Origin of the sequence: Xanthocytophaga agilis, from assembly GCF_030068605.1 — a bacterium.
Taxonomy (GTDB): Bacteria; Bacteroidota; Bacteroidia; order Cytophagales; family 172606-1; genus Xanthocytophaga; species Xanthocytophaga agilis.
Genome location: NZ_JASJOU010000006.1, coordinates 230,686 through 346,028 on the forward strand (window position 1 = coordinate 230,686; position 115,343 = coordinate 346,028).

The 115,343-nt window shown below is 39.3% G+C and carries 88 protein-coding genes (1 of these 88 running past the window's edge); 36 read left to right on the forward strand and 52 right to left on the reverse strand.

Annotated elements, in window-relative coordinates; translation table 11 throughout:
* Positions 1 to 19: 19 nt before the first annotated feature.
* Positions 20 to 493: a hypothetical protein gene (locus QNI22_RS19120; protein ID WP_314513107.1), complete on the reverse strand. Its 474-nt coding sequence runs from the start codon at positions 491 to 493 to the stop codon at positions 20 to 22.
* A gap of 150 nt (positions 494 to 643) precedes the next feature.
* On the opposite strand from QNI22_RS19120, the gene QNI22_RS19125 reads away from it, so the two are divergent.
* Together QNI22_RS19125 and QNI22_RS19130 are read left to right on the forward strand one after the other, a co-directional pair.
* On the forward strand, positions 644 to 2,398 hold the full coding sequence (locus QNI22_RS19125; protein WP_314513108.1) for an ABC transporter ATP-binding protein: 1,755 nt from the start codon (positions 644 to 646) through the stop codon (positions 2,396 to 2,398).
* 190 nt (positions 2,399 to 2,588) lie between these two features.
* Positions 2,589 to 2,954: a hypothetical protein gene (locus tag QNI22_RS19130; protein ID WP_314513112.1), complete on the forward strand. Its 366-nt coding sequence runs from the start codon at positions 2,589 to 2,591 to the stop codon at positions 2,952 to 2,954.
* A gap of 403 nt (positions 2,955 to 3,357) precedes the next feature.
* Here QNI22_RS19130 and QNI22_RS19135 read toward each other — a convergent pair whose 3' ends face one another.
* Positions 3,358 to 3,807 carry a DMP19 family protein gene (locus tag QNI22_RS19135; RefSeq protein WP_314513113.1) on the reverse strand — a complete coding sequence of 150 codons (450 nt, stop codon included), beginning with the start codon at positions 3,805 to 3,807 and terminating at the stop codon, positions 3,358 to 3,360.
* Between the two features lie 295 nt (positions 3,808 to 4,102).
* Between QNI22_RS19135 and QNI22_RS19140 the strand changes: the two genes are divergently transcribed.
* From QNI22_RS19140 to QNI22_RS19150, 3 genes are all read left to right on the forward strand, one after another.
* The gene (locus QNI22_RS19140) at positions 4,103 to 5,122 is read left to right on the forward strand and encodes an SDR family NAD(P)-dependent oxidoreductase (protein WP_314513115.1); all 1,020 of its coding nucleotides are present in this window, start codon (positions 4,103 to 4,105) and stop codon (positions 5,120 to 5,122) included.
* 26 nt (positions 5,123 to 5,148) lie between these two features.
* A complete protein-coding gene (locus QNI22_RS19145) occupies positions 5,149 to 5,877 on the forward strand; it encodes an SDR family NAD(P)-dependent oxidoreductase (protein ID WP_314513117.1) in 729 nt (242 codons plus the stop codon).
* Between the two features lie 86 nt (positions 5,878 to 5,963).
* Positions 5,964 to 6,773 (forward strand): helix-turn-helix domain-containing protein, encoded by an 810-nt coding sequence (locus tag QNI22_RS19150; RefSeq protein WP_313991861.1) that lies wholly within the window; start codon positions 5,964 to 5,966, stop codon positions 6,771 to 6,773.
* 549 nt (positions 6,774 to 7,322) lie between these two features.
* On the opposite strand, the gene QNI22_RS19155 is transcribed toward QNI22_RS19150, so the two are convergent.
* The 8 genes from QNI22_RS19155 to QNI22_RS19190 form a co-directional block, all read right to left on the reverse strand.
* A complete protein-coding gene (locus QNI22_RS19155; protein WP_314513119.1) occupies positions 7,323 to 9,788 on the reverse strand; it encodes an ABC transporter permease in 2,466 nt (821 codons plus the stop codon).
* A gap of 138 nt (positions 9,789 to 9,926) precedes the next feature.
* A complete protein-coding gene (locus tag QNI22_RS19160) occupies positions 9,927 to 10,592 on the reverse strand; it encodes an ABC transporter ATP-binding protein (protein ID WP_314513121.1) in 666 nt (221 codons plus the stop codon).
* 380 nt (positions 10,593 to 10,972) lie between these two features.
* Positions 10,973 to 13,399, reverse strand: coding sequence for an ABC transporter permease (locus tag QNI22_RS19165; RefSeq protein WP_314513123.1), 2,427 nt, complete (start codon positions 13,397 to 13,399; stop codon positions 10,973 to 10,975).
* Positions 13,400 to 13,600: 201 nt separating this feature from the next.
* The gene (locus tag QNI22_RS19170) at positions 13,601 to 14,344 is read right to left on the reverse strand and encodes a GIN domain-containing protein (protein ID WP_314513124.1); all 744 of its coding nucleotides are present in this window, start codon (positions 14,342 to 14,344) and stop codon (positions 13,601 to 13,603) included.
* A gap of 92 nt (positions 14,345 to 14,436) precedes the next feature.
* The gene (locus tag QNI22_RS19175) at positions 14,437 to 16,878 is read right to left on the reverse strand and encodes an ABC transporter permease (RefSeq protein ID WP_314513126.1); all 2,442 of its coding nucleotides are present in this window, start codon (positions 16,876 to 16,878) and stop codon (positions 14,437 to 14,439) included.
* Positions 16,879 to 17,094: 216 nt separating this feature from the next.
* Positions 17,095 to 17,616, reverse strand: coding sequence for a hypothetical protein (locus QNI22_RS19180; RefSeq protein ID WP_314513129.1), 522 nt, complete (start codon positions 17,614 to 17,616; stop codon positions 17,095 to 17,097).
* Positions 17,617 to 17,700: 84 nt separating this feature from the next.
* Positions 17,701 to 18,330, reverse strand: a complete 630-nt coding sequence (locus QNI22_RS19185; RefSeq protein ID WP_314513131.1) for a DUF4190 domain-containing protein — start codon at positions 18,328 to 18,330, stop codon at positions 17,701 to 17,703.
* Positions 18,331 to 18,957: 627 nt separating this feature from the next.
* Positions 18,958 to 19,878, reverse strand: coding sequence for a c-type cytochrome (locus tag QNI22_RS19190; protein ID WP_314513133.1), 921 nt, complete (start codon positions 19,876 to 19,878; stop codon positions 18,958 to 18,960).
* Positions 19,879 to 20,150: 272 nt separating this feature from the next.
* Here QNI22_RS19190 and leuD point away from each other — a divergent pair, with 272 nt between their 5' ends.
* From leuD to QNI22_RS19205, 3 genes are all read left to right on the forward strand, one after another.
* Positions 20,151 to 20,744 carry a 3-isopropylmalate dehydratase small subunit gene (gene leuD / locus QNI22_RS19195; RefSeq protein WP_314513135.1) on the forward strand — a complete coding sequence of 198 codons (594 nt, stop codon included), beginning with the start codon at positions 20,151 to 20,153 and terminating at the stop codon, positions 20,742 to 20,744.
* Positions 20,745 to 20,853: 109 nt separating this feature from the next.
* Positions 20,854 to 21,930: a 3-isopropylmalate dehydrogenase gene (leuB, locus tag QNI22_RS19200; RefSeq protein WP_314513137.1), complete on the forward strand. Its 1,077-nt coding sequence runs from the start codon at positions 20,854 to 20,856 to the stop codon at positions 21,928 to 21,930.
* Positions 21,931 to 22,214: 284 nt separating this feature from the next.
* Complete coding sequence (locus tag QNI22_RS19205) at positions 22,215 to 23,396, forward strand: 2-isopropylmalate synthase (protein WP_314513139.1); 1,182 nt, start codon at positions 22,215 to 22,217, stop codon at positions 23,394 to 23,396.
* A 71-nt stretch (positions 23,397 to 23,467) separates the two neighbouring features.
* On the opposite strand, the gene QNI22_RS19210 is transcribed toward QNI22_RS19205, so the two are convergent.
* The 3 genes from QNI22_RS19210 to asnB form a co-directional block, all read right to left on the reverse strand.
* Positions 23,468 to 25,846 carry an ABC transporter permease gene (locus QNI22_RS19210; RefSeq protein ID WP_314513140.1) on the reverse strand — a complete coding sequence of 793 codons (2,379 nt, stop codon included), beginning with the start codon at positions 25,844 to 25,846 and terminating at the stop codon, positions 23,468 to 23,470.
* A gap of 93 nt (positions 25,847 to 25,939) precedes the next feature.
* On the reverse strand, positions 25,940 to 28,333 hold the full coding sequence (locus tag QNI22_RS19215) for an ABC transporter permease (RefSeq protein ID WP_314513142.1): 2,394 nt from the start codon (positions 28,331 to 28,333) through the stop codon (positions 25,940 to 25,942).
* Positions 28,334 to 28,547: 214 nt separating this feature from the next.
* Entirely contained in the window at positions 28,548 to 30,464 is a 1,917-nt protein-coding gene (gene asnB, locus QNI22_RS19220) for an asparagine synthase (glutamine-hydrolyzing) (RefSeq protein WP_314513143.1), read from the reverse strand.
* A gap of 192 nt (positions 30,465 to 30,656) precedes the next feature.
* Between asnB and QNI22_RS19225 the strand changes: the two genes are divergently transcribed.
* Positions 30,657 to 31,736 (forward strand): hypothetical protein, encoded by a 1,080-nt coding sequence (locus QNI22_RS19225; RefSeq protein WP_314513145.1) that lies wholly within the window; start codon positions 30,657 to 30,659, stop codon positions 31,734 to 31,736.
* 714 nt (positions 31,737 to 32,450) lie between these two features.
* Here the strand turns inward: QNI22_RS19225 and QNI22_RS19230 are convergent.
* Positions 32,451 to 33,497, reverse strand: a complete 1,047-nt coding sequence (locus QNI22_RS19230; protein WP_314513147.1) for an oxidoreductase — start codon at positions 33,495 to 33,497, stop codon at positions 32,451 to 32,453.
* A gap of 378 nt (positions 33,498 to 33,875) precedes the next feature.
* On the opposite strand from QNI22_RS19230, the gene QNI22_RS19235 reads away from it, so the two are divergent.
* Complete coding sequence (locus tag QNI22_RS19235) at positions 33,876 to 35,129, forward strand: efflux RND transporter periplasmic adaptor subunit (protein ID WP_313981120.1); 1,254 nt, start codon at positions 33,876 to 33,878, stop codon at positions 35,127 to 35,129.
* Between the two features lie 78 nt (positions 35,130 to 35,207).
* Positions 35,208 to 35,885, forward strand: a complete 678-nt coding sequence (locus QNI22_RS19240) for an ABC transporter ATP-binding protein (RefSeq protein WP_313981118.1) — start codon at positions 35,208 to 35,210, stop codon at positions 35,883 to 35,885.
* A gap of 25 nt (positions 35,886 to 35,910) precedes the next feature.
* Here the strand turns inward: QNI22_RS19240 and QNI22_RS19245 are convergent, their stop codons facing one another.
* Positions 35,911 to 36,051: a hypothetical protein gene (locus QNI22_RS19245; RefSeq protein WP_314513150.1), complete on the reverse strand. Its 141-nt coding sequence runs from the start codon at positions 36,049 to 36,051 to the stop codon at positions 35,911 to 35,913.
* Here QNI22_RS19245 and QNI22_RS19250 point away from each other — a divergent pair.
* Complete coding sequence (locus QNI22_RS19250) at positions 36,041 to 36,310, forward strand: PX domain-containing protein (RefSeq protein ID WP_313981116.1); 270 nt, start codon at positions 36,041 to 36,043, stop codon at positions 36,308 to 36,310. The genes QNI22_RS19245 and QNI22_RS19250 overlap by 11 nt on opposite strands.
* Positions 36,311 to 36,407: 97 nt before the next feature.
* Complete coding sequence (locus QNI22_RS19255; RefSeq protein WP_314513152.1) at positions 36,408 to 38,798, forward strand: ABC transporter permease; 2,391 nt, start codon at positions 36,408 to 36,410, stop codon at positions 38,796 to 38,798.
* 58 nt (positions 38,799 to 38,856) lie between these two features.
* Here QNI22_RS19255 and dusB read toward each other — a convergent pair whose 3' ends face one another.
* On the reverse strand, positions 38,857 to 39,846 hold the full coding sequence (gene dusB / locus QNI22_RS19260) for a tRNA dihydrouridine synthase DusB (RefSeq protein ID WP_314513153.1): 990 nt from the start codon (positions 39,844 to 39,846) through the stop codon (positions 38,857 to 38,859).
* 203 nt (positions 39,847 to 40,049) lie between these two features.
* On the opposite strand from dusB, the gene QNI22_RS19265 reads away from it, so the two are divergent.
* Positions 40,050 to 41,024: a CPBP family intramembrane glutamic endopeptidase gene (locus tag QNI22_RS19265; protein WP_314513154.1), complete on the forward strand. Its 975-nt coding sequence runs from the start codon at positions 40,050 to 40,052 to the stop codon at positions 41,022 to 41,024.
* A gap of 27 nt (positions 41,025 to 41,051) precedes the next feature.
* On the opposite strand, the gene QNI22_RS19270 is transcribed toward QNI22_RS19265, so the two are convergent.
* Together QNI22_RS19270 and tsaE are read right to left on the reverse strand one after the other, a co-directional pair.
* Entirely contained in the window at positions 41,052 to 42,281 is a 1,230-nt protein-coding gene (locus QNI22_RS19270) for an alanine dehydrogenase (protein WP_314513155.1), read from the reverse strand.
* The gene (gene tsaE, locus QNI22_RS19275) at positions 42,274 to 42,699 is read right to left on the reverse strand and encodes a tRNA (adenosine(37)-N6)-threonylcarbamoyltransferase complex ATPase subunit type 1 TsaE (protein WP_314513156.1); all 426 of its coding nucleotides are present in this window, start codon (positions 42,697 to 42,699) and stop codon (positions 42,274 to 42,276) included. Before tsaE ends, QNI22_RS19270 begins: the two co-directional genes overlap by 8 nt.
* A 175-nt stretch (positions 42,700 to 42,874) precedes the next feature.
* Here tsaE and QNI22_RS19280 point away from each other — a divergent pair, with 175 nt between their 5' ends.
* Positions 42,875 to 43,753 (forward strand): SPFH domain-containing protein, encoded by an 879-nt coding sequence (locus QNI22_RS19280; RefSeq protein ID WP_313981232.1) that lies wholly within the window; start codon positions 42,875 to 42,877, stop codon positions 43,751 to 43,753.
* A 49-nt stretch (positions 43,754 to 43,802) separates the two neighbouring features.
* Positions 43,803 to 44,000 (forward strand): type II toxin-antitoxin system antitoxin, encoded by a 198-nt coding sequence (locus QNI22_RS19285; protein ID WP_314513157.1) that lies wholly within the window; start codon positions 43,803 to 43,805, stop codon positions 43,998 to 44,000.
* 96 nt (positions 44,001 to 44,096) lie between these two features.
* On the opposite strand, the gene QNI22_RS19290 is transcribed toward QNI22_RS19285, so the two are convergent.
* From QNI22_RS19290 to QNI22_RS19305, 4 genes are read right to left on the reverse strand one after another with little or no spacing between them, the layout of a single operon-like run.
* Complete coding sequence (locus QNI22_RS19290) at positions 44,097 to 47,159, reverse strand: efflux RND transporter permease subunit (protein ID WP_314513159.1); 3,063 nt, start codon at positions 47,157 to 47,159, stop codon at positions 44,097 to 44,099.
* Between the two features lie 58 nt (positions 47,160 to 47,217).
* On the reverse strand, positions 47,218 to 48,303 hold the full coding sequence (locus tag QNI22_RS19295; RefSeq protein ID WP_314513160.1) for an efflux RND transporter periplasmic adaptor subunit: 1,086 nt from the start codon (positions 48,301 to 48,303) through the stop codon (positions 47,218 to 47,220).
* A 60-nt stretch (positions 48,304 to 48,363) separates the two neighbouring features.
* Complete coding sequence (locus tag QNI22_RS19300) at positions 48,364 to 49,728, reverse strand: TolC family protein (RefSeq protein WP_314513162.1); 1,365 nt, start codon at positions 49,726 to 49,728, stop codon at positions 48,364 to 48,366.
* Between the two features lie 42 nt (positions 49,729 to 49,770).
* Entirely contained in the window at positions 49,771 to 50,376 is a 606-nt protein-coding gene (locus QNI22_RS19305) for a TetR/AcrR family transcriptional regulator (RefSeq protein WP_314513163.1), read from the reverse strand.
* 427 nt (positions 50,377 to 50,803) lie between these two features.
* Between QNI22_RS19305 and QNI22_RS19310 the strand changes: the two genes are divergently transcribed.
* From QNI22_RS19310 to QNI22_RS19320, 3 genes are all read left to right on the forward strand, one after another.
* Positions 50,804 to 52,648 carry an ABC transporter ATP-binding protein gene (locus tag QNI22_RS19310; protein WP_314513165.1) on the forward strand — a complete coding sequence of 615 codons (1,845 nt, stop codon included), beginning with the start codon at positions 50,804 to 50,806 and terminating at the stop codon, positions 52,646 to 52,648.
* 211 nt (positions 52,649 to 52,859) lie between these two features.
* A complete protein-coding gene (locus QNI22_RS19315) occupies positions 52,860 to 55,475 on the forward strand; it encodes a DUF5686 and carboxypeptidase regulatory-like domain-containing protein (protein WP_314513167.1) in 2,616 nt (871 codons plus the stop codon).
* 310 nt (positions 55,476 to 55,785) lie between these two features.
* Positions 55,786 to 56,925 carry a glycoside hydrolase family 172 protein gene (locus QNI22_RS19320; RefSeq protein ID WP_314513168.1) on the forward strand — a complete coding sequence of 380 codons (1,140 nt, stop codon included), beginning with the start codon at positions 55,786 to 55,788 and terminating at the stop codon, positions 56,923 to 56,925.
* A 106-nt stretch (positions 56,926 to 57,031) separates the two neighbouring features.
* On the opposite strand, the gene QNI22_RS19325 is transcribed toward QNI22_RS19320, so the two are convergent.
* From QNI22_RS19325 to QNI22_RS19360, 8 genes are all read right to left on the reverse strand, one after another.
* Positions 57,032 to 59,161, reverse strand: a complete 2,130-nt coding sequence (locus tag QNI22_RS19325; protein ID WP_314513169.1) for a HEPN domain-containing protein — start codon at positions 59,159 to 59,161, stop codon at positions 57,032 to 57,034.
* Positions 59,162 to 59,677: 516 nt separating this feature from the next.
* Positions 59,678 to 61,795: a M48 family metallopeptidase gene (locus tag QNI22_RS19330; RefSeq protein ID WP_314513171.1), complete on the reverse strand. Its 2,118-nt coding sequence runs from the start codon at positions 61,793 to 61,795 to the stop codon at positions 59,678 to 59,680.
* Between the two features lie 452 nt (positions 61,796 to 62,247).
* Positions 62,248 to 63,291 carry a transglutaminase domain-containing protein gene (locus QNI22_RS19335; RefSeq protein WP_314513173.1) on the reverse strand — a complete coding sequence of 348 codons (1,044 nt, stop codon included), beginning with the start codon at positions 63,289 to 63,291 and terminating at the stop codon, positions 62,248 to 62,250.
* Positions 63,291 to 64,013: a carboxypeptidase-like regulatory domain-containing protein gene (locus QNI22_RS19340; protein ID WP_314513175.1), complete on the reverse strand. Its 723-nt coding sequence runs from the start codon at positions 64,011 to 64,013 to the stop codon at positions 63,291 to 63,293. Before QNI22_RS19340 ends, QNI22_RS19335 begins: the two co-directional genes overlap by 1 nt.
* 260 nt (positions 64,014 to 64,273) lie before the next feature.
* The gene (locus tag QNI22_RS19345) at positions 64,274 to 66,682 is read right to left on the reverse strand and encodes a S9 family peptidase (RefSeq protein WP_314513177.1); all 2,409 of its coding nucleotides are present in this window, start codon (positions 66,680 to 66,682) and stop codon (positions 64,274 to 64,276) included.
* Between the two features lie 635 nt (positions 66,683 to 67,317).
* On the reverse strand, positions 67,318 to 68,595 hold the full coding sequence (locus tag QNI22_RS19350; RefSeq protein WP_314513179.1) for a hypothetical protein: 1,278 nt from the start codon (positions 68,593 to 68,595) through the stop codon (positions 67,318 to 67,320).
* A 73-nt stretch (positions 68,596 to 68,668) separates the two neighbouring features.
* The gene (aroC, locus tag QNI22_RS19355; RefSeq protein ID WP_314513181.1) at positions 68,669 to 69,745 is read right to left on the reverse strand and encodes a chorismate synthase; all 1,077 of its coding nucleotides are present in this window, start codon (positions 69,743 to 69,745) and stop codon (positions 68,669 to 68,671) included.
* Between the two features lie 174 nt (positions 69,746 to 69,919).
* The gene (locus QNI22_RS19360; RefSeq protein ID WP_313991810.1) at positions 69,920 to 70,549 is read right to left on the reverse strand and encodes a hypothetical protein; all 630 of its coding nucleotides are present in this window, start codon (positions 70,547 to 70,549) and stop codon (positions 69,920 to 69,922) included.
* Positions 70,550 to 70,715: 166 nt separating this feature from the next.
* Here QNI22_RS19360 and QNI22_RS19365 point away from each other — a divergent pair, with 166 nt between their 5' ends.
* From QNI22_RS19365 to QNI22_RS19375, 3 genes are all read left to right on the forward strand, one after another.
* On the forward strand, positions 70,716 to 71,177 hold the full coding sequence (locus QNI22_RS19365; protein WP_314513182.1) for an SRPBCC family protein: 462 nt from the start codon (positions 70,716 to 70,718) through the stop codon (positions 71,175 to 71,177).
* Between the two features lie 68 nt (positions 71,178 to 71,245).
* On the forward strand, positions 71,246 to 72,007 hold the full coding sequence (locus QNI22_RS19370) for a phytanoyl-CoA dioxygenase family protein (protein WP_314513184.1): 762 nt from the start codon (positions 71,246 to 71,248) through the stop codon (positions 72,005 to 72,007).
* Between the two features lie 54 nt (positions 72,008 to 72,061).
* The gene (locus QNI22_RS19375; RefSeq protein ID WP_314513185.1) at positions 72,062 to 73,312 is read left to right on the forward strand and encodes a dicarboxylate/amino acid:cation symporter; all 1,251 of its coding nucleotides are present in this window, start codon (positions 72,062 to 72,064) and stop codon (positions 73,310 to 73,312) included.
* Between the two features lie 95 nt (positions 73,313 to 73,407).
* On the opposite strand, the gene QNI22_RS19380 is transcribed toward QNI22_RS19375, so the two are convergent.
* Positions 73,408 to 73,809, reverse strand: coding sequence for a hypothetical protein (locus QNI22_RS19380; RefSeq protein ID WP_314513186.1), 402 nt, complete (start codon positions 73,807 to 73,809; stop codon positions 73,408 to 73,410).
* A gap of 38 nt (positions 73,810 to 73,847) precedes the next feature.
* On the opposite strand from QNI22_RS19380, the gene QNI22_RS19385 reads away from it, so the two are divergent.
* Both QNI22_RS19385 and QNI22_RS19390 read left to right on the forward strand, forming a co-directional pair.
* On the forward strand, positions 73,848 to 74,195 hold the full coding sequence (locus tag QNI22_RS19385) for a protein tyrosine phosphatase (protein ID WP_314513188.1): 348 nt from the start codon (positions 73,848 to 73,850) through the stop codon (positions 74,193 to 74,195).
* A 134-nt stretch (positions 74,196 to 74,329) separates the two neighbouring features.
* On the forward strand, positions 74,330 to 74,602 hold the full coding sequence (locus QNI22_RS19390) for a hypothetical protein (protein WP_314034788.1): 273 nt from the start codon (positions 74,330 to 74,332) through the stop codon (positions 74,600 to 74,602).
* A 55-nt stretch (positions 74,603 to 74,657) separates the two neighbouring features.
* On the opposite strand, the gene QNI22_RS19395 is transcribed toward QNI22_RS19390, so the two are convergent.
* From QNI22_RS19395 to QNI22_RS19405, 3 genes are all read right to left on the reverse strand, one after another.
* Positions 74,658 to 75,650, reverse strand: a complete 993-nt coding sequence (locus QNI22_RS19395) for a bifunctional heptose 7-phosphate kinase/heptose 1-phosphate adenyltransferase (RefSeq protein WP_314513189.1) — start codon at positions 75,648 to 75,650, stop codon at positions 74,658 to 74,660.
* Positions 75,651 to 75,828: 178 nt separating this feature from the next.
* Positions 75,829 to 76,053: a VF530 family protein gene (locus tag QNI22_RS19400; RefSeq protein ID WP_314513190.1), complete on the reverse strand. Its 225-nt coding sequence runs from the start codon at positions 76,051 to 76,053 to the stop codon at positions 75,829 to 75,831.
* 71 nt (positions 76,054 to 76,124) lie between these two features.
* Complete coding sequence (locus QNI22_RS19405) at positions 76,125 to 77,339, reverse strand: pyridoxal phosphate-dependent aminotransferase (RefSeq protein WP_314513191.1); 1,215 nt, start codon at positions 77,337 to 77,339, stop codon at positions 76,125 to 76,127.
* A 235-nt stretch (positions 77,340 to 77,574) separates the two neighbouring features.
* Here QNI22_RS19405 and QNI22_RS19410 point away from each other — a divergent pair, with 235 nt between their 5' ends.
* The 3 genes from QNI22_RS19410 to QNI22_RS19420 all read left to right on the forward strand — a co-directional run bounded on the left by QNI22_RS19410 (position 77,575) and on the right by QNI22_RS19420 (position 80,265).
* Positions 77,575 to 78,423, forward strand: coding sequence for a DUF2911 domain-containing protein (locus QNI22_RS19410; protein ID WP_314513192.1), 849 nt, complete (start codon positions 77,575 to 77,577; stop codon positions 78,421 to 78,423).
* A gap of 256 nt (positions 78,424 to 78,679) precedes the next feature.
* On the forward strand, positions 78,680 to 79,471 hold the full coding sequence (locus QNI22_RS19415) for a 3-keto-disaccharide hydrolase (protein WP_314513193.1): 792 nt from the start codon (positions 78,680 to 78,682) through the stop codon (positions 79,469 to 79,471).
* Between the two features lie 173 nt (positions 79,472 to 79,644).
* A complete protein-coding gene (locus tag QNI22_RS19420) occupies positions 79,645 to 80,265 on the forward strand; it encodes a hypothetical protein (protein WP_314513194.1) in 621 nt (206 codons plus the stop codon).
* Between the two features lie 96 nt (positions 80,266 to 80,361).
* Here QNI22_RS19420 and QNI22_RS19425 read toward each other — a convergent pair whose 3' ends face one another.
* On the reverse strand, positions 80,362 to 82,251 hold the full coding sequence (locus tag QNI22_RS19425) for an amidophosphoribosyltransferase (RefSeq protein ID WP_314513195.1): 1,890 nt from the start codon (positions 82,249 to 82,251) through the stop codon (positions 80,362 to 80,364).
* Positions 82,252 to 82,348: 97 nt separating this feature from the next.
* Positions 82,349 to 83,758, reverse strand: coding sequence for an NADH-quinone oxidoreductase subunit N (locus QNI22_RS19430; protein ID WP_314513196.1), 1,410 nt, complete (start codon positions 83,756 to 83,758; stop codon positions 82,349 to 82,351).
* 606 nt (positions 83,759 to 84,364) lie between these two features.
* On the opposite strand from QNI22_RS19430, the gene QNI22_RS19435 reads away from it, so the two are divergent.
* On the forward strand, positions 84,365 to 86,578 hold the full coding sequence (locus QNI22_RS19435) for a bifunctional alpha,alpha-trehalose-phosphate synthase (UDP-forming)/trehalose-phosphatase (protein WP_313991773.1): 2,214 nt from the start codon (positions 84,365 to 84,367) through the stop codon (positions 86,576 to 86,578).
* Between the two features lie 116 nt (positions 86,579 to 86,694).
* Here QNI22_RS19435 and QNI22_RS19440 read toward each other — a convergent pair whose 3' ends face one another.
* Positions 86,695 to 88,116 carry a WG repeat-containing protein gene (locus QNI22_RS19440; RefSeq protein ID WP_314513197.1) on the reverse strand — a complete coding sequence of 474 codons (1,422 nt, stop codon included), beginning with the start codon at positions 88,114 to 88,116 and terminating at the stop codon, positions 86,695 to 86,697.
* A 244-nt stretch (positions 88,117 to 88,360) separates the two neighbouring features.
* Entirely contained in the window at positions 88,361 to 89,389 is a 1,029-nt protein-coding gene (locus QNI22_RS19445) for an SPASM domain-containing protein (protein ID WP_313991771.1), read from the reverse strand.
* Between the two features lie 678 nt (positions 89,390 to 90,067).
* On the opposite strand from QNI22_RS19445, the gene QNI22_RS19450 reads away from it, so the two are divergent.
* Entirely contained in the window at positions 90,068 to 93,217 is a 3,150-nt protein-coding gene (locus QNI22_RS19450; RefSeq protein ID WP_314513200.1) for a SusC/RagA family TonB-linked outer membrane protein, read from the forward strand.
* A gap of 52 nt (positions 93,218 to 93,269) precedes the next feature.
* Positions 93,270 to 94,718: a SusD/RagB family nutrient-binding outer membrane lipoprotein gene (locus QNI22_RS19455; protein WP_314513202.1), complete on the forward strand. Its 1,449-nt coding sequence runs from the start codon at positions 93,270 to 93,272 to the stop codon at positions 94,716 to 94,718.
* Positions 94,719 to 95,385: 667 nt separating this feature from the next.
* On the opposite strand, the gene QNI22_RS19460 is transcribed toward QNI22_RS19455, so the two are convergent.
* The 4 genes from QNI22_RS19460 to QNI22_RS19475 are packed head-to-tail and all read right to left on the reverse strand — an operon-like array spanning position 95,386 to position 98,022.
* The gene (locus QNI22_RS19460) at positions 95,386 to 96,042 is read right to left on the reverse strand and encodes a response regulator transcription factor (RefSeq protein ID WP_314513204.1); all 657 of its coding nucleotides are present in this window, start codon (positions 96,040 to 96,042) and stop codon (positions 95,386 to 95,388) included.
* 14 nt (positions 96,043 to 96,056) lie between these two features.
* Positions 96,057 to 96,842, reverse strand: coding sequence for a sensor histidine kinase (locus QNI22_RS19465; RefSeq protein ID WP_314513206.1), 786 nt, complete (start codon positions 96,840 to 96,842; stop codon positions 96,057 to 96,059).
* A complete protein-coding gene (locus QNI22_RS19470) occupies positions 96,803 to 97,465 on the reverse strand; it encodes a hypothetical protein (RefSeq protein WP_314513208.1) in 663 nt (220 codons plus the stop codon). The genes QNI22_RS19465 and QNI22_RS19470 overlap by 40 nt, the downstream gene beginning before the upstream one ends.
* An 11-nt stretch (positions 97,466 to 97,476) precedes the next feature.
* Positions 97,477 to 98,022, reverse strand: coding sequence for a hypothetical protein (locus QNI22_RS19475; RefSeq protein WP_314513210.1), 546 nt, complete (start codon positions 98,020 to 98,022; stop codon positions 97,477 to 97,479).
* A gap of 225 nt (positions 98,023 to 98,247) precedes the next feature.
* Between QNI22_RS19475 and QNI22_RS19480 the strand changes: the two genes are divergently transcribed.
* The 5 genes from QNI22_RS19480 (at position 98,248) to QNI22_RS19500 (ending at position 102,060) form a co-directional block, all read left to right on the forward strand.
* Positions 98,248 to 98,685, forward strand: coding sequence for a hypothetical protein (locus tag QNI22_RS19480; RefSeq protein WP_314513212.1), 438 nt, complete (start codon positions 98,248 to 98,250; stop codon positions 98,683 to 98,685).
* Positions 98,686 to 98,964: 279 nt separating this feature from the next.
* Positions 98,965 to 99,168 carry a putative signal transducing protein gene (locus QNI22_RS19485; RefSeq protein WP_314513214.1) on the forward strand — a complete coding sequence of 68 codons (204 nt, stop codon included), beginning with the start codon at positions 98,965 to 98,967 and terminating at the stop codon, positions 99,166 to 99,168.
* 34 nt (positions 99,169 to 99,202) lie between these two features.
* A complete protein-coding gene (locus QNI22_RS19490; RefSeq protein WP_314513217.1) occupies positions 99,203 to 100,039 on the forward strand; it encodes a phosphatidate cytidylyltransferase in 837 nt (278 codons plus the stop codon).
* A gap of 242 nt (positions 100,040 to 100,281) precedes the next feature.
* On the forward strand, positions 100,282 to 100,935 hold the full coding sequence (locus QNI22_RS19495; protein WP_314513219.1) for a carboxypeptidase-like regulatory domain-containing protein: 654 nt from the start codon (positions 100,282 to 100,284) through the stop codon (positions 100,933 to 100,935).
* Positions 100,936 to 101,253: 318 nt separating this feature from the next.
* A complete protein-coding gene (locus QNI22_RS19500; RefSeq protein WP_314513222.1) occupies positions 101,254 to 102,060 on the forward strand; it encodes a CRISPR-associated endoribonuclease Cas6 in 807 nt (268 codons plus the stop codon).
* Positions 102,061 to 102,121: 61 nt separating this feature from the next.
* On the opposite strand, the gene QNI22_RS19505 is transcribed toward QNI22_RS19500, so the two are convergent.
* The 10 genes from QNI22_RS19505 to QNI22_RS19550 all read right to left on the reverse strand — a co-directional run bounded on the left by QNI22_RS19505 (position 102,122) and on the right by QNI22_RS19550 (position 114,794).
* The gene (locus QNI22_RS19505; protein ID WP_314513223.1) at positions 102,122 to 103,402 is read right to left on the reverse strand and encodes a type IX secretion system plug protein; all 1,281 of its coding nucleotides are present in this window, start codon (positions 103,400 to 103,402) and stop codon (positions 102,122 to 102,124) included.
* A 458-nt stretch (positions 103,403 to 103,860) separates the two neighbouring features.
* Positions 103,861 to 105,129 carry a porin family protein gene (locus QNI22_RS19510; RefSeq protein ID WP_314513224.1) on the reverse strand — a complete coding sequence of 423 codons (1,269 nt, stop codon included), beginning with the start codon at positions 105,127 to 105,129 and terminating at the stop codon, positions 103,861 to 103,863.
* Between the two features lie 1,243 nt (positions 105,130 to 106,372).
* A complete protein-coding gene (locus tag QNI22_RS19515) occupies positions 106,373 to 106,867 on the reverse strand; it encodes an NADH-quinone oxidoreductase subunit J family protein (protein ID WP_314513226.1) in 495 nt (164 codons plus the stop codon).
* A 58-nt stretch (positions 106,868 to 106,925) separates the two neighbouring features.
* Positions 106,926 to 107,828 carry a 4Fe-4S dicluster domain-containing protein gene (locus QNI22_RS19520; protein ID WP_314513227.1) on the reverse strand — a complete coding sequence of 301 codons (903 nt, stop codon included), beginning with the start codon at positions 107,826 to 107,828 and terminating at the stop codon, positions 106,926 to 106,928.
* 84 nt (positions 107,829 to 107,912) lie between these two features.
* The gene (locus QNI22_RS19525) at positions 107,913 to 109,010 is read right to left on the reverse strand and encodes a complex I subunit 1/NuoH family protein (protein ID WP_314513229.1); all 1,098 of its coding nucleotides are present in this window, start codon (positions 109,008 to 109,010) and stop codon (positions 107,913 to 107,915) included.
* A 146-nt stretch (positions 109,011 to 109,156) separates the two neighbouring features.
* Positions 109,157 to 110,443: a porin family protein gene (locus QNI22_RS19530; protein ID WP_314513232.1), complete on the reverse strand. Its 1,287-nt coding sequence runs from the start codon at positions 110,441 to 110,443 to the stop codon at positions 109,157 to 109,159.
* An 88-nt stretch (positions 110,444 to 110,531) separates the two neighbouring features.
* Positions 110,532 to 111,524: a hypothetical protein gene (locus QNI22_RS19535; RefSeq protein WP_314513235.1), complete on the reverse strand. Its 993-nt coding sequence runs from the start codon at positions 111,522 to 111,524 to the stop codon at positions 110,532 to 110,534.
* On the reverse strand, positions 111,521 to 112,879 hold the full coding sequence (bioA, locus tag QNI22_RS19540) for an adenosylmethionine--8-amino-7-oxononanoate transaminase (RefSeq protein ID WP_314513238.1): 1,359 nt from the start codon (positions 112,877 to 112,879) through the stop codon (positions 111,521 to 111,523). Before bioA ends, QNI22_RS19535 begins: the two co-directional genes overlap by 4 nt.
* Positions 112,880 to 112,988: 109 nt before the next feature.
* Positions 112,989 to 113,612, reverse strand: coding sequence for a dethiobiotin synthase (gene bioD, locus QNI22_RS19545; RefSeq protein ID WP_314513240.1), 624 nt, complete (start codon positions 113,610 to 113,612; stop codon positions 112,989 to 112,991).
* An 18-nt stretch (positions 113,613 to 113,630) separates the two neighbouring features.
* Positions 113,631 to 114,794 carry an aminotransferase class I/II-fold pyridoxal phosphate-dependent enzyme gene (locus tag QNI22_RS19550; RefSeq protein WP_314513242.1) on the reverse strand — a complete coding sequence of 388 codons (1,164 nt, stop codon included), beginning with the start codon at positions 114,792 to 114,794 and terminating at the stop codon, positions 113,631 to 113,633.
* Between the two features lie 180 nt (positions 114,795 to 114,974).
* Here QNI22_RS19550 and QNI22_RS19555 point away from each other — a divergent pair, with 180 nt between their 5' ends.
* Positions 114,975 to 115,343, forward strand: the 5' portion of a protein-coding gene (locus QNI22_RS19555; protein WP_314513244.1) for a porin family protein. Its footprint extends 282 nt past the window's final position; only the first 369 of its 651 coding nucleotides appear in the window; its start codon is at positions 114,975 to 114,977; the stop codon falls past the right edge of the window.

Consider the following 115,343-nt stretch of genomic DNA (forward strand, 5'->3'; position numbering starts at 1 on the left):
TGTACTGACCTACTGACTTTCAATAAGGAGAATTCACCCATTCTTTTATTATTTTTTTCTCAATACTAGTATCGTTTTGCCAAAGAAAGACTGTATAAGCATCATTACCTTCTAAGCCATCTTCGCTAATGGTATCTAGCCCCTGATATCCAATTAGTGCTTGATATATACCTGCTGGAATTCGAAACTCAAGTAGATTGTCAGGGTATTCCATGGCATTATATATGGATAAAATACCAGAGGAAATAGTTATGCTAGCTTCTACTACCTGATCATACTCTTTGATATCAATATCAGGCTTTATAGCCAAAACGGCTATTTTTAAAGGTACATTCATATTTCTAACTGTAAAAACATTGAGTACTCCTTTCCCAACACTAAGCAATGACGTCATTTCCTCTTTATCAAATTTGGGCATGTGAGATGCTATACTGTTAGAATCTTCTATTTCAATCTGAAAATAATCCGCAAAAATAGTCAGGTTATACTCCATTGTTACTAAGTAGGCGATTGTCCACCTTCATTAAAGGTGAAAAAAACTTGCTAAAAATATGAAACTTGGTTTTAAATAGTAAACAGACATTCTATTCTTTATTGGTTACAGCACAACATAGCAGGTATGCTTTTTGAATTCTGCTGGAACATGGCAACATTATGGAAATACCTCCGTCCTCATCAATCACTTATTTTTCTGTCCTTATTATTTGCAACTGGAGCCCAACTGCTAACATTAGTAGATCCCATCATCTTTGGAAAAATTGTAGATGAGTATGCAAACACTGCTGTGGTAGCTACTGCTTATCCTCCAGACATCGTTAGTCAGGTGCTTGTCTGGCTGGGAATAGCCTTTGCGGTAGCGTTGGGAGCCCGTTTGTTTAAAGCCTTGCAAGAGTATACAACACGTCTTACTGTTGCCCGTTTTGGCCGTCAGATCTTTGACGAAGGCCTCCGGCAAACCTTGCGCCTTTCGTTTCCGGAATTTGAAGAAAGTAGCAGTGGAGAAACACTTTCCATTCTGCAAAAGGTAAAGACAGATACAGAGCGTTTTGTGCAATCATTTATCAATGTGCTGTTTTCTACACTGGTTGGAGTAGCGTTTCTGATCTGGTATAGCATTACCAAAAATGGTGTACTGATCGCATTTTTCCTGTTAGGAATAGTGTTGTTGGGGTCATTGAGTGGACTACTTTCCAAACAAATTAAATCCATCCAGCGGTCTATTAATAAACAAACCAACCGCCTGTCAGGTGTGATTACAGAGAGCCTGCGCAATGTGGAACTGATTCGTAGTCTGGGGCTCACATTTTCCGAAATCCGCCATCTGAAAGACTTAACCCTGAAGATTTTTGATCTGGAAAGGACAAAAGCAAAACGTGTACAGTCACTTTCATTTTTTCAGGGTATTACACTGGCACTATTGCGTCATTCGATTCTGTTTATTCTGCTCTGGCTTATTTTTCACAAACAACTCAGCAATGGTGAACTTATCACAATGCAGTTTATTTCAACAACCATCTTTGGGCCTTTGCAAGACTTGGGTAATCTGATTTTGCAGTACAGAGAAGTTGAGGCTTCTATCCAGCATTTTGATGGTTTGATGAAAAAGCCTGTAGAGCAACGTCCGCCTCAATGGGTTGAGATAGATCAGTTGCATACACTACGATTTGAAGATGTTGTTTTTCGTCATAAGACTGCCTCTTACAATGCAATTGACGGTATTTCCTTTGAAGTTAAAAAAGGCGAAACCATTGCTTTTGTAGGACCATCCGGTTCAGGAAAATCCACGCTGGTAAAGTTGCTGGTAGGATTATATACTCCACAACATGGAAAAATTTATTTCAATGAGCATCTCTCGTCTACTATCCGCTACAATCCCCTTCGACGACAGATCGGCTTTGTATCTCAGGATACCCATTTGTTTGCAGGCAGCATAGCCGATAACCTGCGACTGGTAAAACCTGATGCTACAGAGGAACAACTAAGGGACGCCATGGAAAAAGCATCTGCCACCCGTCTCCTGACCCGTTCGGCAGATGGACTCAATACCATGCTGGGAGAAAACGGTTTGAAGTTATCTGGAGGAGAAAAACAACGACTTTCCATTGCGCGGGCGTTGTTACGCCAACCCCAACTGCTGATTTTTGATGAGGCAACATCTGCTCTCGATTCTATCACAGAAGAAGATATTACAGATACAATTCGTGAGATCTCACAACGTAGAGGTCAGATCACCATTCTGATAGCCCATCGGCTGTCTACTATCCTGCATGCAGATGTGATCTATGTACTCGAAAAAGGAAAGATTGTGGAAATGGGTAATCACGATGATCTTCTGAAACAGAAAGGATTGTACTATGCTATGTGGAGGCAACAAATCGGTGAACGCAGATTTGCCTGAAAGGCAAATTGTCCCTATCAAAAAGATGCAAGATCATAAACGTGTAGTTCGAGAAAGCAATGTGTTTTCTACCTTCTGGTTTTTGTTATAACATATTCTTTAACAATGAGTTGAGTATTTGACCAATCTCCTTTAACTTCCGCCTACTTTACTTACACAATCTATTCACTTTATTCAATACTACCCATTTATGCAAGAGCAAATACATGAGAAGTTTAAGATATTTCGTGGAAAGGCCAATGGAGGTTCTTTCACTCAGGTGTTTAAAGACATTGAAGGTTTTGCTAATCTTCCTAACCACTCTGCCAAAAGTATTGGTGTAGAATATCTGGAACAAGCAGATGAATTACTGATCACTTTAGGGTATACAGATATTGAAGGACAAGGAAACGACATTGCGATTAAACTTATTCCTGTAGGAAATATCAGTGAAGAGCCTTCCCTATTGGAAAGCAAAATTGCACAAGCTGCTCAATCGCTTACCCAGGTAATCTGTCATGCCTTTTACGTAACTAAAAACAACGATATGGAAATCGTGTTTATGTATGATATTTGAGACTGTCTGGAAACAAAAATTCCCAGAAGGAAACCTTCGGGGAATTTCAGTAACAAACCACTTACAACCTAAATTTTATTTTTATATCTATGATCAGACTTGCATCTGAGGATATGTCTGCTTGACTAACACTACAAAGGTACTACAACTTTACTTTTTGTAAAGTCGTAATCTGCTCATTATCATACATGTATGCCTTCTTTTAGATTTTTTAGGAAAATAGCGTTTCAGAGCTGTAATGTGCTGATAAATAGAGATATAAACCGTATTTGGAGAGAAATAGAAATATGTAGGATATATCAAGGTGCTTTTACTTTTATATAATTCTTGAAAGTTTCTTTCATTACTATTAAGTATCATGAAGAAACTTGTTGATAATCAATGATGTAGTTAGCGGATTGAATTATTGCTGCAGATAGCCATATACCTGAAAGGTTTTTTCCTGTATAGAATCTGTGTTATCCCAATAGCGGTGATCCAACTCGTCTAGTGCCTTTGTTTCCTCTTCTGTCAGGTATTTAGGTATATCCCATAAAGCTGTAAGACGGTCATCCTCTCCTAGTCTTTCAATGATGCTATACTGTTGTGTAATAATATCCAGACACTCATTGGCTTGCAGTTTAGTCAGACAACGGACTGCATGGGTATAACAGTCATACCCCCAGTTACAGAAAAACTGAATAAAGCCACCATTGTACATATCCATTTCCAGCTTCCAAAGAGCTGCCAGTTCCTGTTCCTCCTCAGATAAGCTATCCCAGTCATGTCCACCAGTTTTACTGAGTTTTGTGACATATGCTGATGTAAAGTCAAACCATTTTTTATCAAGGTCAGTAAGTCCGGAATCTGTCATACGATTAGTTTAGATCAGTATTTTGATTTTTCCGCAAAATATCAGAATTATGGTTAGACATGAATAAAAAATAACCATAATCTGTCTGCTGATCAAAATAGAAATGACTAGAGCGTGTTGATAAGTATCTGATCCAGATTAAGGCCCAGGCCAGATGAATCATAGCTAAAAGGAAACCTTGGATAATCAGAAGATCGGTATTCAGTTCTATAATTTCATGCTCATAAACATGGCCTTTTAAACAAAGCATCTTCGGACGTTTAAACAAAGTCGAGTGCTTTGAGAGCTTCTACCTTTGTCTCAACAAAAACAAATTAAAATCATGAGACAAAACAATTATCAGGGAGCGTTGCAACAACCAGTAGGTTCCGGGTTTAACGCCAAATCAACAACAACTGAAGTAATCAAGGGTATCGACCTTTCCGGGAAAATCGCCATCGTAACCGGAGGTAACACTGGCATCGGGTTGGAAACAACAAGAACGCTTGCAACGGCAGGTGCAACCGTAATCGTGCCTGCCAGAGACATAGAAAAGGCAAAACGTAATCTTGAAGGTATCAATAATGTAGAACTTGAACCGCTGGATCTCATGAGTCCGGATTCAATTGATGCTTTTGCTAAAAAGTTCATCGCTTCGGGCAGACCACTTTATCTACTCATTAATAATGCCGGCATCATGTGGGTTCCGCTACGTAGAGACAACCGTGGTATTGAATCACAGTTAGCGACTAACTACTTAGCTCAGTTTCAACTTACAGCGAGGTTATGGCCAGCCCTTAAAAAAGCTAATGGTGCGCGCGTAGTGAATGTCTCTTCACAGGGTCATCAGTTCGCACCATTCAATTTTGATGATCCGAATTTTATAAACAGGGAATACGAAACGTTACAAGGATATGGTCAATCCAAGACGGCTGTCAACTTGTTTTCAATGGAGTTGGATAATCGCGCACAATCATCCAACGTACGTGTGTACAGTGTACATCCAGGCTCTATCGCAGGAACTGAGTTAGGAAGAGAAGCATCATTGGAACTATTTCAGAAAATGGGATTCCTTGATGCAGATGGTAACCTTCTGCCGGAAGTAGCGGCTTCATTAAAGACCATCCCGCAAGGTGCCGCTACTACGGTATGGTGTGCTACTTCACCAAAGCTTACCACTATCGGAGGCGTTTATTGTGAAGATGGAGAAGTTGCTGAGTTGGCTTCTGATACCAGTATGTCTGCTGGCGTAAAATCATATTCATTAGATGAAGTCAGTGCCAGGCGCTTGTGGACATGGAGCGAAGAACTCACTGGCATTTCATTCAAAATTTAATCATCGTCTTAACGATACTTACTAATATGACAAGTCTTAAAAATAAAGTTGCTGTGATAACAGGCGGCAACAGTGGAATAGGATATGCGACAGCAAAAGCATTGCGTGAAGCGGGTGCGAATGTAATTATAACAGGTCGAAGAAAGGAAGCAGTTGAAAAAGCCGCCCAAGACCTAAATGTAAGCAGCTTAGTGTCCGATCAGTCCATATTGTCGGACATTGAGACCCTGGCAGCCAACGTTGCGCAGCAATTTGGTAAAGTGGATATATTACTGATCAATGCAGGGATCACAAAATTCGCACCTATTGAGCTGATAACAGAAAATGTATTTAATGAAGTCATGGATGTTAATTTCAAGGGCGCTTATTTTACGTTAAGTAAATTCATTCCTGTATTGAATGATAGTGCATCGGTAATACTCTTGTCTTCCACGTCTGCTACCATTTCCCCTCCAGGTGCATCGGTATATGCGGCAAGCAAGGCAGCATTGAATGCCGTAATGAAAATTGCCGCCCTTGAGTTGGCTTCACGAAAAATTCGTGTAAATTCCGTCAGTCCTGGCCCTGTATCTACGGAGATTATGAATAAACTTGGTCTGGATAAAAATGTTGAGGAACAAATGATTGGCAGCATTCCATTAGCAAGGTTTGGAAAAGCCAGTGAAGTTGCAGATCTGATCACATTTTTATCAGGAGACAACGCTTCATTTATTACGGGTTCTAATTTTCTCATTGATGGTGGTCAGTCTGTGTAATATACAGTTGATAATACCCGAATGAGGCACAAGAAAAATAACCAAGCTGGCAGAGATTGTTTGCTCAATAATAACTGAAAGACAGAATGGAGTTTAAAGCAAAGTACATAACCGATGATATTAAACTTTCCTGGTATGAGGATAAGTTTTTCAAATCAGACATCATGTTTGATCATCACATGCTTGTGTGGTTTATTTCAGGAGAAACTAAAATTGTCCAGGCCGATGCCTCGTACATTTTTAAAAAGGGTGACATCTTCCTGATTCCCAGAAATCAGCTTGCTACTATTATCAATTATCCGAAAGATGGTAGTCCTCATAAGACAGTGGTTATGCATCTATCTACTACCAGACTTCGGGAGTTTTACGCCAACCTGAATGTGAAACCAAAAGCATCAGAGCAGCGAATCCTTCATTATAACAATCATCCGCTATTGGAAAGTTGCCTCTCTTCTCTCATACCATACTTTGATATGAAAGAGCTCCCAACGGAAATTGCTTCTTTGAAGATCACCGAAGCCATCAGCATTCTAAGAAGCATCGATAAGAGCATCGATAACGTGTTAGCTAATTTTGAAGAGCCTGGAAAAATTGATCTGATCACGTACATGGAGAAAAACTTTATGTTCAATCTGCCTTTGGAAAAATTCGGTTATCTCACTGGAAGAAGTCTCACCACGTTCAAAAGGGATTTTAGTAAGGCATTCAATACAACTCCTCAGCGATGGCTTACGAAAAAACGATTGGAGCTGGCACATTACCAATTTGTAGAGAAGAAAAAGAAGCCAATCGAAGTATGTTATGAGGTGGGCTTTGAAAACCTATCGCATTTTTCGTATGCTTTCAAAAAGCAGTTCGGTTATGCACCTTCCGCGTTGGTCGATAAAGAGAGGTGAGGCTGTTCATTTCAACTTACTAAGATGATAAGTATATTTATTCTGCATCTGATCAGAAAATTTCTGTCCAGAAAAAAGAAAGTACCCGTAATCACGAATATGCAATACACTAATGCAAACGGTGATGCCTGATTGGAAGGGGACACCGTTGGTGATTCCGCTGATGAACCCATGGGCAAACCTGAACAAATTAGTAAAGGGCTTTCGATGTCTTGCCACTCGCCATAAAAAAACTGCTGTTTTCTTTTTGGCTATGGTATATCTGGCCTGTGCCTTAGTCTGGATCAGATAATTTGTCAATACGCTCTATAGTATTCGAATCATTTTTGTGTTTGACCAGAATACCGATCCCGTTCAATAAATATTCGAATAATGGTCAATTTTAGGTTTGACCTAAACTCTGTTCACTTTCTGAGTTTGACCAGAGTTTAGGTCAATGGTGAGAAATATCGGATTTCTGGTCAGGATGGAAGAATATCAGAATTCTGATAATGCATACAAGCCATCAGAGCTTTGATAGAAATAAGAAATCGCCACGTCCAATATTATCTACTCTGACCGAAGTGACTGAGTAGGATTTGCCAAGGCTGACCGAATAGCCTGAACACAGATGGTTGCCAGGGCAATAATAAATGCTATGGCACCAGATAGTCCAAACATCCACCATCTAATCTCTATTTTATAGGTAAACTTTTGCAACCATTCATGCATGATATACCAGATAAGCGGAATCGTGGCAATGAAGGCAATGCCAATCAACCAGAGAAAATCGCCAGAGAGAAGCAACACAATCTGTTGAACGGAAGCCCCCAGTACTTTACGGATACCTATTTCTTTGGTGCGTTGTTCAGATGTATGAGTAATCAGCCCAAACAGTCCCAGGCAGGATATAAAAATAGAGATAACTGCAAATACCCGGAAAGCATCAAAGATCAGATTCTCAACCAGGTAATTCTTTGCCAGCGTGTCTTTCAAAAAAGCATATTGGTACACTCCTTCAGGAAATGCTTCTTTCCATGTATCCTCTATAAAAGCTAAAGTTGATTGTATGGCAAGAGGATTGTTGTGTGGGAGTTGCAGTCGAATACTACTTTCTTCAATAAAGTCTTTGTTCCAGAGAAGCAAGACACAAGGTTTGATAGATTGCTGCAATGATGTATTGTGAAAATCTCTGACAACCCCCACAATAGGTGCTTCGCCTTCACTAATGATAAGTGTCTGACCAACGGCTTTTTCGGGTGTGAGGCCTAGCATCTTAATAAGTGTTTCATTGACTACAAAGCCATTAAACCCCTGTCCATCAGGCATCCGGTTAGCTTCTGACAGCCACTGACCGGATAATACTGTGAGATTATACAGACTGGCATAGGGAAGATCTACTACTTTCATTTCAGCCTGTCGCATTTGTGTCAAAGGTTCTGAGGGAAGGCGGAAGTCAGTGCCATAGGAGTTGGCTGTAGTGGGTGCTCCAGAGGAATAACTCACCTGCTTTATAGACGGATGGGCTAATAACCGCTGCCGAAACTGCTCCTGTTGCATTGCAGTTTGGTTAGGTGGCATTTTTACAGTTACTACAGCTTCTGTGACAAAGCCGAGGTCTTTGTGCTGGAAGTAGTCCATCTGCTGTGCTACAATCAACATCCCTACCAGAAGACAATAGGTAATGCCAAACTGAAAGATGATAAGCCCTTTACGTAATAGCAATCCATAAGAGCCTGTCTTGATAACACCTTTCAATGCTTTGATAGGCTGGTAATGTGTGAGTACTATAGCGGGATAAAAACCTGCTATAATAGAAACTATTATACAAAGCAGAATAGAAAAAACAATAAGCGTACTGTCAATCTGCAGGTCTAACTCAATAATGGTAAGATACGAATTGAGTGAGCTCAGTAACCAGTGTAAAAAGACTGTTGATAGGCCAACTGCAATAACAACAATCAGAAAAGTTTCCGAGACAAATTGAAAGAATAACTGTAGTTGGGTTCCTCCTATTGCTTTGCGTATTCCTACTTCTTTACTGCGTTTTACAGCCTGAGCTGTAGTAAGATTGATAAAGTTAATGCAAGCAATCAGAATAAGGAAGACTCCAAGACTTGCCAATGACCATAACAATTCCTTTTGTACTGTATAACTTCCCAGACTGCCATATTGCGTTTGTGTATGTATATCCGTTAAAGGCTGTAAGAAATAGCTGGACCGACGATCATCTTCTGCCTTCATGTATTTCTTTTTCAAGGCTGCTAGTTGCTTCTCAAAGGTGGAAGGTTGTATAGTCGGATCAAGAAGCACATAGGTAGTACCTTCATAGTTCCCCGACCAATTAGTAGCCTTATACGGATTATTGGTCTTAAAAAACTGGTAATTAACAATCAGATCAAACAGTAGATTAGTATTGACAGGAGGGTTCTGGATAATTCCGGAAATAATCAGTTCATCTGTATTGTTGAGTTTCAATGTTTTGCCTATCAGGGTTTCTTTTTGGGAAACCTCTGTAGGAAAGTATTTTTCTGCAGAACGTTGTGTCAATATCACAGCATTCGGTTTGTTAAAGGCTGTCTGAGGGCTTCCTGCTATCCAGAGGCCATTTTCTTTTTGGTCAAATACTTTCTGAAAATCAAAAAGTTGTAAATAGTATTTGTCTACAAACAGGATCTTTTTCTCTTCAAAACGGCGGATGTTTCCTTTGCCATCATCTGAACTGATAATGCGGCTGATAGGGCCGGCTGTCTGGGCTGTTATGCTACCCGGAATATCACTACGTATAGCTTCAGCCAGTGGATAGGCTGTAGTATTCCAATACTGAGTGCCATTCGCTTTGTGGTTGTGTTCCACGATCCGGAAAATGTGGCTGGACTGACTGTGAAAGGTATCAAAGCTGAGTTCATAGGTTAAAAAAACATAGATAACCATACTACACACAATCCCTAATGCAAGACCTGTTACATTGATCAACGTATAAACTCTGCCTACCCAGAGCCGCCGAAATGCGATAGTGATATAATTACGTAACATACATGAGAAGAAGTAAAAGGTGTGAACGTACTCTTCTATACGTATTGCATTTGTGCAGATAAGATTGGTTCTGACAGGATATTATCCAGATTATTCCAGCTGGCAGTAAAAAAGTCTACCTCCCAGAACCAGTATCTTTTATCCTTCAATCCGGCCATCAAACAGGTTGATGATCCGGCTTCCGTACGCAGCGTTTTTCTCAGAGTGTGTTACCTGAATGATAGTTACACCTTCCTGGTTTAACTGTTTGAACAGATCCATAATTTCTTCGCCTTGCTTACTGTTCAGGTTACCGGTTGGTTCATCAGCCAGGATTAGTTTGGGTTTGGTAATAATGGCACGGGCTATACCTACCAACTGCTGCTGTCCACCTGATAACTGGCTAGGAAACAAATCTTTTTTTCCTACCATATGAAAACGGTCCAGAATGTCGGCTACCAGTGATTGCCGCTCAGACGATTTCATGCCATGATACAACAGGGGTGTTTCAATATTTTCATATACTGTTAACTCATCAATCAGGTGGTACGCCTGAAATACAAAGCCTATGTATTTTTTGTAAAGCTCAGACCGTTGCTTTTCACGGATTTTATGTACAGGCTGTTCAATGAAATAGTATTCACCTTCTGATGGTTCGTCCATCATACCCAGAATATGTAACAGAGTTGACTTTCCCGAACCGGATGGTCCCATAATGGAAATAAATTCGCCTTCCTGTACGTCCAGGTTCACATCCCGTAAAATAAATGTTCTTCCAGCTTTAGAATCGTACCACTTGAATACCTTGTTGAGTTGTAATAGCATGATGAATTAGTGAATGGTTAAATAGTTTTTTACTAAATAGTAATATCTGTTTTTTTATACAATGCCTTTTCAGGATTTTATTTTTTTTTAATTAAGTTATCTAATCTTTCTTTCCTGTATTTTTTCAATTTCATCTATTTATATGAGAGCTTATTTCTTCTGAATATCGCTCTTCCAACCACTTACTTTTCTTTTGGACAAGCAAAAGAAAAGTAACAAAAGAAAAAGACACCTCCAGCGATGCTTCTACCCGCAAGGCCAAAGGCTAACCTCGCCGCAGGAGGAGGCCAACGCACCTACACGTCCATACATGATTGAAGTTAACTTTACTCTCTTTGTAACATTGGAGATAGATAATTTTTTCATTCAATTTATATCGTTTATTCATTTCTAAGTGAATTTACTGGATTACTCAGGGCGGCTTTTATGGTTTGAAAACTTACTGCCAGAATAGCAATGCCCATGATACCTACTCCAGCCAAAGCAAAAATCCACCAGGAAATCTCTATCCGATAGGCAAACTTTTGCAACCATTGATTCATCAGGTATATACTGAGTGGAATAGCTACTATAAACGCAACGAGTATCAGTTTCAGGAAATCTTTGGAGAGTAATGTAAAGATGTTAGCAACTGTAGCTCCAAGCACCTTCCGGATTCCAATCTCTTTGGTACGGCGTTCAGTTGCGAAAGCTGCCAGTCCGATGAGTCCCAGACAGGAGATGAAAATAGCCAGTGCACTAAAATAGCCAAATAGCTTGCCTAGTTGCTGCTCATTGAGATATAGTTTCTCTAGTCGATCATCTACAAAGGTGAATTCAAAACGTCGGTCAGGAAAGTGCTTTTTCCAAATGGCCTCGATTTTAGCAGTTGTTTTTGCCAGCTTTCCAGGTTTGATCCGAATCAGAGGACTGCCATACTTAAACTGAGGGTTGGCTCTTAAGAGTATTACCGGAACCTCATTATGAAAGGATGTACTATGGTAATCTGCCATCACTCCAATGATTCGACCTTTCATTCCATTGAATTGAACAGATGCTCCAATAGGATTTTTTAACCCTAGCTTACGTACACCCGTTTCATTGATGATAAGAGATTTTCCCAGATCGGCTTTTTCATATTTAGTCCAGTCAATTTCCATCAGAGAGTCAATATCTATCCGATCTGCTGCATAACTCATATCAAAATCACGTCCTTCTTTTAATGGAATCTCTAGTGTTTTCAGAAAGTCAAAATCTGCTCCCAGACCATATACAGTTATGCTCTCACCTGAATGAAGCGGATCTGGTACTATCATCGACATGCCTCCGGAAGACATATTTCCAGGACTCCAGCTACTAACCGTCATAGATACAACATTAGGGTCCTGCAGAATCTCGTGTTTGATGGCTTCGGGGCTTTTGTCCAGCCAGCTTTCTATATACAGAAGATTATCTTTGTAGAATCCCAGATTTTTATGATTAATGAAATACAGCTGCTTATACACCACTATGGTAGCAACAATTAGTAGGGTTGAAACAAAGAACTGTGTTACAACCAGTACTCTACGGAGATTACCCCGGTCATTAGCCTTGTCAAAGAAACCTTTGAGAACATTAGCAGGTTTATAGGAAGAGTGTAGTAATGCAGGATAGATACCTGTCAGGATGCTAACCAAAAACGTAATCAGTGCCAGACAAAGGAATAAAGGAAGGCTTTGGGTAAAATTGATGGTAAGTGGCTTGCCGATAAATGTATACAACACAGGTAGTGTGAGTTTGTACACCCACAAAGACAATAGCCAGCACAACGCAAAAAAGCCAACCGATTCAATCAGAAACTGCCAGGTTACCTCTCTCCTGTTTGCACCCAATACTTTGCGTAAGCCAGTTTCTCTTCCTCTCTGTAACGATTGCGCTGTAGTAAGGTTGACATAGTTTATACAGGCAAGGAGCAGCAGAAATACCGCTATTACTGAAAACAGGTAAATGTATTGCATATCACCCAGACTATCAGAACCATCGTTATCTATCTTGTGTGATTTTAAACGTACATCTCTGATAGGCTGAAATTCTATCTGAACTTTTACAGGAGATTTAAGTAAGGTTTTCATATAGGCTGATACCTTAGCTGACAACTTCTCCGGATTGGTATTTTCGTTTAATAATACATATTGGGGGAATACAGTACCAAAAGCCTGAGGTTCGTTATAGCTGGTAGCATATTTCTTTAATACCAAAACATCTGCATATAGATGAGAGTTGGTAGGAATATTGTCAATAATACCTGCTATTTTAAACGATTCAGGAGATCCATAATAGGATACTTGCGAAACAACTTTTCCAACTGGATCTTCTTTCCCAAAAAGCTTTTGTGCATAATCTCGAGTGATTACAATTGTGTGGTTATCAAAGTTTTCCTTGCGGACACCTCCTTCTGAAAAATGAAAATCAAACATCGGAAAGGCTCCTGGTTCAACTATCCATGATTGGGCAGAAGCTGTTTTGTTTCCATATTGAAATAATGTCCCTAAATGATTACCACGGGTATAAGCTTCTATTTCAGGAAACTTGGTATGTAATGTATTTGCTACATGAGAAATCAGAAATGCTGATTTTTCCTCTGCTGTGCCATTTTGCTTCACCTCAATCAGCCGGAACAACTGTTTGTTTTTACTCCAGTGTTTGTCTGCAGAGACTTCATCAAGGACATAGGTAGTGATTAGCAGGCAGGCCGTTAAACCTAATGTAAGACCTAAAATATTAACCGCGGAAATAACTTTGTGTTTCCAGAAGTTTCGTATAGCTATTTTCAGGTAGTTCTTTACCATAGGTAATGGTTTGTTTGGGTAATGCTGATTTGTGATATGCCAATATAAAGCCAGATTTTCAAAAATGCGTTTTTAGCCTGCTAGCGAAGGAAATAGGTATATAAAAACGAAAAGAGTGTCCGATTGCGGACACTCTTTGTTCATTGACGAACGCATTTCGTGTTTATGTTTTCTAGGTTGGACGATTCTTAAAAGAGTACGCTATTTTCTTTTAAGAGTATTATCACCCAACGTAATCCATTTGCGCAGGCTACCTGTACCATTATTTACTACTGTAGACTCTCCAAACGCTGTCATACGTATACGTTCAGAGGCATATAGGTCCATAAGCGTTTCGCCAAACAGACTGGTTTTAACCGTTTCACCCAGAAGTTTTTCAGCATGGACCTTATTCTCACCAAATGCATTGTATTTTTGTGCTTTCGCGGTTCCACTATAAATATCTACCCGGTTTTCGCCAAACAAGGATACTTTGAGTTTTCGGGCTTTTAAGCCTGCCAGTTCCACTCTGTTTTCACCATATAATTTCAGCTTTAGTTTCTGTGCTACAAGCGTATCATTGCAGGTAAGGTCCTGTTGTCCGCGCATCTCTACATAGTTCAACTGGCGATAGGTGACATAGGCTCTGAGATGCGCTCCCGGATATAACCGTCGCCAGTAGGTAGCTTCCTTCCAGTTGCCTTCCTTTTTAGAATCAGTGATCTGTGCATCTGTTAGATACAACCGCAATGTTTTTCCTTTGGTTACCACATTAATCTTATCAGGTGTTACATTGTGGTATTCAATACGAACACTCTCTTTCTCTCCTTTGATCAATATCACATCAATAAGCGGACTGGAAACGATTTTGTTAAATTCCGGGAGATCTTTAGTTACAGTTTGGGTTTGGGCTTGTGTAGTAGCTGCCAGTGCCAATCCAACCAAGCAGGTGAAAAATGTTTTCATAGAGTCACAATTAGGTTCGGGAATTCTTGTTTTCAGGTAGATGCATATCTTTTTACAGGGGTTGCATCTACCTGAAAAGATTATTTAAAAAACTATTCTGTTTTCAGAGATTTAACCGGATTGATCAATGCCGCTTTCACCGCCTGGAAGCTCACTGTAAGGAACGCTATCAGGAGTGCCATACATCCAGCAATCGCAAACATCCACCATTGTATATCTATCCGGTAAGCAAATTTCTGAAGCCACTCATTCATGGCATACCAGGCTATAGGCCCTGCAATGAGAAGTGCAATGAGTACCAGTTTCAGAAAGTCTTTGGATAATAGTTGTACAATATTGGTAATACTGGCTCCCAATACCTTCCGGATACCTATTTCTTTGATGCGTTGTTCGGCTGTAAATGTTGCCAGCCCATATAATCCCAGACAGGAAATAAAGATCGCAATAAAGGTAAAGTAGCTTACGATAGTACCCATACGTAGCTCCGTATCATAGTTTCGCTGGAAATCCTGATCCATGAAGGTATACTCAAAGGGCTCTTCCGGATTGAATTTTTTCCATTGTGTTTCCATGAATTGCAGCATACTTTCCATTGAAGAAGTATTTACATTGACAACCATATAGTTGTAGCTTTGATTTCGATCTAATAAGAAACCAAACCGACCAATAGACTGCTGTAAGCCTTCATAATGGAAGTCTTTTACAACACCAATAATTTCATAGTCAAAAACCTCATTGTTCCAGTCAAAGTGCAGTCGCTTTCCTATGGCGTTTTCAGGTGTAAAACCAAATGCAGCTACTGCTTTTTCATTAAGTACAATGCGACTGTTGGTATCTGCGGCAAAGTTTTTGGAAAAAGGACGTCCACTGATTACTTTAAACCCAAGTGTCTCAATAAAATTATAATCTACATCATTCAATTTCACATTGACAGATTCTGCTCCTGTTTTTCCATCTGTGTAGAAATTCTGGTCACGAGCCGAAAATATACCTGGGTAAGATCCGGCAGCGGCGGCTGAAACTACCTGGCTATTCTTTTGTATCTCTGTTTTGAGAGCTTCATAATTACTTTTAGTTGTACTGGTACGCAATGGAATAACGACCTGTTGGGCCTGCTTAAAACCCAGAGACTGATCTTTCAGGTAATTCATCTGTTTCCATACTACCAGTGAAGCCAGAATCAGAATGATAGAAATTGAAAACTGAAATATAACGAGTCCTCTACGCAGATTAACAGCCGCTAGTGTATTAGTGAATTTCCCTTTTAATACCTTAATAGGTTGAAAAGAGGCCAGATAAAAAGCTGGGTAGCTACCTGCAATCAAACCTGTAATTATTGCCAGGGCAATAAATCCCAAAAAGGTAAAAACATGTTGTGCAAACACAATATGAATAGAAGTGCTGGCTAGCTGATTAAAAACCGGAAGGAATAAAAACACCAATGCACTGGCAATGATCAGGCCCAATATACTTAGTAATAGAGATTCACCAAGAAACTGACTGATTAGCATTGCTTTTTCTGCTCCTACCACTTTACGTATACCTACTTCGGCAGCTCTCTTACCAGAACGAGCAGTGGACAGATTCATAAAGTTGATACAGGCAATAAGTAGGGTAAAGATGGCAATAGATGTAAGCAAATAAACATAGCTAATACTTCCTTTGCCAGCCATCTGTCCATTATCTTCTGATTTAAGATGCAGATCAGGAACTGCCTCCAGAAACTGTTTTTTCTTGAATCCAGCTGCTTTCATATCTGCTCCTGCATACTTATCAATAAAAGTAGTTAACTTTTTCTCTAGTGCCTGAGGGTTGGAGCCTGGTTGTAGCCGAATGAATGTATAGAACATATTATTGAAGGCAAAGTTACGGGCACTTCGAACATAGGCTCCCATCTCTCCGCTACTCAGAGACATAAAAAATCGCCCGTCAATGGTTGATAGCTTATCAGGCCGGAATATACCTGTGATTTTGAAGTCAATGTTGCCATTGCTGCTGGCAATATGTACAATCTTGTTTAATGCTGATTGATTACCAAACAGTTTCTTTGCAATCTCTTCTGAGATAACTACAGAATTGGGTTCATTCAATGCTGTATGAGGTACGCCTTCTATAAAGTTGTATGAAAAAAGATCAAAGAAGGTTGAGTCAGCCATATACCCTTTGGTCTCATAAAAAGACTTATTAACCTTTCCATTTTCTGAGAGCTTAAAAATTGCCTTATCTTCATTAAAAGGTACAAATACGCGGGTTGCCTGTTCTACTTCCGGAAAGTCAGCTTTTAGCGTAAATGCCATGGGCGCTGGAGTATAAGGCATATTCTTCGTCTGATCTGTAGTGACAAACGTAGTTCCTACCCGATACATATCTTCAGCTCGAGTGTGGTGTTTGTCATAGCTGATTTCGTTTTGCACATACAAAAGAATAAGCATACAGCAAGCCATTCCTACAGATAGACCCAGAATATTAATGAATGAGAATGCTTTGTTTTTCTCCAGGTTCCGGAAGGCGATCTTAAAGTAATTGCGTAACATGAGTGGAGTTGCAGTTTAGTTGTACCAAAATCCTTACAAATGGTTTACCAAAAAAATAAAAGGCGGTTTTTACAGGATTCATTGTGTTTTTGGATGGCACACAATGATAAGAATGTTCGAATACGAACACTCTTGTTCAGTTGCGTACACAAGATTATAGGGAGGACGTTTATTGTAAAACTTTCCCATACTATATACATAAAGTAAAATACTTTTTCAAGGTGTGTACATCCAGATGGTAATAGCAGTCGCAAAAGCTACCAGCATCATCAAACTGAAGAAGAAACCTAACATAGCAGGTATCCTTGATTTTTTGGTTTTATGAGTGCCATTCAAACTTTTGATTCCCAGAATAGCACCTGTAATAGCTAGTAGTATAGCTCCTATCCCTATAATCAAGCTGAGTGTACTGGTTGTAAGCTCCAAACTTAAAAAAGCTACTATATACGCACTAACTGTTGTCCAGAGGGATAACCTGCCAAATTTTCGTGACGTATGTTCATCAGGTTTTGGCTTTTTACGATGTACATACAACTTAACAGAGTCCTTTCCTGCTCCTGCTGTCACTATTGTTAATGAACCTTGTTTTTGTGGTGCTGAATAAGATTGGTCAAAAGAAGGATCTGGCACACGCAGAGGTATTTGTGCCCCTTGTGCATTCACAGGAGCCAGTGTATCCGGAAAGGCAACTTCTGTTTGTGCTTTGGTTTGTTCTGGAAAAGATACTATAATAAACAATACATAACTTAGATGGCATAGCCTATACCCAAGAGGATACATTAGTAGAAGCCATATATTGTTTATTGTTTGTATCATTCAAAGTTACTGATTCCAGGCAGCAAACAGTAATAACAGAACCAGAAGAATTAATGTTATAAGTACAAGGAATGAACCTCCCAGTGAAATCCCTGCAATTGCCAGACCTCGTCCTCTAAATAGATCTGGAGACCTGCGAATTTGATTAAGACCTACGATACCACTAATGATAGCAAAAATAGCACAGAATAAAGCTAGTAAACCAAATATACCGCTTCCGAGTGGAAGTAGTACTAAGGCAAATGCTCCAATACCTGACCATAGAGAAGCACGTGCCATAGGATTTATTGTTTGCATGGTTGCAGATCGGCGCCGTGTATAAAGTTTTGTACTATCATCCAGAGATTTATAAAGTTGTCTGGCTAGTTTCATCTGTTTTAGAAAGCCCGGTTTGCGAGTATTATAGGTACTATAGTTGATCTTATTTTCTGACAAACTAGTGGGAGGAAGATAAACATCATTCGAAACCTGTGCCGCATTTACTATGCGACCACTATCTAGGGAGACTAGTGCATCTGGTAAGACAGGTGAGATATTTTTTTGGGAATTATAGTTTGTTTCTTTAAAGGATAGGCGTATAGGATGGCAGGCTAAAAGACATAGGCAGCCTATTAGCATGAGTAAGGTTGTTTTCATAGATGTTTTAAGTGTATCTGGAAATGAATTGGTAATAACCAAACCTTTATGTTCGCTATTCTCAGTAGTGAACACTTATCTGTTTATTATTTCAGGGAAAGAAGTTTTGTGTGGAATTCTATATATACTAAGATGACAAATATTGTGCAAACATACTACTTGGCTCATACAATATTTTTGAACTGCATAAACTCCTGTCTGAATTGAGTTTTGCAGATAGGTTTTATCTTAAGTTATTCACAAGGACAATTATATTGAAGTATGTGCAACTCAGCCAATTATTACTATTCTGATATTTCTCAAGCACAATCAGGATATATGTATTCTTCAACTGTGATCAGTATTTTGATCGTTATTCGTAATGATCAAAATACTGATATTCTGAAAAGTTGATCAGAGTTTAAATATTTCAGAAAAGTGACTGGTATTTTAGTCAAAACAAAAAGCAATCAAAACTCCAGTCAAAATTAAAAGTGAACAGAGTGCCGGTCATTTTCTATTTTGATCAATACTTTATGTGTCTATCCTTTAGTAGGAGCTTAACCGGAACTCAAACATTTTTTACATCTGATCAGTATTTGGATAATTTTCACGATCAACCTTCTACTTCCTGTCAGATCCGCATTCTTAACGTTTTGCCAACGTTTTGAAATCCTTCATATAGCGTATATACTGAATAATTTCTGAAATGTCTGTATCCGAAATATTGGTAAGTGTTGGCATTTTACAATCATTACGATAAGATGATGGGTTTTTGATAAAGGCTTTCAGATGTTCTGGCTGCCAGTATTCCGTAACATTTTTGGGATAATTTAACTCTGGTCCCATCTTCCCTCCTATTCCATTAATCGAATGGCAGGTAAAACAATTGGTATGAAACAGATTATATCCTTTAACCATTCGTTCATCTTTGGGGAATAATACTGTTAGTTCGGATGATACTGGAACCAACCGGATGCGCACAAGATTATAAGGCCATTTGTAACTATTATCTTTGGGATCTGCTTCTGTATACACAATATAAAAAGGGGCAATTTTTGTTTCATGTCCATTTTTTTTAATAGGTATCCACTCCACTCCTTTTGGCGCTTCAGTATCCTGTGTCGCCAGATAGACTTTTGTTTGTATCAATTGTTGTAAAGGCATAGACGGGCTATAGCCATCTTCACACTCAAAGATCACTTGTGTTTGTGAGGCATCAAGATGTCTAACAGAGGAAAACGTATTCAGTATCGTTTGTAAGGGTATTGCCTTAAATGTTTTGGATTTCAGAAAAACAGGGTCATAAGGGATAGTTACTGTTTCTGTAGACTGCAATTGTCCCCTTTCTTTAAGGGCAACCAGATCTATCTGCAATGTATCTGGAGAAGTACTTTGTGTTAGTGAACTGGAGGTATCTTTTGAGACAGCTTCTTTCTCGTCAGTATGTGTTTGTGAAGAGCAAGCCAGTAAACAACTCAATAATATAAAGACAAACAACTGCCAGAATGCATAGGAGGAAAAGATGGAATTTACAGGTCGATGACTTAATTTGACAATCTTATTCATAAGACAAATGATCAGGGACAGTTCTGTTGAAAAACAGAATTATTATTGATGTTTCTTTAGGAATACCCGGATAAGTACTTGCAAGTTACAAGGAAGTATTGTTTCCCAAATGATATATACTAAAATCCGTCAGGTTATTTATAGTATTTTTTTTCTCTTTCGCATACCTTTGTCCCTTTAGGTCGTTGTTATCAGATAGATAATACAGTTGTTCTAAAATATATTGGTTATTTTGAATAAAATTCTTTGTACGATCAACAATACATTTGATTATGAGTAAGGAAAAATTCACGCTATTGCAATCCTCTGCAGTTCCATTGCCTATTGAAAATATAGACACTGACCAGATTATCCCAGCCCGTTTCTTGAAAGCTACTACCCGTGATGGCTTTGGAAAAAATCTATTCCGTGACTGGCGTTTCAATAATGATGATGAGAATCAACCAAAACCTGACTTTGTACTTAACAATCCTACCTATTCGGGCAAAATTCTGGTAGGTGCAAAGAATTTTGGAATGGGTAGTAGTCGTGAGCATGCAGCATGGGCTATATATGACTATGGTTTTCGTGTAGTGGTATCAAGCTTCTTTGCTGATATCTTTAAGAACAATGCATTGAACACTTTCCTGCTGCCGGTTCAGGTTTCAGATGAGTTCTTAAAAGAAATCTTTGCTGAAATTGAAAAAGATCCAGCTACACAACTGACTGTTGATCTGGAAAAACAAACCATATCTCTTGCAAACGGGCATTCCTCGTCTTTTGATATTAATCCCTATAAGAAATCTTGTCTTCTGAATGGATATGACGATATTGATTATCTGCTTAGTCTGAAAGAAGAAATAAAAGCCTATGACTTAGCCCATTAAGCTATAGATAGTTATTTGTATCATTTTTAAATACGAACTCAAACAACTTATTATCTAACACCTTTGTACATGCATTACTGTAGGGAGGCATGTATGAAATTGTAATCCAATGAAAAAAACATACAAAATCACCATTCTTCCAGGTGATGGTATAGGACAGGAAGTAACCCGCGAAGGGAAAAAAGTATTGGAAAAAATTGCTGCCAAGTTTGGGCATACCTTCGAATTTGACGAAGCTACCATTGGTCATGCTGCTATTGAAGCAACCGGAAATCCATTGCCGGATGAAAGCCTTGCCAAAATGAAGGCATCAGATGCAATTTTGTTTGGTGCTGTTGGCCATCCAAAATATGACAATGACCCTACTGCAAAGGTACGTCCTGAACAAGGGTTGTTACGTATGCGTAAAGAACTAGGTTTGTATGCCAATCTGCGTCCAATCAAGTTGTTTGATGAACTGCTTGAAGCATCGAGTATTAAACCTGAGGTCTTACGCGGTTCAGATATATTGTTTTTTCGTGAATTGACAGGAGATGTGTATTTTGGTGAGAGAGGTCGTAAAGACAATGGAGATACTGCCTATGACACCATGATTTATAGCCGGTATGAAGTTGAGCGTATTGCTCATAAAGCATTTAAGGCTGCCATGACCCGTAAGAAAAAAGTGATGTCTGTAGACAAATCCAATGTGCTGGAAAGTAGCCGTTTATGGAAAGAAGTAGTGAATGAAGTAGCAAAGCAATATCCGGAAGTGACACTGGAACATCAGTTTATCGACGCTGCGGCTATGCTTCTGATCAAAAATCCAAAGGCATTTGATGTTGTATTGACAGGAAACTTGTTTGGAGATATACTTACAGATGAAGCATCGCAGATTGCAGGTTCTATGGGTATGCTGGCTTCTGCCTCTGTAGGTGATACCGTAGGACTATACGAACCTATTCACGGTTCTGCTCATGATATTACAGGTAAGGGTGTAGCCAATCCACTGGCATCTATTTTATCTGCTGCTTTATTGCTGGATATATCTTTTGGAATGAAAGAAGAAGCAGATACTGTTATCAAAGCTGTTGAGCAAACCCTGAAAGCTGGTTTCCGCACTCGTGACATTGCAGACGCAAATACGCCTGCTGCAAATATTCTGAATACAGAAACTATGGGAGCCAAAGTCCTGGAATTTATTTAGTTAGATCTTCGTTATACTTTTGTTTTTCCTGTTCATGCAAATTCTTATTGTTTTCATGAACAGGAAAATAGCTTGCCTACAACCTGAAATGCTCTGCATGCATCCTATTTTTTGCTATTTATAAGTGTTTGATTAGTAGATAGTTAAAAATTTAAGATGCATATTTGTAGTTTTTTTCTTTTCCATTTTGGACAAAAACCACTATCTTGGAATTCATTTGCAGAAAAAATTTCTTTTCTAATCATTAAAACATCTCTGGTTTATTAACCTCAACCCCGTGTACCATGGCTGAAAAAGTTCACATCTTCGACACTACTTTACGTGACGGCGAACAAGTCCCCGGCTGTCAATTAACCACCCCGGAAAAAATTGAAGTAGCCAAAGAACTAGAACTACTAGGCGTAGACATTATTGAAGCAGGCTTTCCGATTTCAAGCCCTGGTGACTTTAATTCAGTGATTGAAATATCAAAGGCTGTTTCTGAACCTGTGATTTGTGGTCTGGCTCGTGCCGTAGATAAAGATATTGATGCTGCAGCAGATGCCCTTCGGTTTGCGAAGCGTAGTCGTATTCACACAGGTATTGGTGCTTCTGACATGCACATCAAATATAAATTTAACTCTACCCGTGAAGAGATTCTGGAGCGTGCTGTATGGGCTGTGAAATATGCTAAAAGTAAGAAAGTAGATGAGGTAGAGTTTTATGCAGAAGATGCAGGTCGTGCGGATCTTGAGTTTCTTGCCAGACTTGTAGAAGCTGTGATCGCTGCCGGTGCTAATGTGGTTAATATTCCTGATACAACAGGATATTGTTTGCCTCAGCATTATGGTGAGAAAATAAAGTATTTGTTTGATCACGTTCCTAATATTGATAAAGCGATTATCTCTGCACATTGCCACAATGACCTGGGATTAGCTACTGCCAATAGCATTACTGGTATCATGAATGGTGTACGTCAGATCGAATGTACTATCAATGGAGTTGGTGAAAGAGCTGGAAATACTTCATTGGAAGAAGTTGTGATGGTAATGAAAACTCATAAAGATCTGGGTTTTGAGACGAATATCAACTCTAAGGGATTATATGGTATCAGTCGTCTGGTATCTGATTTAATGCGTATGCCTGTGCAGGCTAACAAAGCTATTGTTGGTAAAAATGCCTTTGCACATTCTTCTGGTATCCACCAGGATGGTTTCCTAAAACATGCTGAAACCTATGAAATCATCAATCCGGAAGATGTAGGTGTGCCTGCTTCTTCTATCGTATTGACAGCTCGTAGTGGTCGCCATGCATTACGTTATCGTCTTGAATTGCTGGGTTATCTGTTTGATAGAGAAGAGCTAAATAGCATGTATGAGAAATTTATTGCATTAGCTGACCGGAAAAAACTGGTAACAGATGATGATTTGCAGGAACTGGTAACAACTGAGTATCCTGTCAAAGCAGAAGCTGCTAAAAAACACTAATAGTATTACAATAAAAAACGGCCTGATTATTAAATCAGGCCGTTTTTTATTGTAATACCTGTGTTATTATTTTATTCACTTCGTAGAGACTTAACCGGATTGGCCAAAGCAGCTTTGATAGCCTGAAAACTTACTGTTATCAAGGCTATTACCAGTGCTAATACCCCCGAAACTACAAACACCCACCAGTGTATCTCAATTCGATAGGCGAAGTCCTGCAACCATTGATTCATAATATACCAGGCTAGCGGTGAGGCAATAACAAATGCCAGTACCACTAACTGTACAAAGTCTTTGGAAAGCATAGCTACTATGTGTGTTACAGATGCACCCAACACTTTTCGGATACCAATCTCTTTGATTTTGGTTTCAGCTGTGTAAGTTGCCAGTCCAAATAGACCCAAACAGGAAATAAAGATGGCGATACCCGCAAAAATATTGAAGAGTGTACTGATGCGTTGTTCGGTTTTGTATAATCTGTCAAACTCTTCATCCATGAACGTGTACTTAAACTCAAAGTTCGGATTGTATTGTTTCCAGATTTTCTCTACAGCAGCAATAGTCTTTGATGCATCCTGAGATGTGGTTTTGACGCAACCTATTTGCCACCAATTGGGATTATAAAAAAATATGATAGGCTCAATTTTCTGATGCATAGACGCAAAGTGGAAATCTTTTACTATGCCTGCTATAATTCCTTTGCGGTCATGAAAGGAAAATCGTTTTCCTATAGGATCTTTGATGCCCATTCGTTTAATAGCTGTTTCATTCAGGATGTAACGTCCAGAGTCAGCAGAAGTATTAAAGAATCCTTCTCCAGCTACCAGCTTAAGACCAAGTAGGTCAAATAAATCTTTGTCGCCAGATATCTGGTTGATGATAAATTCTCGTTTGGGTTCTTTGCCTTCCCAATCTGTATCACCAGAAGAGCTTCCTAGAGACACAATATTCTGGCTGGCAAATCCTACTTTTTTTATTTCAGGTTCCTTATTTAGCTGAGCCTTAATCGCATCCAGATGTTTATACATTTCACCACGCAAGCTAAATTGTAAGATATTGTCCTTATTGTATCCAAGCTCCTTATTTTGAATATAGGAAAGTTGCCGACCTACAATGATAGTTCCGATAATCATGGTAATAGAAAGAGTAAACTGTATGGTTACCAGTATCTTGCGAAATGCGGCATTGTTGCCCCCTACTGAAAATTTACCTTTCATGATCTGAAGAGGCTGGAATGAAGACAACAGGATTGATGGATAGATTCCGGCAACGAATAATGTAGCAGCAAAGGTAACTCCCAGTATAAGCAGGATTGTAGGATTTAGCAGATTAAAGGTCATTTGCTTATCAGCAATCTGATTATAAACTGGCATTAGCAAAAAGATGAACACTAACGCCAGAAACAAAGCGATAACAAAAATCATAGCCGATTCGCCCAGAAACTGGCGGAATAGTTGAATCGTATTGGCACCAATCACTTTACGCACAGCTACTTCTTTGGCACGTTTGGTCGCACGAGCTGTAGACAGATTGATATAATTGATACAGGCGATAAGTAAAATGACAATGGCTACAATCGTAAAAATCCGTACAGACTGGATACCTGCTTCTGTTCCATCTGCATTATACAAATGAAATTTTGAAAGTGGCAGAAATGAATAATGCATATTAGAGGTAAATGCATTGGGTTGATTTTTCTGATGAATCTTTGTCAGCTTCTGAGCTACCTTATCAGGCGAAGCGCCAGACTTCAGAAAAAACCAGGTTACATAATTATAGTTTCCCCAATCTCCCTCCATGCCATTTGGCTCATATTTGCGGTCGTAGCGTTCATCAATTACTGTAAACGGCATAAACCATTCACCACGAAAACTTTGTGAGGCAGTGGCAGGTATATTACCAATAATACCACTTACCACATAATTGTCTTTGTCATTTACCTGAATGATTTTTCCCATCGGATCATCTGCGCCAAAATACTTTTCAGCTATTTTTTCAGTAATGACAATGGATCGGTTATTAGGAAAAGGACTTTTTGCATTACCTTTGATAAGTGGAAAATCAAAAACACTGAAAAATCCAGGGTCCACGTAGATGCCATTGTGTTCAGTAGATATCTTCTCCTGAAAACGAAAGAGAGTAGTATTCCAGATGCGTGTAGTACGTATAGCATCGCTTATCTCAGGAATTTCCCGTTTACCAAATGAAGCTATAGGTGCAGGTGAATTTCCCCAGGTTTGTGTTTTGCCATCTATTTTGAAGTTAGCCGCTATCATATATATGTCTGGCGTATTCTTGTGGAACGAGTCAATACTTAACTCATCCTGTACCCAGAGCAGCATCATAAGGCCTGCGGTTAGTCCTACTGCCAGCCCGAAAATGGTGAGAAATGAGTAAACAACATTTTTACTCAGATTCCGGAAAGTGGTTATGATATAGTTATGCAGCATAGATAGAGCAGTTAGTGTAATGGTCAGATTTTAAAATAAAGAACTCCTAACTTAGATGCACTATCTGAGTTAGGAGTTGCTTCATAAAAATAATTATTCGCTTCTCAATGATCGGGTTGGATTCATCAGAGCAACTTTTACAGATCGATAGCTTACTGTTAGTGTGGCTATTAGGACTGTGAAGCCAATCGCTATCCCAAAGATGTCAGGTCCAATGGCTACCTTGTACTTAAAGTCCTGAAGCCAACTGTTCATTACCCACCATGCCAAGGGTGCTGCAATGACAAATGCTATGGCAATGAGTCTGACAAATTCTTTTCCAAATAGCCACAATACATGGCCTGTCGTAGCACCCAATACCTTGCGAATACCGATTTCCTTGGTTTTTTGTGCTGCCATAAAAGATACCAAGCCATACAGACCCAGACAGCCAATAAAGATAGCAATACCTGCAAAGGCCTGAATAAGCTGGAGCATGATGTCATCCAATGCATAAAATTCAGCAATCTTTTCATCCAGGAAGGAATGGCTGTATACATACTCAGGATAGGTCTCATTCCATACCTTTTCCATAGATGCCAGCGTTGATTTTATATTAGCAGGATGTATCTTAACAGCACAGTTATTATACATGTCGGAAACAGACATTATACAAATTGGACTAATATCTGTACGGAAAGAATAGTTGTAGAAATCATTTACTACGCCCACAATAATGCCTTTCTGATGATCTCCATTCACGCTTATGGGCTTTCCTATTACATCCTGAGGAGCTTTAAGACTCAGCTTTTTCACAAAGGTCTCATTTACGAGAAATTCTCGTGCCGTATCAGATGGAAAGAGGTTTCGGCCTGCAACCAGTTTTAAACCAAATGTAGCTACATACTGGTAATCGGCGTCTTTCCGGTTAATCGCAAACTTCTCCTCTTCTGGTCTGTTATCATAGCGTATATCTGTATTGTTATTAGAGGTTGCTGCCGGAGCCTGGAAACAAAAGGATACATTATTTACTCCTGAAATTTCGGAAAGACGAGTGCGTAAGGTGTTCATCTTTACCTTGTCTGAAACAGGTACAGGCAACATTACAACAGACTCTTTTGTGAATCCCAGATCTGATTCTTTGGAATAACGCATTTGGTTGGCAATAACAATAGTGCCAATAATGAGAGCCTGTGAGATAGCAAACTGGGCTACTACCAATATTCTTCTCAAAGAAAATCCTCCCACGTGTTTTTGGGAGATTTTTCCCTTTAAAGCTAATATAGGTTGAAAGCCAGCGAGTACCAGGCCCGGATACGATCCTGACAGAAAGATAACCACACCTAGCAAAATAAACAGAAAGCCAGATAGATAGATATCCTGAAAGACATTGATAGACAGTTGACTCTCAAACAATCCGTTTACATAAGGTAGTGCAAGGTTAGCCAGCAAATAGGCTATAAGAATAGCTACAAAAGAAATAAGCGCAGTTTCTGAGATGAATTGCCAGAATAGCTGCGCTGGCTGGCTTCCCAATACCTTGCGTACCCCTACTTCCTTCGAGCGGTTTAAGGCTTGAGCAGTTGCCAGATTCACGAAGTTAACACACGCAGTAATGATCAAAAATATCCCTATCCAGGTTAGTGCCCAAAGGTTCTTTTTTTCGACATACCCATCCATATTGGGATTAAAGTGAATGTCGGCTATCGGTTGTAACCTGAACTGGAATTCGGCTGCATCTCTTCCTTTATAATATTTTTTAGACATGCCAGGCAGAGCCTTTTCTACTGTTGCTTCTGTGACTCCTGGTTTTAAAAGGACAAAACATTGCAGATCGCTATACACACCACCCCAGCTATCATCAGCAGCAAGGAATTTGCTTTGGTCTTTCAGATTTGAATAGGAAAGAAAGATTTCGTGACGACGGTCGGTGTTGGGAGGTAGATCCTGTAGAATTCCGGTAATCTTAAAATCCAACTTATTGTCAAAGCGAATTACTTTACCAATAGCATTCTCACCCGGGAAATATTTGTCTGCCAGTTTATGTGTAATAACAGCTGAGTTAGGTTGAGTTAATGCATTTTTTTTATCTCCTTCTAAAAAAGGAAAATCGAGTATATCAAAATATTGAGGTTCGGTGAATGCAACTCCTGCCTCTTCTTCAAATTTCTTATTTGTTTTTGAGGAAGGAATGGAGATTAGAGCATCATGAAAAGCTGTTACCCGTGCTACTTGTTCTGCAAAAGTAAAATCTTCCCGAAAAGCCTTTCCTGCCGGAGCGGGTACTCCCTGTGAGTATCCCATTTCTTCACCATGAAACTCTGTGACCATGCGATAGATTCGATCTGCCTTGGTGTGGAAGGTATCAAAGCTCAAATGATACTTGATCATCGCAAAAATCAGAATGCTGCAGGTAATGCCCAATGCCAGACCAAGGATATTAATCATTGCATAAGTTCTGTGGCGCTGCAGGTTTCGCAAAGCAATTTTGAAGTAGTTGCGTAGCATAGTCTTGAATGTGCTAGTGTTTGTTTATCTCGTGAAGATCTGTTGCAAACAGCTTACCAAATTTTGATGAAGGTTCATATTGAAGTATTTAAGGCTTGCTCTTCGGGTATAAAAGACAAAGGGTGTTCATTTTCGAACACCCTTTGTTCAGTTACGTACATCCGCTAAATGTATAATAACTCTATCTGTTTTACTTATCTACTTCTTTTTGATCTTACTTTACTACTGAAACCCCAATATTTTTCTTCCACCAGTATTGAAATACAATCAATCCCCAGATACGGGCATGCACATCTTCCGGATTGGAGGAAAAAAGTTTCTCTTTCAATTTACGAACCTCTGTCACTGAGAAGATGCCTTGTTCTGCAATAAAGTCGTCATTCAGCAGATCGTTTGTGATCAAGCTTTTCAGCTCATTACGCATCCATTTTAGCAAAGGCACTTCGAATCCATGTTTAGGACGTTTGTATAGTTCGGGTGGTAATTCATTCCGGAAGGCATCCTGTACGATTTTCTTCTTCATGCTACTATCAATTTTGTAGCTGGTAGGCAATGAAAAGGCAAATTCTACCACTGTATAATCCAGAAACGGATTACGTACTTCCAGACTGTTTGCCATACTCATCATATCTACCTTAGTCAACATATCGTTGGTTAGCACCAGGTCTACATCTGTAAGCAGGAAGTTGTTAAAGTCTTTGTCTGTGAGCAGGTGTTGCAAGGAAGCTTTTCTGCGATTCTGCAACTCCTGTTCTGCCTTTTCAGACTCAGGTAGGTTAAGTAATGCACTCGCCTGGGCTTCACTTGTAAATGTAGCCATACGCCAGTACCGATCACCAGCAGACATTTCGGTAATCTCTGCAAACTTTTGCAGCTGGCGTACTTTATTACCCAGTGCAGCGCTACGGGACTTAGGCAACACATCCCATAGACCTTTCAACCCGGCAATGACACTATTCTGCCATCCTCCCTCTCTCACACGAAACTCTGCTGCATGCTTGTTGTAACCAGCAAATATCTCATCCGCTCCATCTCCGCTTAATGCTACAGTTACTTTCTTACGTGTACGTTTACTTAGAATGTATACTGCCAATGCGGAAGAATCGGCAAAAGGCTCATCCGTGTAATCCAGCATGTCATATAGACCATCCAGCAAATCATCATTACTGAGTGAAAACACAGTATGATTGGTGTTAAACTTCTTAGCTACCAGATTAGCATATTTAGTTTCATCAAAAAATGGTTCATCCCGATAGCCAATAGAAAAGGTATTGAGGTGTTGTGTATGTCTTGAAGCCAATGCTACAATCACAGATGAATCTATTCCACCAGAAAGAAATGCACCCAACGGTACATCAGCAACCATACGACGTTGTACAGAAGCATCCAACAAGGAAGCAAGATCCTTTTGTGCTTGTTCGTAGCTGCCTGTATACGTTTTCTTGGATTTAACCTGCTCGGGAAGATTATACCATTGTTTTACGGAAACTTCTCTGCCTTTGATCTTTATAAAATGTCCGGGCATAAGCTTCTTTACATCCTTAAAGATTGTATTAGGAGCTGGAATATAGTTAAGCTGAAGATATTGTTGCAATGAAGCATAATCCACTTCTTTTGGAAACCCAAACACAAACAAAGCCTTCATTTCAGATGCAAACAACAAACGATCTTCATCTACAGTATAAACCAGAGGCTTCACCCCAAAGCGGTCTCTGGCAATGAACAGACTTTCATCCTGTTTGTCATAAATCGCAAACACGAAAAATCCATTCAGGCGATTCAGACAACGTTCGCCCTCACGCTTATATAGTTGCAGTAATACTTCTGTATCTGAAGTAGATTGAAATGACACTCCATGTTGCTCAAGCTCTTTCCGTAGTTCCAGAAAGTTGAAGATTTCTCCATTGAAAACGATAGTATACCGTTCTTCGTCATCTGTCATGGGCTGATTGCCTCCACTGCTGGTATCAATAATAGATAACCGCCGATGCCCGAGTCCTACATAATTATGTGTAAATGTATTGCCTCTGTCAGGACCTCGCAGGCTTAATGCCTCGGTAGCATTCCAGAGATTAATATGAAAAAACCGACCTATTTCATTAAATGCATAAACACCTGTAATGCCACACATACAATTTCAGATTTGTGATTGTGATAGAGTAACCATGCAAGATACGTAGAATGTATGAATTGTGATGCGTAATTTTAGCCTGTATCTTTCTTCGAGTCTGTTATCAGACAATTTTTATATTTACAGGAAACATCTTTCATACATAGCTGCATAAGCGCAGTATAGAAACATCTATCTATTTGAGCATTTCTGATGGAAACAGAAAAAATATTCGAAATAAAGTTCTCTGGAGAAGAAACAATTGTATCTGCTACTTTATCCAATTTTGACGAATGTGTCATGTTGTTAAGTTCTGGTGATGTGATCAGATATAATCTTTTAGAACAGACCGGACAGCATCTATTTTCTGTAGGAAGCCAAATCGAACGTTCAGATGGCGGGTTTGATATACAAGCTCCTTCTACTATTTACACATTAGATTCTATTGTGGTAGTTGTGAATGACTACAAATGTCAGGGCTTTATTCATTATCCAGGACACTATAATTCACTCCATTTATGGAGAGAAGATTATCATGCAGATATTTCCCGCTTCCCTATTGCCTTATACAAAGATCTGTCAGGCACACCTCATATTATTTATTCAGTGGCATGGAACCACATTCAAATTATGAATCTCTCTACACTTCAAATATTGACAGCTGCCAAATCTTTAATTGAGGAAGGTGCAGAAGAGAGACATATTGCATTCTATAGTAATCATACAGAAGGGAATAAATCACCTTGGCCAAGACCTTATGATTACTTCTTTGGCAAATTATATATGTCTCCTAGCCAACGTAAGTTTTTAAGTGCAGGTTGGGCATGGGGTTCATACGATTGTTACAACGTCTATGATATTCAAGAATTTATCACAAATAATCGCATATCGCATCAGGCAATAAGTGGATGGGAGCATGATAATCGTACTGTGTGTTGGATCAATGATAACACAGTGATTGTAACTTATAATCCGGATAGAGAAGGAGATGAAAACACCACACCCGAAACTCCAAGTGAAATCCATTTTTATAACATAGCTGAGAAAAAGTCTATACTGGAAAGAAGGATTGCTGTTAAAGGCATAAATATCACTAACTATACGCTTTATTATGACACAGCTTTAGATGTGCTCATCGCACTTTCTTTCAAAGAGGGTGTAGCTATTTTATCACGAGATGGAATAATCTTGTATAGAGATCAATACTTTAAGGCAGATGAATATTATCCAGCTTTTCGACTTTTCCTTAAAAAAGGCGATAGATCAATTAGCTTGTATGGAATAAAATCATGAATGCTCTGGTATGACCTAAGCGATTCGAATTCAGTTCATCTGCTGAAAACAAAAACACATATACTACTTAGCTGACGAAAATGCTTTTGATTATTATTCGAATCGTTTTTGAGTTTGACCGGAATACCGATCATATCTAAAAAATATTCGAATAATGGTCAATTTTTATTTTGACCTAAACTCTGTTCACTTTATGTTTTTGACCGGAGTTTAGGTCATGTCTGTTAATCACTGGAACTCCAGTCAAATTTTCAAACTATCAGAATACTGATAATTGCTGGACACAATCAGTATTCTGATTGTCTACAAACAAAAACATGAGTCATCCCGAATTTTGAGTAAAGAATGCTATTGAGAAAGGATAATACATGTCACAAAGAGAGTTGTGATGCCTTCAATCGTGTGTGGTAGTGAAGGTGCGTTGGCATTCTTTTCTCCGCGAGGTTGGCCTTTGGCCTGCGGGCGGAAGGATCGGAGAAAAGGGCCCTTTTTTGCGGCTAGCACACATCCTGGCCCAACAAATTCTCATTTATTGTCCTTTTTTGGGCAAGCAAAAATTGAAGAAGCCACAAGAAGAGTAATGTAAGTGACAATAGACAAATGACGAGAGATTAATTCTCAAAAATTAACCCAAGCCCATATTTTCAAAAACATAGGCTTGGGTTTTACTCTCATCTAAAATCCAAGATGATTCATGTTTCCTATTTTCATACATTACAGATTTATAGTCCGTTTTTCCTGATGGCTCTGATAAGCAGCTTCAATAATCTGAATTGTCTGAAGAGCTTCTTCTGGCTTCACAGCTAGTGGAGCATTATGAACAATGGCATCATACACATTTTCATAGAAATGCCGGTAATTACCTGCCAGAGTTTCTATTTTGCTTTTATAATGCAGTCCATTGTAAGTAGTATTTAGTGTACCCCATTCACTTTCCGGCTCTGCTCCCCAATTAGGTTCCAGTGGAAGGCGCCCTGCTTTCAGTGCATCTTCCTGCGGATCAATACCCCATTTTAAAAATGAGCCGTCTGTGCCATGCAATATATAACGAGGTCCCTGTTCACGCACCAGATAACTGGATTTCAGAATAACCCGAATATCTGAATAATGGAGTATCAGATGATAGCTATCGTCAATACTACCTCCAGGGCGTTGAGCCCGGAGTTCGGCGGTTATAGCCTGAGGCATCCCAAACAAGACAAGTGCCTGATCAATCATATGTGACCCCAGATTGTATAAAATACCTGATCCCGGACCGGTTTCTTCCTTCCAGGTATTGGCTTCTACATAATTTCGATACCGGTCATAATGGGCCTCAAACTCCACCAGTTTACCCAGCAGATTTTGTTTTACGACTTGTTGCACCGTCAGAAAATCACCATCCCACCGACGATTCTGAAACACAGTAAGTACCCTGTTTTGCTGTTTTGCCAGCTCTATTAGCTTTCGGGCTTCTTCTTTGGTAACAGTAAAAGGTTTTTCGACTACCACATGCTTATTCGCCTGAAGGGCTTGCTTACACATTTCAAAGTGGTGTGCATTGGGTGTATTCACTACAACCAGTTCTATGTTTTGGTCAAATAAGATTTCATCCCAGGTTTTTACTCTTACAGTTTCCGGGAAATCGGTTTTCGACTTCTCTGAAGTACGTTCTACAATCTTTTTGAGCCAGAAGCCACCAAGTGATTTGAGTAAAGGACCATGAAAAACCTTACCAGACATTCCGTAGGCGGCCATACCTACCTGTATAATTTTATTCATAACAATATCTGTCATTTATATACCTGCGTTCTGAGTGTATTTTTTCTGTTTGCAATAAGACATTGCAAGCTAAGTGATAATGAAAGTTTTCCAAATAAACCCCTTCACTTTCTTCTTTATAATCAAGTATGTAGAACCTTAAATATATAGGTCTATCTCACCAAAAAGATCCGTTTAACCAGTTTGTTCAAACAATCTGTTACACCACTGTCCGCTTTCGGACATGCTTGTTCGCAGTCGAACAAATATAGAGCCTCTAGAGTGGCTAATTTCGCACAAAAACGGTCTTTTTATTTTTGGCACAGCAATTGGCATTAGTCTTACCAACAGAATAACTTAGAATCATACTTACTAATTACCATAAATTTCTATTACGTCATGGATCGCAAGATTGAAAAAAAGAAGTGGACGCCAAAAAAAATTGCTTACATCGGGGCTGCATCCTTATTTGGAGTCTTTGCTATATATAGCCTTCTATTCGCTAACAATAAATCGAAACTGAATGTAGAATCAGATAAAATCACAGTTTCTACTGTTTCGAAATCTGCTTTTACAGAGACTATCCCGGTGACTGGAGTAGTACAACCTCTTAAGACAATTCGTCTGGACGCTATTGAAGGTGGTTATGTAAACCGCAAGTATATGGATGGTGGTAATATGGTAAAAAGAGGTGATACCATTCTGCAATTACAAAACCACCGTCTGATGATGGACTTTGTAAACCATGAAACAGAGATGTATCGTTTGATCAACGAGTTACAGAATACACGATTAACACTGAAACAAAAACGTTTTGAACTGCGTCGGACATTATCAGAGTTGGATTTCAAAATTGGTCAGGCAAAGGATCTGTATGAAAGAAATAAGAAACTGGTAAAAGACAAATTAATTTCTGAGCAGGATTTCTTTAAATTTAAAAATGATTACGATCAACTGGTAAGACAACGCGAAATTGAAATAGAATCACAGGAATTCCAGGAACAAAACGCTGTAACTCAGATCAAACAACTGGAAGGAACACTGGCTCGCACCAACCGTAACCAGAAAATGATGCAGGATAACCTAAGCAACCTGTATGTAAAAGCACCTGTAGCTGGCCAGCTTTCTACCATAGATGTAGAAGTAGGTACTAACATCAATGCAGGTCAGAACATTGGTCAGATTGACGACTTGAATGGCTTCAAGATGCGTGCACAGATAGATGAACACTATATTTCACGAATATATCTCGGCTTGAGAGGAGAATTTGACTTTAACGGAAAAACCCACGAACTTACTATCAGCAAAATATTTCCTGAAGTAAAAAATGGACGTTTTGAAGTGGATATGATCTTTACCAAAGGAGCACCGGAAGGAATCAAGCGTGGTCAGTCGTCTCCAGTTCGCCTGGAATTGGGTAAAGCAGAATCAGCCATCTTATTGCCAACAGGAGGATTCTTCAGTACTACAGGTGGTAACTGGGTATATGTACTAGATGAAAGTGGCAAACGTGCTACCAAACGTAATATTACCCTAGGCCGTAAGAGTCCGGAATACTATGAAGTACTGGAAGGTTTGAATGTAGGAGAGAAAGTAATCACATCTTCCTATGAAAACTTCGGAGACAACGAAGTGCTGGTACTGGATAAATAAAATCAGAAACCTGTGCTTTGTTTCAGAGCACAGGTAAAACATAAAATCATTCACTCATTTCTATATTTCTGCACTCACATGATCTCTACCCGAAACCTGAAGAAAGTATTTACGACTGACGAAGTCGAAACCACTGCGCTCAACGGAGTTAGCATGGAAATTAACGATGGCGAGTTTGTTGCCATGATGGGACCATCTGGTTGTGGCAAATCAACCCTGCTAAATATCCTCGGCTTGCTCGACAACCCTAGTGAAGGCGAATACCATTTCTTCGGACATGAAGTAGCCAAAGTATCCGAACGCGAACGTGCCAGATTACGGAAGGGTTCACTAGGTTTTGTATTCCAAAGCTTTAACCTGATTGACGAACTTACTGTATACGAAAATGTGGAGCTACCACTGTTGTATCTGAAAGTTCCTGCCAGTGAGCGTGTGAAGAAAGTGGAAGAAGCACTAGAGCGTATGAATATGATGCACCGTCGCAATCACTTCCCACAACAGCTTTCCGGTGGTCAGCAACAACGTACTGCGATTGCCCGTGCCGTAGTAGCGAATCCAAAACTGATACTGGCCGATGAGCCTACTGGTAACCTTGACTCTGTGAATGGTGAAGAGGTAATGAAATTATTACGCAGTCTGAATGAGGCTGGAACCACTATTATCATGGTGACTCACTCACCCTATGATGCAGGTTTTGCACACCGAACCATTAACCTGTTTGATGGTAAAGTAGTAACTGAAAACTTCCACGTATAATATATTTTTCGTTTATAGTCAGTCATTAGATGCGTAAGGATTCCCATACCAGGGAATCCTTGTTGCGCAACATCCCTTTCTTGTCCTGAAAGGCTTTTGCAATGGCTACTGTAAACTGCGAGGTCGGTAGTTTCACTATAAATGCACATCCAATTATGGCACACATCGCAGTCCCAATTCCTTCGCTTCCAGGCAAGCAGGATATTGAAATCGAAGTCACTATCAATGGTCAAAAACAGCAACTACAGTATCGGGTAGAACTTTTCTATTGGGAAGACTGTCACATACCAGTCATTGATCGAGCCGATTGCATTAAACAAATGCTTGCCAAATACGACCAGGATTGGACTCTGTACTACATTGGTACCCCGACAGATGAGTTTGTTCCTATTACTTTCCGCAAGAAAGGAGTCGCAGTATTGTAGACGTTTACACAGCAGCTAATTTTCCAAACACATCACTTCCACTTCGTTATTGGAGTGGAAGATTCTTTTTTACCCATATTAAACCCATCTTATTGGAATGATACGAAACTATGTAACTATTGCATTCAGAAATTTATGGAAGAATAAAGCATTTTTTCTGATTACAGTGTTTGGTCTGTCTATAGGCCTTACATGTTGTCTGATAATCAGCTTGTATGTACAGCATGAATTGAGCTATGATAAATTCCACCAGAATCGTGATCGGATTGTACGTGTAGTGATGGAGTATAAAATGGGCACAACTGTAACAAAAGTAGGTGTGACAGGAACCAAAGTAGCTCCGGCCTTTAAAAGAACCTTCCCAGAAGTCGAATCTGGTGTCCGGTTGATGAAATATGCCTCTGTATTGAAATATGAAGACAAGCTTTTTGAAGAACAACAGTTTCTTTTTGCTGACTCTACTTTTTTTGATGTATTTTCCTTTCCTCTGCTACAGGGTAATCCCAAAACAGCACTGGCGGGACCTGATAAGATTGTACTCACTGAAGCCTCTGCTAAAAAATACTTTGGCAATACCGACCCTATTGGTAAGATATTATCATCTGGAAAGAAAGATTATATGGTTACTGGTATAGTTGGAAATGTTCCATCCAACTCACAGATACAGTTTGAATTCGTAGCTTCCTTTGCCTCCTTATCCGCTGCTACAAAACCGGAAACCTGGTTTAATGCCAACTACACAACCTATCTTTTACTAAAAGACGCACATGCAATCCAGACACTTCAGTCAAAGATTACGCCATACATGAAAACTCAGGCAGCAGAAACAGGTGCGACAGATGGAAATTATCTTACCTATGAACTGGAGCCTCTTACCAGGGTACACTTACATTCCGAAGTTGGTGGTCTGGAGCCTAATAATAGCATTACTTATATCTATATCTTTGGTGCTATCGTATGCTTGATTCTGGGTATTGCCTGCGTTAATTATGTAAACCTTACTACTGCCCGCTCACTGGAACGTGCGCGAGAAGTAGGTATGCGCAAAGTACTGGGAGCAGTACGTCATCAGCTTTTCTGGCAGTTTATTGGTGAGTCTGGTATTATTACCAGTGTCTCTATTCTTTTAAGTGTAGGGTTAACGGCTCTTTTGCTTCCCTACTTTGCTGTATTATCAGGACAATCAATTTCGCTGAATGTACTGGCTCAGCCTACCACTTTGGTTGGATTGGCTCTGGCTGGAGTCGTGATTAGCTTTCTAGCAGGTAGCTATCCAGCACTACTGCTTTCCAAATTTCAACCCATCAAGGTTTTGAAAGGTGATTATAAAACATCTGGCTCCGGATTGTGGCTCAGAAAGTCGCTTATTGTCTTTCAGTTTGCGATTTCTATATTTCTGATCATTGCGACCTTTACAATTCAGGGCCAGCTTAGTTTTATTCAAAACCGAAAGCTGGGTTATAACAAAGACCATATACTTGTGTTGCCTTCAGATGGGAAGATCCAGAAGAGTATCTCAACTATTAAAACAGAATTTAAACGCAATCCTAATATTCAATCTGTTACACTTGCCTATGAAACACCCACTTTTATTGAAGGTGGCTATAGTATGAGAAGACCCGAAGTGCCAGAGTCACAAAGCATGTATGTAACCGCTATTCCAGTAGATGAGGATTTTGTGAAAACGCTAGGATTGCAAATTATTGCCGGAAGCAATTTTTCAGAAACAGACATGAATGATGTATCAGGAGAGGATTATGAAAAATACCGTTATCACTACATTGTCAATGAATCCGCAGTAAAAGCATTGGGTTGGAAGGTAGAAGAGGCAGTAGGAAAACGTATGGTTTTGAATAAAGAAGGAGAAATAAAGGCGGTGGTGAAAGATTTTCATTTTGCTTCCATGCACCAGAAAATTGAACCTCTGGTAATCTTTCCACAAAAAGAAAGCTATGGGGTTATGATGGTAAAACTATCCGGACAACAACTACCGGAAACAATAGAGTTTCTCAAAGAAAAATGGCAATCACTGGCACCTCACTATCCTTTTGAATACCACTTCCTGGATGATGAATTTAACCAGATGTATAGTTCTGAGCAACGAACTGGCAAGATCTTTACCTTGTTTGCCTCTCTGGCTATTGTGCTGGCTTGTCTTGGTTTATTTGGACTGGCAGCCTACACAGCTATGCAGCGTACCAAGGAAATAGGTATTCGTAAAGTACTTGGAGCTTCTATCGCAGATGTAGTTATGTTGCTTTCCAAAGATTTTGTTAAACTTGTTTTTATTGCTTTCCTGATTGCTACCCCTATAGTATGGTATGCTATGGATAAATGGCTGCAGGATTTCACTTATCGGATAAATCTCTCCTGGTGGATATTTGCAACTGCAGGTATACTGACAATGATTATAGCATTACTGACAGTGAGTTTCCAAGCTATTAAGACTGCTATTATCAATCCGATTAAATCGCTACGTAGCGAATAAAGTTAGAATACTCTTAACCAAAAGCGGCTGAAACTTTCAGCCGCTTTTGGTTTTTGTATCAAATCATAACTGTATTGAAATGGTTTGCTACTTCGTCCAGAATACTAAGAATATCTGCATAATCAGGTGATTCTACCAAACGCATCCGGTACGGTTTAAAGTGATCCAATCCTTTGAAATAATTGGTATAATGGCGGCGCATTTCAAAGATTCCAAGTTTGTCACCTTTCCAGCGAATAGAAAAATCCAGGTGTTTTTTGCATACGTCTACCCGTTCCTGGATAGTAGGTGGAGTCAAATACTCCCCTGTATGGAGATAGTGTTTAATTTCCCGAAAGATCCATGGATAACCAATCGACGCACGACCAATCATAATACCATCCACACCATAACGGTTTTTATATTCCAGTGCCTTCTCAGGTGTATCAATATCTCCATTGCCAAATATAGGAATCCGTATACGTGGGTTTTCTTTTACCTTACCTATCAATGTCCAGTCAGCCTCTCCCTTATACATCTGTACACGTGTACGTCCATGAATGGTAAGTGCTTCAATACCTATATCCTGTAACCGCTCTGCTACCTCCAGAATGTTCTTTGTATTATCATCCCATCCCAGGCGCGTTTTTACAGTGACTGGCAGATGAGTCGACTTCACAACAGCCTCTGTCATCTTGATCATCTTGGGAATATCTTGCAGCAAGGCAGCCCCAGCTCCTCTGCATGCTACATTTTTTACTGGGCAGCCATAATTAATATCGATCAGATCCGGTTGTGCTGCTGTAGATATTTCAGCGCATTTGCCCATCGTTTCCACATCACTTCCAAACAGCTGTATGCCAATAGGACGTTCGTATTCAAATATATCCAGCTTCTGCCGACTTTTGGCTGCATCCCGAATTAACCCTTCGGAAGATATAAACTCCGTATACATCAGGTCTGCTCCGTTTTCCTTACATACTGCACGAAAAGGAGGATCACTGACATCCTCCATAGGAGCCAGGAGCAACGGAAATTCTCCTAATTCTATCTCCCGAATCTTAGCCATAGTCAAAAGCTTGTTTACTCTTATTATAAATAGTTACTATTAATAAATCTGCAAAGATACTCAATTTTTGAGCAATCCGTCAACAACCGGAACAGTTTACCATTATTAAACAGCAACTGTCCAGTCAGATTCTGGTCTCTCAATAATTTACGTGTATCTTTGCAAAAGAAAACCTCTCTAACCATTTATTGGTTCATTTTATTATGCAACAACCATTTCCGCCTCGTCCACTGGTTAATCCAGCTATTGGTTTTATATTATTAATTGGTTTTTTCCTCCTGGGGCAATTTTTTGGGAGCCTGTTGGGAATACTATTTACTCTTCCGTATTTCAGTGGAAATCCAATGGCTGCATTCCAACAGATTCCACAGATCCTCACTAATGATTTCTCACACCCACATGCCTGGGAAATAGTGATGATTGTGCAGGCATTCTCTTCATTTGGTGGATTTATTCTTGCAGCCTGGATCTATTTGTTTTTTATTGAAGGTAAAACTCTTCGATCAATTAATACAAATGGGAAGATAGATTTTATTCCTTTATTGCTTATTGTCTTTCTGGGATTGGCTTTCATCATTCTCAACGAATGGATTTATCAATGGAATCGCAACTGGGATTTACCTGATTGGCTGTCTGGTTTTGAAGATTGGTCTCGTAGTCAGCAGGAAAAATTAGGGGAATTGACTCAATTTCTGACCAATTTTGAATCGCTCCCTAAACTAATTATTGCTCTTGTTGTAATTGCTGTTTTGCCTGCTATTGGCGAAGAGCTTATGTTCAGGGCTGCGATGCAATCCATATTTCTGCGCTGGTTCAGGAATCCTCATGCAGCAGTATGGGTTACAGGTGCTATTTTCAGTTTTATCCATTTTCAGTTGGATGGGTTCATTCCCCGCTTATTGCTTGGGGTTGTATTTGGTTATTTGTATGTCTGGTCTGGTAATATATGGTATGCTATCTGGGCACACTTTATCAATAATGGGGTGACTGTGCTTGGCGTTTTCTTTAATAAATCCGAAAAAGCAAAAATAGATCTGGAACACACCGAATGGATCACCTGGAGCCAGGCCCTGATAGCAGCGGTAATATGTAGTGTGATTTTGTGGTATCTGAAACGGTTATTTGATCAGTATTCTCAACCTAATCAATCACTTTCTGAACAATATACTTATCGGTAAGATAAAAAATCAACCTGAATCTGCTTATTACAGACGAGCAGCCATAAGCAGATTCAGATCCTTATGTGGCATATTAAACTTTCTAGCAATATGCTGATTGGTAACACTTCCCTTATAGGTATAGACACCTTTCATAAACCACTTGTTGCGGAAAATCATTTCATCAATCCCTCCCAAAGTACCCATTTCCAGCAAATAAGGTGTAAATATATGACTCAAGGCCATTGTAGCAGTGTGAGCAACCCGTGATGCAATATTAGGTACACAATAATGAATTACACCATACTTCCGGAAGATTGGATTGCGATGAGTTGTAATTTCTGAGGTTTCAAAACATCCGCCCTGGTCGATACTTACATCCACAATCACAGAGTCAGGTTTCATGGTCGATACCATTTCATTGGTCACTACAATTGGACTGCGCCCTTCTTCCATACGCATGGCACCAACCACTACATCAGCCCGGTTAAGGGCCTCTGCCAGTAAATCCGTTTCCAGCGTAGAGGTATGAATCTGATGCCCTACAGCATATTTAAGACGTCGGAGACGGTAGATATGTCTATCAAATACTTTAATCTCTGCACCCATACCCATAGCAGTTCGGGCAGCATATTCAGCAACTGTGCCAGATCCAAGTACAACCACTTTGGTAGGCGGAACACCAGTAATACCACCAAGAATAATTCCACGTCCGTTATTGGCACTATTAAGGTATTCAGCAGCAATAAGCATAACTGTATTGCCTGCAATCTCACTCATAGCACGAATTACTGGCATACCTCCCACCTTGTCCTGAAGCAACTCAAATGCCAGTGCTGTAATCTTCCGTTTGTTTAAGGCTTCAATATATGTATGGGTAAGCTTGGCAGATTGCAGTGCTGAGATCAATGTTTTACCAGGCTTCAAGTATCCTATTTCTTCATCAGTAGGAGGTTCCACTTTTAAGACGATATCTGCCTCAAAAGCTTCTTTTGCAGAATAAACAATAGTGGCACCTGCATCACTGTAGGCTTGATCACTAAACTTAGCAGCTTGGCCAGCCGTAGTTTCTACACAAATACGATGTCCATTGCGTGTAAGGATAGACGTGGCTTCTGGAGTAAGTACCAGGCGGCTCTCATCCAGATCCCGTTCTTTAGGTAAACCTATAAACAACTGCTTTTGCGTAGTTTTCACTGCCAGCAATGATTCTTGCGGATATAATGCCGTTTGTGAGGCAAGTTCTTCTATCCCGGAAGAGGAAATTTGGCTACCCATGTTTGGATAATTCTAAGATTCGGCCGTTTTGCGCATCTAAATTAATACTAATTTTCAGATATTTTGCAGGTAAAAGATGTGGAATTTTTGCCGACCACTCTACAAAACAATAACTATTTGAGTCAAAGTACTCTTCTATACCCATATCCATTGCTTCTGTTTCATCTTTAATGCGATAAAAATCAAAGTGATAACAGGACTCACCTTTCGCGGTAAGATATTCGTTGACCAAGGCAAAAGTAGGGCTTTGAACAGTATCTTCTACACCTAATTTTTCACAGACAGCTTTTACAAGAGTAGTTTTACCTGCACCCATTTCTCCTTCTAGCAACCACACTTTGTATTCATCTGCCAGCTTTATCAGAAAACCGGCAATGAAGGGTAATTCTTTCAGGGAACTATATTTAAGTGTAAACAAGGGCTTCTGAGTTAAAAAATCGAAAGTCAAAAATAATATCCCTCTTCCTGCCTGGCAAGTCTTTCTTTCTTCTTTCTGCTTTTAATTGTAACAGATATACAAATAAAACTAATAAATAATTGGAAATTTAATATCTATATGATATCATTACAATATCACTATAGTTTAAACTACTATGACACGCGAAAAACTTTATTTACCTCTTTCTGGATACCTTATGGTATTCGTTGAATTAATCACTCTTATTGCTGGCATTTTGCTGATTATAGCAGACTTTTCTACACCTCCAATTTCTTTGGCAAGTCTGATGGGTGCATTCTGTCTATTAGCATTTGTATTTATTCTGCCAGGCTTTTTTATAAACAATCCCAACGAAGCAAAGGTATTATTACTGTTTGGCGAATACAAAGGCACAGCACGAAGAGAAGGTTTTTGCTGGATTAATCCTTTTTTTACTAAAAGGCATATTTCGCTGCGAGCTCGTAACCAGAATGGAAATGTATTGAAAGTAAATGATAAACTGGGTAACCCGATCGAGATAGGTGCAGTGTTGGTCTGGCAGGTACAGGATACAGCGAAAGCAACTCTGGAAGTAGAAAACTACCAACAATATGTAGTTATTCAAAGTGAAGCAGCTGTCCGTCATCTGGCAAATACATTTCCTTATGATGATATTGATGAACATACAGATGGCATTACGTTAAGAGCTAGTGCTGACCAGGTAAATAATCTGCTGGAAAAAGAATTGAATGAACGTCTTGACAGAGCAGGTATTAAAGTGCTGGAAGCCCGGATCAGCCACCTTGCCTATGCACAGGAAATAGCAGGAGCTATGTTGCAACGTCAACAAGCTACGGCTGTAGTAGCAGCTCGCCGTCAGATTGTGGAAGGTGCTGTTGGTATGGTAGAAATGGCTTTATCCAAACTTTCTGAAAAAGAGATCGTTGTATTGGATGAAGAACGTAAGGCGGCCATGGTAAGTAATTTACTGGTAGTTCTTTGTGGAGAAAAAGGCACACAACCAGTATTGAACGCAGGAACTTTATATCATTAAAACAAATTCATTGGGTGCCTGATGGTCCTGATTAACCCTACCAATTACGATGGCAGACAAAACGGACAAAAAAGCATTTGCCTTACGTATCCGGGCTGATGTAATGAATGCACTGGAGCACTGGGCTGAAGATGAATTTCGAAGCCTAAATGGACAGATTGAATACCTTCTGGTGAAAGCGCTACGGGAAAATGGGCGATTGGAGGATAAAAAAAATTCTGATACTCAATCAAGTGATGGTGAATAGACTCATTACCAATAAAAGACAAAGCGCCTGTTTCTTAACAGGCGCTTTGTCTTTTCCAGCTATTATCAGGATTTGTGTTGAAATTGAAAGACTGTTTTATTCTCCGGCTACCAGTTGATTTTTCAACTCAACTTTTGGAGGTAATAGCTTATACATTATCGGTGTCACAATTCTTGATAATAAAGTTGAACTGATCAAACCTCCGATCAGTACAAGAGCCAATGGTGAATAGAGAGGATTCCCTTCCACTGCCAGAGGAATCAATCCCCCTATTGCTGTCAGCGAAGTTAACACAATCGGAACGAACCGGATTTCACCTGCATGTTCAATCGCTTCCTGTAACTCTATCCCCTCTTCCCGCAGTTGATTGGTAAAATCCACCAGCAGAATCGAGTTCTTCACTTCTATTCCTACTAGGGCAATTAATCCAATAACTGCCACAAATGACATCGGATAGCCAGTAAGTAAAAGCATGACGATGGCTCCTACAATGCCCAGTGGAATAACCGATAAGACGATAATAGAGCTTTTGAAAGTGCCAAATTCCAGAATCAATACACCCAGAAAACCAAAAGCTGTAATCAGTATGATCGTCCCTAAACCTCCAAAGGATTTCTCTCTGCTCTCCAGTTCTCCAGCTGCTTTGTATGAAAATCCTTCCGGAAACTTCATCGCATCCAGCTTTTGCAACACCTGTTGGTATACATTATCTGTCAGATAGCCACTCTTAAGGAAGGCAGTCACAGATACATACCGATCTTTGTCATAGTGTCGGATCAGATTGGTAGAAGTTTCTAACTGAATGTCTGCAATCTGCTTGAGAGGCACAGATGTTCCGATGGCAGAGTTAACATACAGATTTTTAAATACTTCCAGATCTGCATATTTTCCTTTAGATACAGTAGTTACAATATTATAGTCATCACCATCCTCATCTTTAAATACACCAATATTTAGTCCGGCTACAGCTAATCGTATGGTACGGTTGATGTCCACAATCGGAATACCCAATAAGCCGGCCTTTTCTTTATTGATACGTATTTTCAGACTGGTTTTGCGATTAGCCAGAGGGTTGTTTACATAAATTGTTCCTTCCGTTTGTTTCAGGATAGATTCTACTTTGGCTGCTACTGTTCGCATGGTATCCAGATCTTCACCAAATACACGTATGGCAATAGGTGCCTCCTGATTAGGACCTTGTTCAAAGTCCTTTACCTCAATTTTGGCATTGGGGTATTTCTGAAATTTTATCCGCAACTGGTCTATTAAAGCCACCTTTTGAGCTACGGGCATTTCTTCTGTTTGTACAAAGATCTGCGCAAAGTTTGGCGACTCTCCTTTCTGAATGACATTGTAATAGATGCGAGGATTTCCTTTTCCAACATTGGAAGTGAAGTAGGCAACTTCTGGTGTCTTATGCAGATTAGCTTCTACATATCTTGTCACTCTGTCCGTTTCGTAAATGTTAGATCCTTCCGGTGTTTCGATGTTGATCAGAAACATAGGCTTTTCTGATTTCGGAAACAAACTGAAACCTACTGTCGGTAACAACATCAGTGTCCCTCCAAAGATAAGCCCGGCTACAACCAAAGTAATGATAGGGTGAGCCAATGCCCTGTGTAACAATTTACTATATGTACCACTGATACCTTTCTTCAGGATACGGAGAAAAAAGTTTCCTTCCGGGTTGTGGTGGTGTGCCAGAATACGACTGGATAAGAAAGGAACAATTGTAAGCGAAACCAGTAGTGAGGCAATGATAGTATATGTTACTGCCATTGGAAGGCTTCTGATAAAATCACCTGATGCCTCAGGTAAAAAGTTCAATGGCATAAACGCGAGTACCAATGTTGTAGTACAACCAATTACTGCAAACGTAATTTGTTTGGTCGCTTTAATCGCTGCTTCTTTTTTACCATATCCTTCCCGAAGATAACGCTCAATATTTTCAACAACCACAATAGAGTCGTCTACCAGAATACCCAATGCAACAATCAACCCAACAATACTGAGCTGATTAATCGTAAATCCGGTATAGTCTAACGCTGCAAGCCCCATAGCTATGGATAATGGGATAGAGATCATAACCACTGTAGAGGCACGCCAACCTAATGGAAGTAATGTGATCAATACCAATACAATCGCAATCAGGAAGTCCTTAGCGAATCTTGTAAGACGGTGCTTGACACTAACCGACTGATCAAAATTTTTCACCAGCTTAATATCTACAGGTAATTCTTTTTTAAACGACTCCAGTACTGGGTTAATCTTATCTCCTACACTGAAAATATTCTCGTTAGACTTTTGACTGGCAGTAACCAACACACAACGTTTTCCATTGATACGGGTAAGGTGTTTCTCTTCATCATAATTAAACTCAATGTTGGCAACATCTTTCAGGTAGATAATTTTAGTACCAGAGGTATACACAATGGTATTCCGCATTTCATCCAGATTGGAGTAGTCTCCACTTGTTTTAACATTGAATTTCCGAGTATTGAGATTTACACTTCCGGCAGGAATATTCAGATTTTCACTTTGTAGTGCCTGTACTACTCTATTCAGAGGAATACCTTCCTGAGCCATCTTCTCAATGTTTAGTGAGATACGTACAGTTTGTTCCGGATAGCCCCAGTCATCTACGTTTTTCAGACTTTTAACTTTCTCCAGGCGTTCTTTAAGCTTGTCAGCATAGTCTCCCAGCGTTTTGTAGGAGGCAGACTCTGACACTAGAGCTGTTTGTAGGATACTTACATCTGTAGGTGAGAATTTCAGGATATTCATTGAGAAAATATCCTGCGGTAAAATGGTTTTAAGTGCATTTACTTCCCGAACAATCTCCTGGTATTTTTCATCCGGATCGGATTCGTATTTGTATTCAATAGTAACTACGGCAAGACCGTCATCAATGCTGGAGTAGATATTGTTCACATTTTCTAGTTCGTTTAATCGCTTCTCAACCGGATCTACCACCAGTTCTTCCATGTCGGCAGGGTCTGTGCCAGGATAGACAATGACCAGACTAAACGAGGGTGCCTGGAATTCGGGATCTTCTCCTCTGGGCATATTGAAAAGGGAGTTAAGCCCAAGTCCTACAACGGCTATAAACAGGACAAGCATAAACTGCCAGTTTTTGACAGAAAATTCAGCTATGTGCATCTTCAGGTAAAATTAAAAATAAGGGAATGGCTATATAGTCAGCGTATGTAGCAAAACACTATTTGCTTGTGCCGGAATCGTTCATAACAGCTACATCCGCTCCTTCAGTAAGGAAGGAGGCGCCTGCAGTTACTACCTCTTTTATTCCTTCGAGTCCACTGGCAATCATAGCTCTTTGGTTATCAAAAAATGCAACCCGAACAGGTAGTTTCTTTACAGTGTGTTTGTCTGAACTGACTACATATACAAAGGCTTGCTGACCATTACCCTCTACTAAGGCTTCAATCGGAATAATGGAATAGGTATGACTTTCATTCGGGACGATTTCTGCACGAGCAAATAAGCCAGGTGCAAAACGCTTATTACCTGGTTTTACCTGTACTTCTATCTCATACAGTTTATTCTGTGGATCTGCTGCCTGAGCTAATTCTGTTACAATTCCTTCAAATGAATCATTGGGGTAGGCATCCAGTGCTACTTTGGCTTTGTCTCCAATTGAAAGCTTTGCCCAGTCTTTATCTGAGACACCTACACGTACGACCCAGTTTTGTTGTCCGGTGGCAGCTACATATAATACTTGTGCACCAGGACTAGCCAGTTCCCCTTCATTCATCAGTTTTTTCAGGACAGTACCACTTGTTGTAGCACGAAGTTGAGAGTAATTCTGGTTAAACTGTGCAATCGTGAGGTTTTGGCGTGCCACTTCCTGTGCTGTAGTTACATTCTGAAGCTGTTCCAGGGTCGCTGCTGTGTCTGCATAGAGTCCTTTCACGCGTTGCAGATCACGTTCCGCTTTCTCGTATGACTGGCGGGCTTGTAGTACCTGGGCATTGATTTCAGTCAGGTTTAAAGTTGCCAGTAGTTGTCCCTGACTTACTTTTTGTCCCTCCTTTACATAGATTTTATCAATAATTCCACCTGTCTTAAACGATAAGCGAGCTTCTACGTCAGATGAGATCAATCCTGATGTAAACACAGATTCGGTACGGGTTTCTTCTTTGACAGGAGCCGTTTGTATCGCAACGGACGTATCGTCTTTCTGTGCAGCTGTAGTGGATTTGGCTTTCTGGCAAGCTACAAAACTCATGGGTGCTAGTCCGAGTGCCAGTAGTACTAAGTATGAAGGTAGGCGAAGGTTTTTCATAGTAGTTTCTATACTAACTGAGTAAGAGAAGATGGTCTAAATTCTTGTAAAGTGTGTCTATTACTGTAGTGCAATGACTTTATTTAGCTGAGCTTGTTTGGCTTGTAAGTCATATCGCGCAATAGAGACAGATAGTCGGGCAGTTGTGACATCGTTCTCTGCCCGTAAAAATTCAACCAGTAGAGCCTGGTTGTTGCGATAACGGCTGTCTATAATCCGGAAAGATTGTAATGCTTTATTTAACCCTTCTTCGGCTGCTGTCAAACTTTTTCGGGATGCCTGCAAATCGTAATAGGCCTGAGTAACCTGTAAGCGTATCTGCTGTTGTAGTTCTGTGAATTTACTGGAAAGCAGGTTGGCCTGGATACGGGATTGCTGTTCTTTGGACCGTTTTTCTCCTCCTTTGAATATATTCCACTGAAGACCAAATTGTGCAATCGCGTACTGTTGCGAAGAATCAAATGTATAGCCAAATCCCTGATATCCTACACTACCTCCTACAAATACATTGGGTAGCAGCCGGTTATTGCGATTAAGCCGTATGTTGTTTTCGTTTGCTTTGATACTATGGTTAATCTGCTGGATCTCCTGACGGTTGGAAAGAGCTGTTTGTTCGAGATCTGTTAAAGATGTTTGAGCAGCAGAAGTATATGCAGCAGAATCGACCAGAATAGAACTAGTCAAATCCCGATTCAGCAAAAAGTTGAAGTAAGACCGGGCCGTCTGTTCATTTTTCTCTGCAAAAGCTAACTGTTGCTCTATTTTTGAGATCTCATATTCAGAAGAGAATACCACATCTTTGGTAGCTGTATTATTAGCAACTAGCTTCTGATTTAGTTTTAATAACTCCTGTAATATCGTTTTTGACTGAGTCAGTACTTTACTGGCTTCCAGAGTCTGAAGATATTGATAATAGGCTTCTACAATAGTGTATCGCAATTCATTTTCGTATACATTACGTCTGGCAAGTTGAGCCGAAACAAGATCCTTCTGAATTTTGTAGCTAAAGTATATATCAGAGTTAAAAATAGATTGCTGAAAGGCAATCGTTGTTTCTTGGAAATTATTGGGAGCAAGTTGTATATCCACATTCTGAACCGAAGGAAACTTATCTGTACCTGTCATCTGATTTAAGGTAGCATACACAGGGTTAAGCAGATCACCTACCGGAAATTGCAGACGCCGACCTCCATAAGCAAGTGTATAGGTGGCATTGAGATATACTCGCGGCATATACAATGCACGTACCTGTGTTAGTGTCTCCATACTTTTTTCAAGTTCGAGATTTTCCTGCCTCAGAGTCAGATTGCTTTTTATCCCTTCTTTTACATAGTCTTCTAAGACAGCCGATTGGGCATATAACATAGAGGGAAACAACAGGACAGTAAACATCCGGAAACAACGCGTTGTAATCCTGGTGATCATGTTTTAAAAAGTTAACACTGTTTAGTGATGGGTTAAAAAAATTTACGCTTTCATTAAGTTTAGAATATTGTCAATAGACTGACGAAATAATTCTGGAAGAGTTTCTTCCGGATACATTTTAAATCGTTGCCTTATAGCTAGTGAAACCAGGCCATGTACAAAAGAGAATACAGAGACTGTAGTAACTTCCAGATCAGCTTTTTTGATCAAGCCTTTCTCCATACACTCTGCAATGGTTTGACGCAACATTTCGTAATTAGCAAAGCCACAATCCCAGTTGTCATCATGCAGGGCTTCCATAGGGGCAGTCATGATAAACATCAGGTCATAGTATTCCGGATTGTGAAAAGCGAAGTCCAGGTATATCTCTCCCATTTTATAAAGTCGCTCTAATGGATTTTCTATCCGCATTAATGGCGTCATCTTTTCAGATAATAGCTCAAATCCTTTTTCATGGACATCATAAAAAAGCTGATTCTTATCTTTGTAATATAGATAGATCGTTGCCGGACTGTACTCAATTTTTTCAGCAATATTGCGCAGCGAGGTTTTTTCAAATCCGTGCTCCAGAAACATCTGAGTGGCTGTTTCCAATATCAGACTTTTCATTTCCTGCTTTTCCCGTTCTTTTCTCTCAGAGATTCCCATAGGTTATCGTATTGGTGTAATCGATGCAAATTTACTGAACAGTGTTTAGTAAGCAAGGGTTGTTTACTGTTTTTATAAAATAAACATACATATGGCTGATAAACAGAATAAAAGATCCTCCATCTCTTCCCTTTAAGGTTCAGTTTTGATGATTCAAAATAGCAAACGGGTGGGATGATATAAAAGATGTCCGGTGTTGAAGTGACAAATAGTCCTGTTGAAGAGTAAAAAAAGTGGAGTGAGGGAAATTTTCAGGTTTGCCGTTTTTAACTCATTTTTCTCTAAAGTCTGGTTAGTTGGTAAGTTTTACTACCCCTCATCAAAATAAAAAGGTTCTCCATTCGTCATTTGTTATATTTGCACCTTTCAACCACTTGCATTTTTACACTAATAGTAGAAATGAGTATGAGTCTATACTTCCTGATTAATGAAAACTTATTTACGTCTGATTAGTTATGCACGGCCATTTAGCCGTTTTGTAACCCCCTTTTTTATTTTCTCCCTGCTGAGCATCATATTTGGTATTTTTCAATTTGGGCTTCTTATTCCTTTGCTGGATATTTTGTTTGGGCAGATTGAACCTGAAAAAGCTCAGCAGCTGGTAAATAAACCAACCTTTGCTTTGGAGTTTGGCTACTTGAAAGATCTCTTCTATTATTACTTTTATAAATACAGTGCATCTGGTAACAGAATGTCGGTTCTATATTTTGTTACCGGAGTGATTGTTGGTGCAGTAGTACTGACCAATTTATTCCGGTATATGGCCCAGCGAGTAGTACAGGATGCCCGTACGTATTCAGTAAAACGTCTTCGGGAGGCTATCTTTGCAAAAGTAACACGATTGCATGTCGGATATTTTAATAATGAACGCAAGGGAGATTTGCTAGCCCGTCTGACTACGGATGTACAGGAAGTGGAAGGGTCAGTGGTTAACACTCTAGACGCCATCTTTAAAGAACCTTTTCTGTTGGTTGGGTATTTTATTCTCTTGTTTGCCATTTCCTGGGAGCTAACCATATTTACACTGATAGTTATTCCTATATCAGGGGTAATAATTGCCTGGGTGACTAAGTCGCTAAAGCAGCAAGCTAAAGAAGGACAGGAATCAGCAGGACGGTTAATGTCTATCATTGAAGAAACCTTATCAGGGGTTCGTATTATTAGTTCGTTCAATGCGCAGTCATATGTTTTGAAAAAGTTTGAGCAAGAGAATAACCATTACCGTGAGACAACCCGCCGGATGGGGAATAAACGGGAGTTAGCTCCTGCATTTTCAGAGGCTTCCGGGGTAATGGTGGTAGCAGGTATCCTGGTATATGGCGGGAGTCTGATTCTGAACAATGACGGAACTGCCACATTGAAGGCAAGTGAGTTTATTACTTACATTGCAACCTTCTCTCAGGTACTAAGACCTGCCAAAGCCATTGTATCTTCTCTATCAGGCATTCAGCGTGCACAGGCTGCTGGAGAGCGTATATTATCAGTGATAGACGCTCCAGAAGTAGTACAGAGTGCCCCAGATGCTCTGGAATTAACTAGCTTTTCAAAGGGTATTGAGTTTAAAAATGTGACTTTCTCCTATGAGGAAAAACAGGTTTTAAAAGATATTAACTTCTATATTCCTAAAGGCAAAACAATTGCATTGGTGGGTGGATCTGGTGGTGGTAAATCAACTATAGCAGATTTGATTCCACGGTTTTATGATGTAGAAGGAGGAAGTATTCTATTAGATGGTAAAGATGTTCGAAGTTATACATTAGAGTCTTTACGCAATGAGATGGGGATTGTAACCCAGCAATCCATCTTATTTAATGACACCATATTTAATAACATTGCGTTTGGGCAACCAGATGCGAAAGAGGAGGATGTCATTCGTGCAGCTAAAATTGCCAATGCACACGATTTCATTATTGCAAAGGAAGATGGCTATCAGACAGTCATTGGTGATCGGGGAAGTAAGTTATCAGGTGGTCAGCAACAGCGGTTGAGTATTGCACGTGCCGTATTTAAAAATCCTTCTATCCTTATTCTTGATGAGGCAACTTCTGCCTTGGATACAGAATCAGAAAAGCTAGTACAGGAAGCATTAAGCAATCTTATGAAGGGTCGTACTGCACTAGTGATTGCGCATCGATTGAGTACCATTCAAGAGGCTGACGAGATTCTGGTGATTCAGAATGGCCAGATTGTAGAAAGAGGGCATCATCAGGAACTACTGGAAAAAGAAGCTGGAGTGTATCGCCGACTTACCATGTTGCAGCAAGCTGTATAAATACGGATTCCTTTTTAGTTAAAAATATTTAAATAGTTGCTTTTGCAACCCTATTTTACTTTTTTACATTCTATATACCAGAAAGCACACACGAGATCGCTTTCTGGTATATTTTTTTCATAGCCTATGTGACGGGCATACGACAAACTTCATACTAGAGCGGCCGTTTTATCCGTTTTAGCACAAACACTTATCCTATTCAAATACTTTTATGAGACTGTGGACGTTTACACTTCTTATTGCTATTTACTTTTTCTACAGTCAGACAAGTATTGCCGGAGGGATACGTGGTACTATCAAGAATACCAAAGGGGAAGTTATGCCTTATACCTCTATTCTGGTAAAGAATACAAGTATTGGGACAATGGCGAATGAAGATGGAAAATACGAAGTTACCCTGAAACCAGGAACTTACGAACTTCAGTTTCAATACCTCGGCTATCAGGTTTTGAATAAGTCAATTGAGGTGGGTGATGAGTATGTGACTGTGGATGTTACTATGCAGGAAGCCGTAGTACAGCTCAATGAAGTAAAGGTGGGTTCTTCAGATGAAGATGCTGCCTATACTATCATGCGGAAAACTATTAGCATGGCACGTTTTCATATGCTGGAAGTAGATAGTTGGTCTGCCAGAACCTATGTAAAAGGTACGTTCCGTGTTATTGATGTTCCGTTTCTGCTGAAAGGGGCGCTTAAGAAAAACAACATTCAGGTAGGAACCACCTATGTGCTGGAATCTATTAATGAAATTAGCTTTCAGCAGCCTGACAAAGTAAAAGAAAAGGCTGTTTCTATCCGTTCTAATCTCCCTCCTGGCACACAACCTGCTATCAACTTTGCTCAGCTAAATATCTATCAACCTGCTTTCTTCGGAATTATTCTGCCACTTTCGCCTAAGGCTTTTAACTATTACCGCTTTACGTATGAAGGTGGTTTTGAAGAAAACGGAAAATGGGTGAATCGAATTAAGGTAACTCCTAAGATCAAAGGACAAAATGTAATAGAGGGTTCTATTTATATTGTAGATCAGTTATGGAGTATTCATAGTTATCGATTTAAGTTTACAGATGAAAATGGTATAAACTATAATCTGCAACAGATCTACAACCTGACACAGGATGTCTGGATGCCTATACAATCAGAGATTACTGTAAAAGCCAATCTATTTGGAGCGGAGGGAGAAGCTCGCTATGTGACCTCTGTACGAAACTATCAGCTTAAAATCAATCCGAAATACCATCAGCAGCCGGTAGTAGTGGACGAGAAGATTGATAAAGAAAAGGCTGCAGAAGTACGAAAACAGAAGATCAATACAGAAACAGCTCTGAAACAGAAAGAATTGACCCGAAAGCAATTGCGTCAGTTAAGCAGAGAAATGGAAAGGGAAGATCGAAAAGAACGCAAAGAACGTGGAGAAGATGTGACTGTAATGCGGGATTATTCTTTTGATGTAGATACACTTGCCAGAAAAAGACCATCCTCATTCTGGGAAGATGAGAGACAAGTCCCATTAACAGATACAGAGATCAAGGGATATAAACAGGCTGACAGTCTTTACAAAGCCAATGAAGATAAGATAAAGAAAGATTCCATTAAAAGTCTGCCTCGTTTTCGGCTTACTCATTTGATTTTTGGACATACCTATAACTATGGAAAACAACCAGAAAACGAATGGTATCCGCGTACTTTTTCTTTTGACTCTCCTTTATTGAACCTGAATAATCCGGATTATTTTATCTGGAACAATGTGGGTTTTTTCAATACAGTAGAAGGAACAGTTTTAAGAACACGGATGAGATATACAGAACGAGTGAATAAAGATTCACGATGGAGTCTGGAAGGTAATCTCAGGTATTCTTTCGAAAGAAGCCATTTAAATGGGGGATTGCAGTTTTCGAGAGGAAACCAACAACAGTCATTTTCTATATCAGCTGGACATAATATATTTCAGTTCAATGCTAATAATCCCATTCCGGAAGGAGTCAATACTGTGAATACCTTGTTGTGGGAGCGGAACTATATGAAAATATATGAAAAAACATTTGCCAGTGTACAGTGGAACAAACGCTTTACTGAAAAAGTCTCCTTTTCTACGTCAATTGCATTCGAACATCGTGATCGATTAGTAAACAGAACTGAATACAGCTGGTTTGATTTTAAAAAACGTGAGTTGACCAGCAATGATCCAAGTAATATTGAATTGCAGGATCAGACGGCTTTCCCTGATCATAATGCCTGGATATGGGCTAGTTCTTTAACTATCCGGCCATTTGCAAAGGCTGGTATTTATAATGGTCGTCGTTATTTGATTAACAATAACTCTCCTGTGTTTACAATCAACAACCGATCAGGGTTTGGCGATGTACATTTTAACCAGCTGGAGCTTAGTGTGAATGATGAATTTCGCTTTTTAAGAGGTGGATTCCGTTATCTGATACGTGGCGGACTGTTCTACGGACCACAAAAGCCCAATTACTTAATGGATTTCAAACACTTTAATGGTAACCAAACACGGTTCCAGCCTGAAGGATTTGACTTCTTCCGTCTTTTGGACTACTATAACTATTCTACCACACATAATTATTTACAGGCACATGCCAGTCAGCAGATTAATCGTTTGCTGTTTACGCAGTTTACTTCTCTGCGATTGTATGGCATCCGTGAAAATCTTTTTGTGAATGCCTTACTGACTACTAAAACCAATGTGTATGAGATCGGATATGGATTCAGAGGTTTGTTAAAAATCCTGGGAGCTGAAGTCGTAACTACTTTTCAAAATGGAAAATATGTGCAGACGGGCTTCCGTTTGAGGTTAGGCTTTAACTAATAAGTAATTTAATTAACTTTAAACCACTTATTTCTATCTTCAGGATAAGTGGTTCCTCTGCAGAGTTGTTTCATCATATCTGGGCTATCCCGTTGTCACTGACAACTATAATACATTATCTACTAAATCCTTCCTTTAGTCATGGCTTTCCGTACCGGAGGCTGATCTCTAATTTCTTTGTGTGTTAATTAAGATAAATGCTTCATTTTTAATTTTTTAAAGTGGAGATAGGTGGCCTCAACCTACAAAATACTAGCTTTACATAAGTTGTTATCTGGTTGTTTTATTCATCTGTAACCTAAACACTAGCATGAAAAGCATTTCGTATCTTCTAGGGCTTGCCTGTTTTCTTTGTGTGTCCTCTTTTACTTATGGACAGAAATTTAATGGACTTGATACACATATGGGAAACTTGTACCGTACATCTGATGCCAAGACCCGATCTATCAGCCCAGAGAATTTTACAGGAGAAAAAGGTAAGGGAGGAATGGCTACAGAAGGTACAGGAAAGCATGCGTCGCAAGATCTGGGACAAGGCTGGAAGGTAAGTCCCAGTGTGGAGATAAAAAGCAAGACTACCTTTACACTAGCAGAAATAACAGGGCAAGGAGCTATACAACATATCTGGATGACGCCAACAGGCAAGTGGCGCTATTCTATCTTACGTATCTACTGGGATGATGAAAAAGAGCCTTCTGTAGAGGTTCCTGTCGGAGATTTCTTCTGCATGGGATGGCAGCAGTATGCACCCATTACGTCACTGGCTGTAGCGGTAAATCCGGGAAGTGCGTTTAACTGCTACTGGACTATGCCTTTTCGTAAAAAATGTCGGATTACGATGGAGAACATTGCCAATGAATCCATGATGTTATATTATCAGATTGATTATACCCTTACAGATATTCCGGATGATGCAGCATACTTTCATGCACAGTTTCGTAGGGTGAATCCCCTACCCTACAAGCAGGTATATACTCTGTTGGATGGTGTAAAAGGCAAAGGGCAATATGTGGGGACATACATAGCCTGGGGTGTAAATAGCAATGGCTGGTGGGGCGAAGGAGAAATGAAGTTTTATATGGATGGGGATAAAGATTTTCCTACTGTCAATGGAACCGGACTGGAAGATTATTTCTGTGGTTCCTATAACTTTGATAATAAAGGAAAATACCAGGAGTTCTCATCTCCTTATACAGGCCTGCATCAGGTAATCCGACCTGATGGATTGTATCAATCTCAGCAACGGTTTGGTATGTACCGCTGGCATATTACAGATCCGATTCGGTTTGATAAAGATCTTAGGGTAACTGTACAAGCACTGGGATGGAGAGATGGCGGGCGTTATCTACCATTAAAGGATGATATCTCATCGACTGTGTTCTGGTATCAGACGGAGCCGCATGCCACTTTTCCGAAACTACCTACCAAGGATGAACTGGAAGTGAATTAGTACTCACATGTTCTAAATTAAAACTTAGAACATCTACTGGTTATACAAAGAAAATGCCTGAAACTACATCTTCAGGCATTTTTCTATTTTGAAGATATTATACACTCTATGCTTCCTGCATGATCATACGCTGACGGGCAGCTACAACCTGCTCATGGAAACGAATGGCATCCTGCATATAGCTTGTGGCAAATGCTTCAGATGGTTCATTTTCGTTGATTTGCAGAATATACGTTTTAAAATCAGTAGGTAGTGTAATGGTACCTGTCTGGACAGCATGTGTATCAAAATCTTTCATAATGCCATGCTGTGAGTTACAGTTTACATTCTGAGTTAACAGAAATGCTTTGGCAGAGCTAACCATAGCGGCATAACTATGGTAGATGCTGTCGGCGTAAGCTTGTAATTCGAAGGCTTCCTTAGCCCAGGCTAATTTCTCCTCAGACTCATAGAATAAGGTTGATACCAGGTCAATTACCACTCCTGCACACTCTCCTACACCAATTGCTGTTTCAAAGTTTTCTGTTTTGCCCCAGTCTACATAATCCAGTGGAGACAGGTTATCCAAATTCGCCAGTGGTTTCAGCAGTTTATAGAAGTAGTCTTTGCCCTGACGACGGTAGTAGTTGTTGAAATATTCACCATCCGCTGCATTGGCTTCGTAGTCATTGATTAACCAGCGCAATACATCCGGACCACGACGACTTGGAACTTTGATCACTTTGTCACCGATACTTCCTATTCCATTTCCTTCTATACCACCACCCAGCATCACCTGAAGAGCTGGCAATACCGCCGCACCTTTCTTTACAGAACTTCCATGGAAGCCTATCTGACAGGCACTATGCTGCGCACAACCATTCATACATCCACTAATTTTGATTTTGATATCCTGGTTGTGAATCAGATCCGGATACTCTTCGTTCATTACACGTTCCAGTTCTGCACTGATACCTGTACTGCTGGAGATTGCCAGGTTACAGGTATCCGTTCCCGGACATGCAGTCACATCAGCTGTGCTATCAAATCCTGGTTCTGCCAAGCCAATTTCGTCCAGAGCTGCAAATACATATGGCAGGTATTCCGGACGTACATATTTCAGGAGTAAACCTTGGTTAACAGTTACCCGAACATCATCTGCTGCATATGTCTCTACAATAGGAGCCAGCTTGCGAACTATCACAGTAGGAATATCCCCCAGATGTACTTTAATCTGTACACCATAAAATCCCTTTTGCTTTTGCTCGAATACGTTGGTTGCATACCAGTCTTTGTATTTTTTCGTGGCAGTAACCTGTACAATGTCCAGTGATTTAGCACTTTCCGGAATATTGTTTTCAGGCGCAGGCTCTGGTTGTCCTACTGTAGTAGTGTCAACCTGGAAAGTTTTGTTTTTCAGTGCCTTTTGTTCTTGAGCTACCAGTTCCATGAAGGTTTCAAATCCCAGTTCTTCAATCAAAAACTTAAGGCGGGCTTTGTGACGGCGGTTCCGCTCTCCATATCGGTCAAAGATACGTACTACCCCTTCTGTAAAAGGAATAAATTTATCTTCTTCCAAAAACTCATAGGCCACAAATGCCAGATAAGGCTGTGCGCCTAATCCTCCGCCAAGCATTACCTTAAAACCGCGAACTTCTTTGCCATTTTCGATCTTTACTTTTGGAATCAGACCGATATCGTGCATGAAAGTAAAGCCTGTATCTTTATCGCTGCTTGAAAATGCTATTTTGAATTTACGACCTAGTTCCTGACTAATAGAATTCCGAAGGAAATACCGGAACATCGCGTCTGCATAAGGTGATACATCAAATGGCTCTTCCGGATCAATACCTGCATTGGCTGAAGCCGTTACATTACGAACCGTATTACCACAAGCTTCACGGATTGTGATATCATCGTGTGCTAGCTTTGCCCATAATTCAGGTGTTTTGTCCAGACTTACAAAGTGAATCTGTACATCCTGACGGGTAGTCAGGTGCATATTTCCGGTTGCATATTCATCAGATACATCAGCAATCCGTAACATCTGTTTGACAGTCATTTTACCAAATGGCAATTTGATACGGATCATCTGTACACCGGGCTGACGCTGGCCGTATATACCACGTACCAATCGTAGACTACGAAACTTCTCATCGTGGATTTTTCCTTCACGAAAAAGCGCGATCTTTTTTTCCAGATCAATGATCTCTTTTTCAACCAGCGGGTTCTCCAGTTCGGTTCGGAAACTTTGCATGATATTATAAAAATTGGGATGTTATTAATTGCATTTACTTAAACTGTCACTTCTGTTCGAAGACTTTTGTTTGTTGATAGCACTAGTAAAAAATAAGCCCTTTACAATGGCAAAGGGCTTGTGTTAGAATATAAAATATTGGATAGCAAGCCCTGCTATGACAATTCAGGACAACAACAAGACTTATATATATATTTTGCTACTATGTTCATGTTTCTATTTAGTCTATAAACTTAATGAGGTTTTATGTGCAAACAAAATATCTATCCATTTTTTTTAAGAAAATGGGATAGAGAAAGTATAAGTTATGAGAAAAATTTAATTTAAGCAATAAAAAACAAAAAACTCTTTAGAATTCTCCATAGGTATACTATACAATGCTTTTGTCTGAAATAGCGAAGATGGAAAGATTTCAAAACATAAGATCCTATGCTCTATTAAAAAGCATAGGATCTTATACTGATAGCTACATCTAATATCCAGAATTTGAAAAATAATCTCTTCACAGAAAATCAGTTAAGCTGAAACCTCAGATTGGTTGAGAATATCTTTCTGTACAGTCATCAGATGCTTGAATGATTGGTCAAACATTTCACTGCCTTTGCCCAGTATATCATAGGATTGATGTATAAACTGATTGTACACCTCTCCTGTAAAGTCAGTAAGTACATTCGTCAGAGGCTCTTGAAGCAGTTGTGTGCGCAACGTAAACTGGTTGGGATTGGGTGCAGGCTGAACCAGTTTTTCTGAATCCAGCAGTATTTGTTCCAGATTGCCGTGCAGTGAAATCGTTTCTTGTTTGAGTTGATTGAAGTTATCTTCTACCCAGTGTTGTTGCAATGATGCCCAGTACTGTACCATTTGTAATCGGGAGCGAAAATCCATCAGTTTCCGAAAGAAAGTCTGCAGCTCCAGATGATTCTTCATGGCCTGTTTGTATACATCGGCTTGTTCCTGAGATTGCTCTAATGCTTTGAGATAATAAAATCGGAATACAGTTTCATCCTGACGCTGCATCCATTGTTGCTGCTCTTGTACCTCCTGCTCTAATTGAGTAAATAAATGGTTACTGTCAGAAACGTGGTATTTCTTTCCATCAAAATCAAAGGTGCGGGCTTGTGTATGACCATCACGTAGATTGGCTAGTATATCCAGGTCGTTTCGGTTATTGTTGTATGAAGTTATCTTCTCTTTTATTTCGTCAGTAAAGAGTTTGTTGATAGTGGAAGGTACAGACAATGTTGTGTTTTGTAATGATGTCTCTACATCAAATAATTCCAGATAGCGATTGTCATAATAATCATTATACATTGGATCGGGCTGTTCCTTCTGTATATAGTCCACAATCATTTGCTGAGCTTCATCTGCCTGCTTTTCTTCGCCCTTTTCTGCTTCAGAAATTTCTGTGCTATACAGCAATTTGGTTAGTCTTTGTTGAATGGCTTCTACGTTGCCAAACAGAACCCAGGGAGATTGTTGGTCAATGACCGTATCTACAGGTGCTCTGAAGATATTGGCTTCCCGTTCTGATAAGCTTGGGTGTGAAGCCCATTGGTCTTTGATATACACACGTGATGCCTGGGTATGTTTTTTCAGCATTTCGTCAGTGATAACCGGAAGATTGTCAACCTGTTGTAGTTGAAATGCATTTGCCAGATAAGCAATCATACCTTTGTGATTCACAAAGGCATTGTTAGTATGAATTTTCTCCTCTGCCAGACGGTTTAGTTGATGTATGGTGGATTGATAAGCCGAACTACCAAATTCTATTCTACGTAATGCACTACTGATGGCTTTCGAACCTGCCAGGCTAACAGCTATTGAATCTGCATGGTATTCCATTTCCCGCGACAGGCTCATATAGGCCAGATTTATTTGTTCAAATGCCTTGCGTAAAATCCAGCGAACGCCCTGAACCAGACGGAACGTAATAACTGCGAACCAACTGAATACACCTCCAACCTCTGCCCACTTGACAAGCGTAGCATCCCAGTTATCATATTCATAGATCAAATCATACAGAATGTGATTGACAGTGTATGTATAGCTACCCAGCTTCATACTACGTTGTGAAAAATGACCAAACTCGTGAGCTAATACAGCCTTGAACTCACTTATATTTAGTGAATTTACCAGTCCTAAACCTATTTCAAGATTTTTTGACACAGGAAAAAACAGGCTTAAAAAGCTGGAGTTGTAAAACACACAAGCGTTAACGTCCGGACTCAAAAACACACTTTTGGGTTTAGGTGCTTTCACATCGGTAGCCACCTGATAAATAAAGGCGAATAACTCAGGATAGTCTTTTTCAAAAATTTCTACCCGTTGAGGATTTTCGTTGTGTCGGGTTTTAAAGATGAACTTAATCAGAAACCAGCAGAACATAACGGTTAAGGCTACTATACCCCCACCAGCCCCTATGGTTAGTAAATTAACGCGTAGGGAAATGATAAAAAGGCCTACTATAACTCCATAATAGAGCATAAAGACAGAGGCTACAAGTAGAAGAATGTATAGTAAGATAAAGAGCACAATACCTACCATTACTTTGCCAATATTGGCAGCATAGGCTTTGGATGGTTGTGTCAATGAAGGGGGAACATTCTGAGGAGAGGGTGGGTAAAACAGAGACATGTATTTTAGTAGTAAAATTGATAACTCGCTTTTAATACCAAAATAGCAACAGATGTAAATATATGTAGAAAAAAAAAAGAGTGTGTAAGAATGTGCTTTTTTGTTAAGTTACTGTGAGTTATGAATTACGAAGAAACGGATATAGGATTGCATATCTCATGGCTACTCTGTACGAGGTCAGAAGGGTAAGAAGCGGGTCGGTTGCGGGTCAGATGTAAGCCATTGGTAATCAGCTAGGGTAAGAAAGGGTAAGAATATTTTCTATACTACGTGTGTTATATATATAATATAAAAAGAAAATACTAAATATAGCATATACTAACCCTTTCTGTTCCTATTCTTCTGCTACCGTTTAGCCCTAAAATACCTACCCTTCTTACCCGCATTGATTATCAATCACTTAGATCTTGCCCGCAACTTACCCGCATCCGACCCTTCTGACCCCTTAGCGTCTATTTGCTTGAAACAGTAACTGTATAAGTAACTACATAATCTCCATTAAAAAGTATGTGTACTACATACGTTCCTTTGTGGGTAAAGACATAATCTATTGTAGTAAGTCCTTCAGCGTCTGTGTATAGTTTCGGATAGACAGAAATTGTTCGGCTGCCCTGTACAAGCTGTAGCTCTACTTTTTTTATTTCCAGACCGCTTCCTTTATTAAAACGAAAAGAGAACTTTTCTCCTTTTGTGGCTGTAGCAGTAAACGTTTCCGGGTAAACAGGTGAAGCATTATATGAAAATAGTTTTTTATAAATGAGAGGACCATTTAGGAATTGGTGTAACGTCGGTTTTTCTTTCAGCAAAGTCCAGGCGGTATCCAACGGATAATGATTGCGAACAAACAATGCCGGAGGAGCCAGGAAATAGGCTTCATCAAATTGAGAGATAAATTGTTTTTGTTCCGAATCAATCACCCCACTAGACCAGGTGGCGTCACAGAGATACCATTGGTTGGCAAGATACACGGCATTCCAGGAATGATTGGGTATGCCTGTACCACCAATGTTTGCATCAACGGTTCGTCCATAACCATCTATTATTTTGCAGGTAATACCTGCCTGAAAACAGAGTTCTTTAACCAGATACGCATAGCCGGAGCAAATGGTCTTATGATCATGCAGTAGTCGTCGGAAGAAATAAGGATTGGATTGTTTATTCCACTGCTCAAGTTCTTCCGGTTTATCATTTAGTTTTTCCCGTTTCGCTTTATTTTTTACATAGAAGCTATAGTCGCTTTCAATGTTGTCACATACCCATCTGAAAATAGCTCTGAACTTATCTACATCCGTATCCAGAGGTTTGGTGAGTTTATCTGCCAGTTCTTTTAAGTTGATAAGCGAATGATTGGGATACAGAGCAGCCATACTATCTGCCTTGGCAAAATCATTCGCTTTATCATCTGTAATCTGGGCCTTCAGATTGAAAGAAAAACAGAAGCAACAGGATAGTATAAGAAGGGTACTCTTTACAGGAAGCCAGGAAAAAACAATCATCAGAATATAGACTTTACCTTTTGCCAGAAGTTACTCAGACCAGAAGGTTTAGCTTGATAATGATTATCTACAGCTACTGCACCCATTAACGGAACAATATCAAGAGATAAAGTCATTTCAAATGTAGTTGGTATATTTTTAGTGATAACATATTCCCGCATTTCATATCCAATAAAGCTAAAAATCAAAACATCTCCTTCTTTTAAGTCTTTTGGAAACTGAAACCTTCCTGTTGCATCTGTTGATGTACCAATGGAGGAACCCTTCAGAACGATACTTACTCCAGGAAGAGGTTCATTATTATCTCCTTTTACTATACCTCCTATCGTATGACCAGGATTATCTGAGATGTCTTTTTCTGTATGTTCTTGTGGTAACTGAACAGATGTAAATGTTTTTTCTGCCAGGTTTTGAGAATAACTGTGCTTACCTGCAAAAAGCAATAGTAAACCCAAAGCTCCAGCCTGAACCAGGCTTCGGCGGGGACGTGTAACAGACCGATTTTTTACGACATAGGTTTTCAACTGATCCGGGCGGAAGCGGCCACAGGTGTAAGCAGGTTTGTTTTTGAAAAAATCCAGTACCTCCTGATCACTCATTTGGGTAAAATCAATTACGTTTTTACTACAGGAACTACAGAAGCCACCCTGAGAGGTAGGTGTAAAATGTTCCCATTTTTCAGTACATGGATTGGCGACAGATAAGGAGATCATATTTTTCATAAAAAGACCAGGTTTTTTCATAGAAGATGCCTGATCCACACAAATTCCATAAAATATATTGTAGAAATTCTATGATTTTATGGATCTCTAAAGTATGATTATACTAAAAGTCTGAGAATGAATCATAACTTTCAATAGATGATATTCTTTCAAAATAAGGTCTCATAAAAAACTCGTCCTCCTGTAGTATGCCATACATAGTTACAGGAAGACGAGTTAAGGTAATTCAAAAAGGCAGATCGTACAAGATCCAGTCTGTTTTAGTTAACGGCTGCTTTCTTTACATACGTATCCAGCCATTTATCCATTTCCCACAACATATGAAGAATAGATTCTTTGCCACGATACCCATGACTCTCATAGGGAAGCACTACATAACGGGCAGTGCCTCCATGGCCTTTGATGGCGTTGTAATACCGTTCACTCTGAATCGGAAAAGTTCCTGGATTATTATCCGCTTCTCCATGAATCAGCAGTATAGGGGTCTTGATTTTATCGGCAGAACTGAATGGTGACATATTAAAATATACATCTGGTGCCTGCCAGTAGGTTCTTTCTTCTGCCTGAAATCCAAATGGTGTCAGTGTACGGTTGTAAGCTCCGCTTCGTGCAATTCCTGCTTTAAAGAGATTGCTGTGTGATAGTAGATTGGCAGTCATAAAGGCACCATAAGAGTGTCCCATTACTCCTACACGTTTGGCATCTACCACACCTAACCGGACTCCTTCGTCAATGGCTCCTTTGGCTCCGGCAACGAGTTGTTCAATATAGGTGTCATTGGGTTCTTTAGTCCCTTCTCCTACAATAGGAATAGACGCATTTTCCATGATAGCATACCCTTGAGTGGCCCAGAATACAGGTGAGCCCCAGTAGATATAGGTAAACTGATAAGGTGATCCGGTTACTTGTCCGGCTGCATCTTTGCTTTTAAATTCTGTAGGGTAAGCTTCCATCAGTGTAGGCAGCGGACCATCTTCTTTCTTATAACCTGCTGGCAGATATAGAGTAGCGGATAGTTCCACACCATCGGCACGTTTGTATTTGAGCAACTGTTTCTGTACATCTTTCATCTGCGGATAAGGGTGTGCGAACTGAGTAACAGCTATAGGGGCTATACGGGCTTTCAGGTTGCGTATAAAGTAGTTGGGGTTTTCTGTCAGTGATTCGCGACGAGTCAATAATACCTGTTTTTTGAGATCCAGAATAGCTACAGGTACTTCATAATAGGGCGCTGCAGAACGCCACAGGCGAGTACTTTTCTTCGTGCTCAAACTAAGTAAATCGACAAACGGGCGATCTCCTTCCGGTGACGCACCTTGTCCAGTCATGATTAAGTTATTATCTACAATTTCCAGTACATAGCGGCCATACTGGTTTTTAGTTAATTCAGGCGAACCGGGATTATTGTAGGTATCTTCATACGAACGGTCAAAAAGAACAGTCGTTGCTTTGGTTTTAGGATTCAGGATTGTGGTTATCTCTTTACGGGTAGACCACCAGCTTTCACTTACTAAGGCCAGATTATCATTTCCCCAGCGAATGCCATCAAAGCGAAGTTTGGTTGAGGCTAGTTCGTCCGCATTGCCTGTAAACGGAGCAGATAGTGTAAATACTTTATCTCTGACAGGAACGTCGTTTTTAGGGTCGCCATTGTCCTGTGCTTCAATCCAGTATAGCGTTGCCGGAGCATCACTGCGCCAGTTGTGTTCACGTTGTCCTGTACGGGTAGCACTGAAACCAATAGGGATATTGTCGGCCAGTGGTACATCGGCCAGTTGTTTTACCAGATTGGCCTTGCTATCCAGTAGCTCTATTTTGTGAGGAAATAACCGTACTGTTACCAGATAAGAATACGGTTTGTGATAGGTCTGAAATAGAATATATTTTCCATCTGGAGAAGGCTGATAATTCTGAATAAGAGCAGGTTTACCCAGCTTTTCGACAGCAGCCGTTTTAACATTAATTCTGGTAAGTTGTGCGGTAGCATAATAATCAAATAAGGCTTCGTCATAAGGGCTTTTCAGCAGATCCTGATAGGTACGGGAAGGGGCTTTTTTGCCGAGGTTCTCCTGTACAATGGGACCGCTAGGCACTTTGGGGGCTTCGGGTAGTGCGCCTCTGGTATCAGGCACAGACAGAACCAGAAGATGTGTATTATCTGATAACCATATAAATGGAGTAGTTAATACACTGTTGATTCGTGTAGTTGTTACTTTGTGGGCGGCGGCAGTAGCTACATCCAGTACATACAACTGAATATTTTCTCCTTCTGTTACACAAAACGCAATCTGGGAGTCATCCGGTGACCAGCTTACATTAGAGATAAGCGGATTCTGAGGCAGTCCTGTTACTGGCATATCCTTTCCTGTACGAATGTTTTTCAACGAAAGACCTGTCAGATAACTCATCCGGCTTGGTCCATTGTTACGGGGATTGATCCGCAGGCCTGCAATACGAAGCTCCGGTTCTGCCAGCTCTGCTATTCCCGGATAACTGGCTGTCTGCATGATCAGCATCCAGTTTCCCTTGGTGTCAATACTGACACGTGGAGTAGTAGGTGCATTGATCAGATCCGCAATAGCTTTAGGTGGGGTTTGGTAGGTAAGGTTATCCTGAGCAACAAGCTGAAGCCCTATCCACCATACCAGGAGAGATAGATATTTTTTCATACTTTATAGGGTTAGGTTTTTAGTGTAGGAATATACTGGTTTATGAAATACTAAGTAAGCAAAAGATAGCGATTTAATAAGGAGGGTTGCATATTTTATATCTGGTTATAGAGAAAATCTTTTGTGTCTTTTTACATTTTCGTTGATATCTCTTGCAATCTAAAAGACCCGAATGTCCTACCTCCTGTCCTTCTGAAAGAATCTTTTGGCAAGGTAAGCGGCCTTTACTTTTGGAGTAATTTTTTCTCTCAGAACCCGCAGTTGGCTCTAATTGTCACAAGATTCTTTCAGAAGGACAAAAATAAATAAGAAAAGAAAAAAGAAACTTGCCAAAATTTCTGTTGTGCATAGTTTAATTCAAGTAGCTTTCTAGGCATAACTATATGCATGAATTATTTTTACAAGGAAGTCCATCCTTTTTGAGTGAAAGAATATTTTGCCTAGAGTTCTTTGCAAAAATGCGGATGAGTTGAATACACCGCAAAAAAGTTTTTGCATAGAATTAACCGCAAGTTTTGTTTTTGATCGGAATTCACCACAAAAAACTTCGTGAGCATAATTCAGTTCAAACACAAAAAAGTATAGAACCATGCACAAAATAAACTGATAACAGGATAATCTTGATTAAATAGTTGTCAGAATGGCTCCTGATCAGGGATCAAGCCATTATTGAGCTGAAACAATGTGCGGTTAGGAGTTTGTAGTTCTGTGAAGGAAATTAACAGATCTTTCGTTTTGGGTTTTGGCTTGCCTGCCTGTTTGGTCTCTACACGTTGGATGACTACTTCATACCTACGGTTAAAATAAAGCAAAGACATGCTGGCATGCAGTGTAGGAGTAACCATTCCTTTTGAGACCGATTTGTCATCTGCTTCAAATACGTAGAGGTTAGAACGGATATTGAGTGCCACAAACTTGCCTGTAAGCTGAATCGTACGATCTGACAGGTATTCCAGCCGGTTCAGATTTTCCAGAATCTGACCAGCATCCTGGTAGCCTATCCCCTGCTGCCATTGTAACTGCGTATAATGGTTAGCCCACTTTAACTGAAGCTGCAGACGGTTTGTTTTGATCAGCTTCAGCAAATTCTGGTAGCTGGTTACTACGCGTCCATCTATCTGGTCTGCAAAGACTTTCAGTTTTTCAAAATCAAAACTAGCCTGGATAAACTCATACCAGTATCGGCTAAACTTATCCGGTTCACTTTCCTGCCCAAACATAGGCAACTGCTGATTGCGGGGACGTAGCAGTATAGTAAAGGAACCTGGGAGTGTGTGTAACAACTCGTAATGAGAAGCTGTCGTAATAAGTTTCTTATGATCTTCCCGTACAAAACGTTCGGTCAGATGTCGGGTATCTGTTTGCTTTTTATAATAACTCAATCCCAGCCCATCCGCTATCTCATACAGATGATTTAATGCAGGTGCCAGCAGTGATAAATCAATAGTACCATAGCCTACCTTAGGTGATTCACTAAAATGTATTTGCAGCAAGCCCGAATCGTATTGAGCAGATAAGTTCAGTAAATCAACAGGCTGAGCATGGGGATTACCTTTGTACAAAGAATCCTTAGGAGGCAATTGGCGGGCTGGTATATCTGCCGGAAACAAAATCTGTACGTTGCGGTATTGCAGTTCAGACCCATTATCTGTCTCTAATGAGTACAGAAAACCATCCGGCGGAGCCAGAAAGATGTTTTGCAGAGAGAGTTTACGATCGGTGTATTTAACCAGTTGTTCGAGACGTACCCGACAAACTAACCAACGATTTTGCAGCAGATCTCCCTCTATCCAATAAAACAGATAATGTTCTCCCCCTTCACTCACAAAGTGAGATAGCAGTGGCTGACCCTTATAAATCAGGTCAGCGATTTTGCGTAATGAAGGAAAGGCGAAGCGTTTGGGGGTCTGCATGAACAACCGTTAGTTCACAGATGGCGTATTTGTGACAGAAAATAATTTCTATAACTATAGTAATAGCCAGAGTTTATACCCTGGCTGATCTGTTTCGAAGATAAAAGTCGGCAAGTACCAGTGCTGCCATAGATTCAACAATAGGTACCGCTCGTGGTACTACACACGGATCATGGCGGCCTTTGCCTGTGACAGTTACCACATTGCCATGCAAATCAATACTTTCCTGATCCTGCATAATAGTAGCAACAGGTTTAAATGCTACATTGAAGTAAATATCTTCTCCATTACTAATTCCACCTTGTATACCTCCTGAGTAATTGGTGCGTGTATGCACATTCCCCTGTTCATCTGTATAAAAGGCATCATTATGCTGTGAGCCATACCAGGATGCTCCTTCAAATCCACTACCATATTCAAATCCTTTCACTGCATTAATTCCCAACATAGCTTTGCCTAGCTCTGCATGTAGTTTATCAAAAACTGGTTCTCCCCAACCTACAGGCGTTCCTTTGATCACACACGTTACAATACCTCCAATAGAATCTCCATTCTTACGAGTCGCATCAATCAGATCAAACATCTTCTGAGCAGTTTCCGGATCAGGGCAACGAACTGCATTTTCTTCTGCCAGTGCGATATTCAATTCAGAGTAATGTTTTTCCAGAGCCAGCTTACCTACTTTGCTTACATATGCCTCAATCTTAACTCCCAGCTGTGCTAAAAGCAGTTTGGCGACAGCACCAGCCGCTACACGGGCTGCTGTTTCACGGGCTGAACTGCGTCCGCCGCCTCTGTAATCGCGTGTGCCATATTTAGCTTGATAGGTATAGTCAGCATGGCTGGGACGAAACTGCTCGGCAATGTGTGAGTAATCATGGCTCCGCTGATCTTCGTTCATGATCACCATGGCAATAGGTGTTCCTTGCGTTTTTCCTTCAAATACACCTGACAATATCTGAAATTCGTCTTTTTCGCGGCGTTGTGTAGTAATACGACTCTGACCAGGTTTGCGTCGGTTTAGTTCCTGCTGAATGAAATCAGTATCGATGGTTAATCCGGCTGGGCAGCCGTCAATAATCACTCCAATTCCTGCTCCATGTGATTCACCAAATGTTGTAATTCGGAAAGCTTTACCGTAAGAATTCATTTATCGTTAATTAGTCGTTAATCCGGAAGGGAAGAATCCAATTACAAAAATGGGTATTAAATCTGAGAATCGTATCTTTTTGCATCAAAAACCTGCTAAATCTAGGGAAAACAAACAAAAAAGCCTCCCATAAGGAAGGCTGTCTTGCATTTCTGTACCTGATACAGAAATTTTCTATCGGTTTCCTCCCAGATTAAAGCTTATACTAGCTCTAAGTACAATAGGAATACTGAATAACTTGGTATAAGGGGTGGCTGTTTCGATATAATTCAGGTTATACAAGATAGTAAAACTTTGCGAACCGGAATCCCCTTCATTTACAAAGGCTGCACCAATCAATGGGTTGCCAATCGTCTGATGAGAAAAAGAACCATCCGGATTGACATAGTAATATTGTAATCCATTCATCACAACCATTTTTACTGCATTCATCACTTCGTATTCAGCATGCGCAAAGAATGTACGATAAATACGATGTTGCCCCCAGACGCGTGCTCCCCAAATACTGGCTGTAGTTCGGCCACTACCCGTACCATTATTAAAAGAATTGAACATATAGAGTGGCCCGGCTGCTACACTACTATTTTCGCTTGGATGATAGCCAAAAGTAGGTGATATATAGGCACCAAATGAACCACTACCCAGTGAAGGTGTTAAATTGATGGCCACAAAGGTTTTTTTCCAGAAATCTTCTGGTTTGGTGCGTTTCTTTAAAATTGGCCTACCGCTGGCACTGTCCTGCACCTGTGCATGTACACAATATAACGTACTTAGAAATAAGACAACAAGGGTTAGTTTCCTCATGATTTTTTAGATAAAAAATAAAGTGGCTCTACGGTTTTAATTTGAGAGTAATGTTAATATCATAACAAAAATCAGAAGAGGGAGTTTGTATGTAGACAACGAAGGTCCGAATATTTACCATACAAAGGTCAGTAATTATTTTGAAAGGTTATATATCCTGTTGCTTATGTATTTTGAGATTATTACCGAGGTCAAAGCCAATTTTGAAACTGTTGCTGGAAACTTTGATCAGCGTTTATTGACAAAGGTTTCGCCCAGTTTCCCCCCTGCCCGATTGTTACGTTATGATGGCAACATGCCAGGTAATGAAGTACATGTGGAACTAAACTTTCTGCTCTTCAGGCAAGTCTGGAAAAGTAAGATTATTTCTTTTCAGAAAAATGAGGAGCGCATGGTGTTTGTGGATGAAGGAACAGAATTGCCTTTCTTTCTCTCCTACTGGCATCATGAACACAGAGTGGAGCGAAAAGGCCAGTCAAGTCTCATCCGGGATAAAGTTACCTTTCGAACGCCAATAGTTATCACAGATTATCTTATGTTTCCGGCAATGTATCTGCAATTCTGGTCACGTAAAGCCAAATATCGTCGTTACTTCCGTAATCTGGTATTTTCAGAAGGTGGGAAATAGCCAATCTGGCTATGCTATTTTTGGATAAGGGCAGGTTTTCCTATCTTGCAGGCTATATCCTTTACATTATGCATGCATTTTTGGCCCAGGTATCAACGTATAAAGAAAAATTAACTAACGACGGTTTTTTGGTGATAGAAGATATCTATCAGCCTCAGGAAGTTGAACAATTAATCAACTATCTGGAAACGAGTACAGGTGAAGGGCCAAATTTCCGGAAAACGGATGATTTGTTTGCCATCCGTAACTTCCTGCATGAAGTGCCTCATGTTAATTCGCTACTGTGGACAGATACCCTGCGCCAGGTAATTGAGCAATTGTTTGGGCCAGATTATTTCTGTATAAAATCTATCTTCTTTGACAAGCCTCCTCTATCCAACTGGATGGTTGCCTGGCATCAGGACCTGATGATATCTGTAGATAAGCGTAAAGAAATAGCTGGTTTTAGTCCCTGGATCAACAAACACGAAGCATTCAATGTACAGCCTCCTGTGCAGATGCTGGAAAATATCTATACTATTCGGCTACATCTGGATGATTGTGATGAAACCAATGGAGCACTAAAGGTAATTGCAGGTTCACACACAACTGGTGTACTTTCTTCAGAACAGTTACTACATCAGACAAAGAAACAAAAAGAAGATGTATGTTGTGTAAAAAAAGGTGGGATTATGATTATGAAACCACTTTTGTTACATTCATCCTCTAAAAGTACTTCCTCCCGCAACAGGCGGGTTATCCATCTGGAGTTTGCTAACCAGCAACTGCCTGACGATCTGAACTGGAAAGAATATATTAATCAGCAAAACAACTACTCTACTGTACTATAGGAATGGGCTACGTATGACCCTTTCATTGACACACTAAAACAACCTAACTAACTCATGAAACTAAATATTACGTGGCGGATCGTTATTGGTATGGTGCTGGGCATCGTAACGGGTTATTTTATTCACGAAAACTATATTTTTTCACCTGAGGCAGGAGCCAACTTTGCCTTATTAAGCAAAGTATTTCTCCGGCTGATCAAAATGATTATTGGACCGTTAGTCTTCTCTATGCTGGTAGTAGGAATCGCTAAACTAGGAGATTTCACACAGGTAGGGCGAATTGGTGCAAAAACACTGGGCTATTTTTATCTGGCTACGATCCTGTCACTAATTGTAGGTCTGCTGGTGGTAAATGTGATGAAGCCCGGTGAAGTGATGGATCTGAAATTACCCGAACAAGGAACAGATACAGGTATTGAAGCAAAAAAGCTGACCTTACAGGGATTTCTGGAGCATGTATTCCCCCAAAGTTTTGCTGAAGCACTGGCTACCAATGAAATTCTTCAGATTGTTGTTTTCTCTATCTTTTTTGGAATTGCAGTAGGAGCTATCGGAGAGAAAGGCAAAATTCTGATCAAGGCACTGGATGCTGTGTCACATGTGATGTTTAAGATTGTAGGATATGTAATGCAGTTTGCTCCTTTTGGTGTGTTTGGAGCTATTACGGCTGTTGTAGCCCGTGAGGGATTAGGTATTTTTGTGGGATATGCGTATTTGATTTTTAGTTTCTTCCTTGGTTTATTCTTTTTCATTTTTATAGTACTTTGGGTTATCTGTGTCATTGCCAAAGTTCCATTCCTTCCATTGATGAGAGTGATCCGGGAAGCACTACTACTCTCGTTTAGTACTGCCAGTTCAGAAGCTTCCATGCCTCAAACTATTGAGGCATTGGAGAAATTTGGCTGTCCTCCTCGTATCATCAGCTTTGTGTTGCCATTAGGTTATTCATTTAACCTGGACGGCTCTATGTTATATATGACCTTTGCCACAGCATTTATCGCCCAGGCATATCACATGCCATTAACGTTGACACAGCAGATTACCATGATGCTAACTCTGTTAGTTACTTCCAAAGGTATTGCCGGTGTACCCAGAGCATCGCTGGTAATTATAGCAGGAACTATGTCGTTATTCAATCTGCCTGGCGAAGGATTAGCCTTATTACTAGGTATCGATCAGATACTGGATATGGGTCGTTCAGCTACTTCTGTAGCAGGTAATGCCGTGGCAACGTGTGTGGTAAGTCGATGGGAAGGAGAAGCAGATTTTAGTAATAAGCTGAGTCTGGATAAGGAGAAGGTGTAATTAGCTACTAAATTTTTATAAGACATTGTGCTTGAAATACCCGTTTCAACCACAATGTCTTATTTTTTTGAAAGGGATATGTAAGCTGAAAATTCTTACCTACTTACAACACTCACATTTCCTTTTGTAAGAGCATCTATATCCCCTACAGCCACTACCCGAATCTTCTGATTCTGAAAACAATTGGTAGATAGATCATCTGCAATCTTTTGCAGAATGGATTTTTTCTTTTGAGGATCAAACGAGGTATTTAGTTCAATCAGGACTGAATACTCAGATACTTCTTCTGGATGCTTATGTATTTTGAAGTTTGTTTTTAATTCGGGATATGCTTTTGGAAGGTATTCAAGCATTTGAGAAGCTATAGGTTGTGTTCCTTCTTCTTCGTAATAACATATAGTATATTGGTTGCGATTTATACAGGTATCAGACAAGTCACCACAACTTGCCAATAAGAGAATACAGGATAGGAAATACCAAAGTAAAACGTTTCGCATATACACAAGTAACTAATTTTTCATATCTATCCCAACCCATGAATATCCTCTTTCTTTGCACTGCCAATAAAAATCGTTCGCGAACGGCTGAGGATTATTTTCGGGAGCATTACCCACAACATCAGTTTCGTTCTGCCGGACTCAGCCAGCGTTTGTGTGAAAAAGAAGGAACTACACTGGTAACAGAACAAATGCTGGAATGGGCTGATAGAATATTTGTTATGGAAGAATATCATCAGGATCGTATTCAACAATATACCGGAACACTGTACCTACATAAGATTAACGTGCTTGGGATAGAAGATATTTACACTTACATGCAGGCTGAGCTAGTCACTCTTATTATAAACAAAGTGCAACAAGTAGAAGGGACATTGCTTAGATGAAGTTGAATTGCAAATAGTAATCATTAACCAAATCTTAATCACAAAATCCTTGTCTTTTTGCATTTATCTGTTTTCTTTGCTTATAGCGCTGTAGTATAAGCCTGTCAATGTATAACATATCCACACGTACCATTATGAAAATCGACGAAATTGTAAACGAAATAGCTTCTAAAGTTGGTATTTCTCACGCACAGGCACAATCTGCCTTTTTAGCATCTGTAGAATATATCAAAGGGAAACTACCTGATTCTGTAGGTTCTCAGGTGACAGGCTTGCTGGAAGGCAAAGAATTTGATGCAAGTGCTATTATAAAAGAACAAGCTCAGGAGAAATTTGAAGAGCTGAAGCATGATGCTACAGAAGCTTTTGAAAACCTGAAAGAAAAAGGAAAAAACTTCTTTAGTTAATTGTAAAAGGTATCAGAGACAGGAAAATACATTTCTGTCTCTGATACATATAAGATCAGTTTTTGATCTGAATACTATTCTCGATTGCCTCTTCCAGTAATTTTTGCTTGTCAACAGGCACTACTCCTGCATATTCACATACAAGTCCCCCTCCCAGGTTAGATAACTCCGCTATTACCAAAGGAGGTAATTTCAGTGCCAGGCATAAAGCTGCAATACTCACTACAGTATCGCCTGCTCCTGAAACATCCGAAATCTGTCGTATATGGGCTGGAATATGATGCTTCTCTCCATCCAGATCAATAAATACCCCTCTCTCTGAAAGAGTAAGTAATACTCCTTCGAGTTGAAGATGTTGTTTTAACTGATCCAAAGCTCCTTCCAGTTCATTGCGATGTGCTACATTGAAGTCTATCTTCAATCCTTCCCGTAATTCTTTCAGATTGGGTTTAAAAAGAGTCGCATGTTTATAGTGCAGGAAGTTACGTTTCTTGGGATCTACAATGATAGGAATTTCCAGTTTACGAGCTGCTTCTGTAATTTCCTGAATCAAGACTTCATCCAGAACACCTTTATCATAGTCCTCAAAAATAACCACATCGGAATCAGGTAGCAGATCGAGTATTTTTTTGGTTAGGTCTGCTTTTTCCGGAGCCAGAAGAAGATTCTCCATCTCAGAATCAATGCGTAGCATCTGCTGAGAACCAGAGATAATACGGTGTTTAATAGTCGTAATACGACTGGCGCTTGCTACAATGCCTTCACGTGTCAAATTGCTTTCGTCAAGCAGTTGTAAGAAGTCCTGCCCATCCGGATCAGCTCCAATTACTGCACAAAGGATGGGTTCTGCTCCCAGTGACTTTACGTTTAAGGCTACATTGGCAGCGCCTCCCAGACGTTTTTCACGTTTCTTGACACTTACAATAGGTACAGGTGCTTCTGGCGAAATGCGGTCTACCTTACCCCACAGATACGAATCAACCATTACATCACCAATAATCAATACACGTAAATTATTAAACGCCTCAAATATCTCAGAAAGATTCATGTTTCAATCAGCAATAAAAAAGATCAGGTAAAAGAATTGGCAAAAAAACAAAAACCCTAACAGACTTCCGAATGCTTTTATGTATTTGCTTTGAATGCAGAGGTAGTAATGGAAGCTTGTTAAAGGGAATATTGTGTAAAACGTTTGATCTTAAAAAATATGCTTATGACAGGACTTTTTATTTGCTTATAATAGTAGCAAGATACAGATCTTCAACCTTTTTGCGTGCCCAGGGTGTTTTGCGCAAAAAAGTGAGGCTAGACTTAATACTTGGGTCATACATGAAACACCGGATCTCAATACGGTCGCCAAGTCCATCCCATCCATAGTAATCAACCAGATAGTTCAGAATCATTTCAAGGGTTTTGCCATGTAGAGGGTTATTGGGTTGTTCCTGACTCATAGGAAAAGAAAGTAAAAAACCCTTGTATGAAACAAGGGTTTGTATTTATAAAGTTGACTATACTTAGAATATTATTTCAGATTGCCAAGTGCTGTCTTGATACGGCTGATCGCTTCAGTCAGATTTTCATCTGAAGCTGCTGTTGACAGTCGAATACAGTTAGGAGCACCAAATGCTGCACCAGATACAGTAGCTACATGGCCTACATTTAGTAGGTACATTGCCAGATCATCCGCATTTTTGATCACATTAGTGCCATCTGATTTACCAAAGTAAGAACTCATATCAGGGAATGCGTAGAAAGCACCCTGAGGAACAGAGATCTTCAAACCTGGAATTTCGCGTAGCCCGGCAATTACCAGATCTCTACGACGGCGATAAGCCTCTGCCATTTTACGAGTATCATCCAGAGGTCCTGTCAGTGCAGCAACAGCTGCTTTCTGAGTAATAGAGCAAGTTCCGGAAGTTACCTGACCCTGGATTTTGTCACAGGCATCTGCAATCCATTTAGCTGCAGCAATATATCCCAGACGCCATCCTGTCATAGCATACCCTTTTGAGCAACCGTTTACAGTAATAACGCGGTCTTTGATAGATGGGATAGAACCAATGCTGAAGTTTTTGCCTTCAAATACAATATATTCATAAATCTCGTCAGCCATGACGAAAATATTTTCATGACGTTCTACTACCTGTCCGATCTTGCGAAGTTCTTCTTCTGTAAATACAGATCCTGTTGGATTACAAGGCGAAGAGAACATAACAAGTTTGGTACGAGGAGTAATAGCTGCTTCAAACTCTTCAGCAGTAACTTTAAAATCGTTTTCCAGAGAACCAGTTACCAATACAGGTACACCTTCTGCCAACACCACCATCTCACTATAACTTACCCAGTAAGGAGAGAAAATAATTACTTCATCACCTGGATTTAGCAACGCCAGCAATACATTGGTTAATGACTGTTTTGCTCCAGTAGATACTACAATGTTTTCAGGTTTCCAATCCAGGTTGTTGTCTCTACGTAGTTTTTCTGCAATAGCAGAACGCAGATCAGCAATACCAGATACAGGAGTATATTGTGTGAAATTATCATCAATAGCTTTCTTGGCAGCGTCCTTTATATGTTGAGGGGTAGGAAAGTCGGGCTCGCCAATGCTTAGGCTAATTACCTTAACACCTTGAGCAGCTAATTCACGGGCTTTTTTCGTCATTGCCAGTGTGGCAGATTCTGCCATGGCATTTACGCGGTCTGAAAGAACGGATACTGGGTCCAGTACTGCTGACATGATTTGGTTTGAGGTTAAATTACTAAAATATAATTTGGAGGATTAATGGCTAAATAAGATATTATTTTAACCGGGTAAAAATACGCATTTTTACACACAGTTACTAATTATTTTGTCCCTTTCGCGTATAGGACACTTATACGACAATTACTTATTTTCCTGAGAGAGTTTAGAAAAGAATATATACTTTTACCCCGTTGTTTATTTTAACGCAAAACAAATCCCTAAAAATCGTATGAGAAAACTAGTATTCAGCACACTTATTTGCTGTTGGATCGCTTTTACTTCTATCCAGGCTCAGATTGCTACGCCGCAACCAAGTCCAGGTGCTTCTGTTTCACAGAGAGTAGGCCTCGTAGACGTAAAAGTAGATTATTCCCGTCCAAGTCTGAGAGGTCGTAAATTGTTTGGTGAAGTTCGTGAATATGGAAAAATATGGCGTACAGGCGCTAACCAGGCAACTAAGATTACCTTTAGTGATGATGTGATGTTGAATGGAAGTAAAGTACCTGCAGGTGAGTATGCTTTGTTATCTATTCCAAATGCTAAGGAATGGACTATCATTTTGAGTAAAGATCTGAAAACAACAGAACAAAGCTACAAGCAGGAAAACGATGTAGTGCGTTTTACTGCAAAACCTGTATCACTTCCTGCCAAAGTTGAAACATTTACTATTGATTTTTCGGATCTGACTACTAATGGTGGTAATCTGAATATCTGTTGGGAGAATGTTAAAACCTCAATAAAGATTGAGACAGATGTAGACAAAAAAGTTATGGCTCAAATCAAAGAGAAGGTAATTGATAATCCTACTCCTGCTGCTGGTGATCTATTTGCTGCCGCTGTATATTATCTGGATAACAACCGTGATTTACCACAGGCTCTTACCTGGATGAACAAAGCCACTGAGACTAACCCTCAGTTCTGGCAATTATACCAGAAAGCGAAATTGCAGGCTAAGCTAAAAGATTACAAAGGTGCAACTGAGAGTGCCAAGAAATCTATAGAGTTAGCTAAAGCTGCCAGCAATACCGACTATGTGAAAATGAATGAGAAGCTATTAGCTGAAATGCCTAAAAAATAAGTTCATAGAATGTAGGAATGATAAACGCCTGTAGAAATAACATCTGCAGGCGTTTGTTTTTGTAAATGATCAATCCTCTGTACATCATCTTATTGTGTTTAGAGGTTAGTAAAGAAAGGAGATATTTATTGAAAGAGATTATAATTTGGATTAATTTTTGTGACAAGAAGTAAAAGTTTTCCTTAAAATGTTCTAATTTTCGCAACAATCTGTCAATTTACATTTTGTTTAAACCCTCTTTTTTATAGTAATTGTTATGCAAAAAAACACACTTACGTTCATTGCCATAAGTTTGCTTTTGGGATCAGCAGCTATTGCACAAGCTCCTTCACAGGAAAAGGCGCAAATGAAGCCGGAAATGACCGAATCCTGGGAACCCGAAGTGAAAGTAACTACTCCTGGTGCCAATAGCAGTGCTCCTTCTGATGCTATTGTTTTGTTTGATGGAAAAAATCTGGATCAGTGGGCTTCTACCAATGATCCGCAAACTCCTGCACAATGGACAGTTGCCAATGGAGTGTTTACTGTTAAGAAAGGAACTGGTAACATACAGACCAAAGAATCGTTTTTAGATTATCAACTACATATCGAATGGCGTATCCCTGAGAAAATTACTGGTACAGGACAGGGAAGAGGAAACAGCGGATTATTCCTGGCATCTATCGGAAAAGGCGATGCAGGCTATGAGTTACAGATTGTAGATTCTTATAACAATCGTACCTATGCCAACGGACAAGCCGGAAGTATTTACAAGCAGACTCGTCCTTTAATAAATGCTATGCGTAAACCGGGCGAGTGGAACGTGTATGACGTCATATTTACAGCTCCGCGTTTTAAAGAAGATGGTTCTTTATTTTCACCTGCCCGGGTAACCGTATTGCACAATGGTGTTTTAATTCAAAACAATACCGAGCTGCGAGGCCCTACCCAATACATTGGCCTGGCAGAATATAAAACAGCACATGGCAAATCTCCAATTAAACTGCAAGACCATGGAGATCCTAGTGAGCCTATCAGCTTCAGAAACATCTGGATTCGTCCTTTATAAGAAATAAAATTTAACCAGAGAAAATGCTATAGCCAGAGCCAAAACTCTGGCTATTTTCTTTTATTTATTACATTTGGCAGTAATTTTTTCTTTATAAACTATAACTTTTCATCTTTGTTCTTTCGTATAAGTAGTAATAAACTAAGCATGGCCAAATCTGAAAAGTACGCATCATGAAAAATCTGAAAAAATCAATCATTCTGTCTTTATGCATTCTTCAAGGTATTCTATTCTCAGCACAAGCTCAGAATAGTCTTAATAGTCAGTATCAGCAACTTAAAGAAGGGTCTAATAACTATCAGGATTTCAAGGTTATTAAACAAACATCGTTGGATGCATTCTGGAGCAAGGTGCAGGATTCTGTAAATGTAACCAAGAAAAAGTTGAAGGCTTCAACAGACGAAATTCAGGCACTAAAGACGCAGGTAGCGCAACTGGAACAACAGGTAAAGGCTAAAGAAGATCAGATGCAAAAAAATGATGAGGCTAGTCAACAAGTACCTGTATTGGGAATAAATGTAGATAAGAACGGATATGTAATGTTTAGCTATATAGTGTATGTTGCTCTTCTTGCTGTACTAGCATTCTTTTTCTTTCAGTATAAAAATAGTAATCAGATAACTGTAAGTATACGAAAAGACTTTGAAGAAGCTCGTGACCAGGTAGATGAATACAAGAAAAAACTTCTGGAAATACAGACTGCTCTAGGTCGGGAACTTCAGACTGAACGGAATCGCGTGGATGAAATGAAACAGGAGATTTCTAAATTACGTAACCAGACAGCTGCGAAATAAAAGCTTTTATTACATGCTCCAAGCAGTAATTCATCTCTAAAAAGAAAGCCCTCAACAAATGTTGAGGGCTTTCTTTTTAGAGATGAATTTATGTGATTAATATGCTCTGACAGAAACTCCAGACATATAGTTCATAAAAGCTTTATTTACAACTTTGTTACCTCCCAGAGTTGGGTAGTTACCTGTAAAGTACCAATCACCTGTATGATTAGGACAAGCCTTGTGAAGGTTTTCAACAGTTTGGAAAACAACTTCTACTTTGGCATACAGATTATGTGGACGAATAATCTCTGCAATTTTATCTGAGATCTCTTGATCACTGAAGTTGTCATAAACCGATTTTACAAAGTTCTCTTCATGTGCCCGATCATTCCAGAAAGCACTCTTACATTCTTCTAGTACGTTATACAATTTTTCTGATTGACCTCTTTCTTCTAATAACGCAAGTGCTGCCCGGAATGCCACAAACTCTTTCATTCGTGACATATCAATACCATAACAGTCAGGATAACGTATCTGAGGCGCAGAAGAAACCACAACGATCTTTTTAGGTCCTAAACGGTCCAGAATGCGTAAGATACTTTTCTCAAGAGTAGTTCCACGTACAATAGAATCATCTACCAGTACCAACGTATCATATCCACGGCGGATAACATCATAGGTTGTATCGTATCCAGCTGACACCATATCATCCCGATGATCATCATCGGTGATAAACGTCCGAAGCTTGGCATCCTTAATAACCATCTTTTCCACCCTAGGCCGTATAGAAAGCAATTTATCTAGCTCTTCCGGTGATGCTTTTTCTGCCACAGCTTTCTTGCGTTGTTCACTCAACCACGTTTCCATACCTTCCATCATACCTAGAAATGCAGTCTCAGCTGTATTAGGTACATACGAGAATACCGTATTTTCCAGATCATAGTCAATCGCTTTCAAGACCTGAGGAATCAGTAAGCGACCTAATTCTTTACGTTCATTATAGATGGCAGGGTCTGAGCCTCGGGAGAAATAAATACGTTCGAAGCTACATGAACGTTTTTCAAGTGTATTAATAAACGGATGTTCAGCAAAATCCCCGTTTTTCTGTATAACTAAGGCATGACCAGGCTGAATCTCCCGAATAGAGTCATAGGAAATGTTAAAGGCAGATTTTATAGCAACCCGTTCAGAAGCAACTACTACTACTTCATCATCTGCATAATAGTAGGCAGGGCGAATGCCTGCAGGATCCCGGGCTACAAATGCTGCTCCATGTCCAATCATTCCGGCCATCGCGTAACCTCCATCAAAATCACGGCAGGAACGACGTATTACCCGTGGGATATCCATCTTCTCCTCAATCACATGACTCATCTCCACATTGGTGTACTGATCTTTGTACAGATCAAAAATACGTTGGTTTTCTTCGTCCAGGAAGTGACCAATCTTCTCCATTACTGTGATAGTATCTACCTTTTCTTTCGGATGTTGTCCTAAAGAAAGCAGCTTATCAAACAGATCGTCTACATTGGTCATATTGAAATTTCCCGCTACTACCAGATTCCGGCTTCGCCAGTTGTTTTGGCGCAGAAACGGATGGCAGCTTTCAATGCTGTTCACTCCATGAGTTCCATAACGCACATGTCCTAATAGGACCTCTCCTGTAAATGCGACATTTTCTTTCAACCATTGAGCATCATAGATCCGGTCTTTGTGGCCTTTGGTAGATTTCTGGAATTTCTTGTTGATCTTCTTGAAAATCTTGGCAATAGGCTGGTTGTCGATAGACCGGTAGCGGCTGATGTAGCGAATTCCAGGAGGAACACCTATTTTAATAACTGATACACCTGCTCCATCTTGGCCCCGATTACTTTGTTTTTCAAGCATCTGGTATAGTTTGTTGACTCCATATAGGGAGGTGCCATATTTGTCAATATAATATTGATATGGCTTGCGGAGGCGGATCATCGCGATACCGCATTCGTGTTTTATAGGATCACTCATATTGAGAAGAAAGGATGCTCAAAAATAATAGTTTTGTGATGGAACAAAAAATTAATATTTTCTAAAAACATGTACGTATATAGAATCCTTTTGTTTCTTAACGCAGGAATAATCCTAAAGATTCAGTAAGCCATGAGGATTTAAAAAATAATACCAGTACAGGAGCCAATACAGCAATTAAAAGGATAATTTCTGTCCAATGAAAAGCTTTAACAGATGTAGGATAAGAGGTTGTTCCGGATTTAAAAAAAAGATAATACGGGATACGTAAATAATAAAATATAGAAACCGCGATATTAAGTAAACCCCAACCAAAAAGAATCAATAACAATACATTGTCTGACTGGTTATAAATAGTCCATAAGGAAGAAAAGATCAGAAGTTTGGCTGTAAAACCAACTGTAGGAGGCAAGCCTGCCAGAGCAATCATGACAATAACTATTGCAATACCTAAACCTGGAAATTTCATACCGAGGCCTTTATAATCATTTATGGTATGAGAATCAGTGATTCGTTCCAGCCAGAGCAATAACAGAAATGCACTTACATTGATAAATAAATAGGTTATTGAATAAAATAAGAAAGTTTCAGCAGAAAATGTATTTCTTCCTAGGAGTCCTATCAATAAGAAACCTGAATGTGCAATAGATGAGTAAGCCATCATTTTGCGTGAATTGGATTGAGTCAGAGCTGAGAAATTACCGATAGTAATGCTGGCAATAGACAAAATAGCAATAAAAGATTGGAACCCAAATTTATCAATCATATCTATTTGACTAATCACCAATAATATAAATAGAGCAGCAAGTTTAGGTGAAATAGAGAAGAATGTAACAACTGATAAAGGAGCTGCATCATATATATCAGGAGCCCATACATGAAAAGGTACTACCGCAATTTTGAACAATACACCTGATAGTGTTAAGATTACGGCTATAGTGACAAGTAATGGAGGTTGTGTGGCTAGTGTTTCCCAGAATACAGTATCCAGAAATGCGAGAGATCCAGTGAGTCCGTATAACCAGGATATGCCATAAAGCATGACTCCTGAACTCATGGCTCCAAATAGAATATAACGAAGGCTTCCCTGAGCACTTCGTTTATTATCTGCAAAATAGGTCAGTACATACGAACTTATAGAAACCAGTTCAATACCCAGATATACTATTATCAGATGAGAACCCATAATCATCAGGTGCAATCCCAGCAATAAGGCTGTGAGAATTGCAAAGAATTCCCCACTTTTGGCATATGTTTTTTTCTCAATCCAAGCTAACAGGATGGTAAGAATACCCATAAGCTGGAATAGGCACTTGAAGAGAATTGTATATTGGGTACTATGAACCATTCCCAGAAAAGATCCGGAAGAGTTCTGAAAAGAGAGAGGATATTGAGTAACAGATAGAAAGAATATGCAACAAAAACCTGCCACAGCAAGCCAACCTGTAGGTTTGTAGGATTGCTTATGAAAGATAAGATCCGTTGTGATCAGAAGTATAAAAAGCAAAACCAGTCCAGTTTCTGGATAAAATCCTGATAAACTTATAAGTAATTGGTTTAGTTTTTCAGAAAGCGAAAGTGCCAAGGCGAGTGAAAGGTTGCAATGATAAACAGAAAATGAGGTATTTGTTCGCCAAAAATAATCCACATTTTTGAATTATAACTCAGATTAGCAAACACTCTTTCTTATTTGGAAAGATTTATATAAATCTACAGAAGTACATATAGTCTCTGATTTTGAAGTTGTGAAATGATTTTTGTGGATTTGGTATAAAATTTTATAAAAATAATCTAATTTAAAGGGGCTGAAAAAACAAAGCTTTTATCTTTGCAATACAAAATTAAGGCAGGATAAATAAAATTTCGCATAGAAAATCCATACTATAGCTTATTAGAATCTCCTAAAAGCTTGGAATAATTGGATGTTAAATAGAGATATTAGGCAAAAGAGCAGAAAGAATTATGAAAAATTAATCATTTCTTTACTTATTTTCTTATATAAACTTGTAACTTCGGAAGGAAAGAGGAAAGAATTGTTTCCAATTTATTTTTTTCTGAAATAAATCAGTACATTTTCAGCGATTAAAATACCCATTTACCCCACTCATCAGACATGCCAAGACTTATTACCATATCGAACCGGCTTCCAATCTCTGTTAAGGTTAAAGAAGGAGAATTTGTTTACGAACAGAGTGTAGGTGGATTAGCTACCGGTTTGAGTTCAACCGATGCCAAAGAAAATTATTGGGTAGGTTGGCCAGGAATGACCATCAAAGCGGATGATCAGGCTGCATTGGCTGCACGTATGAACAAAGATAACCTGCAACCAGTGTTCTTAACAGATCGGGAATATGAAAATTTCTATGAAGGATTCAGTAATAAGATAATCTGGCCGTTATACCACTATTTCAAGCAATATGCCAGCTATAAGAAAACATACTGGGAAGCATATCGTCAGGTAAATGAACGATTTTGTGAGGAAGTACAGAAAATAGCTCGTCCGGATGATGTTTTCTGGGTACATGACTATCAATTGATGTTGTTACCCAAAATGTTACGTGAAAAATTTCCGGATGCTACAATTGGTTATTTCTTGCATATACCTTTTCCTTCCTATGAGTTATTCCGTTCACTGCCATGGCGTAAAGAAGTACTGGAAGGAATATTAGGTGCGGATCTGGTTGGTTTCCATACATATGATTATGTAAGACATTTTTTAAGTGCAACTACCCGTATTCTTGGATTAAATCATTCGTTGGGCAAAGTAAATATGGCAGGCCGTATAGCTGAGGTAGACTCTTTTCCTATGGGGATTGACTATGATAAATTTGCCAAGGCTGTATTTGAGAAAGAGACGATTCGTGAAATTATAGAACTGAGGCAACAGTTAGGAAAAGATAAAATTATCCTTTCTGTTGACAGGTTAGATTATTCCAAAGGCATTTTACAGCGTATTCAGGCGTTTGAACGTTTTCTGGAGCGGTATCCGGAATGGCAGGGGCAGGTAACACTATTGTTAATATTAGTTCCTTCCCGTGCTACTGTAGATCAGTACCAGCAACTGAAAGAGGATATTGACCAGGCTGTAGGACGTATTAACGGTAAGTTTAATACATTACGCTGGACACCTATTCATTATTTCTACAGAGCGTTACCTTTCAATACATTAGCTGCTGTGTATTATATGGCAGACATTGCCCTCATTACTCCTTTCCGGGATGGAATGAACCTGATCGCGAAAGAATATATTGCAACCAAAACAGATCAGACTGGTGTGTTGATTTTAAGTGAGATGGCAGGGGCTGCAAAAGAACTGACTGAGGCAATTCTTGTAAATCCGGATGATCCACATGATATAGTACGTGCTATTCACAAGGCATTGACTATGCCAGCAGAAGAGCAGATGGCCCGAAATACAGCTATGCAACAGACGTTGCGCCGTTACAATGTAAAGCGCTGGTCAGAAGTTTTCCTGGATCGATTGAAAGAGGCAAGACTATCTACCGAAAAAATCAAGCGGAAACAATTTAATGAACGTGTATTGACCGAAATAACTGAAGCCTATACTACAACAGAAAAGAGACTCTTCCTGTTGGATTATGACGGGACATTAGTAGATTTCCATGATGATCCTCAAAAAGCTTCTCCGGATGAGTACTTGTATAGCCTGCTGAAAAAACTTAGCAAAAATCCGGATAATTGTGTGGTTGTTATAAGTGGTCGTGACAAAGAAACACTGGAAAGATGGCTGGGGCACCTGCCGTTAGGGATTGTAGCAGAGCATGGTGTATGGAACAAAGATATGGATGGCGAATGGACACATGCCGATTTCCTGGAAACAGACTGGAAAGAAGAAATTCGTCCGATTATTGAATACTTTGTAGATCGTACACCCGGATCTTTCATTGAAGAAAAACATTTCTCTCTGGTATGGCATTACAGAAAATCAGATCAGGGATTGGCAGAGATGCGTGTGCATGAATTGATTGAGCAGCTGGCACAGTACATAACTCCTCGTCGCTTACAGATACTGGAAGGAAATAAGGTCATAGAAATTAAAAATGCCAGCATAAATAAAGGACATGCTGTACATCGTTGGATGGAGAAATATCCCGGTTGTTTTGCTTTAGCAGCAGGAGATGATCATACAGATGAAGATACCTTTAAAGCCTTGACAAATTATCCTAATGCCTATACATTGAAGGTAGGACACAACCAGACGGCTGCTATGTATAATCTGCCTTCGAATCGGGATGTATTACGTACACTCCATACATTATCAGAACAGCCTGTAACAGAAGCAAAATACGCTAATAAAACGGCCTGAGTTATAAACCCAAGAAAATAGAACTAACAAAAAAAGCCTTCTCAAAAAGAAGGCTTTTTTTACGTTAGGTTTAATTGAAATCCAGCTATAGGTATTGTTTTTATTTTTTTAATAGTTTATTTCTGGCTTACCAAAATATCTTCTACTCCATCACACTTGCAATCTTTGAATACCAGACATTTTCCTGATTTATTTATATAGAAAGTTTTTCCATTGCGTTCTACTTTTGATAATCCATCCTGATAAGGTTGTACAGAATCAAACTCTACAGGTACTACCAGTTTCCCTTTGATATCCACAAAGCCATATTTACTGCCAATTTTGATTGTAGCTACATCTTCTGCAAAATCGTAGGCATCGTCATATTTGATAGGGATGATTTCATGGTTTTGAATATCTATAAAGCCTGCTTTGTTATTCTTTCTTACAATAGCTAAGCCATTGTTGAATGGATAGATATGATCATATACCATTGAAATAACCATCTGGCCTTGTTTGTTAATGCAACCTTTTTTGCCATTTTGTGTTACAATGGCAATTCCATCTGAGAAGTGAGATACTTCATCATAAACCAATGGGATGACAGTTTTGCCACTTTTATTGATAAAACCCCACTTGGTACCACGGCGTGCTTTGGCCAAGTTCTCACTAAATGCAGAAACCTCTTCATATGGTAACTCAGTAACCACTTTGCCCAGTGTATCAATCATCAGGTATTTTCCATCCTTTTTTACTTGAGCAATTCCTTCTGCAAAAGGGCTAGCTGATTCATATTGAAAAGGAATAACCTGTTCACCTTCTTTGTTAATATATCCAAACATGCCATCCTGTAAGGCTAGTGCAAATCCTTCTGAGAACGAAAGTACTTCATCATAATACAATCCATACATTTTCATTCCTTTCTTATCAATTCGTTCCCAGTGTGCACTCTTCTTTACGAGGGCAGATCCTTCTGTAAAAGGTGTTGCTTCTTCATAGTTAAACTGAATAGCTACAGTTCCATTTTTATTCAGATAACCCCATTTGTTGCCTCTGCGTACAGCTGCCATTCCTTCTGAGAAGAAAGTTATTTCATCATTAATCAGAGGGATTACATTAATACCTTTTTTGTCAATAAATCCTTTACGTCCTGCTTTTTCAACCAATGCCATACCTTCTGAAAATGGGGTTGCCATATCATAGGATGCGGCAATAACTACCTTTCCCTTTTTATCGATAAATCCCCATTTGCCATTCTCATTTTCAAAACGTGCTAAGCCATCAGAGAAAGAGGAGACATAGTGAAATGTTAGTGGGATGATTTCTGTGCCTGTGCTATCAATAAAGCCTGCTTTTCCATCTTTTGTGACTTTGGCAAACCCTTCCCGAAAATCGTAGGCCATATCATATTTGGGGGCAACTTTGACTGCATTTGCTTTGCTGTCTTTGTACCCAAAAATACCACCTTCTGAAAACGGAGTAATTTCCTGAGCATTTGTTGCTATAGTAGCAGCAAGAAGTGATAAAGATAGAATACCGTATTTTTTTAGCTGGTTCATAAATTATTCGGATGAAAGCGTATTAGAAGAAATAGTCATGATTGACTGAAATTCATGGATGGATACGTTTTCCCCTAAATTGGTATTCAAGGAGGCTTTTTTTACATGTAAGAGTTATGTAAGGAAAATGTTGAGGATGTAAAAAAAAGTCGGTTTTTTTATCGGGAAATAATCTTGGCCAAGATCAACTTACATTCTTTTGCCAAGGTTAATAAATTTTTTTATTAAGGTAATTGGTTGATAGCTAGCTCCATACCTGGGTTCCTTCTGTGCAGTTTTTGCACATTTCTATCTTGCTGCGTGATTGAAGTAATAATTGGCGGAATTGAGAATATGATTTTCCAGCCCATAGGTTGCTGAAAGACTGCTTACTAACATCTCCCATTCGGTGGTGTGCGTCCTTGTCAAAACAACAAGGTACTACCAAGCCATCCCAGGTAATGACACACGAGTGCCACATTTTCCAGCAATGATTTCCAAGACCATTTTTTACCTGATACGTACCTGAAGTAGTTTGACGATAACGACTATATTTGTCAATGGACGGGATTAGCGGGGAGCCTTGCTCATGATCATAAATCTGAGCTGTTTTTAAACCAACTGCATCTACTCCCAGTTCACTGGCAAGTTTTTGTACATCAGCAATCTGGTGTTCATTGGGCTTTACTACCAAAAACTGAAAGACAATAAAGGGTGTTTTAGAACCTAATTGTTGCTTCCAGCGAATAACGTTTTTTGCACCTTCAATCACTTTATCCAGCTTCCCTCCTACTCTGTATTGCTGATAGGTTTCCTGTGTAGTACCATCTATGGAGATAATCAATCTATCGAGGCCGGACTCAACTGTTTTGCGGGCATTAGCGTCTGTCAGATAATGAGCATTGGTAGAGGTCGACGTATAAATTTTTTTGCTTGCTGCATATTGCACCAGTTCCAGAAACTGAGGATGTAGATAGGGCTCGCCCTGAAAATAAAAGGTGAGATACAGCAACTTTTTATGAAGTTCATCTATAGTCTTTTTGAACAAGTCTCCACTCAGCATACCTGTAGGGCGGGTAAAAGATCGTAAACCACTTGGACATTCTGGACAACGAAGATTGCAAGAAGTAGTAGGTTCAAAAGCAATGCTTACAGGTAGCCCTTTATGTATAGCTTTTCGTGTAATTCTGGAAAGATAATAACTGCCCAATACCTGTAGTCCATTCCATGTGCGAGATAAGGTAAGCTTTGATAACAGGTTAAGAGTATCTGAAATGGTTGCTGGTGTTTTCACGGGATTATTAGAAAGTAGTACACAAAAATAGATTTCTTCCATCATATTTCTGCATCAATCCTTCTCCTTTTATATATGTGAGAAATTAGCCATCTTTTACTTGACTGAAATAGTTTCTGTTATCTCATAAAGATAGAGCAATTGTATTTTCTGACTTTGGAATTATATTATTTTTATTTATTTTCAGTATTAGATTTTGACAATTTGGAAAAGTGTGGAATTTTTTACCTGTATGATTGTATTTTTTGGAATAAAATTTTGTATTTTAGTTTTGCATTAATATATTGCTCTTACTAAAAGCAAAATTTATTTATGTAAGTTCCCTGTCTGTTTCGAAAGCCGCAATAAGAAACAGAAGGAATAGTAACTCAATACAAGACTTCTCATTAGAAGTTATTTTATTGTATATACCCAATACTATTCCGAGAAAGTAAAAGTCAGCATTGTTATAACTACTGAATAGCAGGAGTATTTGGCGTTTGTGAGGCAAATGTCTGTGAGGTACTTTGTCTTCATTAATGGCTGTCTGCTGTGTATCAGATCTGGAAAATGGTTTTAGAGTTTCTCTACTACTATTTACTCTGATTGATCAGTAAGCGATTTCTTTTATTGACCTGTTCCAGGTGTAGTTAGTACCTGAATAGTGTTTATTCAACCCCCAACTTATTAGCCAAAATTATGAAAAGAAAACTACTCGTTTTTTTAATGGGATTACTATGGGCGTATACATATGCCACTGCTCAGGATCGAACCATTTCAGGATCAATCTCTGATCAGGAAAGTAAATCTGCTTTGCCTGGTGTAAATGTGATAGTAAAAGGTACTACTATAGGAACGACAACTAACTCGGAAGGGAAATTTCAGCTTAAAGTACCTCAGGAGAATGCAACATTGATTATCTCCTTTATTGGATATGTAGTACAGGAAATACCCATTGGAAATCGGACTACAATAGATATAGTATTAGTACCAGATGTTGCTGCTCTTGGAGAAGTAGTGGTAACGGCTCTCGGGATAGAACGAGAGAAGAAGGCATTGGGCTACTCTGTACAGGAAATTAAGGGTGACCAGTTGAATCAGGCGCGGGAAACAAACCTGGTAAATGCACTGAGTGGTAAGATTGCAGGTATTCAGGTAACAGGTACCAATGGAACACCTGGTGGTTCATCTCGGATTGTGATCAGAGGATCTTCGTCTATCGGAGGTAATAATCAGCCTTTGTTTGTGGTAGATGGTGTACCTATTGACAATGGAAACTATAGTTATGGAAGTAAAAGCTCCGACAGCCAGTTTGGCACATCATCTACAAGTGTCGATTATGGTAATGGGGCAGGAGCGATTAACCCAGATGATATTGCTTCTGTGAGTGTCCTGAAAGGACCCAATGCAGCTGCCTTGTATGGCTCACGTGGTACTAATGGGGTTATTCTGATTACTACCAAATCAGGTAAAGGCGTCAAAGGCATAGGTGTCACAGTAAATACCAATACTACGTTTGAGAAACCCTTCAGACTTCCTTCATTTCAGAATGCATACGGACAAGGTGCGAAAGGGTTGTTTGAGTACAAAGATGGCAAAGGTGGAGGTGTGAATGATGGTGTAGACGAAAGCTGGGGACCACAAATGGATGGAAGGTTGTTACCTCAATATAATTCGCCTGTAGATGCGAACGGGGTGCGTACTCCTACTCCTTTTCTGCCTCAACCAGATAATGTCAAAAATTTCTTTGAAACAGGAGCAACATATACCAATAGTGTAGCTGTGGCAGGTTCCAATGATAAAGGTGACTTTCGCTTGTCTTATACCAATCTTTCACAGAAGGGTATTTTACCTAATACGGATTACAAACGAAATACAGTCTCTCTTAATGCTGGTTTGAACATCACTCCGCGACTGTCTGCAAAGGTATCTGCTAATTATATAAAGGATGGAAGTAAAAACCGTAATAGTTGGGGCTTATACTTTATCTGGTTTGGTCGTCAGGTTGACACAGATGATCTGAAAGATTATATCGTAGATGGAACAGATCCCAGTGACTGGCCAGTGCAGCGTAACTGGAATACCAACTATTGGAACAATCCTTATTTTGTATTGAATCGGGTGCTGCGTCCTAACAATAAAGATCGTTTGTTTGGCAATGTAAGCCTTAATTACAAATTCACGGACTGGCTTAATCTGACAGCACGTTCCGGAACAGACTTCTTTACAGATCGTAGATATGTACAAACCCCTAAATCAGTAGGTAATACCTATGGTAGTTATACAGAAGACGTATTCTTTGTAAAGGAAAACAATTCTGACTTCCTTTTGAGTATGAATAGAAATCTATCCTCTGCCCTACAGTTAACTGCCAGTGTGGGAGGTAATCATCGTCGTCGGGATTACCAGCGAAATTACATTAACATTGCTGAGTTGTCGTTACCTAATATCTTTAATGTAGGCAATGCCCGTTCCCGGCCAGATGTAGCCAATAATCATCAGACTAAGGTGGTGAATAGTTTGTATGCTTCCGCTCAACTTTCATTCAAGGATTATTTGTTTATAGATGCATCTGCCCGCAATGACTGGTCCAGTGCGCTGCCAAAAGGGAACCGGTCTTACTTCTACCCTTCTATTTCTGTGAGTGGAGTACTTACAGATATGCTGAACATACAGTCTTCTGTATTATCTTTTGCGAAAGTGAGAGCTAGTGTGGCACGTACAGGTAATGATACAGAAATCCTGTATCAGGATCAGCAGACATTCAAATATGAAAGTGCCTGGGGATCTACTCCTACAGTATCCGAAAACAATGTAATTGCCAATGCCCGGCTGAAGCCTGAACTTACCACTGCCTATGAAGTTGGTGCAGAAGTAAATCTGTTTCACCGTATCTCACTGGAGTTTGCTTACTATGAAAAACAAACCAAAAACCAGATCCTGAATGTCAATATTTCTCAGGCTAGCGGCTATCAGTCGCGGGTGACAAATGCAGGTCTGGTAACCAACAAAGGAATCGAGATTGAAGCCAGTGGTGCTATCATCAAAACAGAAGCTGGGTTTACCTGGGATCTGGGACTAAACTTTTCCAGAAACCGGAACAAGGTAGTGGAACTAGGTGAAGGATTACAAAACTACCAATTGGGTACGGTTCGAGGTATGAGTGTAGAGGCAAGGGTAGGACAATCTTATGGTACATTCTTCGGAACAGCCTATGCCCGTGATCCACAAGGACGTATCATCTATGGCACAAACGGATTGCCTGTCGTTTCTTCTACACGAAAAATACTCGGAAATTTTACACCTGACTGGACTGGTGGGATCAGTAATACCTTCTCATTCAAAGGCATTAGTATAAGTACTCTGATAGATGCAAAAATGGGTGGAAACATCTATAGCCAGACAGTGGCTATTGGTCGCTATACTGGAGTGTTAGCAGAAACTAATATAGGACGTGAGACAGGTATTGTAGGAGATGGCGTTGTCAATACTGGTACTACAGATAATCCTGTTTATGCAGTAAATACTAAGAATGTGTCCTCTGAAGACTGGCATCATGGCTACTATAACCGAAATAATAATGAGCCTTTTGTATTTGATGCCAGCTATATAAAACTGCGTGAGATAAAACTAAGTTATACACTGCCACAAAAATGGTTTGGCAAAATACCTGTGCGTAATGTACAATTGGCAGTTGTAGGTCGTAACCTGGCCTTGTTGTATTCTAAAGTACCACACATAGATCCGGAAACCAGCTTGTATAGCAGTGATAGTAATGTGCAGGGGCTGGAAAATGGTCAGATACCTACCACTCGTAGTTTAGGATTTAACCTAAGCTTTGGATTATAATCTTTGCTGTGATAGTCTAATATTCAGTTAAACCTTTTGACTTTAATTCTCTATGAAAAAGATATATATAAGTGCAGTTCTGATACTTCTTACCTTGGTAAGCTGTGAAAAGAACTTTGATGAGTTTAATAAGAATACCAATGACCCCACCAGTGCAACAGCAGAGTCATTGTTACCACATGGTATCGAAAGTGCTGTTGACCTATATATGGGCAATGCAACCTATAGCTTGGGGATGGATGTCGGGAATCTGTGGCCTCAGCATTGGGCCCGTATTCAGTATGTAGAGTCAGATCAGTATAACATTCCAGCAGAGGTTATTGATCAGAGTTGGCGCGATTTTTATACAGAATCACTGGCAGATTTTAATAAGATCAACATCCTGGGACAAGCTGCTGGCAATGAAAACTATCAGGCGATTGCAATTATCATGCGTTCATGGGTATTTCAGTTGCTGACTGATATCTATGGTGACATTCCTTATTCTGAAGCATTAAAAGGAAGTGATGGTACTTATACGCCTACTTATGATAGCCAGAAAGATGTATATGCAGGTTTGGTGGCAGATTTGAAGTCTGCTAGTGATATGATTAATACAAAGACAGTTTCATCTACGGGAGATATTCTGTTTGCGGGCAATATGAGTAAGTGGAAGAAATTTGCCAACTCATTAAGCCTACGTATTCTGATTCGAATGATCGGGAAAACAGATGCTTCCATTGATGTGAATGCTGAAATCACCCGTATTCTAAGCAATCCAGAAACCTATCCTGTCTTTACCTCCAAATCAGATATGGCTTCACTAGCCTATCTGGCGCAATCTCCCAGTAACAATCCGATAAACGAAAACCGTAAGACACGTGATGACCACAGAATAAGCAAAACTATGGTAGATAAGCTAAAACTTTTCAATGATATCCGACTTACAGTGTATGCGAATAAGCCAGAAGCTGGTGGTGATTATGTAGGCTTACCTAATGGTTTGAATGCTGCCGATGCCAACTCTTATGGGCTTGCCAAGACTTCTAAAATTGGGTCTTATTTTACTGCAGCTACGGCTCCTGGTGTACTAATGAGTTATGCAGAACTATTGTTTATCAAAGCTGAAGCAGCCTATAATGGAATTACTGCTGCTGGAGATGTTGAAACAAACTACATTGATGCAATCAAAGCCTCTCACGAGCAATTTTCGTTGGCTGCGTCTGATACTTATCTGAGTGGTGTAGCCTATAAAGGAGGTAATGAAGGATATACTCAGATTATGGAACAGAAATGGATTGCCTTATTCGGGCAAGGATTGGAAGCATGGGCTGAACAACGTCGTTCTGGAATACCTGCTCTGACAGCTCCAGTGTCCAATTTCAATGACAACATTGTTCCAACACGTTTACCATATCCAAGTTCGGAAGAAGCATTGAATAGCAGTAACTTTGCCAATGCGTTAAGCCGTCAGGGTGGAGAGAATGATAAAAAACTAAAACTCTGGTTTGAGCAGGAGTAAAAGCCCGGTATTTATAACAAAAATATATAAATGTCAATCGCATTTTGTGATTGACATTTATTCTACAATGACTATACCGCTGTAAGTAATTTCAGGTGTGACAAAGAAAAGATCAGGATTTAACTTTTTTGATGTAGAAGTGAAACAACACGTTTATGAGTAGGTGGAAAGACAGTTTTCTTGTCATACATCTCTTTAAAGGGAGGATGCATCCAAAGAATATAGAATGTTGTGAGGCATATATATATACCTACAATAAGTGCAATTACCAACTTAAAAGAATCACCAAAGAGTTTTTGTACTACTTTAATCTTTCTGCTGGCAGAGAGAGAGTCTCTGTTATTCATAACTAGTTAAGAAATTCTTTTATCTTTTGACAGGCAATAGGTTTTAAAAAGGCGAATGTGCAGTTTTCATACTATTATTATGCACACAAAGCTTGTTTAGTAAAACGGTTGCTCTATTCAATTATTTCCTGCCAATACACAATGTTTAATTTTGAATAGATGTTCAAAATTAAATTATCTGTCTTTCTCTACCAGAAGTTTGTAGTATTTTTTCAAAGAATTATGAGTTGTTATTTCTTGTTTTAAGGAAAATGCCGGAAAAATACTAGTTCTAAACGAATGTACTCTAGTCTGAAGTGAGAGAGTACATGTAATGAAAATCAGATTTTGATAAGTGAATTTTTAATCGCATATACAACAAGACCTGTTCGGGAACGCACCTGAAATTTTTCAAACAAAGATTCTCGATAATTATCAATTGTATGAGGGCTTACATTCATTCTATCTGCGATTTCCTTATAGGTTAGTTCAGAAGAGCATAGCTCCAGAAACCTAAGTTCATTTGCACTTAGCTTTTTCCCTTTTTCTTCTATGATATCATTCTTTTGTAAGGTGTTCAATATCTTTCCTGAAACATATTCATTGATATAAAACCCCTGATTGTTGATTGTTTTAATAGCTGTGATGACTTCCGAAACTTTTGACTCTTTCAATAAATATCCCATAGCCCCACTTCTAAGCATTTCCATGATGGATGTTTCCTTGTCAGACATACTTAGAGCCAAAATTTTAATGTCAGGATAATGTTTGCGTAGCCATAATGTAGAAGCATGTCCATCCATTACAGGCATAGTAATGTCCATCAGAATTACTTGGGGCAAAGGATTGTGACTGGCTATTTTCTTTATCATATCCGCTCCGTCAGATGCGTCAAAGACTACCTGTATTTCTCCAGACTCTGAGAGTAAGTGTACAAGACCTTGACGAAACAATGTATGATCATCAATAATGGCAATATGTATAACTTCATTTATCATGGTAAAATAAAATTTTATGGATAGGGTACTTCTATCTTAACAGAGGTGCCTTGCCCTGGAGCTGTGTCAAACTGGACAGTTCCCTGAATCATTCCTGCTCTCTTTTCAATTGTATACAGTCCCATCCCGGTTTTCTGAGGTTTGTTTTTTGTAAAGCCTACTCCGTTGTCCTTTACTGTCAGCTGTAATGTATTAGTGTGACTTTCAAGCAAAATAGTTATTTGTGTAGCATGAGCATGACGAATAATATTGCTGATCAATTCCTGAAAGAGGCGAAAGACAATGACATCCTTGTTATTGTGAGATGAGGCTGGATTAAATTCCTTTTTGTTAAATGTAAGAGTATATCGTTCCAGACGGGATAACCAGTCCAGTTCCAGTTCAATTGCTGCGACCAGTCCACGTTTCAATAGATTCTCTCCATTGAGTAGTTGAGACAGATCTCGGATCTCTCGAATAGCTCGTCGGGTAAGTTCTGTGGCTGAGGTTAGCTTACGTGTGGAGCTAGCTGCATCCTCTAAGTTGATAGACGTAAGTGTAATGGTTGTCAGACTCAGAATCTGCCCGATGTTATCGTGTAGTTCGGCTCCAAGTGTTTTCAGCGTTTCTTCCTTTACTTCCATTTGTACTCTCAACATTTCCAGATCAAAATCACGTTTGAGTTGTTCTTTTTCTTCCTGGTGTTTCTTCTTTCGCTGATTGTATAAATTAACATAGCTTACAAGAAAGAGAGGTGCAATCAGGAAAATAACAGAAATGATTACGATGAGTGTTGCGACATTCTCAGGCGATATCTGCATAGGAAAGCATAAGACCAGCAGGAATATAAAATGATGTTAAGAATATTGATGATGTAGTATCTGATAGTACCTGTAATATTAGTAGTATCTGTCAAAACGTAATCAAATAACACATTACAGGCAGTACTGCCAAAGTAGAAAAACAATACACCATTAACCCACCAGAAAGGTGCATAGTGGCTTAGGCGTCTGAATTGTTCATCCTTAAGTATCAGATAATAGAAATACAGACTTGCTATGACAAACACTACAGACATGGCAATTACAGTTTTGAATGCAAAACTATTCATGTGATTGTAGATCATCTCACTAGTAAAGCTTATAGAAAAGGTAACAAGCCAGATAATCAGCCAGTTTAACCTATTCTTATAAGCTTTAAACAAGTAAAAGAAAAAATAACTTACCATTAGATTCTCAAAGACAAGCAGAAAGTTATATAAAAGGGAGTTTTGCTTATGCAGAACTTTCCACATATGCATGCCTGTCATCTCAATAGAACATACCAGAAGTAGATAAAAGCATAGCAGCTTCCAAGATGCCTCACTATCTTTATATAAACATATAACTCCTGTCAGGAAACAAATAATTTCTGCAACAGTACTAATGGTAAAATAGATTTCCATAAGTTATGATATTACTCCAATAGTTCTGCTCCCTGACATGGTGTAGGAGGAGGGCATAATCCAGCTCTGTTTATTGCGGTTGGTGCATCACTATCTAAACCCTTTCCTATATTTTTTGCTTTAAAATAATCCATATGGATACCACTCGAGTCTCTTGTTGGTACTAGGATCAGGGTATTATGGCCCCAGTATATTTTATCTGGAGCATGTGGATTTTTAGGGGAATAGGTACTATCATAGGCTGCAAAATAAATACGGACACCATCTCCGTTCTCTTTTTCTATTTTGCTGATAAATGCCTTTAGTTTCTTTAACTCAAACCATACAACACGTGTATTAGGACTTTCCTGAGTTAGACTTGTGGCGGGAATACTGTCAAAGGCATGGTTTCTACCAAAGTTATTGACATATCTCTGTGCTGTGTCACGACTGATAAAAACTTCTTTAAGGATTTCTTTTTCTGTTGTAGTGTCAGTGTTGTCCTGACAAGAAATCAATTCTGTAATTAGTAAAGTAAGAAGGATACAGAAAAAGGAGTTTTGTAATGATGATTTCATAATTAGATAATTGGTTTGAAACAAAAATCCATAAAAACCTCATAAAGGCAAACCTTTTTTTGTCTTTATTTTATCCTTTTAAAAAGGTTGTTTTCACCCTTTTTCAGCCTTTTAGTATTTATTACCTTTCGGCGCAGTAGTTTAATTATGAACCTTGTCTATATATAAATTATATAAAGGCTGGAAAATTCAATGCTACCTGTTACTGTATAATTTTAGCACAGCATGAATGCTAACAAGGATATACAATCCTTAATAGAAGAGAATCCTGCATTGGCACTTTGGCAATTTGTAGTAAGGGAAAACCTACTACAAGTACGTAGAGTGTCGTTTATCATTGACCCCCAGCATCCTGTCGTTCTCAATCAGTTACCAGAAATGGTGGCAGCCAATCAAATGATGCAGCTTTTTTTATCTGCAGGAGAACTGCATCCTTTAATTCCTGTAGCAGAAAAACAAGAAAGGAACCAGGATGAAGTTTACTTTATGGGTATTGCTTTTTTATTGGCCTTGGCAAGGATAAATAAAAATTCTGATTTGGTCTCAGGGTTGGAAGACGAATTACAGAAATACACAAATAGCAACTGGACATGTTTTCTTCAACAATGTATTGAAGACTATGTGATTTATTATACCAAATACGTTGGCGAAAACAAGCAATAAGTCACATATAACACCATAGCAAATTAGATTCTAAAAATCAGACCCGCTTTATCTGAATACAGATGTCTGGTTTCTTTTAGATGTTCCCCTCCCTTAATTACCTAACAAAGAAACTACTTGTTGAAAATTAGAAAATTTCGTTCTCTGGGTTTAACCTGTTTTTAATTACATTAGGAGTAGAATATAGTATATTTGCAGGATAACAGACTTATTCTTGTTTGGAAGTCATTATTTTATATTCCTCTGTCTTTGTATTTTAGCAAGTATTTAACTGTGATCATGCCACAATGGGAAAAATTATACGAATCACCGGTAGGATATCGCGCTGAAATGGTTCGGATTGCACTGGAAAGTAATAATATTCCAACAGTTGTTTTAAACAAAAAGGATAGTTCTTATCTTTTCGGCCATTTTGAAGTGTATGTATATCATGAACATGTTATTCAGGCACTCATTGTTATGGAGCAATCTAATATAGAGTAGGCAGACCTGATCTTAAATGATACCATCTTATACTGTGAATCAACATCTAACCAAGCTTTCTAATCTTCAGCAACGTATCATTGCCGCACTCATAGGCGGAATAGCCATAATTGGTGCTATATACTGGAACCAGTGGGGCTATTTTGGGGTATTTTTTCTGATCTGTGGATTTACTCTGCGGGAGTTTTATCAACTGGTTGGACTAGATGGCAATGCTCCTCTAACCTATTATGGTACTTTTACAGGCCTTTGTATTTTTCTGCTTACGTTTCTGATTGAGAAAAAACTAATAGGAATCGAACACTATTTCTGGATCTCTCCTATTGCATCAGTGATATTCTTTATTAAGTTATACAAGAAGAACGAGAAGAAGCCTTTTACCAATATAGCTTTTACCTTCTTAGGTATTATCTATGTGGCTGTACCGTTTTCTTTGTTGAATATCTGTGTGTTTCTGGAAGATGCGGTGTATAGCTATCAGGTGATTCTTGGTTGCTTATTTTTACTATGGGCAAGTGATACAGGGGCTTATTTTGCTGGAACTTACTTTGGGCGTACAAAACTTTTTGAACGGGTTTCTCCAAAGAAATCATGGGAGGGAAGTATAGGGGGACTTTGTTCTGCTTTGATTGTAGCCTCTCTGCTGGCATATTTCTTTACTGATCTTAAGTATTGGCACTGGTATTGCGTTGCCATTATTATAGTAGTAGCAGGGACATATGGAGATTTGGTAGAGTCCTTATTTAAACGGAGTATGGATATTAAGGATTCTGGAGCAAGTATTCCCGGACATGGAGGGTTTTTAGATAGATTTGATGGATTATTGCTTTCAGCTCCATTTATTGTGACTTTTTTACGCATTTTTGCCTGAGAATATCCTGCAAAAGAACAACTTGTCTGTAACATAAAATTGGTATACTATTTTTACGTTTTAGTAAAATAGAACATCAACTGGAAGAATGACTTGTCTGTAAATTTTTATGGAACAAAATGATAGACAGGTCAATGGCTGGCAGGTGTTCGTCGAGAATAATGGGGGCTGTAACGAAAACAAAGTCACCTTAGCCTGCTTTTTTGAATTAAAATATGTATCTTTCCTGAAAAAAGTAGACAATGAAGCCATTTTTTAAATTATTTACATGGAGTATTATAGTATTGGCCAGCTTTTTAATCGGTAAGGTAAATGTACAAGCACAAGGAAAAGTACATATTGTACAATTTTCGGGTCTTGTATTGAGTGGAGATGATGGACAACCTGTTGTAGGTGCAACCTTATATATTCCAAAGGCTGGTAGAGGAGGCGTCACCAATGAATATGGTGCATTTTCAATGCCAACTCTGGTTGGAGACAGCATTGTTATTACAGCTATTGGGTTTAAAAAGAGATTCTATAAAATACCTAATACAACTGATGAAGGACATTCTGTTGTAATAGAATTAAAAACAGATACCACCACACTTCCAATCGTTGAAGTATATCCTTATCCAACAGAAGAGTTATTTAAGAAAGCAATTTTAGCATTGGATTTACCAGATGAAGATCAGCAAAAGCAATTGGCAAAGAATTTTGACCCGGTTGCACTGGCAAAGATGACTCAAACTCTGGGGGCTAGTTCTGAAATGAATTATCGTTATATAACTCAGCAACAACTTAACTACACAACCAACCGCTATTTTAGTCCAACATGGACATTCCTGGACCCATTCCGATGGGCACAGTTTATCAAATCGTTGAAAAAGAATAAAAATAATAACAAGAAAAAATAAATTTGCCTTTAATTGTTTTATTGACAAACCCGACAACCAGCTAGTGTATTATTAATCTGTTTTGACAGATTTATACACAGAATCGCTGTCTTTCCTCAAGGAATGATCTAAAGGATTTTATCTTTCTAAGAATAAGGTATACTATTTTTACGGCGATTTTTTATAAAATAATTTTTCATCCCTTTTACCAATTATAGAAAATATATTAAATTAATTTAAGGAATAAACAATTTAATTTAATATATAGTTACCAATTGTAGAAGGTGACACATATTCATATAATATAACGCCAATATTGTGAGGGTCAGAATCATTTTCATGGTAAAAAATAAAGGTGGATATGTACCTTTTTACCACCAGTCTCTGCTAACGCAGCTAACGGACTCTCTGTTGGCTGGTAGCAAGGAAGTAGAGCAAAATACAGAATATAACTTTTCCGGACTGAAGGGGCAGACAAAAGTAAGCAAAAATGGCCTGCATTTTTATTCAAGTCGGGCTACACTTGTTTTCTCAAGTCAAAGTGTTGAAGTGATAGATACTTTTTTACAACATTTATTTGAAAGAGGAGAAATAGAAGTCGGTAACCTGCAATTAATTCCGGAAAGTGTTGAAAAAGAGCAACCTCCTGTTTTTCAGGAAGAGCTGAAGTGCGTATGTATATCACCAATTGTAGCTGTAGATCCGATTACAAATGATTTTTATGCCAAAAAGTTTATCTCTCCGGATACAGATACGTTCTCAGATTTTCTGTATGAATCAACAATGATGCGTATGGAGAGATCAGGAAGATTTACAGCGGATCAGATTGCGTCATTTTACCGATTCCAGATTATTCCGGATAAAACCTATCTTCAGAAGATAAAAGAAGGTGACAAGAAGTTTGCCCGCATTTATCCTATTGAAGAAAATGGGGTGAGGCATGAGATTCGGGGATACACTTTTCCTTTTGTCCTGTATTCGGCTCCGGAAGTTCAACAATTTATATTCGAATGCGGAATGGGTTATTTTTCGAACAAAGGTTTTGGTATGATTGATATTATCAATGCTGATCTGGTACGTCGGACTGAACCGTACCATTTTGAGAAACATCCTATGTCTGTTAACTCGTTTGATAAAAGGAACTAATTGTTTATCTCTTAAGTAAGCAAGGTGTTTTTAATAATTACCTTGCTTACTTAAGAGATAATTACCTGCGCTTATTGTGATCAACCATTATATAGCCAATAATCATGTCTGCTCTGGCTCCGGGAGGACGGTTATATACAATAATCTCATATACATTCTCTGTCTCAAAGTGGTTGCCTTCAAACCAGGCTTCGTCCAGTTTATTACCAGGTTTGGCTACCACATACCGAAAATTATAATACCCCTGCTTAAGTAGAAGAGAGCCTCTATAAACCTGGTCTTCCGCACTATAAGTCATACGGTTGGTATTGCTTGTCTGCCAATCGGTTAGGGCACCCCATATATAGACAGGCTCTTTCACAGGGTCTGCTTTCAATGTAAAGAATACGCGTACATAGTCGGCTTCAGTACTACCATTGCTAAACTCATACTGGTCTATAACAAACCGTCCATTCTGATCCACTACCTGACTGTAACCTTCCCGACTGCGAGATTCACCTACAGCCAGATAAACCTGTGTCGTATCCTGAGATGAATTGATTTTAGCTACATTTTGTCCAAGTGTACGTATACTTCGGATATCAAAGAATCGAAATTCATTGACACCCGGAAAGTTATTTTCAAGGTTAAATTGCCGATATTCCGCTATATGCTGATCTTCCCTTACTGAAGTGGGTTTGAGATTAGTAATCGTTGTATACCACTGGTAGTTTTGGCGGATTACTACCTTAAGATCCGTCCATGGGTTACCTACATTGAGAGTGCCATAATCGATGGTAAATTCTACCTGTTGGTTGGTGGTACGTTCAGTAATGCCCGTAGAAAAGGTAATTCTGGGAGTAATCACTGCTTGGGTATTGTAAACCACAAATCGGCGGGTGACAACCAAGTCTTTGGGATTGTTTTCGTGATAAACAACCAGAAGGTAATTACCGGGTAGCTTTACTTGTGGTACTTCCAGCCGTTGATGCGTATATAGAACTCGTGCATTGTTTCCCGAGAGTTGAGGTTGCTCGAAAGTAAACTCATTAAAACGAGGTGTGATATCCATGTCACTTAAATTGGATATACTCCAGTCCACATTACAGAATATTACTTTTGCTCTGTAATAGTTGATCTTATCTCCAAGTTCGTCAAACTCCAGTATTAGTGGGGTGGCTTGTTGTAGTGAGACTACTGGTGGTTGTAAGACAGCAGCTACCGGGTCAGAGCCTGTTGGATAAAACAAGACAGTACGAATCTGAGGCTCATACACAAAGTCTGTTGTTTTGAGTGGTGTTTCAGTAGCAAAGCTAAGCATTGCTATAAGCCATGCACATCCTGCAAGAGTATATTTTACCATACAAATAGATGAATCAGAAAATCAAATAAAACAATAAAAACGAAGGAATACCCCAGACAGGTTATATTTTATGCAAATCATTCTGTCTTCGCTTCCTAAGCATTGAATTTTATACAGATTTTTATCCAGTTCAGTTTCTTTTTTTGTTAGTTTATAATAACCTATGATATTATGTGTTTAGTTTATCAGTGTATTTTTATTGTAGCTATATATGTTTGAAAAGGTTAAAAATCCTATCCAAACTCAAGGGGGTTTAATAACTGTTCAGGAAAAAAACAATGCCTTTACCAGTATCAGTGGAACAAAGGCTGTAGATGGTAAAACGGCTTTTATATCTTCATATTCTCTAAGTATATTAGATGCTTCCAGTGTAAAATCGGTAATTACTGTGTCTACGGAAATAAAAAGTAGCTACCAATTTTGGTTGGTAGCTACTTTTAGAAAAAAGCGCTGTAAGCTTAATTCAATGCATATCTGAATATAAGATAGAGTGAGTTTTCAGAGCCTGAATTATATAAACCCTGAAATACACCTTTAGTATGTTCATACCGTAGTTCACATCCCCAGCGGTTCCATTGAATTCCTCCTCCTCCCTGCAAGCCAAATATTGCTTTCTCAAATGAGTCTGCATCTTTCTCGTTATTGCTTATTATATTACCTTCAGCATTTGTTATAAACGAATAGGATATACCTGCATTAAAGAATGGTTTGATTGTACGGGTTGCCATAGTATAACGTACCATAGCAGATCCTTTTATATATCCTACCTTCAGATGCCGGTCAAAGGCATTAGAAGTAGAGTAATCTGCGGTGATGCTGTAAGATCGCCATAAAATTTCTGTATAAGCGGACCATGACTTATGATTACGGGGCAATACAAAGTTAAAAGATATACCTACAGTTGGATCATACGATTTGTTGTAGTGTAAATAAGTTGTTCCGTTTTTATAATACGATGGATAGCTTTGTATATACAACGTCTGTACGCCTCCCGCTATAATACCTATTTCCGTTTTTGTTTTTTCAGTCTTTTGGATAAATTGTGTATTACTGGTACTAAAACATGTATTATACTGGTTTACAATTTTCGTTAGTGAATTTTTGGTATACTCTGCAAGTTTTATAGCCTTTGTCGCCTTCTCACAATCTTTGAATGCAACATTTAACTGGCCTTTATACTTTTGTAGTACTTGTATCTGCTTGCCTCCATTGTCCTGATCCAGTAGAAATTTCTGATAGCCTAATTCTTCAGGTAATTTCTGGTCTTTTTGTAGGAAATAATGAATTTTTTCCTGCTTATCCTTATAGGAGTATAAAGAGGCTGTCCCTCGAATAATAACTGTAAGAAATGCAGTATCTACTATAGTAAAATCTTTTTGCAGGAAATGATTGATTTCTGTTACCTCAATCATTTTGTCGGCTTTAATAGGAGTAGCATCTATCTTGCCAATATAGCTGATGTAGTATTCATTTGAGGATTGAACGTAAAAACTATGAATAGAGACAGGGGTATATTGTACAGGTTCATTGTCCTGAAGAGTCTTCTTAAATAAAATCTCTTTGGGTGACTTTTCCCAATTTTTGTCGTTAATAAATCCTCTAATTGTGTCATTTTGTGTAGTGACTATATAGCCATTTACATAGTTTTTCTGGGCAAAGGCAATTTTCTGCCAAAAAAAGATAGTAATACATAAGAGAATTCTGAAGAATAGTACGTTGGTTTTCATGTAGGGTTACTGTATGTAGAATAGATATGCGGTCTCGATGGGACCAGCAAGCAACTCTATATACAGGGAAATTACAATAGTAACCTAACAAAATATTTGTTTATCAGTTTGCTGATAGTGCACACTTCAGAGAACATATTCTGGAAAAGAATGCTAATCTGATAAAGAGTCTAGCCAGAGTCAAAATGTATCAAAACCTCGATCAACTTTTCAAAATATCAAAATACTGATTACTTCTCACAACTATCAGAATACCGATCATTATTTTGGTTGTGCATAGTTTACGGCAAGAAGAAATATTTCTGTAAACTATGCACAAAGCTTCCTGGATAACTAGAGAAGTGATTTTTTGATAATTGGATAAATCAAATACTGAACACCTCTAAAAATCCCTTCTGGATACTCTGTAACTCCATTTTTTTTTAACTGTTTGATATTCGCTGATGGCTCATAATCAGGTAGTAAATGTATTATGTTTGCTTGAGACTCTGTCCTGAAGTAATGAAAGGTTCATTGCTGGTTCTGATTTTGGATTTGGGGTGATTTTTTAGCCTGATTAGAGGTGTTTTTACTATATAGTACTCTTAGTTAATTAGTACATGAGCAGATAATGGTGAACTAGAACAGGTTTTGATATTTTTGTAATTTGCTGTGTGGTAGCTATTTGGGTTGGTTCATTTAATATTTTAATTTATCATAATTGTATATGTTGTTGATTTTTAGCGTTTTCTTATCTGGTTATTGGTTGGTAATTGCTTTGGGATTATGGGATTTATTGGTGCATATGCGTACCCCTTTATAGGGGGGTACGCATATGCACCAATAAATCCTCTGTTAAGCAATCCTGTTTGGTCTAGATCAACACATGGTGAATATGTATCCAGCGAATAGAATGGGTATATACGCATTGAATGATTTTTCAGAGAGATAAGATTTTAAAAAAACGCATTTTAATGCCTATACATTGCACGATATTGAAGTGAGATATGCTAGGAGCTGGTACGATGGACATAAGCGTTCTGATGAGCTATTAAAGGCCTTAAAACGATTGATAATACTTTTGTTTAAGTGAGGAATTGTAAATAACACTGGTTTTTGCCCTGTTACAAGATAAATAGACCTTGATAGAGTAAGCTTTATTCTGGCTGAATAAAAGTAGTTGGTTTTAAATTGTATTTTTCCACTATTGAAAAGCTGTTTTAGTAAAGCTAACACGATTAATTATCTTCTTCTCCAGAAGAGATTAAGAACGTTTCCTTCCTGCAATGTAAGCGGCTCCTATCAACGCTACCATCAGAAGTATACCCGCTATTTCAAAAGGAAGCAGATAGTCCGTCATTAGACCAATACCAATAGGCGTAACAGAGGACTGGGGTGAGGGTTTAGGTAGTGGAAACGATAAATTAGCTTTCAAAAAGGCAATGAAAAATAATACAAGTAATCCGCCTGCTGCCAGAATACCTGTAAACTGATTGATTCTGCCAGATATAGGTGCATGACCAGTGCCAGGACGATTGGTAAGCATAATGCCAAAAATAAGTAACACCAGTACACCTCCTACATAGATCATAATCTGAACAATGGCCACATAGTCAGCACCTGCCAGGACATATAAACCTGCTATACCCAGCAATGTAAATAATAATGCAAAGGCAGAATACAGGAGTTGTCGGGTCCAGAGTACTATTAGTGCTGACAGCACCGTCAATGTGGCAAAACAATAGAATGCGATATTCAAACTACAACTATGGTTAATAAAATGAGAATGTAAAGAAACAGAAAAACCACAGACTTGATCACTCATCAGTCTTTTTTTTAATCATAGGTTTAATTATAGGTTTTTTCATGACAGGTTTGGAAGGAGCCTGCTCAGGCTGGTTTGCTTCCTCTGTTTTAGTATCCTGTGGTGAAACTTCCTGTGTTGCCTGAGAGGTTTCCGGAGTCACTTCTGTAACAGTTGGCGTTACCTCTGGAATAGAAGGTGTTGAATCTGTAACTATCGGGTTAGTCACAGGTTTTATGGCCGGCTTCTTCATCACAGGCTTGGCTGTTGTTGGTGTTGAAGCTGTTTGCTCTACCGTTTTTTCTTCTGTTGGTTGAATAGCGGGTACTGATACACTATTTTTTGCCTGCTGTTTAGCGGCTTGCACAGCCTCATAGTTCTGACGTTTCTCTACCGCTTGTTCCGGTGACAGATCTGAGAAATGATAGATCATATCACGAATATCAAACTCACTGAAGTCGTAGGTTTTGGTCATGGTGAGGCATTCAGTAGGGCAAACAGTTGTGCATAGTCCACAAAAGCAACACTTGGCCATATCAATATCAAATCGTGCAGCATAGAGGCGCACAGAGTGACCATCAGATGTTTTGCGGATTTCTTCAGTTGATTTGACTGCTTCAATGTCAATGCAGCTTACCGGACAGATCTCTGCACACTTATCGCATACAATACAATCTTCCATCTCATTGTGCAGACGATAGCGGCCATTATCAGGTACTGGTAGTGACTCATATGGATATGTAAGCGTCACAATTCCTGTCTCCTGTTTAAAATAATCAGGATCTGTAATACTGATAGGAGTACGACGCTGACGTGCTTCCCAGATATGTTTTAATGATAGTTTCAAACCCTGCCAGGAAGAAGCAATTCCTTCCCAAATATTGCCAAAGTATGAATTATTAGCTCCTTTTTGCATAATCTCAATCCTCAGTTACAGACTCAAAAACAGCCTGACAATAAAATGTGTTCAAAACAAAGCAGGTTTTCAATATGTAATTCCTTACAAAAGCTTCCATAAAGCTGAAATAAACAGCAGCAACAATGATAACGGAGTCAATACCTTCCAGCATAAATGCATCAACTGGTCAACCCGCAAACGAGGGTATGTCCAGCGAACCCACATTTGTATAAATACACCGATGAACGCCTTCAGAATTATCCAGAATGCTCCTGTTAGTGTTCCATAAATAGTGCCTGGTATGCCACTTGTCCAGTCGGCCAGTCGTACTGATCCTATATTTGGAAAAGGAGTATTCCAGCCTCCGAAGAACAATACAGCTCCCAGAAAGCTAACCAACAGCATCATACCATATTCTGCCAGAAAGAGCAATGCCCACCGGAACCCAGAATATTCTGTATGGAAACCACCTACAAGTTCTGATTCAGCTTCCGGAATATCGAATGGTGCCCTGTTTGCCTCTGCTAATGTGGCTATAAAAAATATAATATACACAATGAAGAATAAGGGCATACGAATCACATTCCAGGTCAAGAACCCTCCTACTTCTGTTATATCAATGCCCAGTCGTTTGATGCCCAGTAGATAATTAGTTGACTCGCTGTATACTGGTAGTGTACGCATATAAATCCCCTGCTGGTAACAGATTTCCTGAAGATCCAGTGTCTGGCATAGAATAACCACACACAATACTGATAAGCCTACAGGTATCTCATAAGAAACGATCTGTGCTACAGAACGCATAGCGCCCAACAATGAATATTTATTATTACTACTCCAGCCAGCGGCTAACAAACCCACAATATCAATAGAAATGATAGTCAGCAGATAAAACACCCCTACTACAGCGCCTGACCCCTGTAATGTAGGAGTAAGTGGCATAACAGCAAATCCTGCAAAGATTGCTGTGAAGATAACGGCTGGAGCAGCCAGAAATACCCATTTGTCTGCTTTGACAGGAACAATGTCTTCTTTCTGTAATAACTTAACCAGATCGGCAAGAGTTTGGAACATGCCATAAGGACCAATTTCTGTAGGTCCCAGCCGATCCTGGATAAAAGCAGAGAGTTTACGTTCGGCATACACTGCAAAAACCATGTATACCAGTAGAAAGACCAGAAAGAATAAAAATGCAATCATGAGGCAATCTCAATAGTAGAAAAGCAAAAGTAGGGCTAAAAAACGAAAAACCTGCATAACAGCTATGCAGGTTTCTGAATAAATAAAAGGGGAATTATTTAGATATTGTGGATTTACTGTATGAAGCGTTAATTACAAGTAAGATGCTATAGCCCAAACGCATAGCCTACACTAAGAGAAAAAGCTCCCTGAGAAATTTGGTTATCGTTGACAAATAAGAATCTGTACTTGGTATTGAGAATATTGGATGTTCCCAGATCAAATCGCATATCAACTGTCATACGGTTGCGTCTGGAAGCTTTAAAGTCAAAGCCCAGTCCAAGAATCACATTGCCATCATAGCTCTGAAAGTAGTCTGTTTGATCAAGACTTTCACTCGCGTTACTTCTTTTAGAAGAAGCTGAAAGCAGGAAGGCTGGTGCATAACCCAGGTTTATATAAGGTTTGAACCGATCTTTACCCAGAATAAAAATATTGACAAACACAGGGACTTCCACATAATTGAGCTGGAAGTCGGTTTTTATATTAGAAGATTGGGTCGTAACAGTAGCTCCTTTTGCTACATATAACAGGTCCATACCTAAACCCATGTGGCTATAACGCTTTCCATAGTAGCGCATGTAGATACCGGCAACACCTCCTAGCTTTCCACCCAGTTCATAGCTGCTTGCAACATCTCCAACCCAAACAGAAGAAGCAACTCCTACCTTAACACCTATATTAAAGGGTCTTTGTTCAGTAGTATAGGCTGGTTTGATTTCTCCTTTCTCATACGAAAGATCTGGTTGCTTTTCGTCTGCATACGGATTCGTGTTAATTACAACTACGTCGTTTTCGGTTGAGGTAATCGGTTTGAACGGATCATAAAATGTAATACCAATGATACGAGTCTGCCAGCTATAACCGATTTTATCTGCCCGGATAACGGCCATACGTTGTTTGGTGGTATAGACAACAGATGATTTTTTGAATTTACTGTCAAACTTGCTGTCAAAGACAACTTTCACATACAGATAATCTTTCTTTTTGACATTGGAAACCTGCACATTGGTAAGGTGAATAGAGGGTTCAGATGTTTTTTCGTAATATACATCCAATGTGTTCAGATACTTATCGGCTTCCAGGTCTTTTGTATTGTCTTTATTAAAACCAGGAGTAAGATCATCTTCAATCACTACCTTCCTATTAAAAAAGAGATGATTATTGGATGATGCTGTATAAGATCTTTCAATCACGCTCTGAATCTCAGTAGTACTGGCTGCATTGAAGGTGACAAAGTTCATTAAATTCTCCAGTTCGGTTATATTGCCTTTGGCTTTGGATTGAATCTCCTGAACGTCTTTGTCTGTAAGTTTGGTTTGTGCATGTATCCAGGTAAGTGAAATAAGAATAAATGCAAAAGAAAGGTACGCAGAGCGATAGAAAATATTCATAATATATAGTCATTTGATAGATTACAATGCTTAATCTGGATGACTTCAGCCTTTCCTTGTTATCTGTGCATAGTGTTTCTGAGATGAACTAAAGTTCCTTTGTCAGAAAGACATCTTCCACCTTCTTCTGAAGTATCCTGTTTTCAGAACCAATGGTTACTGTGATCTTTTCTCCATACTGTATTTGCTGCTTTCGGGATATCCATTGCATAGGGTCATTGCCTGCAAATGGATCATACACATAGCGATTACTCTGGATAGCAACTTTCTGAAGTACTACAGTTTTTTCGGAGGCAGAAACCTTGACATCAATAATTTCATAGTGACCACCTGATAATTTTTTATTCAGTTTATCCTGTAATGTTTCTGCTGGAAAGAAGAACAGGTTTTGTATACGTTTGTCCCTAAAATCGAAAGTTGTAAACATAATTCCTTTCCAATTATGCTCCATATCTTCTGCAATGTTTGCCAAAAATACTGTTCCATCTGACTCTGGAATCAGCACAAACCGATTGCGTCTTGTTACATCTGCTCCTACTTCAAGTAAATCTGATGACTGAGTTTGAGGTTGGTAGCGCATTACATAAATGGCATCATCCGATTCTGTATAGACTGCATAGACATCCCCTTTGTTGTCAATCCAATACCCATGACTACTAGTTCCATTATCAACAGGCAGCGAAAAGCTCTGCTGAACCGAAAAACTGGCATTCAGTATTTTGAACGATGTTTGTAATTGTGGCTGGCTATAGTCATAGCGATACACCAGATAAAGCTTCTTGTCAGGTGAAGATACAACATTGTATTGATATTCAAAGGGATATAAACGAGGCTGACCAGATAGAATGGCATTCTGAAAGCTTTGACGTACCGTTGCTTTGCCTGGACTGGATTGCATAGGGGATATCTGTACCGAATCAATCGTTTTACGATTTACTTTCAGTGTTGTATAATGTTTTTGCACACTGAAATCTTCCCAGCGAAATGGTTTTTGAGGTAGAGGCGCCTGTAATTCCTGCCCTTGAACAGATAGGATTGTGTATATAAATAATAAACTTGTATATAGCTGTTTCTGAATCATTCGTTTTCCACCATTTTGTTTAACAAATTTTCAATCTCCTGATAAAGTACCTGTAGTTCTTCATCTGTAATGATATAAGGTGTCATAAGGTAAATAACATTTCCCATTGGACGGAGTAAGATGTCGTGTTCCAGAAAATAGTCATATAGGCTGTTGCGTACTTCGTTAAAATAAGATGTTTTCGCATTTGTTCTGATTTCAAGTGCTAACACAATACCTGTTTGCCGGATGTCCAGTATGGCTGGATGTGATGCTATATGCTTGGCAAAAGAAGTATGACTTTGTTCAATGCGGATAATTGCTTCCTGACAACTAACAGACAGTAGTAAATCCAGACTGGCATTTGCTGCTACACAGGATAATGGGTTTGCTGTGAAGGAATGCCCGTGGAAGAATGTTTTCAGCAAATCTTTGGTATGATAGGGGCGTTGTACTTCATCAGTACAGGCCGTTACACCCAATGGCAGTGTTCCTCCTGTTAAACCTTTAGACAGACAGATGATATCAGGTTTAATTTCGCAATGGTCAGAGGCGAACAGCTTGCCAGTACGCCCAAATCCTGTCATCACTTCATCTGCAATACAGAGTATCTGATATTGTTTGGCAATACCTAATAACTGGTTCAGTATTTCTGGAGAGCACATACGCATACCTGCAGAACCCTGTATCAGGGGTTCATAGATAAACGCTGCAACTTCTCCACTTTCAGCCAATGCCTCAAATTGATGAACGATTTCTTCCTGCACATGTGTATGTTCAATGAGATCTGTTGTGTAGGTTTTGGGATTTTCTGGAAAAGGAATAAACTCAACCTCAAACAGAAATGGATGAAACGGAGTAGTGAATGTATTCCGTTCTCCAACAGACATGGCTCCAAAGGTATCACCATGATACGCTCCTTCAAACGCAATGATGCGTCGTTTTTGTATGCCCTGATTGTGCCAGTACTGAAAGGCCATTTTCATGCCTACTTCTGTAGCTGTACTCCCATTATCTGAGTAAAATATCTTTGAGATAGTGTCTGGTAAAATATCCAGCAGCCGTTCTGCCAGTGTAACAGCTGGTTCATGAGTAAAGCCTGCAAAGATCACATGTTCCAGTGTACGTGCCTGCTGTGCTATTTTCTCCGCAATGTATTCATTAGAATGCCCATGTAAATTTACCCACCAGGAACCAATAGCATCCAGAATTTTACGTCCGTCAGCGCGATGTAAGTAACAGCCTTTGGCACCTGTCAGAGGTACTATTTTATGGCTATCGGTAAGAGGGGTAAAAGGGTGCCAGATAGCTTTCTGATCCCTTGTTTTCCAGTCGTTCTGATCTATTTCTGGCAGATTATCAATGCTCGTACTCATACAAATAATTATAACGTAATTCTTTTCGCCTCGATCAAAGAGGAAAGTAAGAAAATAAAAAAGGGTTACAGTTCCGAGAAGAAAATTTAAAAGTATAGTAGACAACTTTTTACATAATAAAGGCTTTTCTCAATTGTTGTGCATAGCTGTGTACTACTTCTGGAGTGATCTGTTCTTCCGGATAGACATGTAACAATAACGGATATTGACTGTAGTTCAATATAAATTGTTCGGAGTCTTCGTTGGCAGGGCCATTAAAAATAATTCCTTTTACAGGGATATTACGGTGTTTTAGTTCATTAATGGTAAGCAGTGTATGGTTAATGCTACCCAGATATATGTTAGCTACAAGAATAACTTCTGCCTCAAATTTCCGGGCTATGTCTATCACAAAATGCTGATTGCTGACAGGTACCAACACTCCTCCTGCTCCTTCAATAATTAGTGTATTATGAGTATTGGGTAGTACCAATGCCTGAATATCTATTTCGACTCCTTCTCTGTGCGCTGCTGCATGAGGCGACATTGGATGTTGTAAGAGATATGCCTCATTATGAAACTGCGAAACGGGATTGCTTACTAGGGTTTGAACTTTTTCTGTATCACGGGGAAAGCCTGCCTGAATGGGTTTCCAGTAATCGGCCTGTAAAGCCTCTGTGACTATGGCACTGATCAGCGTTTTGCCAGAATCTGTACCAATAGCTGTAATGAAGTATAGGTTAGATGGATTCATAGTGGTTTGCTTGTATTCTTAATTCTCAACAGATATAGGAGTATTCTGGAGGACAATTGATAATTCTTCTAGTAAAGCTTCCATTTCCTGTTCTGTGTTATAAAGGTGCAGGCAGATACGTAACCGTTCTTCGCCTTCTTTAACTGTGGGTGAAAGAATAGGACGTACATCAAATCCACTTTGTTGTAGTTGGATTGCCACCATTCGGGTACGTTGATTTCCTCCAATCTTTACAGCCTGAATAGGGCTCTGTGACTCAATAAAATGAGGTTCCAGAGAAGGATAAGTTGAGAGTGCTTTTCGGAAAAACTGAATACTTGCATGCAAAGAATCCTGCAGAATCATATGATCTTGTTGAAAGCGGAATGACTCTTCAATAGACACCAGACTATGCAGGGGTAATGCAGTTGTATAGATCAATGGCCGGGCAAAGTTGATCAGGTATTGAATCAAGACTTCTGATCCGGCAATACAGCCACCATGTACACCTGGTCCTTTGCCAAAGGTATATACCCGTGCAAATATTCTTTCATGAAGATTCTCCATACAAGCAATACCATTCCCTTCCCTACCCCAAACACCTGTACTGTGAGCTTCGTCCCAGATCAGATTTGCCCCATATTTTTCACACAGTGTTACCAATTCCAGTAGAGGAGCAAAGTCTCCGTCCATAGAGTAAACCGATTCTGCTACCACAAATACATCTCCTGTTGCCTTTTGCATTTTTCGTTCCAGATCATGAAGATCGTTGTGATGAAATGCAAACCGATTCGCAAAGCTCAGACGGGCACCTTCTTTTAGGCTGGCATGGATGTATTCGTCGTAAATGATTGTATCTCCTTTTTGAGGAATAGCTGAAAGAATAGCTGTGTTGGCAGCATAGCCAGAATTGAATAGCAATGCACTTTCAGATTGAAACAGACTGGCAAGCTTTTTTTCCAGAGAGATATGATACTCAGAGTTTCCGGAAATCAATCGGGAACCTGTGGCACCATTGTGAATATCTGAAACGTTTGTATAGGCTTCTTGAATACGTTGATGTAAGGATTTATTACGGGCAAGACCCAGATAGTCGTTTGAGCAAAAATCTATTTTGTTTTTATCTGCAACAGATAGCTTTCTCAAACTGCCACTGGCTTCCCGTTGGTTTAGCTTATCCTTTAGCTTTTGTTGTATACTCATAAGTTGCAGCATTCTAATGGCCAATAAATATATCTGAAAGAGAGAGCGTTAAGCTTAATTGTTCTCTCTGAAAATAATTAATGACTACAAAAGTAAGGAAAGACGAAAACAAAAAAGCCTTTCAAACGTAGATATCTCATTCTATTTTTGCACGTTTTATTATCAACTTACACCTATTTTATGCAAACAAAGCAGCGTTTTTTATTCTTCTGTACTTGTTTTATTCTATTACTTTCTTTTTCAGGAGTGAAAGCTCAACAGCGTTGGAGTGTGGGGCCTCGGTTAGGTGCCACGATCTCAAAGATTACAGGTGATGCTCCAAACAATGGCTTTCTGCCTGGTTTCACAGGTGGTTTGTATGTAATGTATAGCGACATAAGCCATTTTGGGATTTCAGGAGATGTTCTGTTTGCACAAAAGGGAGCTAAATATGACTATAATGGTACTAAGTTTATCCAGCGGATCAACTACATTGATGTGCCGATTATGGCCCGCTACTTTATGAATCTGAAAGGAAAAGTTCGTCCGAATATCTTTATAGGTGGAAAC

What these genes read in the sequence shown, in the direction of transcription:
- QNI22_RS19315 (WP_314513167.1), top strand. Translation starts at nt 52,860, where the DNA reads ATGAGACTGTGGACGTTTACACTTCTTATTGCTATTTACTTTTTCTAC.
- QNI22_RS19170 (WP_314513124.1), bottom strand. Translation starts at nt 14,344, where the DNA reads ATGAAAACATTTTTCACCTGCTTGGTTGGATTGGCACTGGCAGCTACT.
- QNI22_RS19550 (WP_314513242.1), bottom strand. Translation starts at nt 114,794, where the DNA reads ATGAGTATACAACAAAAGCTAAAGGATAAGCTAAACCAACGGGAAGCC.
- QNI22_RS19360 (WP_313991810.1), bottom strand. Translation starts at nt 70,549, where the DNA reads ATGAGGAAACTAACCCTTGTTGTCTTATTTCTAAGTACGTTATATTGT.
- QNI22_RS19285 (WP_314513157.1), top strand. Translation starts at nt 43,803, where the DNA reads ATGGCAGACAAAACGGACAAAAAAGCATTTGCCTTACGTATCCGGGCT.
- QNI22_RS19420 (WP_314513194.1), top strand. Translation starts at nt 79,645, where the DNA reads ATGAAAAATCTGAAAAAATCAATCATTCTGTCTTTATGCATTCTTCAA.
- bioA (WP_314513238.1), bottom strand. Translation starts at nt 112,879, where the DNA reads ATGAGTACGAGCATTGATAATCTGCCAGAAATAGATCAGAACGACTGG.
- QNI22_RS19340 (WP_314513175.1), bottom strand. Translation starts at nt 64,013, where the DNA reads ATGAAAAATATGATCTCCTTATCTGTCGCCAATCCATGTACTGAAAAA.
- QNI22_RS19370 (WP_314513184.1), top strand. Translation starts at nt 71,246, where the DNA reads ATGCATGCATTTTTGGCCCAGGTATCAACGTATAAAGAAAAATTAACT.
- QNI22_RS19530 (WP_314513232.1), bottom strand. Translation starts at nt 110,443, where the DNA reads ATGAATATTTTCTATCGCTCTGCGTACCTTTCTTTTGCATTTATTCTT.
- QNI22_RS19175 (WP_314513126.1), bottom strand. Translation starts at nt 16,878, where the DNA reads ATGTTACGCAATTACTTTAAGATCGCCTTCCGGAACCTGGAGAAAAAC.
- QNI22_RS19380 (WP_314513186.1), bottom strand. Translation starts at nt 73,809, where the DNA reads ATGCGAAACGTTTTACTTTGGTATTTCCTATCCTGTATTCTCTTATTG.
- QNI22_RS19495 (WP_314513219.1), top strand. Translation starts at nt 100,282, where the DNA reads ATGAAGCCATTTTTTAAATTATTTACATGGAGTATTATAGTATTGGCC.
- QNI22_RS19165 (WP_314513123.1), bottom strand. Translation starts at nt 13,399, where the DNA reads ATGGTAAAGAACTACCTGAAAATAGCTATACGAAACTTCTGGAAACAC.
- QNI22_RS19525 (WP_314513229.1), bottom strand. Translation starts at nt 109,010, where the DNA reads ATGATTGCATTTTTATTCTTTCTGGTCTTTCTACTGGTATACATGGTT.
- QNI22_RS19145 (WP_314513117.1), top strand. Translation starts at nt 5,149, where the DNA reads ATGACAAGTCTTAAAAATAAAGTTGCTGTGATAACAGGCGGCAACAGT.
- QNI22_RS19450 (WP_314513200.1), top strand. Translation starts at nt 90,068, where the DNA reads ATGAAAAGAAAACTACTCGTTTTTTTAATGGGATTACTATGGGCGTAT.
- QNI22_RS19240 (WP_313981118.1), top strand. Translation starts at nt 35,208, where the DNA reads ATGATCTCTACCCGAAACCTGAAGAAAGTATTTACGACTGACGAAGTC.
- QNI22_RS19460 (WP_314513204.1), bottom strand. Translation starts at nt 96,042, where the DNA reads ATGATAAATGAAGTTATACATATTGCCATTATTGATGATCATACATTG.
- QNI22_RS19310 (WP_314513165.1), top strand. Translation starts at nt 50,804, where the DNA reads ATGAAAACTTATTTACGTCTGATTAGTTATGCACGGCCATTTAGCCGT.
- QNI22_RS19230 (WP_314513147.1), bottom strand. Translation starts at nt 33,497, where the DNA reads ATGAATAAAATTATACAGGTAGGTATGGCCGCCTACGGAATGTCTGGT.
- QNI22_RS19155 (WP_314513119.1), bottom strand. Translation starts at nt 9,788, where the DNA reads ATGTTACGTAATTATATCACTATCGCATTTCGGCGGCTCTGGGTAGGC.
- QNI22_RS19475 (WP_314513210.1), bottom strand. Translation starts at nt 98,022, where the DNA reads ATGAAATCATCATTACAAAACTCCTTTTTCTGTATCCTTCTTACTTTA.
- QNI22_RS19365 (WP_314513182.1), top strand. Translation starts at nt 70,716, where the DNA reads ATGTATTTTGAGATTATTACCGAGGTCAAAGCCAATTTTGAAACTGTT.
- QNI22_RS19305 (WP_314513163.1), bottom strand. Translation starts at nt 50,376, where the DNA reads ATGGGAATCTCTGAGAGAAAAGAACGGGAAAAGCAGGAAATGAAAAGT.
- QNI22_RS19290 (WP_314513159.1), bottom strand. Translation starts at nt 47,159, where the DNA reads ATGCACATAGCTGAATTTTCTGTCAAAAACTGGCAGTTTATGCTTGTC.
- QNI22_RS19255 (WP_314513152.1), top strand. Translation starts at nt 36,408, where the DNA reads ATGATACGAAACTATGTAACTATTGCATTCAGAAATTTATGGAAGAAT.
- QNI22_RS19435 (WP_313991773.1), top strand. Translation starts at nt 84,365, where the DNA reads ATGCCAAGACTTATTACCATATCGAACCGGCTTCCAATCTCTGTTAAG.
- QNI22_RS19415 (WP_314513193.1), top strand. Translation starts at nt 78,680, where the DNA reads ATGCAAAAAAACACACTTACGTTCATTGCCATAAGTTTGCTTTTGGGA.
- QNI22_RS19395 (WP_314513189.1), bottom strand. Translation starts at nt 75,650, where the DNA reads ATGAATCTTTCTGAGATATTTGAGGCGTTTAATAATTTACGTGTATTG.
- QNI22_RS19385 (WP_314513188.1), top strand. Translation starts at nt 73,848, where the DNA reads ATGAATATCCTCTTTCTTTGCACTGCCAATAAAAATCGTTCGCGAACG.
- QNI22_RS19190 (WP_314513133.1), bottom strand. Translation starts at nt 19,878, where the DNA reads ATGAATAAGATTGTCAAATTAAGTCATCGACCTGTAAATTCCATCTTT.
- QNI22_RS19390 (WP_314034788.1), top strand. Translation starts at nt 74,330, where the DNA reads ATGAAAATCGACGAAATTGTAAACGAAATAGCTTCTAAAGTTGGTATT.
- QNI22_RS19440 (WP_314513197.1), bottom strand. Translation starts at nt 88,116, where the DNA reads ATGAACCAGCTAAAAAAATACGGTATTCTATCTTTATCACTTCTTGCT.
- QNI22_RS19330 (WP_314513171.1), bottom strand. Translation starts at nt 61,795, where the DNA reads ATGTCTCTGTTTTACCCACCCTCTCCTCAGAATGTTCCCCCTTCATTG.
- QNI22_RS19160 (WP_314513121.1), bottom strand. Translation starts at nt 10,592, where the DNA reads ATGCTATTACAACTCAACAAGGTATTCAAGTGGTACGATTCTAAAGCT.
- QNI22_RS19505 (WP_314513223.1), bottom strand. Translation starts at nt 103,402, where the DNA reads ATGGTAAAATATACTCTTGCAGGATGTGCATGGCTTATAGCAATGCTT.
- QNI22_RS19245 (WP_314513150.1), bottom strand. Translation starts at nt 36,051, where the DNA reads ATGTGTGCCATAATTGGATGTGCATTTATAGTGAAACTACCGACCTCG.
- QNI22_RS19185 (WP_314513131.1), bottom strand. Translation starts at nt 18,330, where the DNA reads ATGAAAACAACCTTACTCATGCTAATAGGCTGCCTATGTCTTTTAGCC.
- QNI22_RS19410 (WP_314513192.1), top strand. Translation starts at nt 77,575, where the DNA reads ATGAGAAAACTAGTATTCAGCACACTTATTTGCTGTTGGATCGCTTTT.
- QNI22_RS19120 (WP_314513107.1), bottom strand. Translation starts at nt 493, where the DNA reads ATGGAGTATAACCTGACTATTTTTGCGGATTATTTTCAGATTGAAATA.
- QNI22_RS19235 (WP_313981120.1), top strand. Translation starts at nt 33,876, where the DNA reads ATGGATCGCAAGATTGAAAAAAAGAAGTGGACGCCAAAAAAAATTGCT.
- dusB (WP_314513153.1), bottom strand. Translation starts at nt 39,846, where the DNA reads ATGGCTAAGATTCGGGAGATAGAATTAGGAGAATTTCCGTTGCTCCTG.
- QNI22_RS19400 (WP_314513190.1), bottom strand. Translation starts at nt 76,053, where the DNA reads ATGAGTCAGGAACAACCCAATAACCCTCTACATGGCAAAACCCTTGAA.
- QNI22_RS19205 (WP_314513139.1), top strand. Translation starts at nt 22,215, where the DNA reads ATGGCTGAAAAAGTTCACATCTTCGACACTACTTTACGTGACGGCGAA.
- QNI22_RS19215 (WP_314513142.1), bottom strand. Translation starts at nt 28,333, where the DNA reads ATGCTACGCAACTACTTCAAAATTGCTTTGCGAAACCTGCAGCGCCAC.
- QNI22_RS19520 (WP_314513227.1), bottom strand. Translation starts at nt 107,828, where the DNA reads ATGCAAAAAGGAGCTAATAATTCATACTTTGGCAATATTTGGGAAGGA.
- QNI22_RS19405 (WP_314513191.1), bottom strand. Translation starts at nt 77,339, where the DNA reads ATGTCAGCAGTACTGGACCCAGTATCCGTTCTTTCAGACCGCGTAAAT.
- QNI22_RS19320 (WP_314513168.1), top strand. Translation starts at nt 55,786, where the DNA reads ATGAAAAGCATTTCGTATCTTCTAGGGCTTGCCTGTTTTCTTTGTGTG.
- bioD (WP_314513240.1), bottom strand. Translation starts at nt 113,612, where the DNA reads ATGAATCCATCTAACCTATACTTCATTACAGCTATTGGTACAGATTCT.
- QNI22_RS19465 (WP_314513206.1), bottom strand. Translation starts at nt 96,842, where the DNA reads ATGCAGATATCGCCTGAGAATGTCGCAACACTCATCGTAATCATTTCT.
- QNI22_RS19345 (WP_314513177.1), bottom strand. Translation starts at nt 66,682, where the DNA reads ATGAAAAAATATCTATCTCTCCTGGTATGGTGGATAGGGCTTCAGCTT.
- QNI22_RS19510 (WP_314513224.1), bottom strand. Translation starts at nt 105,129, where the DNA reads ATGAAAACCAACGTACTATTCTTCAGAATTCTCTTATGTATTACTATC.
- QNI22_RS19485 (WP_314513214.1), top strand. Translation starts at nt 98,965, where the DNA reads ATGCCACAATGGGAAAAATTATACGAATCACCGGTAGGATATCGCGCT.
- QNI22_RS19350 (WP_314513179.1), bottom strand. Translation starts at nt 68,595, where the DNA reads ATGCAGACCCCCAAACGCTTCGCCTTTCCTTCATTACGCAAAATCGCT.
- QNI22_RS19265 (WP_314513154.1), top strand. Translation starts at nt 40,050, where the DNA reads ATGCAACAACCATTTCCGCCTCGTCCACTGGTTAATCCAGCTATTGGT.
- QNI22_RS19270 (WP_314513155.1), bottom strand. Translation starts at nt 42,281, where the DNA reads ATGGGTAGCCAAATTTCCTCTTCCGGGATAGAAGAACTTGCCTCACAA.
- QNI22_RS19125 (WP_314513108.1), top strand. Translation starts at nt 644, where the DNA reads ATGGCAACATTATGGAAATACCTCCGTCCTCATCAATCACTTATTTTT.
- QNI22_RS19150 (WP_313991861.1), top strand. Translation starts at nt 5,964, where the DNA reads ATGGAGTTTAAAGCAAAGTACATAACCGATGATATTAAACTTTCCTGG.
- QNI22_RS19325 (WP_314513169.1), bottom strand. Translation starts at nt 59,161, where the DNA reads ATGCAAAGTTTCCGAACCGAACTGGAGAACCCGCTGGTTGAAAAAGAG.
- leuB (WP_314513137.1), top strand. Translation starts at nt 20,854, where the DNA reads ATGAAAAAAACATACAAAATCACCATTCTTCCAGGTGATGGTATAGGA.
- QNI22_RS19130 (WP_314513112.1), top strand. Translation starts at nt 2,589, where the DNA reads ATGCAAGAGCAAATACATGAGAAGTTTAAGATATTTCGTGGAAAGGCC.
- QNI22_RS19375 (WP_314513185.1), top strand. Translation starts at nt 72,062, where the DNA reads ATGAAACTAAATATTACGTGGCGGATCGTTATTGGTATGGTGCTGGGC.
- QNI22_RS19425 (WP_314513195.1), bottom strand. Translation starts at nt 82,251, where the DNA reads ATGAGTGATCCTATAAAACACGAATGCGGTATCGCGATGATCCGCCTC.
- QNI22_RS19335 (WP_314513173.1), bottom strand. Translation starts at nt 63,291, where the DNA reads ATGATTGTTTTTTCCTGGCTTCCTGTAAAGAGTACCCTTCTTATACTA.
- QNI22_RS19225 (WP_314513145.1), top strand. Translation starts at nt 30,657, where the DNA reads ATGGAAACAGAAAAAATATTCGAAATAAAGTTCTCTGGAGAAGAAACA.
- aroC (WP_314513181.1), bottom strand. Translation starts at nt 69,745, where the DNA reads ATGAATTCTTACGGTAAAGCTTTCCGAATTACAACATTTGGTGAATCA.
- QNI22_RS19480 (WP_314513212.1), top strand. Translation starts at nt 98,248, where the DNA reads ATGAATGCTAACAAGGATATACAATCCTTAATAGAAGAGAATCCTGCA.
- QNI22_RS19295 (WP_314513160.1), bottom strand. Translation starts at nt 48,303, where the DNA reads ATGAAAAACCTTCGCCTACCTTCATACTTAGTACTACTGGCACTCGGA.
- QNI22_RS19135 (WP_314513113.1), bottom strand. Translation starts at nt 3,807, where the DNA reads ATGACAGATTCCGGACTTACTGACCTTGATAAAAAATGGTTTGACTTT.
- QNI22_RS19210 (WP_314513140.1), bottom strand. Translation starts at nt 25,846, where the DNA reads ATGCTGCATAACTATATCATAACCACTTTCCGGAATCTGAGTAAAAAT.
- asnB (WP_314513143.1), bottom strand. Translation starts at nt 30,464, where the DNA reads ATGTGTGGCATTACAGGTGTTTATGCATTTAATGAAATAGGTCGGTTT.
- QNI22_RS19470 (WP_314513208.1), bottom strand. Translation starts at nt 97,465, where the DNA reads ATGGAAATCTATTTTACCATTAGTACTGTTGCAGAAATTATTTGTTTC.
- QNI22_RS19500 (WP_314513222.1), top strand. Translation starts at nt 101,254, where the DNA reads ATGGTAAAAAATAAAGGTGGATATGTACCTTTTTACCACCAGTCTCTG.
- QNI22_RS19535 (WP_314513235.1), bottom strand. Translation starts at nt 111,524, where the DNA reads ATGATTCAGAAACAGCTATATACAAGTTTATTATTTATATACACAATC.
- QNI22_RS19455 (WP_314513202.1), top strand. Translation starts at nt 93,270, where the DNA reads ATGAAAAAGATATATATAAGTGCAGTTCTGATACTTCTTACCTTGGTA.
- QNI22_RS19300 (WP_314513162.1), bottom strand. Translation starts at nt 49,728, where the DNA reads ATGATCACCAGGATTACAACGCGTTGTTTCCGGATGTTTACTGTCCTG.
- QNI22_RS19280 (WP_313981232.1), top strand. Translation starts at nt 42,875, where the DNA reads ATGACACGCGAAAAACTTTATTTACCTCTTTCTGGATACCTTATGGTA.
- QNI22_RS19250 (WP_313981116.1), top strand. Translation starts at nt 36,041, where the DNA reads ATGGCACACATCGCAGTCCCAATTCCTTCGCTTCCAGGCAAGCAGGAT.
- leuD (WP_314513135.1), top strand. Translation starts at nt 20,151, where the DNA reads ATGAGTAAGGAAAAATTCACGCTATTGCAATCCTCTGCAGTTCCATTG.